The organism is Blautia sp. HCP3S3_G3, assembly GCF_052063365.1.
Classification (GTDB): domain Bacteria; phylum Bacillota; class Clostridia; order Lachnospirales; family Lachnospiraceae; genus Blautia_A.
In genome coordinates, this window is sequence record NZ_JBQHXR010000001.1 from 692058 (window position 1) to 807400 (window position 115343).

Below are 115343 nucleotides of genomic sequence, written 5' to 3' on the forward strand. Positions count from 1 at the left end.
TGCAGGGAATTCGGAATTGCAAAGGGAATCTGGTATGGAGTTTTCCATTCGATTTCTGCATTCTGTAATGCCGGCTTTGATCTGATGGGATGCAGGACACCATTTTCATCTTTGACGTCTTATTCCGGCCATCCGGTGATCAATATTACGATTATGGCTCTGATCATAATCGGCGGTATCGGTTTTGTCACATGGGATGACATAAAAGTAAACAGACACCACCTGAAAAAATACCGGATGCAGAGCAAGGTCGTACTGGTAACGACGACATTTCTGATACTGATTCCAGCTCTGTATTTCTTCTTTCTGGAATTCTCGGAAGTGCCCATGGGAGAACGGATTTTGAATTCTCTGTTTCAGGCAGTTACACCTCGAACAGCCGGATTTAATACTGTGGATCTGACGCTGCTCAGTGAAACGGGTCTTGCCATTATCATTATTCTGATGCTGATTGGCGGTTCTCCTGGCTCGACGGCGGGCGGTATGAAAACGACAACATTTGCAGTGTTGATTTCTACATCGATTGCAGTATTCAGCAGAAAAGAGCACACCCAGTTTTTCAAAAGAAGAATTACAGAGGATACTGTACGGAATGCGGCTACGATTCTCACTATGTATCTGACACTGTATCTGACAGGAGCTTTTGTGATCAGCCGGGTAGAAGGGCTTCCTCTGATGGCGTGTCTCTTTGAAACGGCTTCGGCAGTAGGCACTGTCGGACTCACTCTTGGAATTACAACACAGCTTGGACTAATTTCACAGGTGATTCTGATTATTCTGATGTATTTCGGAAGGGTGGGAGGACTGACTCTGGTATTTGCTGCTTTGTCGAAGCGAGTGGGGAATACTGCAAGATTTCCGCAGGAAAAAATGACAGTTGGATGATATTTATTTTGCAGGATAATACAACATAGCACAGGAGGAACTTATGAAAACCGTATTATTGATTGGTCTTGGCCGGTTTGGCAGACATATTGCAATGAAACTAAATGAACTGAATCATCAGATTATGGCAGTGGATGTAGATGAAGAGCGTGTCAATGCAGCCCTTCCCTTTGTGACTAATGCACAGATTGGAGACAGCACGAACGAAGAGTTTCTTTCCTCATTGGGAATCCGTAATTATGATGTGTGTATTGTAACAATCGGAGACAATTTTCAGAATTCGCTGGAGACAGCATGCCTTCTGAAAGATCTGGGAGCCAGAAAAGTCATCGCCAGAGCGTCTACCGGATTTCAGGAGAAATTTCTTCTGCGAAACGGAGCGGATGAAGTGGTTTATCCGGAAAAACAGCTTGCTTCCTGGACGGCGATCCGCTGTACCTCCAACGATATTCTGGATTATATTGAACTGGACGGGGATTATTCTATTTTTGAGATTGCAGTGCCGGATGAATGGTGCGGAAAATCGGTCATTCAGGTAGATATCCGCAAAAAATACGGCATCAATATTCTTGGCGTCAGAGAAGAGGGAAAACTGAATATGAATGTTACACCGGACACGATTCTGACAAGAACCAAATCGATTCTTGTGCTGGGCCATCTGAAGGCAATCCAGAAGTGTTTTAAAATATAATGCCAGAAAACTGTTTTAACATGATGCTGCATAAACTGTTTTAACACCATGCAGGAAAGACTGCTCTGGTGATTCGTTTATCCGGAATACAGTGATAAAATAGTTACAAATAAGAAGGTGATTCTGTGAAAGATTTGATTTTGATGATAACGACTCTGGCAATGTTTCTGTTTGGATATGTTATTGCCAGACGAGTAGATATGATGATGGAAAACAACTTGAAAATGTTGGAAAAAGAGCAGCTTCCTAACAAACATCTGCTGAAAATAGCTGCAGAAACTCCAATGCTGCTGAACGCAGTTGCTGCAGCACTGGAATACTGTACAGATACCAATGCGGATATTGAATTTGCAGTAAGCAGCGGGAAATGCGGAAAGCTTTTGCGGAATCTTTCCGATGGAACCGCAGATCTTGTACTACTCTCAGAAAAGAGCGCACTGGAAAATAAACAGAATTTTGAATTTGTTCGGCTTTCTTGTATACAGCAGACAGATGCAACAGAGGTGTTTGGCCTGAAAGTTCACAGTCTGGATGATAATCAGGATGTGTATCTTCTCTGGAACAAAGAAATTCCGTCACATGCACGTGACTGGTTCGTGCTTGCATTGAAGAATAGCTTCTGCATGGCGAAATGCTCATAGGACAGGGGCTCTGCATGGTGGAATGTTCATAAGACAGGGATTCTGCATGGTGAAATGGTCATCAAAAAATACAAATCTATCCATAGATTAATCAGGGTAAGTGTGTTAAAATCATCCTGATTAATTCGGAGGTAATGTCATGAATCGTATACTGAAAAACACTGCGAAGAGTACCGCAATCCTTGTAGGAGCCACACTGCTGAGCCTTTTGTTTCATCAGCTTGGCTTCACGGATGCGAATATTATCATGGTCTATATTCTTGGTGTGTTGCTGACTTCCATTGCAACATCACACCGGGTATACAGTCTGGTGTCCTCGGTCGCAAGTGTTTTTATTTTTAACTATCTGTTTACTGTGCCGCGTTTTTCGTTTGCTGCTTACGGTACAGGATATCCGGTGACATTTGTGGTCATGTTTCTGACTGCTTTTATCACGGGTACATTTGCTATCCGCTATAAAGAGCAGGCCAGAGAATCTGCCAAGATTGCCCATCAGACCAAGGTCCTGTTTGAAACAGACCAGCTGCTGGCGAAAGCAAAGGATAAAGAAAAAATCCTGACCGTTACAGCCGGGCAGATTGTACGGCTTTTGAACCGAAACATTGTGATCTTTGAAGTTGTGGATGGGAAACTGGCCAATCTTCGTTCTTTTCAGGCAAAAGATCCGATAAGTGAAGTTACAGCAAAAACGTATGATGTGGTAAAAGAAATGGAAACCGCAGACTGGGTTCTGAAAAACAACCATTTTGCGGGTGCTACCACAGATAACTTTGCGGATGCACGATTTCTGTACTTTGCGCTACATGTGGATGACCGGGTGTACGGTGTGGTCGGTATTGACGTGGAGGAACATCCTCTTGATGATTCTGAGCATGGAATTCTGCTTTCCATCCTGGGAGAATGTGCCCTGGCTCTGGAGAATGAAAAAAATGCCCGTGAAAAAGAAGCTGCGGCAGTCCTTGCGGAAAGCGAACAGCTCCGCGCCAATCTTCTTCGTACCATTTCCCATGATCTGCGCACCCCATTGACCTCCATCTCGGGCAATGCAAGCAATCTGATGAGCAATGGAGACCGTTTTGATGAAGAGACGAAGCAGAGACTTTATGCGGATATTTATGATGACTCCATGTGGCTCATCAATCTTGTGGAAAACCTGCTTTATGCGACAAGAATTGAAGAAGGACGGATGATTTTGCGGACCTCCACGGAATTGCTCAGCGAGATTGTGGAGGAAGCGGTCAGATACAGCAGACGCAAAGTAAATGCCCATAAGCTGAATGTTGACTGCCAGGATGATATGATTCTGGTCAAGGTGGATGCAAAACTGATCATTCAGGTCATCATTAATCTGGTAGATAATGCCATGAAATATACGCAGCCGGATTCGGAGATCAATATTACGATCAGCAGGAAAGACAACATGGCGGAAATTCTGGTATCGGACAACGGTCCCGGTATTTCCGATGAAGATAAAGAAAAAATATTTGAGAAGTTTTACTGTGGTTCCAACAAGATAGCAGACAGCCGCCGGAGTCTGGGCCTGGGGCTGTTCCTGTGCAAATCGATTGTGGAAGCACATGGAGGGGAGATTTCTGTGGAAGACAACGTTCCGCATGGATCCGTTTTCCGATTTACCCTTCCAAGAGAGGAGCTGATACTGCATGAGTAAATATCAGATACTGGTAGTGGAAGATGACGCGCCTGTGCGCAACCTGATCACGACAACCCTGAAAGCACATGATTACCGTTTTATCTCCGCAGTGACAGGAGAGAGTGCGGTAATGGAAACGGCTACGCATAATCCGGATATTATCCTTCTGGACCTGGGACTGCCGGATATTGACGGAGTCGAAGTGATCGAACGGATCCGCAGCTGGTCCAATGTGCCGATTATTGTGATTAGTGCGAGAAGTGAGGATACAGACAAAATTGATGCGCTGGATGCCGGTGCGGATGATTATCTGACAAAACCGTTTTCTGTTGAGGAACTTCTGGCAAGGATCCGTGTGACTCAGAGAAGACTGGTTTTGATGCAGAACACCACGATGCAGGAAGCCGTATTTGTCAATGGACAGCTGCGGATTGATTATGCGGCAAACTGTGCATTTCTCGGAGATGAAGAACTGCATCTGACGCCGATTGAATACAAACTCCTCTGCCTGCTGGCACGCAATATCGGTAAAGTTCTTACACATAAGTTTATTACCCAGAGTGTCTGGGGCAGCAGCTGGGAAAATGATGTGGCATCTCTTCGCGTGTTTATGGCAACACTGCGGAAAAAACTGGAGAGTACTCCGGGTTCGCCGCAGTATATTCAGACCCATATCGGAATTGGCTACCGGATGCTGAAGGTAGAAAACAGCTGATTGTCGGGTACTTTGAACAATTTTGACATATTTAGCACAATATTTCGCTGCTTTTTTGAATGTATTTATACAAAACTGTATATGACAGCATGTTTTATTTGTGTATATTATATAGAAACAAACAATAATTGCTAATTTTTCTATTCAAAAAGCTTGAATAATCCATGTTCACATCCCAATGCATGTGATATAATTACTCCATTAAAAAACAGAGAATGTACAGAATTGTGCATGATAACGAGAAAGGAGACATGGAAATGAAAAAATCAGTATTAGCAGCTATGCTGGCAGCAGCAATGACCGTGGGAACAGTGCCGGCAACCGTATTTGCAGAGGAAGCTGCAAAACCTTATGAGGGCGTGACACTCACCATGTGGATCGGAAACACAGAGTATAACGCAGGAACTCAGGCAGTTATGGCAAAAGCCACAGAAGAACTCGGTATGGAGTTCTCCATTGAGATCAACCCGGGCGGTACCGAGGGTGACAACATCATCAAGACGAGATGTGCATCCGGTGATCTTCCGGATATCAGCAACTACAACTCCGGCTCTCTGCTTACCGCATTGAATCCGAAGGAACATTTCCTGGATATTACAGATGAGGCAATGACCCAGAAATTTGATGAGACCTTCCTCAGCTGTGTAAGCCAGGAAGACCGTGTTTACGGTGCACCGTTTACCACTACCCAGGGCGGAGCAGTTGTATACTGGAAACCGGATTATGAAGAACTGGGACTGGAAGTTCCGACAACATGGGAACAGTTTGTATCCAACTGTCAGGCGCTGAAAGATGCAGGCAAAACACCGATCTACCTTTCCTGCGGTGATACCTGGACCACCCAGCTGGTATTCCTCGGCGATAACTACAACGTACTTGCGAAGAATCCATCCTTTGCAGAAGACTTCACAGCCGGCACAGCAAAATTCGCTTCAGACGAAGGCGGACTTGCAAGCTGGAACAAATATGCAGACCTTGTAGATTTCTACAATGCAGACGCATCTGCAGCAAAATATGACGATGGTCTGGAAGCAATGGCAACCGGACAGGCTACTCACTGGTTCATGCTGACCCAGGTTATTCCGCTTATGATCGCAGCTCATCCGGAAGCAGAAGAGAATATCGGTGTATTCGCAATTCCTGGTGATGATCCCGAGAACTGCGGACTTACCGTATGGGAGCCGAACGCATGGTACATCAGCAAAGACAGCGCAAATAAAGAAGCAGCTCTTGCATTCCTTGACTTCTATTTCCAGGAAGAGAACCTTGACCTTTATGTTGAAACAATCGGCGCAAACGGACCGTCCTGTATCAAAGGCTATACACTTCCGGAAAGCGTAGCTCCGGCTATCCGTGTAGACATGCAGGCTTACTTCGATGCAGGCAAGACCGCTCCTGCACTTGAGTTTATTACTCCTGTAAAAGGATCCACCTGTGAACAGATCACCACATCCGCAGCACTTGGCCAGATCGACGGAGCAACAGCAGCTCAGATGTATGATGATGACTGCAAGAAATCCGCAGTACAGCAGGGTCTTGGCTGGGAATAATCCCGTAGCGGACAGCTGAATGATTGCTGACATGATAAAATAAAGGCACAGCCGCCCGTATAAATTCGGGCGGCTGTTTTTCTGTAAAGAGCTGGTGGATTTTCTATTATTTTGTTTTGAAATTTCTATGTTCATAATTTGTTCACTTTTGTATAATGAATGCATAACGAGACAAAGCACAGAAGAAAATGAACGAAACTGTGCAGAAAGAAAGGGGATTTTTGGTATGAAAAAATCAGTAGTAGCAGTATCTCTTGCTGCAGCTATGGCACTTGGTTCTGTACCGTCCACTGTTTTTGCAGAGGATGGAGCAAAACCATATGAGGGAGTTACCCTCAACATGTGGATGAGCGTTTCCGAATATCAGGACGGTACCAAAGCAGTTATGGAAAAAGCGACCGAAGAACTGGGTATGGAATTCCAGGTTGAGATCAACCCGGGTGGTACCGAAGGTGATAATATCATCAAAACAAGATGTGCATCCGGTGACCTTCCGGATATCACCAACTACAACTCCGGATCTCTGCTTACCGCGCTGAATCCGAAGGAACACTTCCTTGATATCACAGACGAAGAGATGACTCAGAAATTTGATGATACATTCCTCAGCTGCGTAAGCCAGGATGACCGTGTTTACGGTGCACCATTTACCACTACTCAGGCAGGAGCAGTGGTTTACTGGAAACCGGATTATGAAGAACTGGGACTGGAAGTTCCAAAGACCTGGGATGAATTTGTATCCAACTGTCAGGCGCTGAAAGATGCAGGCAAAACACCGGTATATCTTTCCGGCGGAGATACCTGGACCACACAGGTTCTGTTCCTTGGTGACAACTACAACGTATTGGCAAAGAATCCTTCCTTTGCAGATGATTTTACTGCCGGTACCGCAAAATTTGCTACAGATGAAGGCGCTCTTGCAAGCTGGGATAAATATGCAGACCTGGTAGATTTCTACAATGCAGATTCCACAGCAGCGAAATATGAAGACGGTCTGGAAGCAATGGCAACCGGACAGGCTACACACTGGTTCATTCTGACACAGGTCGTTCCGCTTATGATCGCGGCTCATCCGGAAGCAGAAGAGAACATCGGTGTATTTGCAGTACCTGGAGATGACGCTGAGAATGCAGGTCTTACCGTATGGGAGCCGAACGCATGGTATATTAACAAAGACAGCGCAAATACAGAAGCTGCACTTGCATTCCTTGACTTCTGGTATCAGGAAGAAAACATGGATCTTTACATCAACACCTATGGTGCAAACGGACCATCCTGTATCAAAGGCTATACCCTTCCGGACAGCGTAGCACCGGCAATCCGTGAAGATATGCAGGCTTATTTTGATGAAGGAAAAACAGCTCCGGCACTGGAATTCCTTACACCTGTAAAGGGTTCTACCTGTGAACAGATCACCACATCCGCAGCTCTTGGCCAGATCGATGGCGCAACAGCAGCTCAGATGTATGATGATGACTGCAAGAAATCTGCAGTACAGCAGGGCCTTGGCTGGGAATAATTCCTGACTGAAACTGTGCAAAGCACTGGCCGCCTGTGAATACAGACGGCCATTTTTATAAAGGAGGATGTTATGAAATCTAAATCGAAAAAAAGTAATTTATACTCCTTCTGGTTTGTAGTTCCATCACTTGCCATTTTCTGTATCTTTTTCCTGTACCCGATCGTTACTTCTCTTTACTATAGTATGACGGTATGGAATTTTGATTCGGCAACGTTCTGCGGACTGGATAACTATAAGATGTTTTTCTCGGAAAACTCATTGAGTTCTTCTATTGTACATACGCTGATCTATGCCTTCCTGACCAGTGGTCTGAAGGTTGTGATCGCTTTCTTTATCGCCATTTTCCTTACCAGCAAGATTCGTACGAAGGGATTTATCCGTTCCTGCGTGTTCTTCCCGAATCTGGTATCCACCATGGCAGTCGGTCTTACTTTCTGTGCATTGATGCATCCTACCAAGGGTCTTTTTAATGTCGTACTTCAGGCAATTGGTTTTTCTCCGATCAACTTCCTGGGAGATATCAATCTTGCCCTGTACAGTGTTATTGCAACAGATGTATGGAAAGGTCTTTCCATTTCTGTAGTTATTTACATTGCAGGTGTGCAGTCCATTGACAAGACCTATTATGAGGCAGCTTCCATTGACGGTGCAAGTGCATGGCAGCAGCTGAAAAGCATTACTCTTCCTCTGGTTGCACCATCCCAGAACTCCATTATCATTCTGTCCCTGATCGGCGGTCTCCGTACCTTCGACCTGATCTGGGCAATGACCGGAGGCGGTCCTGGATTTGCAACAGACGTTATGGCATCCGTTATCTACAAAGAATATGCATACGGATTCTATGGACTGTCAACTGCGGGTAACGTAATCATGCTGGTACTGATTTCGTGCATTGCATTCCCGCTTCAGCATTTCCTTATGAAGAGAGAGGAGGCAATTCAATAATGAAAAGAGAAAAAAGAAGATTATTGATCGCAGATATTCTCGGTGTGCTGGTAACTGTGATTATCTTTATCATTCCGTTCTACTTCATGTTTGTGAATTCTCTGAAATCACAGCAGGAAGCAAACCTTTTAAATATTGCATGGCCTTCTGAACTGCATTTTGAAAACTATTCAGCAGTATTTTCCTATGCAAACTATCAGCTTCTGACTGCATATAAGAACAGTATTATTCTGACTCTGTTTACGGTTATCGGACTGATCTTTACCGGTGCTATGGCAGGTTATGTTATCCAGAGACGTAACGACCGTGTAATGAAAACCATTTCCTGGGTCATCATGCTTGGTCTTATGATCCCAGCTGCAATTCTTCCTACCATTAACCTTCTGCAGAAGCTTCATATCTATAAGACGATGTTTGGTATGGTTATGGTGGAGATTGCGCTGCAGACCCCGTTTACGGTTATGCTGTTCCGCGGATATATGGCTTCTATTCCGACAGAACTGGAAGAGGCGGCACGAATTGACGGATGTAATCCGTGGCAGGTATTTATCCAGATCATTAATCCGCTGTTGAAACCGATTCGTGCAACTGTTATAATCTTAACAGCAGTAACAACGTTTAATGATTTTACCAATCCGCTGTATTTCCTTCCGGGTGCGGACAATACCACTGTTCAGCTGACACTGTATAACTATAAAGGACAGTTCTCCAGCAGCTACAATATGCTGTTTGCAGATATCATCCTGATCACCATTCCGATGCTGATTCTGTTTATTTTCTTTAATAAGAGAATCGTTGACGGTATGGTTGCAGGTTCTGTCAAAGGCTGATATTTCTGTTGCTGTGAACGGATTTGCACAGTAACATACTACTTTCTCTGCGGATTCCGCGGTGTGGTTTCATGCCGGGAATCTGCAGAGATTTTCGTATGTGGGGATTCTTTGGATCGCATCGCAGTGGTGAATTCTTTTTTACAGCATGTTTGAAAATTCATTCCTGTCGGAATGCAATTTTGAAATACGCTTTAGGAATCCACGGATAAGTTGACAGATTTGTACTTAGTACATCGGGAGTTCTCTGGGAAATACAGCAGCGTTGAGATGACATACGAAGGAGAATAAGACAGATGAAGTACCAGACCAAATTAACAGTATGTTATGCGACAATTGCCCTCATCCTCAGTCTGACGCTGGGAATTGCGGTATACAGGATCAGTATGGATTATGAGGTGAAACGACAGGAGGAAAGTTTGTCTGTTACATCTGCACAGCTGGTTTCCCAGATGGATGAACGGCTGAAAAGAATGGATGCCATCATATATTACATTCTGTCTGATACAGATATGCTGGGCGGAATCGAGACACTGGGGAAAGTTTCTGAAGGAAAGGTCCCCAGTTCTTATGCGTTAAATGCTCTGACGCAGCTTGGAATCGGCTTTAATACGGAGTATATCATTCAGAATTCCTATCGTACCGTTTTTTATAATCAGCTGGGAGATCTGGTCAGCAGTTACAATTCTAATATGGAGGCACTTTCCCTGCCGGAGGATTTTGACGTCGGGGATTATTCCTATCTCAGAAAAGCAGAGCTGGCAAAAGGAAAAACCGTTCTGATTGGTGCGCATAAGGATGAATGGGGCAGAACGGAAGGGCCGGTGGTCTATTCCGTTATGAAAGCACTTCAGGGCTTCCAGATGGGATACATTGAGGTGGAAAATACCGTGGAAAGCCTTGGTACGCTGGAGGTTGCAGATCCGAGAGCAGAATTTCTCATTATTACCGATCATGCAGATTTTCTCTATTCCAGCAGCGTAGATTACAAAAACGGAACCGAGTTTGAACAGATGACGCAGATGGAGGATGGCATTTCCGAGAAAATCCAGGGAATCATTTCCTGCAAAACCACATCCGATGTTTTTCCGTTCAGTGTGGTGGCTTATTCGAGAGAGAAAATCGCAGAATCCGGAAGGGTCGCGATGCTGATCATGTCTACTTTGTCTGCCCTTGTAATGTTCGCATGTTGTCTGATTCTGATTTCCATCTGGTCGTATAAGCTGACTCAGCCTATACGGGAACTGCGAAAAATGATCGAGCATACCAATCTGGAGAATCTGGATGTACAGAATGTGCAGACCAGCTACGGGCTGGATGAAGTGGAGATGCTGGCGGATTCTTATCAGGCCATGACAGAACGCCTGAGTCAGGCAGTCAGCAATGAGAAAAAATCCATGATGCTGCAGATGCAGGCACAGTTTGACACGCTTCAGGCACAGATCAACCCGCATTTTTTGTATAATGTGCTGAATATCATTTCCAGCCGGGGAATCGAAGATGAAGACGATATGATCTGTGATATGTGCGGAGCACTTGCCAGCATGCTGCGCTATTCTACGAACAACAAAGAGCGTTATGCGCGTGTGGATTCGGAGATTCAGTATCTGGATAATTATCTGTATCTTCTGAAAGCGCGATATGGCGACAAGATTCGTTTTTCCATTACGATGGATCCTGAAGTCCGGAACCAGATTCTGCCAAAAATGACTCTGCATCAGTTCATTGAGAATACTCTGAATCACGGATATAATCATACAGATCAGACGATGGAAATCTGTGTCGTAGGGAAAATGTATGAGGATCGCTGGGAAATCTGTGTGAGAGATAACGGTGAAGGATTTGACAGAGAAAAACTGAAAGAGCTCACAGAGAAATTCAGAAAAGTACGTGAAAGAATAAAAACACGCAGTGGAAACATGGAACTGGAAATCGGCGGTATGGGGCTTATCAATACCTATGCCAGATGTTTCCTCTTGTACAGTGACGATTTAATCTTTTCCATTGAGAATCTTTCCAGAGGTGTGGAAGTAAAGATCGGGGAACGATTAGCGGATAAAAAAACAAAAGGAGAATAAGAGGATGTATCGGGTATTGGTCGTAGACGATGAACCGCTTGCACAGAAGTCGGTTTGTTCCATTATAGATAAGAGAAGCAAAAATTACAGGGTGGTAGATACTGCCGAAAATGGTCAGGAAGCCTTGGAAAAAGCGAGAAACCTTGTACCGGATCTGATTATCTGTGATATCAAAATGCCTCTGATGTCAGGAGTGGAGCTGTCTTCCGTGATACGGGAGGAACTTCCGGAAATCTGTTTTATCATTATCAGCGGTTATCAGGACTTTGAATTTGCCAGAAGTGCGATCCGCTCAGGGGTGACGGATTATCTTCTGAAACCTATTGTTCCTGCGGAACTGCTGAAAACACTGAAATACACAGAAACAAAGATCAGTGAGATCCACTACCGGGAACGAAACAGAATTCTCCGGGCACTTGGCAATGGAGAATCTGTAGATATGGCGAAGCTGGAACGTTATATGCCGGATGAAGAGTATTATGGTGCGATCATCAGAACCAACGGGCTTCCCAGACGATTCTCCATGGACAGACGAAGAGAAATTTATTCAGATATTTATGAAAACTATATGATTTTTGGACGGGATGAAATGGAGTCCCTGTATTTGATTCCCGGGAAGTTGGTCGGGGAGGGAGAGTTCCTGCATTATCTGAATAAGCTTCAGAAACAGCAGAATGCTTCCAATTACTATACCCTGATTTATGACAGCCGTCCGTTTACGAAAGAAAAACTGCAGGAAAAGATCAAGAATCTTTACCAGCAGCTGGATCAGCGCAGCAGTGTGGGGGTGACACAGATTCTGAATCTTGCGGAAAAACAGAACGTCCGTACCATTTCAACGGTAGAGCTCCACAAAAACGAAAGCAAAGTTCTGACAAGACTGGAAACAGCTGCCAGAACCAGAAATCCGGAACAGATCAGACAGGAAATCCGCCTCAGTTATGAATTTCTGGAAAAAGATCATCCGTCTCAGCTCTGGATGGAAAATTTTACCAGAGAAGTACTGGCTATCATGCGGCAGTATAATCTGTGCAAACGTTCCACGCAGGAAAGTGAATATCTGATGAATGACGCATTCTTTTATGCGACATCCATCCAGACACTGGCGGACAGTCTGGTGGATGTGTTTCTGGATTTTGAGCAGGAGGAATGCTGCAGTAAAGTCGATTCTCAGGAATATTTTGATATAATCAGAAATTATCTGGAAGAAAATCTGGGCAAAACGATTACGCTTCCGGATCTTTGCCATCATTTCGGGATTTCTCAGACATATATGAGCCGTCTGTTCCGGAAATATTCGGGAAATTCCTTCAATCAGTATCTTACGGAACTGCGTATGACACAGGCGAAGAAGCTGCTCAGTGAGAAGCCGGATATTTTGATCAAGGATGTCGCTTCCATTGTGGGATATGAGGACCAGTTCTATTTCAGCCGTCTGTTCCGTTCCTATACAGGAAAAAGCCCGTCGGAGTTTCTGAAAGGGCTGAATATAGAAGGGAAACAGAAGGGATAAGCTTATGGGTTTACCGGATTTCTGCTGCATAATGGCAGGGAAATCCTTATATCAAAAGGGAAAAGCCTTTTGAAAAATATTATGTAAAGGGGAAAAAACTATGTTGTACAAAAAATCCGAAAAACTGTCACAGGAAGTCTTTCAGAATCCAGGCAGTGAGTACCGGGGAACACCGTTCTGGGCATGGAACTGCCGCATGGACAAAGAAAACATTGACCGTACCATCGAATCCTTAAAGGATATGGGAATGGGCGGCGGTCACATTCACTGCCGTACAGGAATGGATCATCCATATATGGGAGAGGAATTCCTGGGAATGGTTAAGTATGCCAATGAGAAATTTACTGAAAATAACATGCTGACCTGGCTCTATGATGAAGACCGCTGGCCTTCCGGAGCAGGCGGCGGTCTTGTGACCAGAGATCATCAGTACCGGATCCGTTTCCTGATTTTTACACCGGAATGTCAGGATGGAAAGGTGTTTGAAGAAAGTGAAAAAAGATCCAGCGGTCAGGCAGTTCGAAGCAGTGAACGGACACTGCTGGCACGTTATCAGGTGCTGCTGGAGAATGGATATCTGAAAGATTATGCGGTGCTTAAAGATGGAGAAACGGTCAGAGAAGGATGGAATGAATGGTATGCCTATCTGGAGATTTCCGGTGACAATCCATGGTTCAATGACCAGGCGTATCTGAATACGCTTGATCCGGCTTCTGTAAAAAAGTTTATCGAAGTGACTCATGAAAAATATGCAGAACTTCTTGGTGACCAGTTTGGCGGCAATGTTCCGGCAATTTTTACAGATGAGCCGCAGTTCTGCCACAAACAGTGTCTGGATTATGCAGAACAGAAAAAAGATGTCGTGATTCCGTATACAGATGATCTGGAAACTACATTTTCAGAAGTTTATGGAGAAAGCCTTCTGGAACATCTTCCGGAACTGTTCTGGGAACTTCCGGACGGACAGGTATCTGTAATCCGCTATGAATACCATGATCATATAGCAGAACGTTTTGCCAATGCGTTTGCTGACCAGATCGGCGGCTGGTGTAAAGAGCATGGAATCGCCCTGACCGGACATATGATGGAGGAACCGACACTGAAATCTCAGACCGCAGCACTTGGAGAGGCAATGCGTTCCTATCGTTCTTTTGATATTCCGGGAATTGATATGCTCTGTGACCGTCGTGAACTAAATACGGCAAAACAGTGTGAGAGTGCGGTTCATCAGTTTGGAAGAGAAGGGATGCTCAGTGAGCTGTATGGTGTTACCAACTGGGATTTTGATTTCCGCGGACACAAACTGCAGGGAGACTGGCAGGCTGCACTTGGTGTAACCGTCCGTGTACAGCATCTGACCTGGACTTCTATGGCAGGAGAGGCAAAACGTGATTATCCTGCTGCGATTGGTTATCAGTCTCCGTGGTATCAGGAATATTCGCTTCTGGAGGATCATTTTGCCCGTGTGAATGCCGCAATGACCAGAGGAAAAGCTCATGTCCGTATCGGAGTAGTGCATCCGGTAGAATCCTACTGGCTGTATTGGGGACCGAAGGAACAGACCTCCGGTATCCGTGAGGAGATGGATGCAGATTTCCGTCACCTGACAGACTGGCTGTTATACAATACCATGGATTTTGATTTCCTGTGCGAGTCCCTGCTGCCGTCTTTGACCGGTCCGGATCATGGAGTTCAGGCTGGTGAAGGCCATACGGCTTTGAAAGTCGGTGAAATGGCATATGATGTTGTTCTTGTTCCAAATTGCCGTACACTTCGCAGCACAACGCTGGATGTTCTGGAAAAATTTGCAGAAGCAGGCGGCCGTGTGATTTTTACCGGTGAGCTTCCGTTCCTGGAAGATGCGCGTCCTTCTGACAGAGGAAGAAAGCTTGCAGAAAAAACAGAAATCGTTTCTTTCGGCCGTGTACAGCTTCTGGAGGCACTGGATGTGTTCCGGGAAATTGAGATCCTGGAGGCGGACGGAACTGCAAGCACAAATATTATTTACCAGATGCGTGAAGAAGGCGCAGACCGCTGGCTGTTCCTTGCTCATGCAAACCGTACGGAAAATCCGGAAAGTGCGATTTTTGACCACTCCGGTGCGCTGACCAGAAAGAGAAATGTGGATCTTCCGGTACAGGAAGACCTGACAATCAGGATTCGCGGTGAGTGGAATGTGACGGTATATGATACACTTACCGGAGAAATTTATAAAGCAGCTGTGTGTCATAAGAACGGCAATACAATTCTTTATAAAACGATGTATGACCAGGATTCTCTGCTTCTTCATCTGGAAGCAGGTGGAATTGCGGAAGGAATCGAAAATGTCTATGAAACATCTTCAGACAGTGCAAAAATGTCCGGCATAGAAGCCGGCTGGACACCGGTTCGTATTCCGGGAGAAAACAGAGTGAAATTCTCTGAACCGAATGTCAGTCTGCTGGATATTGCCGAATATCGGTTTGATGACGGCACATGGCAGGAAGAAGAGGAAGTTCTTCGCATCGATAATCTTTTCCGGGAAAAACTTGGCTATCCGATGCGTATGGAAGCGTTTGCGCAGCCATGGACCAGAAGTGCTTCCGAGCCGCTGGAACATACCCTTTCTCTGAGATATACGCTGGACTGCCGCTGTATGCTGGAGGGCTGCCATCTTGCCATGGAGAATGGACCGGAAGCCAGAATCATTCTGGATGGAAGTGAAGTTGCCAACAATGAAGACGGATGGTATACAGACCACTGTATCCGTACGATTCCGCTTCCTGTACTGAATGAGGGCAGTCATGTTCTGCAGGTGGAGATTCCGTATAACAGCAGAACAAACATTGAAAACATGTTCCTTCTGGGTGATTTTACCGTAGATATCCGCGGCAGCCGGCAGATGTTAAAGCCATCAGAAGACGTTCTTGCATTTGGCGATATCACCCGTCAGGGCTATCCATTCTACGGCGGTAATGTGACTTATGAGATTCCGTTCCATTCAGAGGGAGGCGAGTATGAAGTAGATGCAACCATGTTCCGCACTCCGTTTATCAGCGTAGCTGTTGATGGAGAACGTGCCGGATGGATCGCATTTTCTCCGTACAGCTGTGATCTTGGAATGGTTCCGGAGGGGGATCATGTTCTGGAGATTACGGTATTTGGAAGCCGGATTAATACCTTTGGTACGGTACATAACTGCAATCAGACAGAGGCCTGGTTCGGACCGAATGCATGGCGTACAGTGAACGAAGAGTGGTCCTACGAGTATCAGGTGAAGCCGGTAGGTTTATTGAAAGCACCTGTTTTGAAGAAGAGATAAATGATTGATATCACAGGAACGTGCTCTGGCATTTTCCTGTGATATAAAACAGAATACGGAAAGGCATATAAGAACTATGAAAATCAATCATCTGAAAGTGAATCATCTGGTGAATCCGCTGGGCTATGACCTGGCGGAGCCGACTATTTCCTATGTTGTGGAAGAAACACAGGCAGTCAGACAGGAAAGAGCACAGGTTCTGGTGGCGCTGGATGAGAAGTTTGCGGAAATGGTATTCGATTCCGGAGAGTCTGCAGAAATTGTAAGTACTGCATATATTCTTCCGATGGAACTGAAACCGGAGACAAGATATTACTGGAAAGTCCGTGTATGGGCAGATAACGGAGAAACTGCCGAGAGCGAAGCTGCATGGTTTGAGACGGCAAAAGCCGGGGAATGGACGGCAGACTGGATTACACCGGCGCTTCCGAAAGAGGTACAGGCAGTTCTGATGAAGAATGTGGAAATCAGCAGACCTGTGAAAAAAGCACGGATGTATGTGGTCGGACTGGGTGTTTATGAACTGTATCTGAATGGACAGAAACAGGGAGATGAAGTACTTCTGCCGGGACTCTGTGATTTTGATACATGGATTCAGTATCAGACCTATGAACTGGAGCTTTCTGAGGGACAGAATCATATGGAAATTGTTCTCGGAGACGGCTGGTACAAAGGCTGGTATGGTCTCAGACAGACTTCTGAGAACTATGGCGACCGTCTTGCGGCAATCGCGGAAATCCATATCACTTATGAAGATGGAACGCAAGAAGTGATCGGTACGGATACGACCTGGAAAGCACGTAAGAGCCAGGTGGTTTACAGTGGTATTTATCCGGGAGAAATTTATGATACAACGCTGGATACCAGCGAGATTTTTGATACAGAGGTCATCGGCCTTGACAAAGAGAAACTGAGCCCTCGTTTAAGCCCGCCAATCACGGTTCATGAGCAGCTGAAACCGATTGAGGTCATCCATACACCCGCAGGAGAAACGGTTCTGGATATGGGGCAGAATATGGTAGGCTGGCTGAGCTTTAAGTGTAGTGCCCCCAAGGGAACCCGCTTGTTCTTCCAGTTTGGCGAGATCCTTCAGGATGACAATTTCTACAATGACAATTTACGTACCGCGAAAGAGGAATTTACCTATATTTCAGATGGTACGGAGAGAGTCGTGAGACAGCATTTTACATTCTACGGTTACCGTTTTGTCAAAGTTACCGGATGGGATGGTGAGCCGGATCCGGAAGATTTCCGGGGACTTGTGATTCATTCCGAGATGGAGGAACTTGGTCATATCGAAACTTCCGATCCTCTGGTAAATCAGCTGGTACATAACGCCAAATGGGGACAGAAAGGCAATTTCCTGGATGTGCCGACCGATTGTCCGCAGAGAGATGAACGTTACGGCTGGACGGGAGATGCGCAGATTTTCAGCGGTACCGCATGCTTTAACATGGATACCTATGCTTTTTATACGAAATACGGCAAGGATGTTTATGCAGAGCAGCTGAAACTGGATGGAAGCGTGCCGGATGTTGTTCCGGTTGCCAATTATCAGGGAGATGCATCAACTGCATGGGGAGATGCGGCAACCATCATTCCGTGGAACGTATATCTTCATTATGGAGATAAGGGGATTCTTGCCCGTCAGTATGACAGTATGAAAGCCTGGGTCGACTATATGAGACGGGAAGATGAAAAATACGGCAATAAATACCTGTGGCAGAGCGGCTTCCATTATGCAGACTGGCTGGCGCTGGACGGCAACGTGGAAGGCGGTGTTTATGGCGCAACAGACCCGTTCCTGATCTGTTCCGGTTATTACTACTATTCCACGGATATTGTGGCAAAGACAGCCGGAATTCTTGGAAAAGAAGAGGATGCAGCCTATTATACAGATCTTGCACAGAAGATTCACGATGCATTTGTCAATGAGTATTTTACACCGTCCGGACGTCTGTGTGTCAATACCATGACTGCTCATGTAGTGGCTCTTTATATGGGGCTTACACCGGATTTTGCATATGAAAAGACCTGTGCGGGACTTCTGGAACTGCTGAAGAGAAATAAATATCATCTGAACACCGGGTTTGTAGGAACTCCGTATCTCTGTCCGGTTCTTTCCGAAAATGGTATGAATGATCTGGCATATCAGCTTCTGATGGAAAAGGGATTCCCGGGATGGCTCTATGAGGTACTGATGGGCGCTACTACGATCTGGGAAAGATGGAATTCCGTACTTCCCAATGGCAAAATCAGCGGTACGGGTATGAATTCCCTCAACCATTATTCCTATGGTTCGATTGTGGAATGGATGTACCGCTATATGCTTGGAATCCGTCCTTGTGAAGAAGGTGCAGGATTTAAGAAATTCACTCTTGCTCCGACACCGAACTATCAGATGCGGTGGGCAAAAGGTTCCCTTCGTTCTGCGGCAGGAACGATTGAAAGTGAATGGTCCATCGAAGGCAAAGAACTTCATTTCCGCTTTACGGTTCCGTTTGATGCACAGGCAGTGATCGTTCTGCCGGATGCGGAGGAAGCCGTAATAGCCTCTCAGACGGCCGGAAATGACAGAATCCTGTCTGTGGTACAGAAAAATGGTAACGTGGAAATAACAGCCGCTGCAGGCTCTTACAGCTTCGTATACGAGCCGACAGTGCCGTGCAGAAAGATTTATTCTGTGAATTCTCCGATGGCAGAGCTGGAGGCAAATGAAAAGACGAAAGATATTCTTGACAGGGAATATTTTTCAACAGTGAAGAAACTTCCGTTTAAGGATGAGCTGTATACATTGCAGGAACTGATGAACGGACCGTTTACCAATGTTCCGTATGAGCAGCAGGCAAAGATCGACAAGCTGCTTCGGGAAGTCGAGTAGTCTAAAAGAACAGAAATACAGAAAGGTATTTTTATATTACAGGAGAATGCGAAGCACTTTCCTGTAATATAAAATAATAGCTTTCCTGGAATATAAAACAACAGGAGTCTGACCGGTTTGCGGAGACTCCTGTTGTTTTTGGCGTATTCCTTTTTTGTTATACTGATTTTAGTTATACTGAATATTTTCCAGAGGAGCAAGATACTGTTCTCTGCGGTTTTTCTCTTCTGCCAGATAAGACTGGTCTGCTCTGGAATGAAGTTCCTGCAGATACTGGTGATGATTCTGCATAATTTCATCATTGTTCAGACCAAGAATCAGCATGGCAATGCTGGAACACTGGTCAGCGGCACGCTCCAGATGCGTCAGGATATCCATAAAAATAATTCCGGAGTTGATATTGCAGATGCCCTGGCAGAGTCTTGTGGTATGACGGTTCTTGAGAAGAAGGACCATATCATCAATAACTTCTTCCAGAGGCTCAATCCGGCGTACAACCGTTTCGTTTTCTGTCTCAAGACTCTCTACAGTAAGGCGGAGAATCTCAAGGACAGCATCTCCGAGAATATCCAGTTCTTTCTGTGCACCATCCGAAAATGTAAGTTCGGATTCTTTTAATTTCTTTGCCATTTCATCAAAATTCGTAGCATAATCTCCGATACGTTCCACGTTGGGGGCACACTGCATCAGCATGTTCAGCTGTCGGTTGTCCGATTCGTTTTCAATATTTTTGGACAGCTCGATGAGATAGTTGTCTGCTTTGTCTGTAAACACATCAAGACGTTCTTCATAGGCGTTAATGGTATCTGTGTGTTCTTCCTCGTACTGATGGAACTGCGCAAGGCTCATTTCCACATTGTTTCTGGCGATGTTTGCCATGTAGGCGAGCGTCTTTGTTACTTCGCTGAGCGCCAGCGCCGGAGAAATCATGATCTTCGGATCAAGAGCGGCAAGTTCCGGATAAGTTTCTTCTTTTACCGGATCATCCTTGACGATTTTGCAGGAAAGATTGACCAGTGCACCGGTAAATGGAAGAAGTACGACTGCCGTAATCAGATTGAATAGTGTCTGGAAGTTTGCAATTCCGCCGCTGTCAACGATACTGTCCCAGAGACCGCCGAAGGCTCCTGCCTTATGAAGAAGAGACATTCCGATCATAAAGAGCACGGTACCGATACAGTTAAAAACGATATGAACAACACCGGTACGTTTGGCGTCTTTGGAGGAACCGATGGAGCAGACCATGGCGGTTGTTACGCAGGTTCCAAGGTTGATACCCATAATGATCGGGTAGATCAGGTTAAAAGTCATGACACCGGTAGAGGACAGTGCCTGAAGGATACCGACCATAGCAGAGGAACTCTGAATGATGACGGTAAGAATCAGACCTGTAAAAATACCAAGGATAGGAATGTCTGTGAAATAAGACAGAATATCCACAAAAGCCTGCGATTCTGCCAGAGGCTCTACTGCGGCTGTCATAGAGATCAGACCCGTAAAGAGAATACCGAATCCAAGACAGATCATACCTGCGTTTTTGGTAGCATTTTTCTTAATAAACATGATCAGGATAATACCGACGACCAGAGCAAACGGCGCAAGGAAATCCGGTTTGAAAAAGGAAAGAATAGAACCGCCGGAGCTGTCGATGTCCATCAGTCGGATGATCTGTGCGGTAACCGTGGTACCGATATTTGCACCAAGTACAATACTGACTGCCTGTCTCAGGTTCAGAATGCCGGCTCCGATCAGACCGACGGTCAGGACGATGGTAGCTGTGGAACTCTGAATGATCGCCGTGACAATGGTACCGGTGAGAAGGCCGAGAAAGACATTGTGTGTTAATTTGCCGAGAAACTTCTTCAGTGCTTCGCCGGAACCCTGCTTCAGGCCATCCCCCATGATCTCCATTCCATAGAGAAACATGGCTAATCCGCCCAGCAGCTTAACCAGGGTAATAATTGTGTTCATGTTTTCGTCTCCTTATCTGTAATGTGACTTTACATACATTTTACGAAAATTTAATGTACATTTAAACTATATGCAAATTGGAAGCAGTTGGCAAGTAGAAATTCGATTTTTCTATGAAAAATCCACTCCTGATTTTCGTCATTTTAACCAAAACAACCAGATTATGGAGTTTTTTCCTTTACTTGCACAGAGATATCCACGGTGCTATAATCCTGTCTGGAAAATTTTTCGGTACGATGTACCGGCGGCAGAGCTTCTTTGCCGTATATGTTTTTATCATTATGCTTTTATCATATTACAAAGGGGACTGGAAAGATGGAAACTTATGAAATTTTTAAAGATCTGGCGATTATTCTGATTTCTGCTAAACTGTGCGGACTTCTTGCGGCAAAACTGAAGGCGCCTCAGGTCGTGGGAGAAATTATTGCCGGACTTCTGATCGGGCCGTGCGTACTGGGCCTTGTACAGCAGACAGAACTTATTACGGGAATGGCGGAGATCGGTGTGGTTCTGCTGATGTTTTTTGCAGGTCTTCAGACAAGCCTGAAAGATCTGATGCGAACAGGATGGAAAGCACTTCTGATCGCATGTGCGGGTGTATTTGTTCCTCTGGCGGGTGGTTATCTGCTTTACAGCTGCTATTATGGATTTGCGCCGGGCGGAACAAGCCAGTTTTATTCTGCGGTATTTACCGGTGTGATCCTGACTGCAACCTCTGTCAGTATTACGGTTGCTTCGCTGAAAGAACTGGGATATCTGAAATCCGAAACCGGTACCACCATCATGAGTGCGGCGATCATTGATGATGTCATTGGAATTATTGTACTGACTTTTGTAGTCGGAATGAAAGATCCGGACAGCAAACCGGTATCTGTGATTATCAGCACAGTACTGTTCTTCGTTCTGGCGGTAGTGCTGGGTGTGATTATTTACCGCGGATTTAAATGGCTGGATAAGCGTTATCCGCATACACGCCGTATTCCGATCTTGGGTTTTGTACTTGCCTTTGCCATGGCTTATGTAGCTGAAAAATATTTTGGCATTGCAGATATTACAGGCGCTTATGTAGCGGGTATCATTCTCTGCAGCATTGATGATTCGGAGTATATTGCAAGAAAGGTAGACGTAAGCTCCTACATGATTTTCGGACCTCTGTTTTTCGCAAGTATTGGTCTGAAAACAAATATTGATCAGGTAACGCCATCCCTGCTTCTGTTCTGTATCCTCTTTGTGATCGTAGGTCTTCTGACCAAAATCATCGGATGCGGTCTGATGTCCAAGGTATTGGGATTCCGCGGATCAGATGCACTAAAAATCGGTGTCGGAATGATGACCCGTGGAGAGGTTGCTCTGATCGTTGCCCAGAAAGGTCTGCAGGTAGGAATGATTGAGTCCAGATATTTTGCAGCAGTCATTTTCCTGATTCTGGTATCCTCGATCTCTACACCGATCGTATTGAAGGTCCTGTACAGCAAAGATGGAACGAAGGCTACGGCAAAATAAATCCGGAAAGGGTTTTTCTTAATAAAGATTTGAAATGATCACATCTTGTGTGCAATATCGAAATTTTATATAAAAATGTCCGGGTCAGACAAATCATAAGATTTGCTGCCCGGACATTTTTTGTTTTATACCATAGAACGTGTTTAAAAAGTGCGTTCTGTTTTTGGTGATGTATCCTGCTTTCTGTTTTAAAAAATACAGGGAGGATGATCATGCGTCTTCTCTGTCATTGGTAAGCTGGAACTTGTCGAGGATATAGAAGATCAGGCTTAAGATCATTGCCACGATACAGGCAAGGACCATACCGGTAAGCTCTACATTTCCGAATTTCACGGAAATTCCGGATAAACCGGTGACAAATACCACGGAAGTCAGAGTCAGATTTCTGGAACGACCGAAATCCACCTGGGAATCTACCAGAATACGGATACCGGAAGCACCGATCATACCGTATAACAGGAAAGAGATTCCGCCGATAACCGGTCCCGGAACGGTCTGGATGAGCATGGAAAGCTTTCCGACAAAGGAACAGATGATGGAAAGAACAGCTGCACCTGCGATAACTCTTACGCTGTATACTTTTGTGACTGCCATGACGCCAATGTTCTCACCGTAAGTGGTGGTAGGAACGGAACCGATCAGACCGGAGAGCATTGTGGAAAAATTATCTCCGAGAAGAGAACGGTGAAGTCCCGGGTCTTTCAGAAGGTCTTTTCCTACAATCTTGCTGGTTACAACCTGATGTCCGATATGTTCGGAAATGATGACCAGAATGACCGGAAGGATGATCAGGATCGCATTCATGTTAAACTTCGGAAACTGGAAATTCGGCAGTGCAAATAAAGGAGCAGATGCGACTGCGCTGAAATCCACCATTTTGCAGCACAGTGCTGCGATATATCCGGCGATTACTGCAATCAGAATCGGGATGACGGACAAAAATCCACGGAAAAGGATATTTCCGAAAATTGCCACTCCAAGTGTTACAAGAAATACGATCACATTTTTCGGATTAATAGTCTCATCCAGCAGCCCGGCATTGCCTGCGGCACTTCCGGATAATTCCAGACCGATCAGTGCTACGACCGGTCCCATGGCAGCCGGCGGAAGGACAACGTCGATCCAGTCAGAACCGAATTTGTAAATAATGAGTGCGATCACGCATCCGCAGAATCCAACCACTACGAAACCGCCAAGTGCGTATTCATACCCCATCTGGCTGATGACGATGCCGGCAGGTGCCAGAAATGCAAAACTGGAACCGAGATAAGCCGGCGCCTTTCCCTTGGTGATGGCGATGAAAATCAGTGTACCGACACCGTTCATGAACAGAACAATGGCAGGGTTGATCCCGAAAATAAACGGTACCAGGACTGTCGCGCCGAACATGGCGAACATATGCTGGATACTCAGCGGAATCAGAAGATTAACGGGTACCTTGTCTTCAACTTGAATAATCTTACGTGTTTCCATTTGTTTCTCCCTCTCTCATTTTTTCGATTATTTTAGCATATGAGAGAGCATATGGGAATATGGAAAATGAGAATTATGGTATTTTTGAAAGTGCTGTATTGCTGTGAAGGGTTACAAATTCCGTGTTCCTGCTAACAGAATATAAAGTAATGATTTTATGCGTGTTCCTCCAGCCATCTCAATGCGCTGTATACCAGAATGGCACTTCCCAGTGGCAGAACATCCTCATTGAATACCACATGGTCATTGTGCATGGGTTTTCCATACAATTCGTTTTCCTGTGCGGTACCGGCTCCGAGAAGCAGGTAGCTGCAGGGAATCTCATACGTATAGGATGCGAAATCCTCGGAACCCATACCACCCTGATTGAATACAACTACTTTGTTGGGGTCATAGGCTTCTTTGAGATAACCTGCGATAGTACTGGTCATTTCTTCATCATTATGAAGAGGCGGTGCAGAAGAAATTTCTGTAACCTGAGCTTCACCACGGAAGAGTGCGGCTGTCAGGGTGGAGATTTCCTCGATACGCTGATAGATCTGAGCAGAAAGGTCTCTGTCCAGAGTACGGATGGTTCCTTCGAGAATGACTTCTTCAGGAATGATATTGGGAGCTTTTCCGCCGGAGAATTTGCCGATGGTTACGACTGCGGGCTTTACAGGAGCCACTTCTCTTGCGATGATTTCCTGCAGAGAAAGATAAATATGAGCAGCGATATTAATCGGGTCAATTCCTGTTTCCGGCATGGCACCGTGACAGCCTTTGCCTTTGACACGAATACGGAAAAGGGTACAGCCGGCCATGCAGGTTCCCAGTCCGCAGAGAACCATGCCGGATGGAGTGCCGGAATTTACATGGAGAGCCATTCCTGCATCCACGGTGGGATTGGTGAGGACACCGGCTTTTAACATGGATTTTGCTCCGGTAAAGCCTTCTTCGTCAGGCTGAAAAACAAGTTTGACGGTTCCTTTGATTTCATTCTGGTGCTGTTTTAGTAATCTGGCTGCGCCAAGAAGCATGGTTGTGTGCATATCATGGCCGCATGCGTGCATATAATTGTTTTTTGATGCAAAAGGAACAGGAGCTTCTTCTTTGATTGCAAGTGCGTCCATATCTGCGCGGAGAAGAATGGTTTTGCCCGGCTGTTCGCCTTTTATGGTTGCTACAATACCGCTTTCACATATTTCATTCGGCTGATAGCCGTATTCTTTTAATTTGTTCATAACGAAAGCTTTTGTTTCCGGAAGAACAGGGCCGGCTTCCGGACATTGGTGGATGGTTCTGCGGATTTCGATCAAATCCTCTTTCAGCTGTTTGGCAGATTCAAAAATAGATGACATATTTTTACCTCCTTAATGGATGAATGACGATGTCTGTGCAGAAACAGAGATCGATTGTTTATTATTACACTATTGCTTCGTACTATTGTAGCAGATTGTATGAGAGATTTCCAGAGGGTGTTTGATAATGCATATATTTAGCAAAAATTCAGGATCTCCTGCACTTTTTCAAAAGGCAGATTCATCGCTTCCGCGATCTCTTTTTCCGACTTTCCCTGAACCTTCAGCTGAAATACTGCAGCACGTTGATTGGCTTCCTTTGCCTGTTGACTTGCCTGATCTGCTCTTTGTCTTTCTCTCAGAGTATTCTCCTGTTCTTCCTTACGCCCCTGCTCCAGACCTTCCTGGTAGCTGATTTCTTTTTCGTTTGAGATATGCAGATTCTCATCATATTCTTCCAAGATCATATCCGTCACCTCCGCTTTGTTTCCAAGCAGGATGTCTGTCAGAATTCCTTTTTTGATACAACTGTCTACTGCCTGTTCCACAGCTTTTTTTAATGCAATTCCCTTCTTCTGGTTCATCCGGATCTCCTCTGTGAAGAGAGAATACTGATAAAGTTTCGGGCATTTTTTCATAATCCCGCTGTTGTGTCCGGCATTTTCCTCGTTCCGTTGTAAAATACATAATACTTCGGTAAAGGAAGCGGGATCTGTTTGCTGGAATAAATATCCAGCTTATTCAATGCCACATATTTCTGATATGCGGAACTCATATAAAAAAATCCTCGCAGCGGCATATTGGGATTGCATGTACTCTGGTGCTCATAAACATTCAGAGTCATATCAATGAGGAAGGAAAGGTCGTTTCTCATTCCCATGTACACAAAACTATCCATTGTGTAGATCTCAAGTTCCTCCGGATCTGTATAATCACTTCCATTCAGTGCATTATACAGAGAAAGCAGATCCTCTTTCTTTTTAAAAATTTTGCGGAACAGCAGATCCTTGTGCTTTTTGTTTATTCTGATCTCATCCTGCATAGGCATTAATTCCTTTTGCAGTCATCAAGTTTCCAGTCATTCAAATACTTAATGATTGCACCCTTTCTTGTAGTATAGTCGATTTGCTATCGTTGATGCAATCAGTATAAAAAATATCTCGCGGAAATTTTGTCGAAATGTGGTGGGGATTTATGAAATCTTTCTAAAGAATATTGTTCGTCACAATAAATGAGATAACCTTACAGACTGATGTCGGAGTCAAAAGCCTTCTATAGTACCTTGAAAAGATTATATATTTTGTAATAAATACTTGATTCGTGACAGGTACCTGCTTAGAATTAGTATCAGAATGTTTCTGCGAACTTAAACAGGATTTTCATGGAATTTTATGATGTTTTTATCGTCTGAAGAATGCCGGAGTCATAAGGCGGTTTGGTTCTGGCGTAGTGATTACTTGTATTCAGAAAGGAATATTTTATAACGGAGGAATCAGAAAAATGAGCAAGGGAATCAATGAAAGATTGGAAAGACAAGACAGAGTGGAATGTGTTTTGGATGATCATCAGAAACTGACATGTGAGATCGGGGATATTACAGGTTACAGTACCTGTATTGTGAATGCGGCCAATGAGTCATTGCTTGGAGGCGGTGGTGTGGACGGTGCGATTCATGCGGAAGCAGGTCTTGGACTTCTGGAGGAATGCAGAACACTTCACGGCTGCCGGACCGGTGAGGCAAAAATTACAAGAGGTTATCGGCTGAAAGCGGACTATGTGATTCATACAGTGGGACCGATTTATTCGGTTCATGAGCATCCGGAAATGCTTCTTCATAGCTGCTACTGCAATTCGCTGGATCTTGCAGCGGAGAATCATATTCACGAGATTGCCTTTCCGGCAATTTCAACAGGAGTTTACGGATATCCAAAACAGGAGGCTGCCGAGATTGCAGTCCGGACGGTAAGGGAATGGATGAAAAAACATGGAGGATATGAACTGACTGTGCATTTCGTATGTTTCGGCAGAAGAGATTTTGACATCTATCAGGAGCTGCTGAAATAATGTTTCTGCCTTAAACATGGATGAGATGATGAAACGGAGAAGAATTATTTCTGGAATGGATGAATATTTGAAGAGGAGCTTTTTATGGAATTTGATTTTAATAAACACTTTGAAGAGATGAGGGAAAATCATTATTATGCGAAATCAAAGCGCGAAGATGGAAGCCAGGAGTTGCTTCGAGATCATCTGGCAAAAGTAAGTGAGATGGCCGGAGTGTTTGGAGAGCAGATTGGAAGTAGAAAAACAGCTGAATTATGTGGAAAATTGCATGATTTTGGAAAATACAGTGAAAGCTTTCAAGGTGTTTTGGAAAGAAAATATACTCACATTGATCATGCACTTTGTGGAGCTGCATTTATACCCTAACAAATATTTTAAAAATAAAATTCTGATGTATAATAGAATCAGATGGAAAGCCGATTCAAAAATCACATTTGATTCGTGAAAGGGACGGTTCACGGTATATCGGAATAAAATTAACCATGGAAAAAGATGCGGACAGATATTTATTTAAAATTAGCATTAGAATGTTTTAGTGAATTTAAACAGGATATTTTCATGGAATTTAGAAAGGAGCCTTTTATGGAATTTGATTTTAATAAACACTTTGAGGAGATGATGGAAAGTCATCAATTAAACACAGTAGTCATTTTGGGACACATGAATCCGGACGGGGATGCAGCGGGCAGTGTGATGGGACTTGCGCATTATATCCATGCAGTCTACCCGCAGTACCGTGTGCTCCCGTATCTTGCGGATACCATTGATAAAGGACCAAAAAAACTGGTGGTAAAGGATCAGGTATTTTCTCCCTTTGAGAAGCCTGAAAAAGAGTTGGAGGAAACTGGAAAATACGGAGTAATCGTCTGTGATACTGCAACCAGAAAAAGAATCATTGGTTTTGACCTGTATGAAAAAGCCGCGGCATCCATTGTGGTTGATCATCATGCGTCTGATGAAGGATACGGAGATGTGAATTATACGAAGATTTCTGAAGCATGTGCGGAAAATGTATATGGTATGCTTGATTGGGAAAGATGGAAAAAAACAGAGGAAGCGACGGACTGCAGTCAGCATCCGAATGCGGCGGATTATGTTTATCTGGGTATTGTCCATGACACCGCCTGTTTTGAAAGAGCAGAAACAACAACTTTTCAGGCAGCACTGGAATTGCTTAAAATGGGAGTGCATCATCGGGCAATCGTTCGTACTACGCATGCACAGACGCTGAAAGATCTGGAAAAACAGGGAATGCTTCTTCATATGGCAAAACGCGCGGTGAATGAAAAGGTCGCTTATGTATGTATCGATCAGGAAGATGTTCGTAAATATGGTATCAGCTATGAGGATATTCATCCTGTTGCAGCAATCCTGAGAGATTGTGATGATCTGGAAATGGGCTTTACCATGTATGAAGAGAAACCGGATATCTGGAGATGTTCGTTCCGTTCAGACGGGAAATGGATCGATGTCAATGAACTGATTCTTCCGTTTGGAGGAGGCGGACATGCAGGTGCAGCAGGACTTCGCAAAGAAACAGGTAATCCCGAAAGTTTAAGAAACGAGATTCTGCAGAAAATTGAAGAAATGACAGAAGGAAAATAATAGTGAACACACGAAAGAGTCCTTTTGCCCTTTGGTGATCTTTTTATTTTGACGTTTGCGTGAAAGGAAGAACTATGATATAATTTCCATGAAAAAGCTTAATTGCTGTTCAGAACGATGCAAAGCGATCTATGAAAATCATTTTAGACATCTTTGAAATGAAGTAATGCTGCTTCTTGAATGACAGAGATTTCTTATAGAGAACCAAGCATTATGATTAAATTTGGAGGTATCGTATGGCAAGAAAAAGAGCAACCAAAACTACAACAAAAAGTACTGCCGGAAGAAAAAAAGCCCCGGTAAAAAAAGTGAACGAAACTGCTGTTGTTGAGAATGCAGCTGAGACTGTTGAAGAAGTAAAAGCAGAAGAGCCGAAGGAGGCAGCTGCAAAGGTGGAAGAACCGAAAGCAGAAGAGCCGAAGGCAGCAGCTGTAAAGGTGGAAGAACCGAAGAAAGAAACTGCAAATGCAGAAGAAGTGAAAGCCGAAGAACCGAAAAAAGAAGCTGCAGAGGAAGAACCGAAGAAAGAAACTCCAAAAGCAAAAACGACGAGAAGAAAAACGGCTGCGAAAACAGTGAAAGCTGAAGAGCCAAAAGAGGAAAAAGCAGAAGAAATAAAGAAAGAGGAAGCAGAAACAGAAGCTCCAAAGACAAAAAAAGCTGCCGGGACAAGAAAGACAGCTGCAAGAAAAATGACTGCTAAAAAAACGACCCGTAAAACAAAAGAAGAGCCGAAAGCTGAAGAACTGAAAACGGAAGAAGCAAAAGCTGCAGAGCCGAAGGCCGAAGAAGTAAAAGTCGAAGAGCCGAAGGCCGAAGAAGTAAAAGCCGAAGAGCCAAAGGTTGAAGAAGTAAAAGCCGAAGAGCCAAAGGTTGAAGAAGTAAAAGCCGAAGAATCAAAGGCAGAAGAAGTAAAAACTGAAGAAGTAACAGCAGAGGAATCTGCTCCTGTAGAAGAACCGAAACAGGAAGTGTACACATCTCCGAGAAGAAGTGTTGCATTCATCGGTTCTGAATGCTATCCGTTCGTAAAGACCGGAGGTCTTGGAGATGTAATGTACGCACTTCCCAAAGCATTGGTGAAACAGAATTGCGATGTGAAAGTTATTCTTCCGCGTTACAAATGTATCCCGTGGGAATATCAGGAAAAAATGGTCTACAGAGGTTCTTTTGATATGAAACTCTGCTCTGACGGCAGATCTTTCTACGTAGGAATCATGGAATATGTCTGGGATGGCGTTGTTTACGATTTTATCGATAATGAAGAATTTTTCGGCAGCGGAAATCCATATACCAATCTGATCGATGATATTCCGAAATATTGCTATTTCGCAAAAGCTGCGCTGGCTGCATTGAATTATATGGACTGGCTTCCGGACATCATTCACTGTCATGACTGGCAGGCTGCACTGGTTCCTGTATATTTAAGAACTTTATTTGAAAATACCAGATTATCTACTGCAAAAACGATCCTGACCATCCATAACCTGAGATTCCAGGGAATTTATAATATCCCGACTCTGAGTTACTGGACAGGACTGCCGGATTATGTGTTCAATAAAGATGCATTAAAAGAAGGCTATAATGATGCCAATATGCTTAAAGGCGGTCTTACATATTCCAATGTGATCACCACAGTAAGCAATACCTATGCCGGTGAGATTCAGACTCCTTACTACGGAGAACATCTGGATGCACATCTGAGATATCATTCCAATAAACTGAGAGGAATTGTCAATGGTATTGACTATGATATCTGGAACAGTGCAACAGATCCGCGGTTATATGCGAAATATGATATTACCAATGTTCTTCCGCAGAAAAAAGAAAACAAGCGCAACCTGCAGCAGGAACTTGGACTTGTTCAGGATGACCATAAATTTGTAATTGGCCTGATTTCCCGTCTGACGGACCAGAAGGGTCTGGATCTTGTAAATGCCATTATTCCGTATGTAATGGATGAACATACCCAGATCGTAGTTCTTGGTACCGGAGATGATATTTACGAAAATTCTTTCCGCTATTATGAAAATTCATATAAGGGAAATGTATGTTCCAATATCATGTATGATGAAACAAGAGCACACAAAATTTATGCAGGTGCAGATGCTCTTCTTGTACCGTCACAGTTTGAACCGTGCGGTCTGACCCAGCTGATCGCCATGCATTATGGTACGATTCCGATCGTTCGTGAAACAGGCGGTCTGAAGGATACCGTAGAGCCATATAACATGTACACCAATGCCGGTAACGGATTTACTTTCGACAAATATGATGCCGGTTGGCTCCTGGATGCGATCAACCGTGCAAAGACTCTGTATTTTACCAACAGATGGTGCTGGGATGAAATGGTTCAGAGAGATATGGACAAAAATCTTTCCTGGGATAATTCTGCAAAACAGTACAAAGATCTTTATCTGGAACTGACCTGGTAGGAAAAGGACCAGTAAATAATTAAGATATTCGATAATGAAGTAATTCTCTAAGATAATGGATGCTTCCGTCAGGGAGCATCCATTTTTCAAAAGGATACTAATTGTATATTTTTTAGAAAGAGAGAAAAATATGGATAATAAAGAATTTTATATCAATTGTGATGGAATCGCCCTTCATGCAAAACTGGATTTTCCGGAGGACCAGAACGAAAAATATCCGCTTGTGATCATCATTCACGGTTTGACAGGACATATGGAGGAAAGACATATTGTCGAGGTTTCCAAAGCCTGCAATTCCATTGGCTTTGCAAGTCTGCGGGTGGATATGTACGGTCACGGAAAAAGTGAGGGAGAATTCAGAAATCATACAGTACTTCACTGGATGCTGGAGATCATGCGTGTCATTGATTACGCGAAAACATTGGATTTTGTAACAGATATTTATCTGACAGGACATTCACAGGGAGGAGCATCGATTGTTCTTGCAGCAGCATTGAAACAGGAATCCCTGAAAGCCATTATGCCGCTTTCTCCTGCAATGATGATCAGAGATGCAGCACGTGCCGGAGAGCTTCCAAATACGGCTTTCAACCCGGATAATCCGGAAGAAATCCTGCTGTTTGGTACCCATGCAATTTCTGCCAATTATATGAGGGTATGCCGGCTTCTGCCTTTTGAAGATGCAGTAAAGGATTTCAAAAAACCGGTACTGGTCGTACATGCAGATACGGATGAACTGGTTCCTTATGCATGTGCGGTGAAGCTTCAGAAGGATTATGCGGATGCAAAGCTTGTGACCATTCCGGGAGACGATCACTGTTATGCCAGACATCTGGATATGGTCACAGATGCGGTGAAAGAGTTCCTGCTGCAGATGAATGAAAAAAAGGCAAAAAAATGAATCGGAAACATGTGATCATCGGTACTGCCGGGCATGTGGATCATGGAAAAACGTGCCTGATCAGGGCATTGACCGGAATGGATACGGATCGTCTGGCGGAAGAAAAAAGGCGTGGGATCACGATTGAGCTCGGTTTTGCCTATCTGGACTTTCCGGACGGACAGAGAGTAGGAATTGTGGACGTACCCGGTCATGAAAAATTTGTAAAACATATGCTGGCCGGTGCAGGGGGTATGGATGCAGCCATACTGGTAGTAGCTGCAGACGAGGGTGTGATGCCGCAGACGGTGGAACATCTGGATATTCTGTCGATTCTCGGGATTCAGAAAGGAATCGTGGTTCTTACAAAAACGGATCTGGTGGAACCGGAATTTCTGGAACTGGTGAGAGAGGATATCAAAAGTCTTGTCAGAGGAACCTTTCTTGAGACAGCTCCGGTCATCCCGGTTTCTGTCTGTACAAACAAAGGAATGAACCAGCTGTGCAGTGAATTGAAAACAATGTGTGATTCTCTCCCGGAACGGGAAGAAACCGGAGCATTTCGCCTGCCCATTGACCGTGTTTTTTCATTAAAAGGATTCGGGACAATTATAACGGGAACCCTGCTGGATGGATATTTATGCAAGAATCAGACAGCAGTATTATATCCCCGAAAAATCCCGGTAAGGATCCGAAATGTTCAGGTATATGGAGAAGACATAGAAACAGCCTGCCCGGGACAGCGTGCAGCAGTCAATCTTGCGGATCTGAAAAAAGAAGAAATCATGAGGGGGGATGTCCTTGCCTCTTCCGAAAGTCTGTATTCCACACGGATGCTGGATGTCCGGGTGAAAGCGCTTGCACATGCTAGCCGTACTATACAGGATGGCGGACGTTTCCACATTTATCTGGGAACGAAGGAACTTCTGGGAAAAGTGATTTTGCTTGGTACGGAAGCAGTAGAATTAAAAGCCGGAGAAGAAAGCTATGCACAGCTTCGGCTGGAAGAAGAAGTCGCTGTAAAAAAGGGGGATACTTTTGTCCTTCGTTTTTACTCACCGCAGGAAACGGTAGGAGGCGGTGTGGTGCTGGATGCGTGTCCTTTGAAGCATAAGAGACATGACAGACAAATTGTCAGAAGTTTCCGGATAAAAGAGAATGGAACTGCAGCAGAAAATCTGGAACTTGCTGCAAGAGAACACTGGGGATGTTTTTATACACTGGAAGAACTTGCCGGAAGATGTGGTATAAGGGGATCTGTGTGTGACATCAGAAAAACAGCAGAATCGCTGGAAAAGCAGAAGAGGCTGATCCGACTTACCGGGCATGCGTTTATACACAGGGACGAAATGCTTTATTATGAAAAGAAAGTTTCCGGTTTCCTGGAGGAATATCACAAAATGTTCCCTCTTTCAGAAGGAATGAAAAAAGAAGAAGTGCGCAGCCGTATAAATCTGAAAGAAAATGAACGGTATGCAGATGCGGTTCTGAACGTGATGAAGAAACATAAAGTGATAAAAGAGAAACAGGGACGAATAAGCAGGTATTCTTTTGAGAATATTCCGGATAAAGAGGAAGAGATGATACTCCATAAAATTACAGAAGATTATCAGAAAGCCGGTTTTGCACCACCTGCTTCAGACAATTATCTTAGAGAATGGGATGTTTCCTCAAAAATCAAAAACACTTTCTATGCTCTGCTGAATAAAAAAGTTCTGATACGTGTGAATGAACAGTACTGCATGCATATTGACTTTTATGAAAAAGCAAAAGAGCTGTTTTTGGAACTGGCAGAGCATCAGTCGGAAGTAAAGGCAGGAGAATTTCGTGATCATCTCGGGTGTTCGAGAAAAATGGCAATTGCACTTCTGGAAAATTTTGACAAAACAGGATTTACGATCAGGAAGGAAAATGGCAGAACTCTGAAAAAACAGATGGAATATTTTTTGGCGGACGAGTGTGGGAATCGAACCCACCCAGGACGTGGTTAACGCCCAACACAGGTTTTGAAGACCAGGGGGCACACCAGCTGCCCTTCCACGCCCATTTTTTATATTATAAAGCGTTTTCATAATCATGGCAAGATACGATATTTGTTTAAAACAGCTGTTTTTCGTTAAAGCGGCTGTTTGTTATCAGGAAATTTATGGTCACGTGACGTATCATTAACTTGTAAATATCTATGGCCCATGATATCATGATGATGAGGTCAAAAAGTAAAATTAACAAGACAAAAGAGGTAGGAATATGCAGTTTGCAAAGAAATTATTTGCTCCGGTTGATATGACCATCGGAAGGCCATGGGAAAAGATACTATTGTTTACCATTCCCATGCTGCTGGGAAACATTGCACAGCAGTTGTATAACACGGTAGATAGTGTAGTAGTAGGAAAATACGTGGGAGATAATGCTCTGGCAGCTGTTGGAAGTGCGGGACCGATCTTAAACCTTCTGATTGTTCTGTTTGTTGGAATCAGTATGGGCGCCAGCATTATGGTTTCTCAGTTTTTCGGAGCGAAAGACAGAAAAGGGTTGTCTCATACGATTGGCAACTGTATCGTGCTGACGATCATAGCGTCTGTATTTGTTATGGTCGTGGGAACGCTTGCGGCAAGACCTCTTCTGGAACTTCTGAATACCCCGGAAAGCATCATTGACTGGTGTACTTCTTATCTGAGAATTCTGTTTATCGGCGCTGCCGGATTGGCATTTTACAATATTCTGAGCGGTGTTCTAAGGGGACTGGGAGATTCTGTCTCTGCGCTGATATATCTGGTGGCAGCGAGTATATTAAACATTGTACTGGATCTGGTTTTCGTGGCAAAATTGGGCCTGGGAGTAGATGGTGTGGCATATGCAACAGCCATTGCTCAGACAGTATCTGCCATTATGTGTGCGCATAAGCTGTATTCTATGAAAACTCTTTTTGATATGAAGTCAGAGTATATTCGCTGGAACCAAAGATACGCCATGGGAATTATTAAGCTTGGAATCCCCTCCGGTATTACGCAGGCGATCATTTCTATGTCCATGATCGCAGTACAGTCTCTGACAAACAGTTTTGGTGAAATATTTATCGCAGCCAACGTAGTTGTTATGCGTGTGGATGGATTTGCCATGCTTCCCAACTTCTCATTTGGTACTGCGATGACCACATATGCAGGACAGAATGTGGGAGCAAAGCAGCTTGGCAGAGTGTCGCAGGGGGCAAAACAGGGAACCATTCTGGCACTGAGCTGTTCTGCGGTGATTACAGGAATGATTCTGCTATTTGGTAAACATTTGATGGGAATCTTCACCAATACACCGGAACTGGTGGAGCTGAGTATGAACATGATGTGCATTCTGGCGGTTGGCTATATTGCCATGGCAGTGCTGCAGAGTCTGTCCGGTGTGATGCGCGGAGCCGGTGATACCGTGACTCCTATGTGGATTTCTATCGTACAGACAGTAGGTTTACGTGTGCCGTTGGCATATCTTATGTGTTATCTGACAAGAAGTGCAGAATACCCTAACGGAAGACAGGAATGTATTTTTATCTCCCTGTTGGCGGCATGGCTTCTTGCTACCGCGATAACCTGCATTTTTTATGTGAAAGGGAACTGGAAAAACAAGGCGGTTACCCAATAACTCCTTTGATATTCCGGCATTGCTTTCATTACCTATATGAAACCATAAGAAAGGCTGAAAAACTGGAAGAAAATGAGAAATAATCAGGAGAGTGATTGCAGTTTACTTTATAGCAGGTTACAGGTAGAAAGGATATTTGAAAAATGGAAAATATAATAGGTCTGGTGATCTATCTGGCGGTAGCTGGTTTCATGATAGGTATTGGAATTTCACAGTTGAGGAGTAAAAAACCAGTCGCCTTCTATTCTGGTGAGAAATCACCCGGAGAAGAGGAGCTGTCTGATGTGAAAGCATGGAATCAAAAGCATGGACGGATGTGGGTGCTTTATGGACTCATTATCCTGGTGTCGTATGGGATAGGTGTGATAATCGGAGATACCCTGTGGTGTGTGATCCCTATGTGTGGCGGAGTTGTGCTTCCTTTGCCGATTATGATTCTGTATCACCATAAATTGGTGAAGCTGTACCGGAAGTGATGCTTTGCAATAAAATTGAATTTACAAACGGCCTGGATGTTTGTTCCATTTGAATTTGTTACGAAAAATGGCAAGTTTCAAAGGAATATTATTCAAAATAATTAAATCATAATACAAAGGCGAGATGCTTTTTCCCATAAACGAAAAGGACTGTCATTGGCTTCTGATGAAAAATCAGAGGCCTTTTTTATTTCTTTTTCGTTGTAATTATTAGAAATAGTGATATAATAAAAGTGAAGAATAATAATTCGGAAATATTTCGATTGGAGGGATGAATGTGTTGTTTGAGTATTTAAGAGAAACATATGGTGAAAATGAACCTATTTTTGTCTCGGATATTGAATACAATGGAATGTCGGATAATTATATTCGTCAGCAGGTGAAAAAATTGACAGATGCCGGATTACTCAAAAGATATGATACAGGAATCTATTTCATACCCAAAAAAAGTATATTTAAGTCTGGAACGCAGCTTTCTATGAATAGAGTTATAGAACGAAAATATTTACAGGATAAGAATGAACGATGCGGATACGTCAGCGGAGTAGCTTTTGCCAATCAACTGGGGATCACTACACAGGTTTCCATGATATGTGAGGTTGTTACAAATAAAGCAACGAATGACCGGAGAGAAATTACCCTTGCAAATTCAAGGGTGATTATTCGGCGTCCCAGAACTCCTGTTAATGAGCAAAACTATCGGATTTTGCAATTCCTGGATTTAATGAAGGATATTGATTATTTTGCAGAAGTCACAGGTGAAGAATTGCAGAAATGCCTTTGTGCATATCTCGAAGCCAATTCGATCCGATTTGCGGATCTGGAAAAATACTTAGGATATTATCCGGATAAGATATATAGAAATTTGTTTGAAACGAGGTTGTTATATGGAATACCTTCATAATGATAAAGAGAGATTTCAGGAAGCGGTAGATCTGGTTGTATATCAAACCGGTATATCGGCAGAGGCAGTGGAAAAAGATTATTATGTCACAATGATTCTGAAAAATCTGGCAGAAAAGCTTTCTTTTGTTGTTTTCAAAGGGGGAACATCGCTGTCGAAATGTCATCACGTTATAAAGCGCTTTTCGGAAGATATAGATGTGACAATTGATATGTCATTATCGCAGGGGCAGAAGAAGAAGGTGAAAGAAGCCATTGTAGAAATTGTTGAAACGATGGGATTAAAGATTACGAATCTTGAGGAAACAAGAAGCCGTCGGGATTACAATAGATATGTTATAGCGTATGAATCCGTGTTGCCAGAGACTGGAATTGTAGTACAGCCAGCTGTGTTGATAGAAACATCATATACAGCAGTATCATTTCCGACGGTAGTATTGCCGGTGAGCAATTATATAGGAAAGATGATGGAAACAGAGGCACCTGAATTTGTTCAGATATATGGTCTTGCCCCATTTGAAATGAAAGTGCAGGGATTAGATCGGACGCTGGCAGATAAAGTATTTGCTGTTTGTGATTATTATCTGCAGGATAAGGTAAAAAAACATTCCAGACATATATATGATATCTACAAGTTACTGCCATTGGTTCCACAGGATGAGGAATATCATAAACTGGTGCAGGAAGTAAGAAAAGTAAGAAAGGATTCACCTGTTTGTCCTTCTGCAACGGATGATGTAGATATTTCGGAATTATTGTTGAGGATTATAAAAGAGGAAGCATATAGAGCTGATTATCTGAATTTGACGGAAAGCTTATTAGAAGAGAAGATTCCGTATGAGACTGCAATAAAATCATTGGAAGATATTGCAGTAGGTAAGATGTTTGAAAAAATAATGGTACCATCAGTATAGTTTCAGGGGGAAAACTATGAATAATGAAAAGATATATTCAATGAGCTTTGCCAGGATTTATCCTTTACTGGTGGCGAAGGCAGAACGAAAAGGAAGAACACAGGCAGAGGTAGATGAGATCATTACATGGCTGACCGGTTACAGCCAGAGCGAGATCAAAAAGGCAGCAGATAATCAAGTACGCTATGGTGATTTTTTTCAGAATGCTCCGATGCTGAATCCGGACCGGAAGCTTATCAAGGGAAGTATCTGCGGTGTAAAGGTAGAAAGTATAGAGGAACCGTTGATGCAGGAAATACGCTATCTCGACAAGCTGGTGGATGAACTGGCCAAAGGGAAAAGCATGGAAAAAATAAAACGATCTGAATAATGAAGCGTAATAGGAACAGGGGAAACGGGTCATGGGAGAATTATCGAAGCTTCCCAACATTGGGAAAAAAGTGGAAGAACAATTGGTACAGGCTGGAATTGAGTCTATTGATAAATTAAAACAGATGGGCTCCAAGTCAGCGTGGCTAAAGATTCAGGAGATAGATGAATCCGCCTGCATTCATCGTCTGCTGGCACTTGAGGGAGCGATTCAGGGAGTAAAGAAAACAATGCTATCAGATGAAGTGAAAGCAGATCTGAAGGAATTCTATCAGGGGCATAGGAAATAAAAAGCTCTTGAGCAGGGACGGGAGAAAGAGCAGCAGCTGTCGCTGTCTATGTGAATAGAGTTGTGGTACCATGGATTTTACTTTTGGACGAAAGGATAGTTTCTGTTATAATCCCGTTTTCGACAGTTAGAAGAAGAGAAGAGGGCGACAAACCGCGTAGATATGCGATTTGTCGCCCTTTATAGCATTTTAGAAATGTTGTATGGGAATCCTTCTTTAAAAAATTTTTTTTAGTTTTTTATTTAGTTCTTTAGGCTGATAATATTTCCTGTCAAGTCCAAGACCAAAGGCTGCATTCAGTGCGGTGCAGACCTGGGAACAGGTATAGGTTGACATATAGCACATGTCCTCAATATTTGCAACTTCCATATTTCTTAAAGTCTCCACGATGTTCTCTATTGTGAAATGAGTCCCTTGCTGATCCAGCTTTTTCTCCAGTATCCTTTGCAGGGTCATCCAGATTTGTTGCTACAGCATAATAGCCATCGTACTTTTCTTCTTTATCAATGATGCTCTGGTCAATTTCGTATAAGTCAGTCACAGATTCTCCCGATTTGGTGGAGGATCTCCGCTTGATAAAACGTGTCACATCATGAGGTCCCTTTTTATATGTTTCAGGATCAAGTCCTTTAAGGAGTTTTCTTGCACGCTCAATCCGACGATTTCTGATAAATCTTTGGTATTCCATCATCTTTCTGGAAAACGTGATGATGATCTTCTGCTTTACGGTTGCTTTTGATTTTACCTTGCACTTGCGTCCGTTTTTCATAATCTTTTCTTCATAAAAGCCAAGGTCAAATGCTTTGTCTGCCGTGATGATCTTGTAAGCCTTGTCTGAGTACAGTTCTTTGTTTTCGGGATCATTTTTATCAAACGCTTTCAGTGCTTCGATTGATACTTCTTCATCCGAAGAAAGACGCCGGTAATCACAATCGTTAAACACAGCCTTCTGTAAAGTATCGGACATTTTTTTGATGGACTGGGTAACAATAAATGCACGACTGCCCATGGAATTATAATTCCGGATATTTAAAGAGCCGAGACCAGCATCAGCGCAGTAGATAAATTTTTTTCCTTTAAACATTTTTGTGATCTGCTTTTCCAGAGGGATAGCAGTTGTCTGTTCGTTGTCTGAACCGGAAGTGATACACATGGAAAGTGGGATGCCGTCCCCGTCCATAAACAGACCCATTTCTACGAGAGGGGCAGGCTGGTGCTGCTTCGAAAGACCGTATTTACGCAGGCCTTTGATGGTTTCACCGGTTACCTCATCCACGTAATCCTCATCCGGAGATTCTATTTCAAAGTAGTAGTTTGAGCAGTCATAATAACAGACAGCTGTATTGCGCTTCACGATACTGCAGCTTTTTTCATAAAGATGGCTGATGTAGTCCTCGTAATGTTCCTGCATGATGTCCATAGTCCTTAAAATATGGACGTAGTCAAACTCAGGTTCTTCATAATAATGGTCAAGATGTTCAAAAGTACCCAGTTTTGAATCTGGCTCAAGGATCCTTGAGAAAGTGAGGAAGCGGTTCACGAGATTCGGATCAAAGGTGATCCTGGAATCAGCGGTTACATTTTTGAAGAAGGAACTGATATCCAACTGATGGTAAAGTTGCTGAAGGAAGAAATATCCGATGTTCCTGTTCGTACTGGAAGATACAAGGTCATTGCTGATTTTAAGTTTTTCATTAAAATCAATAGTCACCTCCATAGATTACACGAAGAAATCCTACAATCACTGCAATCCGTATGAAGAAAAAAGCAGTAAAAAAGGCCATTAACCAGGCATTGAAAGACGGTACACTGATATACGAAAAAAAACAGTACCCGATTCTCTCTATTCCACAGATATCCTTGCTCTTGCTGAGGTGTAAAAATACAAAACCGGAAATGTATATACCATTGCTGTTGTCCTTAACAACAGGTTTAAGAATATCTGAAGTAATTGCAATAAAATTTTCCGATATAGATTGGTGGGAGGGAGAATTACAAATCAGACGGCAGCTTGGAAGAACTCTTTCAAATGACGGTGCAGATGAGGAGCGCTTATGTACGCAAGAAGTAAAAATAAAATCTCGTTCAGGAAATCGAAATGTCCCTTTGGGAAATTTTGTAATAGAAGAGTTGATTATGGCACGTCATAAGTATGAAACAATGCAGAAATCCAATCCTGATTTTCAGAATTTGGATTTCGTATGTTTCAAAGAAGATGGTTTGCCATATCACAGAAGCAGTTTCAGGAAATCCTTTAAGGAACTTCTGAACGATTGTAATTTGCCTGATATGCGCTGGCATGATTTAAGACACACCTATGCGACTGTTTTAAAAGAAAACGATATTAGCTTAAAAGCGATTTCTTCATGCGTGGGGCATAATGGAACAACCGTTACAGAGACTGTGTATATTAATATTACTGAAGAAACTGTACACGATTGCGAAAAAGAAATGACTGCCTTTATGGCAGATATTCTTCCAAAAACAAATCTTATACTGGATATTCGTATTCCAGAAAAAGATTTGCTTGAATTCCTTCCTCCAAAAGCTTACAATATGGTGAGTTGATGTGCTGTTTAAGAATGGATTCTGCTGTTTCATATCAGGCAATATCAGATTCTTATATAACATGTTATAAGCAGAACATATTTTTTGAAGATATGCATCAAAAATGCATGCTTTATGCTATCAAATAATGCTATTCAGTGCTATGCATCTTTATACAGGAGCACAAAACAGTGTATAATTATGCATAGTGCTGCGCAGTAGAAAAAAAGTGAATTTGTTACGCAGGGGCAAAAACTAGGAAAAAAACAGTACATTTCACACTCTCAAATCTGATTGAAAGTCATAAAAAAACAGGCTGTTTTTCGAAAAGACCGAGAACGAAGAATAGAAGTTTTTTTATATATAATGCACAAAAACGAAAGGAGTTTTATGCGGAAACTAGCTCTAAATGATGAAATATTACTAAAAGTTGACAAGGCTGCCCGCTACATCGGTGGGGAAGTAAACTCTGTCATGAAAGATAAGGAAAAGGTGGATATCCGTTTCGCCATGTGTTTTCCCGATGTTTATGAAATCGGCATGAGTAATCTGGGTATGATGATTCTTTATAACATGTTCAATGCCAGAGAGGATGTCTGGTGTGAGCGTGTATTTTCTCCGTGGACAGATCTGGATAAGATTATGCGGGAAGAGCAGCTGCCATTGTTTGCACTGGAATCACAGGACCCGATCCGCGAATTTGACTTTCTCGGAATTACACTGGGATACGAAATGTGTTATACCAATATTCTGCAGGTGCTTGATTTAAGCGGAATTCCGCTTATGGCTTCGGAACGCGGGGAAAATGATCCTCTGGTAATCGGAGGAGGTGCCTGTGCATATAATCCGGAACCGATCGCGCCGTTTTTTGATATGTTTTATATCGGAGAAGGAGAAACATCTTACGATGCGCTTTTTGATGCTTATAAGGAGAACCGGGCAGCAGGCGGTACCAGAGCAGAATTTCTGAGAAAAGCTGCACAGGTACCGGGGATTTATGTTCCTTCTCTGTATCATGTCACATATGGAGAGGATGGGACAATTTCCTCCTTTGAGCCGAAAGAAGAGGGAATTCCGGCGAAAGTCCGGAAACAGCTGGTCATCGATATGGACAGTCAGTACCGTGCAATCGAGGCGCCTGTGGTTCCTTTTATCAAAGCGACACAGGATCGTGTGACATTGGAAGTGATGCGAGGATGTATTCGCGGCTGTCGTTTCTGCCAGGCGGGAATGATCTATCGTCCCACCCGTGAGCGCGATGTAGAACAGTTAAAGGCGTCTGCAAGAGAAATGCTCAGAAATACCGGACATGAGGAAATCTCTCTCAGTTCCTTAAGCTCCAGTGATTACAGCGGGCTGAAAGAACTGGTGAATTTTCTGATCGAGGAATTCCAGGATAAGGCAGTGAATATTTCTCTGCCGTCTCTGCGAATCGATGCGTTTGCTCTGGATGTGATGAGCAAAGTGCAGGATGTAAAGAAAAGCAGCCTGACATTTGCACCGGAAGCCGGTTCCCAGAGACTGCGTGATGTCATCAACAAAGGTCTGACAGAGGAAGATATCCTTCGTGGAGCAGGAGAAGCATTCCACGGCGGATGGAATCGTGTGAAGCTGTATTTCATGCTTGGTCTTCCTACTGAAACGGAAGAAGACATGAAGGGAATCGCACATCTTGCCGAAAGAATTGCAGAGGAATACTATGAAGTCCCGAAGGATCAGAGAAATGGCAAAGTGCAGATCAATGTCAGTACTTCTTTCTTTGTACCGAAACCGTTTACCCCATTCCAGTGGGCCGGTATGTACAGTGAGGCGGATTTTGTGGAAAAAGCCAAAATCGTAAAAAATGAGATCCGCTCCCAGCTGAATCAGAGGAGCATTAAATACAGCTGGCACGAACCGGATGTGACTATTCTGGAAGGATTCCTTGCAAGAGGTGACAGACGGTGTGCAGATGTGATCTTACGAGCATATCAGAAGGGGGCTCTTTATGATGCGTGGTCAGAGAGTTTCCGTTATGACCTCTGGAAAGAGGCTTTTGCGGATGCAGGAATAGATCCTGATTTCTATACCCTTCGTGAGCGCAATACAGAAGAAATCCTTCCATGGGATTTTATCGATGCAGGGGTTTCCAAAGATTTCCTGATCCGTGAATGGAAACATGCGCATGAAGAGACGGTTACGCCCAACTGCAGGCAGAGATGTTCCGGCTGCGGTGTAAAACAATACGGTGGAGGTGTATGCTATGAAAGTAAGAATTAAGTTTTCCAAAGAAGGTCCGATGAAGTTTGTGGGACATCTGGATACCATGCGTTATTTTCAGAAAGCACTTCGCCGTGCAGAACTTCCGGTTGCTTTTTCCGGAGGATACAGTCCTCATATGATTATGTCTTTTGCGGCACCTTTGGGAGTGGGTACTACAAGTCTAGGGGAGTATTTTGATCTGGAACTGACAGAGACCGTTCCGACTGCTGCTATTGAGGAAAAACTGAACAGCACCATGGTGGAGGGAATTCGTGTACTCAGCGCAAGAGCCGTGGAAGACGGCAAGACAAGCAAAGCGATGGCGCTTGTTGCTGCAGCAGATTATTTTGTGGAATTCCGCGAAGGCAAAGCACCGGAAGCTGCATGGAAGGAACGAATCAGCGAGTTTGCCGCTCTCCCGTCGATTACGGTTATGAAGAAGACAAAACGCAGTGAAAAAGAGGTAGACATCCGTCCTTATATTTATCAGATGGAATGGAAAGAAAAAAAAGTCTTTCTGAAACTTGCATCTGCCAGCGCCAATTATACAAAACCGGAACTTGTGATGGATACGTTCCAGAGATGGCTCGGCTGCGAACCGAAGCCATTCTGCTATCAGGTTCAGAGACTGGAAGTATATGCGGATACGGGAAATGAAGAAGAACACAGATTTGTTCCTCTGGAAGCTTTGGGTGAGAAAATTGAGTAAGATCATCATTACGGAAATGGAAATAAAAGCCCGCTCCTGTCTGGTCTATGCACTGAAAGAAGATGCAGGGGTCATGGAAATGCGTCTGGCTCCTGTGGAGGGCAATTCCCTTCTTGGAAATATTTATGTGGGACAGGTGGAGAAAGTTGCCGATCATATCCGGGCGGCATTTGTGCGGTTTGGCGCAGAAGGAAATGGCTATTTTCCTCTGGAGGAGGCCGCTCACGTTATCTATACGGCAGGCCGCAGGGGAAATGGTCCTCTGCATGCAGGAGATGAGATTCTTGTTCAGGTAAGCCGTGATGCGATGAAAGGAAAACTTCCGGCATTATCTTCGAATCTGAGTTTTACCGGGAAATATCTGGTGTTGACTACCGGAAATAAAAAATTCGGACTTTCCTCAAAGCTGTCGGGGGAGGACCGCAGCAGGCTCAGCAAGTGGCTGGCGGATGAAGCGGCAATGCCGGATAAGGAATACGGGATCATTGTCCGGACGGATGCTGCAGATGCGTCCAAAGAAGAAATTGTCAGGGAACTGGAGTATCTGAAAAAAATATACACAAAAACGGCAGTTCTCGGACGAAATCGGACATGCTACAGTCTTTTGCATGAAGCAGAACCGTTTTATCTTTCTGCAATCCGTGATACGTACAGCAATGAAATTGACGAGATCATTACAGATATTCCGGAAGTTTACGGGAAAATACAGGAATATCTGGAAGAATACTGTCCGGTTTTGACAGAAAGACTTCGTATGTATCAGGATGATCTGTTGCCGCTGTATAAGCTGTACAGTTTGGAATCTGTTCTCGATGAAATCCAGAGAGAAAAAGTATGGATGAAAAACGGCGGATTTCTTATGATCCAGCAGACAGAAGCTTTTGTTTCTATTGATGTAAACAGCGGAAAGTATACGGGTAGAAAGAAAGCGGAAGAAACTTACCGGAAGATTAACCTGGAAGCAGCACAGGAAATTGCCAGACAGGTTCGTCTGCGTAATCTTTCCGGCATTATTCTGGTTGATTTTATTAATATGGAAAACCCGGACCACAGAGAGGAGCTGTTTCATGTTCTACAGAAATATCTGCGCAGGGATTCCGTGAAATGCAGGGCTGTGGATATTACTCCTCTGAATATTCTGGAGATGACCCGCAAAAAGGTACGCAGACCTGTAGTGGAAGATATCCGGGAACTGGAGCGTGTTTGAAAATTGCTTTTCGACAGATGCGCGTCACAATGAGAGGTACTGTCTGGAAAACAGACAGAGCAGATGTGGCAGTCATATAATTTATGAAGAAGTAGTTATAGGAGGTTGTTATGATTAAATTTGCACATTTTAACTTTAATGTATTAAATTTGGAAAAGAGCCTGAAATTTTATAAAGATGCACTCGGACTGGAGCCGGTAAGAGAAAAAGAAGCAGGGGACGGTTCCTTCAAACTGGTTTATCTGGGAGACCGTGAAACGGATTTTCAGCTGGAACTGACCTGGCTTCGTGACAGGACAGAACCGTATAATCTTGGCGAATGTGAGTTCCATCTTGCTTTTGATACAGATAAGTACGACGAATTGCACAGACACCATGAAGAGATGGGCTGCATTGTTTTTGAAAATCCGGCTATGGGAATTTATTTTATCACAGATCCGGATGGATACTGGATCGAGATCGTTCCTGTCAGATAAAAACATTCTGCATTCCTGCATAAAAATATGCAAAAATAAATAAACAGATTGCAAAAAACATATTGACGAAATGAAAAGACCATGCTATTATAATCAAGTATGCCGCACAAAGAGGTTTAAGCGCCGCAAGGCCACCATATTTGGCGAGTAAAGTTCATAGGAGGTGCCATTATGTACGCAATTATTGCAACAGGTGGTAAACAGTACAAAGTTGCCGAGGGCGACGTGATCAGAGTTGAGAAACTCGGTGTTGAAGCTGGTGAAACCGTTACTTTTGATAACGTAATCGCAGTCAGCGATAACGGATTAAAAGCTGGTGCTGATGTAGCAAATGCCAGTGTTACCGCTTCTGTAATTGAAAACGGTAAAGCGAAAAAAGTTATCGTTTACAAATACAAAAGAAAAACTGGATATCACAAGAAAAACGGTCATAGACAGCAGTTCACAAAAGTGAAAATCGAAAAGATCAACGGTTAATCTGGTGTCATTATGATTAAAATCACAGTTAAGAAGAGAAAAGGCTCGTATGTCAGTTTTGTTTCCAGCGGACATGCAGGGTATGCGGAAGAAGGACAGGATATTATCTGTGCTGCCGTATCAGCGCTGATTATTAATACCGTGAATTCCATTGAGAAATTTACGGATGATGTCATAGAGACAGAAGAAAAGGACGGATATGTTTCTTTTCATTTTACGAAGCCGGTTACAGAAAAGGGAACACTTCTGATGGATTCCCTGGTTCTCGGATTAACAGATATTTCTTATAGCTACAAGAATCGATATTTGACAGTAAAAGTCAAGGAGGTGTAACCACAATGATGAAAATGAACCTTCAGTTATTCGCACATAAAAAAGGTGTTGGTTCTACCAAGAACGGCCGTGATTCCGAATCCAAGAGATTAGGTGCGAAGAGAGCAGACGGACAGTTCGTAAAAGCCGGCAACATCCTTTACAGACAGCGCGGAACCAAGATCCATCCGGGTGAAAACGTAGGATGCGGTAAAGATTATACTTTATTTGCACTGACCGATGGTGTTGTAAGATACACCAGAAAAGGACGCGATAAGAAACAGGTTTCTATCGTTCCAGTAGAGGCAGAATAATTCAGTTACTCAGGGGGCTTCAAATCGCACAGGTTTGGAGCCTTTCTTTGGATATATTTATATACTTGAAATGTGGAAAAGGTGCTGCTGCACATTTTCTGCATGGTCTGACAGATTGAAAAGAGGTGGGATATGTTTGCAGACAGAGCAAAAATCAGTATCCGTTCAGGCAAAGGCGGTGATGGTCATGTAAGCTTCCGAAGAGAACTGTATGTTCCGAATGGAGGTCCGGATGGCGGTGACGGCGGCAATGGCGGTGACGTGATCTTTGAAATTGACGAAGGACAGAATACTCTTGGTGAATACCGGTACAAAAGAAAATACAAGGCACAGGATGGCCATGAAGGCGGCAAACGACGCTGCCATGGAGCGGATGGAGAAGATATCATTCTGAAAGTTCCGGAAGGAACTGTAATCATGGAAGCGGAATCCGGCAAGGTGATCGCGGACATGTCCGGGGATAATCGAAGACAGGTTATCCTGAAAGGCGGAAGAGGCGGCAAAGGAAATCAGCATTACGCAACTCCTACCATGCAGGTGCCGAAATACGCGCAGCCCGGACAGCCGGCACAGGAACTGGATGTTCTTCTGGAACTGAAGGTGATCGCCGATGTTGGTCTGGTGGGATTTCCGAATGTGGGTAAATCTACATTTCTGTCCCGGGTAACCAATGCACAGCCGAAAATCGCAAATTATCATTTTACAACATTAAGTCCGAATCTTGGCGTGGTAGATACAGAAAACGGAGGCTTTGTCATCGCAGATATTCCGGGACTGATCGAAGGCGCATCAGAAGGTGTAGGGCTTGGACATGAATTCCTGCGCCATATTGAACGTACAAGAGTTATGATCCATATCGTGGATGCGGCATCTACAGAGGGAAGAGATCCTGTAGATGATATTTATAAGATCAATAAGGAACTGGAAGCGTACAATCCGGAAATCGCATCTCGTCCGCAGGTGATTGCGGCAAATAAGATTGACTGTATTTTTGATGAGGAAGAGAGTCCGGTACAGCGGCTCAAAGATGAATTTGAACCGAAGGGAATCCGTGTGTTCCCGATTTCTGCTGTTTCCGGTCAGGGTGTGAAAGAACTTCTTTATTATGTGAAAGAAATGCTGGCAAACACCAAACAGGAACGAATCGTATTTGAACAGGAATTTTTCCCGGAAGATATTCTTCTGAAAGAAAATCTGCCATATACGGTAGAACGCAGTGAGGAGGATTCGTCCATCTTTATCGTGGAGGGACCGAAAATCGAAAAAATGCTGGGATACACCAATCTGGATTCAGAAAAGGGCTTTGCCTTTTTCCAGAAATTCCTCAAAGATGGCGGTATTCTGGAAGAGCTGGAAAAAGCCGGCATAGAAGAAGGCGATACCGTGCGTATGTATGGCTTTGATTTTGATTATTATAAATAATGAGCAGCTGTCCGGCACTGTCGGAGAGACTCCCTGCCGGACAGCGTTATAAGAGGAGCAGCTATGACAAGTAAACAGAGAGCATATTTAAAAGGTCTTGCCATGAAAATGGATCCGGTCGTTCAGCTGGGGAAAGGCGGTGTAACACCGGAAAATACAGCAGCTGTAGATGAGGCTCTGACGGCAAGAGAACTGATTAAGATCAGTGTCCTTCAGAACTGTCTTTATGATATCCGTGAGATGGCAGAAGTCCTTGCAGAAAGGACACGTTCACAGGTAGTTCAGGTGATTGGCAGAAAAATTGTTTTATATCGTGAAGGTAAGAACGAAAAGAAAAAAATCATTCTTCCATAAACTGTGGAGGTCAATCTATGGAGAACGCAGTCAGGAAAAAAGTCGGTATCATGGGAGGAACATTTGATCCGATCCATGTAGGCCATTTGATTCTCGGTGAAAAGGCATACGAACAGCTCAGTCTGGATAAAGTGCTTTTTATGCCTGCAGGAAACCCTCCTCACAAAAGAAATCGTGAGGGAAGAGCTACCGACGCTCAGAGAGTGGAGATGGTACGAAGGGCAATTTCAGGAAACCCTCATTTTGAACTTTCATTATCAGAAATGGAGAAGGAAGGTTTTTCCTATACCTATCGTACGCTGGAAACATTGAAAAAAGAACATCCGCATACGGATTATTATTTTATCATTGGGGCGGATTCTCTGTATAATTTTGCAACTTGGAGAGAACCGGCAAGAATCTGTCATGCCTGTACCATGGTAGTGGCTACCAGAGATCACACTTCTGTTAGAAAACTGGATGAAGAAATGACGTTTCTTTCCCAACAGTATGGAGGACAGTTCCTGAGACTGGACACGCTGAATATTGACATTTCCAGCGAAATGATCAGAGGCTGGCTGAAAGAAAAAAAGAGTCTTCGTTATTATGTTCCTGATGATGTGATCCAGTATATCTATCAGAATAATATTTACCATTCCGTAAGAGAGGATATCAGCATAGATGGCACAGTATGATTTTTTAAAGATACAGAAAAAATTATCCAAATATCTGGATGAAGATCGTATGGCTCATACAATGGGAGTGATGTATACCTGTGCGGCGCTTGCCATGGTTCACGGGTATGATCTGAAGGATGCACAGGCTGCAGGTCTGCTTCATGACAGTGCCAAATGCATTCCGGCTAAAAAGAAGCTGAAAATGTGTGAAGAGCATAAGATTCCGGTAACAGAATTTGAAAAAGAACATACTTTCCTGCTTCATGCAAAGCTTGGTGCTTATATCGCCAAAGAAAAATACGGCATCAAAGATGCGGAAATACTTTCAGCGATTACTTATCATACAACCGGACGTCCTGCAATGAGCGTTCTTGAGAAAATTGTTTATATTGCGGATTACATTGAGCCGATGCGTGATAAAGCAGTACATCTTCCGCAGATACGCAAACTGGCTTTTGAGGATCTGGATGAATGTATGTATGAGATTCTGAAAGATACGCTGGCTTATCTGGAAGAGAACCCAAAAGACATCGACAGTACTACGAAAGATGCATTCGTTTATTATAAAGAATTACATAATCAAAAAGCAGAATAAAGGAAAGGATGTGTATATTGATGAGCAGAGAACAGGAAATGGCATGTCTGGCATGCAAGGCACTGGATGAAAAAAAAGGTATGGATATTAAAGTGATTGATATTCATGAGGTTTCTGTAATTGCAGATTACTTTATTATTGCAAGCGCCTCCAATCAGAATCAGGTTCAGGCCATGGTAGATAACGTGGAAGAAAAACTCGGAAGAGCCGGATTTGAGCCGAAACAGATAGAGGGTACCAGAAATTCCAGCTGGATTCTGATGGATTATGGCGATCTGATCATTCATGTATTTGATGAGGAAAACCGCCTTTTCTATGATCTGGAAAGAATCTGGAGAGATGGAAAGGTTCTGGATGTAAAAGAATTCCTTGGGGAATAAGAAAACGTTTCCTGTATAATTCAGCCTGATTATATGGAGAGGATACAAAACTGCCGCAGAGAGTCTTTCGAAAAAAAGTCTTTACCTGCGGCAGTTTTTTGTCATGGAAAAATATGTTTATGAGTAAAAACGGAAAACGCCAAATACCTTGCCCAGTACCTGAAGGTCTCCGTGAACGATGATCGGTTCCATAGTATCGTTTTCCGGTTGAAGACGGAAATAGCCTTTTTCTTTATAGAACGTCTTGACTGTAGCAGAGTCGTCAACGAGGGCTACTACAATATCTCCGTCAGAAGCGGTAGACTGCTGCTTCACAAGAACCTGATCGCCGTCAAAAATTCCGGCATTGATCATGCTGTCGCCCTTCACACGAAGCATGAAACTCTGTTCATTAGGCATAAATTCGGCTGGAACAGGAAAATAACTCTCAATATTCTCTACCGCAAGAATGGGCTGTCCTGCTGCAACCGTTCCAATCAGAGGAACATTTACAACCTCACGGCGTACAAGATTGAAGTTGTCATCGATAATCTCGATTGCGCGCGGCTTCGTTGCGTCTCTGCGGATATAACCATTTTTCTCAAGTGCTTCCAGATGAGAGTGCACGGAAGAGGTGGATTTGAGATTGACTGCTTCACATATTTCACGAACTGCCGGCGGAAATCCGCGATTAAGAATTTCATTCTTGATATAGTCCAGTATCTCCTGCTGCTTCTTACTGATTCTGCCATATGCCATAATACGATACCTCCATCGTTTATTCGCTTTCGTTTTTATCAGTATATCACAAACATACTGGAAATGCAAACTGATATTCGGAAAATATGTTCGGCTGTTTGAAAAGACGATGAAAAGTTCACGGTTGCAAATCTGTGGAGGAACATTTATAATTTAGCTATATGGTAGAGCATGTTTGAAAAAAATCTGGAGTTGGGAATAATGAAAAAAAGATTACAAAGGAACCGATTCCGCGCCTGTCTTTGTGCGGCTCTTGCATTATGTCTGGCAGGCACAACGGTGACAGAAGCTGCTACGGTTTATGAAATGTATGAGCTTGTGGAAGGAACGCCTTCAGAGAGCGGTTATATTCCGACAATGGATCCGGTGGAAGAACTGACAGGAGAAACGATTCTTCCGGATGAAGAAGTGAATGAAGAATCACAGGATTCCTTCAGTGATGGAGATTCGTTTTCTGAGGAAACCGGATCTGCGGCTGTTTTTTCTCTTGATGACAATTCTTCCGCAGAGGAAGGAACTGTTTTTGATGATGGTTCCTCATTTAGCGACGGGGAGGAGAATGTATCTGAAGATTCCGCTTCTGCCTTTGTGACGGAAGAGATTACGGAAGCAGAAAATACGATTTCAGCTTTTTCGGATGAAGAACCAGAGACGGAAAATCTGTATGGGGCATCAGGACTTCCTGTACGTTACAGTCTTACGGATTACGGATACAATACTGCTGTAAAAAATCAGAAAAACCTGGGAACCTGCTGGGCGTTCAGCTGTCTGGAATCCATTGAAACCGGACTGATCAAAAAAGGTTTGGCGGATTCTTCTCTGAGCCTGTCAGAAACACATCTTGCGTACAGTGCCTTTCATGGAACGACGTCTGACAGCAGTGATCCTACTTCAAATGAAACATTCCTGCAGATCAATAATCAGCGATGGACGCGCCTTGGAGGAAACCGTTATTACAGTATTGCCACCCTGGGACGTGGTTACGGACCGGTTTATGAATCCATGTATCCGCTGGATCTGACATTCCAGGCAGATGCAGCCGACAGTGTATCCAGTACTTTCAGCATTTTGGATGCCGTGATTACTGACCAGGATAAACGGACATCTGTTTCCAGACTCAGAAACTGCTACTGGCTTTATGAATTGAATTCTGTCACCGGTTCGGCAAGAATCGCAAGAGTGAATGATATCAAAAAATTTATCATGAATTATGGTGCGGTGGAGGTCGGTCTTTATACAAACAGCTATTCTGCACCTTATGATGCGGAGACCAATAGTTTTTATTCCGAAAATGCGGTGACACCGAACCATTCGGTAACACTGATCGGATGGGATGATGAAAAAGTAACAAAGGCTTCCACGCCAGGTGCATTTCTGATGCAGAACAGCTGGGGAGATGGAGCCGGTGAGAATGGACTTTTCTGGGTTTCGTATGAAGATCGCTCAATAAAATCTCCGTCCTTTTATGAAATGGAAAACTCTCCTCTTGGATCTTCGGGGGATGAGGTGATTCATCAGTATGACGGAACAGGTTATGGTTCTGTGATCAAGCCGGCACAGCCCAGTGACACTCTGCGTATTTCAGGTGCCAATGTTTTTACTGCAGATACTGCTCAGTATATCAATGAGGTGAGTTTTTATGCGGCTGCCGCACCGATATCCTATACCATTTCCATATACAGATATGTGAAATCCTCACCGGATACCGGTATTCTGGTACACAGTCAGGACGGCAGTACACAGTATGCAGGGTATTTTACGGTAGATCTGACGAAATCCATACCTGTTGCCAAAGGGGAAAAATTTGCTGTCCAGCTGCAGTTCAATCATAAAAATGGATATGTTCCGCATGAAAAGGCAAACAACAGAGCGTATGATGTACAGGCCGGTCAGAGTTATCTCTATGACGGAACTGCCTGGGTGGATATGACAAAACTGAATTATAACTGTAATATCTGCATTAAGGCAATCGGAACCAAAACCAGTGACACCATTTCCATGGCACCGCAGAAGCCGTCGTTTTCTTCTGTGAAAGTAACGAATTATACAAAGGTAACGGCTGCTTTGAACAGTGCCTCAGATAAACCGGACGGCTATGACTTTGTGATCGGAACGTCTTCCAGTTTCCTGAAAACGAGAACCTATAAGCAGGTTGTAAAGAATAATACGACCGGAACGGCTACATTTACGTCACTTGCAAAAGGAACCTATTATGTGGCTGTTCATGCATATCGTCTGGATGCCAACGGGAAAAAAGCGTTCAGCAGCTGGTCAGATATCAAAAAAATCACAGTAACTGTGGGACTTCCTTCCACAAGAAAACTTTCGTCTGTGAAAGTTACCAACGGCAATCATATCACTGCTACGGTCGCTTCTTCCTCTGCAAAAGTAAGCGGATACGACTTTGCCATTGGAAAGAAGTCTGATTTTACAAAAACAGGCACCTATTATAAAACGTCTGTAAATATTACGAAAACAAGTACAACCTTTGCCTATATTCCGAAAGGAACGTATTATGTGGCTGTTCGAGCCTATAATCTGACTCCCTCCAAGTCAAAGGTATGCGGTGCCTGGTCATCTACAGTCAAGGTAGTGATTGCAGGTACTACTCCCGGTACGCCGAAATTCAAGACCGTCACAGCGGGGAAGGGAACTCTGAAAGCTACTTATACCAAGGCTTCCAGTGCCTATCGGTATGAATATGTTCTGACGACAAAGGCTTTTTCTGCTGCAACACTGAGTCCTTCTTCTAAATATAAGTATTATACGGGAAAAACATATGCGGGCATCAGCCTTAGTAATCTGAAAAAGGGTACCTATTATCTGGGAGTCAGAGCATATACCATGTATGGAAAAACAAAGGTATACGGCAAATGGGTGATCAAAAAAGTGACGATTCGGTGACCTGTCTTGTATTTGATGGAAGTTGATGATATAATAGGAAAATCGTAATAATAGCGCAAAGGAGGCAGTTCATTGCCTGATCAGAATAAAAAAAAGCCCGGCAGGCTCACAGGGTTCCTTTCAGGAATCCGCAATATTTTCGGACTGAATATAGGAACCATTATGTTTGGTGCACTCCTGATCTATATGATATGCAGTGCAGTCATTTATCTGACATCAGATCGTATTGATTCCTATCAGGTTATTTCCGGTCCGCTTTCCAGAAATGAAACATATACAGGACTTGTGATCCGTGAAGAGAAAACTTATCAGGCGGAAGCCAACGGATATGTGACTTACTATGCGAGAGAAGGAAGCAAGATCAATGCTTCCGGTGCCGTTTACGGAATCAGCAGCACACAGGTACCGGAGTCGGAAACCGTATTGAGTCAGGAAGATCTGGCAAAGATCCGAAGCGAGATGCTGAGCTTTTCCAAGGGTTTTAATCCGAGTAAGTTTAATAATACCTACAGTTTTAAATATCAGCTGGAGGGAAGTATTCTGCAGTATGCGGGAGTGACAGATGAAACGGCTTCATCTTCGGACAGCAGCTCCGGAGATTCTTCTCTTGTAAGTTTTACGTCTGCAACACTGGGCAATCAGACCATCAGTAAGGCACCTGCAGATGGAATTGTTCTTTACTGCAAGGACGGTTATGAAGGAAAAACAGCAGAAACAGTCACCAGTGAAGACTTTGACCAGAATTCCTATCATGAAACAGATTTAAAAACAAAAAACTCTGTAAAAGCGGGTGATGATATTTATACCCTGATCACAGATGAACGATGGAGCCTGCTGATTCCGTTAAGTGAAAAACAGGCTGCGAAGCTTGCGGATCGTACGGTTATCCGTGTGAAATTTCTGAAGGATGATATGACCCAGAGCGGTGATTTTTCTATCATTCAGGTAGATGGTGTCAAATATGGCAAGATTGATTTTAACAAAGGAATCATCCGTTATGCGACAGAACGTTTCCTTGAGATCGAGCTTGTTACCAATACGGTAACAGGGCTTAAAATTCCGCTGAGTTCCGTTGTGACGAAAGAGTTCTATACGATTCCTTCCGAATATTCTACTGTCAATGAAGAAAGTCAGGAAGTTGGTTTTATGGTAGAGGGAAGAGATGAAAACGGAGATAAAGCAACGTTTTTTAAGAATTCCACAATTTATGCAAAGACAGAGATCAAAACGGGCAATTCCATTGACGTGGATTCTTCAGAGAAAGAACCAAGTTATCTGTATTACGTAAATAAGAGTGATTTTAATGAAGGAGATGCGATTGTAAGCCAGAAAAATCAGGGTAAATACATTGTTGGCGATGTGGGTGTTCTGGAAGGGGTTTACTGTATCAATAAAGGTTATGCAGTATTTCGCAGAATTGAAATTCTTGACCAGAATGAGGAGTATGCAATCGTGTCTAAAAATACCTCGTACGGTCTGGCACGATATGACCATATTGTACGAAATGCAGAAGTGGTAGATGAGGAAGAGATTTTGTACTGATTGATTAATTATGAATTCTTTACAGATAAGAAAAGTTCTGTAAATGACGAGGAGGCTTATAAATGATAGCAGAAAATCTGCAGCAGGTAAGAGAGAACATCAGAAAAGCCTGTGAGGCTGTGGGAAGAGATTCGAAAGAGGTAACTCTTGTTGCAGTAAGCAAGACAAAACCGGTAGAGATGCTGAAAGAAGCTTATGATGCACAGGCACGTGTCTTTGGGGAAAATAAAGTACAGGAGATCATGGATAAATATGACCGGCTTCCGGAAGATATCCAGTGGCACATGATCGGGCATCTCCAGAGAAACAAGGTAAAATACATTGTTGATAAGGTAGCGATGATTCATTCTGTGGATTCCATGCGTCTTGCGGAGACCATTGAACAGGAGGCTGCGAAACATGAGATTCGTGTTCCTGTTCTGGTAGAAGTGAATGTTGCACAGGAAGACAGTAAATTCGGTCTTAAAATGGACGAGGTACTTCCGTTTGTTATGCAGGCATCCAAGCTTCCGCATCTGGAGATCCGCGGACTGATGACCATTGCTCCTTATGTGGAAGATCCGGAAGAAAATCGGAAAATATTTCGCCAATTAAAAAAATTAAGTGTTGACATTGCTGATAAAAACATTAATAATATTACTATGAGTGTTCTCAGCATGGGTATGACCGGAGATTATGAGGTCGCTGTCCAGGAGGGCGCAACGATGGTACGTGTTGGTACAGGTATCTTCGGAGAAAGAAATTATTTTTGATTCAGTTAAAATTTAAGATTGGAGATTAAAATGGGCGTTTTAGACAAGTTTTTAGATGCCATCAAATTAAATGATGATTACGATGAGGAAGAATTCCTTGATGACGACCTTTTAGATGAAGCAGATGACGATGATTTTCTGGATGATGAAGCAGAGGACAGACCGAAGAAGAATTTCTTCCAGAAATTCAGCCGTAAGAAAGAGGAAGCAGACGATTTTGATGATTTTGATGAGGAACTGGATGATCCGGAACCGGTGAAACCGGCTGCAAAACCTGTCAGAACTGCTGCTGCATCCAAAACCGCTTCCAGAGAAGAGAAACAGGTTCGTCCGTCTGTATCCAGCAAGATCACACCTATGAGAAGCAGCAGACGGCAGAATCAGTCATCCAATATGGAAGTCTGTGTGATCAAGCCTACTTCCATGGAAGATTCCAGAGAGATTGCCGATACACTTGTAGACAATTCTACGGTCATTCTGAATCTTGAGGGCATTGATGTGGAAATGGCTCAGCGCATCATTGATTTTACATCCGGTGCATGCTACTCTCTTGGAGGAAGTCTGCAGAAAGTATCCAGTTATATTTTTGTGCTGGGACCTTCCAATGTAGATATTACCGGTGATCTTCAGAATATCCTCGGAGGATCTGCTCCTTCTGTAAGAGCAGGATACTGATCAGTCATGGAACGGGATGATTTTTTTCAGAGAAGAATCCGGGAACTGGCGAATACCGCGTATCAGAGGGATATTGTTACGTTTTCAGATTTCCTGAATTTGAATGAACAGAATATGATCAATAACCGTAATTTCCAGTTTCCTGGTGTTTCTATGGAGTGGTCAGGAGGTTATGAAAATGCAGAGCGTCAGATGGTGGCCTTTCATCCTGATGCTCTTGTCTTTCCATGGGAATATCCGATTGATTGCCTGAAGATAGAGCCGAAGGCAGTTAAATTTTCTGAAAAGCTTACACACAGAGATTATCTGGGGGCTCTTTTGAATCTTGGCGTAGAGAGAAGTGTGATTGGTGATATCCTTGTGAAGGAAGATGCAGCCTGGTTTTTCTGCCATCACAAAATGACAGATTTTTTTCTCGAAAATTTATGCAGAGTCAGACACACGAGTATTTTGATCACAAAAGTGGATAATCCGGAAGAACTTCCGGAGCCGGTTCTTCAGCCGGTTAGCGGTACCTGTGCTTCTGTGCGTCTGGATGCTCTGATTGCTCTGGCTTTTCAGGAGTCCAGAAGTCATATGGTATCCTTTATTGAGGGCGGATCTGTCTTTGTGAACGGACGTCTGGTGACTTCCAATGGCTATGAGCCAAAAGAAGGCGATATTATCTCGGTCCGTGGAAAGGGAAGATTCCGGTTTGAAGGAACGACCGGAAAGACCAAAAAGGGAAGATGCGCAGTACGAATCATGCGTTATATATAAAGGAGGCACAGGATGGAGCAAAATGTTTTGCATGTAAAACGGGATGGAGAATTCTCCTATCCGATTTATTTTGAAAAAGATTTCAGCAGGCTTTCAGAAGTAATGAAGAAGGAAGGCTTTCAGGGACGAAAGCTGTGTATCGTAACAGATACGAACGTTGCGCCTCTGTATTTGGAGGCAGTTCAGGAAGAATTGAAGGAAGTATCTGATGAGATTATTACGTTTGTGTTTGAGGCCGGTGAACGAAGTAAGAATCTGAATACAGTACAGGATCTTTATGTCAGACTGATTCAGAGCGGAATGGACCGAAAAGGTCTGCTTGTTGCTCTTGGAGGCGGTGTAGTAGGTGATCTGACAGGTTTTGGAGCAGCGACTTATCTTCGCGGCATTGATTTTGTTCAGGTGCCTACTACGCTTCTTGCCCAGGTGGACAGCAGTGTGGGAGGAAAGACAGGGGTTGATTTCCAGCAGTACAAAAATATGGTGGGTGCATTTCATCAGCCGAGGCTTGTTTACATGAACATGGGTACGCTGAAATCTTTGCCTGCATCCGAATTTGCCTGTGGAATGGGAGAAGTTCTGAAGACAGGACTGATTTGTGATAAGAATCTGTTTCACAGTGTATGTGCGGATCACGAAGCTCTGAAAGACCGGAATAACCCGGAATTGCTTACCGGAATGATTCGGCGCTGCTGTGAGATCAAAGCTGGAGTTGTGGAACGTGATCCGAAAGAGCTGGGAGAACGTGCACTTCTGAATCTCGGTCATACTGTGGGACATGCAGTTGAGAAGCTGAAGGATTTTCAGCTCCTTCATGGGCAGTGTGTGGGAATTGGACTGATTGCTGCTGCCTTTCTTTCGCTGAAAAGAGGTCTCCTGACAGAAGAGGAATACCGGGAAATTGTTGCGGGGTGCTGTAGTTTTGACCTTCCGAAACATGTAGAAGGACTTGCGGTGGAAGAGATTCTCTGCGCGACGAAAAAAGATAAAAAAATGGAAAACGGACAAATTAAGTTTATTCTGATGGATGGTTTGGGCAGAAGCTTTATTGATCGTACGGTAACGGATGAGGAACTGAGAGAAGCCATCAGGGAGATTGTATGATGAAAAGGGAGAAGCCATTGTCCGCAGGTATTTGTGCACTGACGGGAATCCTGTCAGTGCTTCTTCTTACTTTTCTGGATCAATATACGAAGTATCTGGCACAGAGATTTCTTGCAGACAGGTCTTCCCATGTACTGATTCAGGGGGTTCTGGAACTGAAATATCTGGAAAATACCGGAATTGCATTTGGGCTGTTGGAGGGAAAAAGAGTACTTTTTCTGGTGATATGTATCCTTTTTTTCTTTCTTGGAGTTTATCTGTTTATAAAAATTCCGAAGGAAACCTATTTTATTCCGCTCTTTCTGATTTTATTTCTGATGCTGAGCGGAGCAGCCGGGAATTTTATTGATCGTGTATGGCGCGGCTATGTAGTGGATTTTATTTATTTCAGCCTGATTGATTTTCCTGTTTTTAATTTTGCGGATATATATGTGGTGTGCGGAAGCATGTTACTTGTTCTGTTTGTTTGTCTGAAATATAAGGAAGAAGATTTTGCTTTTCTTCACAGACATTCAGATTGTTGATAACCGGGTTAAAGGATGAAATTTGTATGATGGAACAGTTTGAATTTTTTATTGAAGAAAAAGACTCCGGGATACGTATTGACCGCGTTCTTACGGAAAAAATGGAGGAATATTCCCGGTCCTATCTTCAGAAACTGCTGAAGGAGCAGCAGGTTTCAGTGAATCATAAACCAGCAAAAGCAAATTATAAAGTACAGACAGGGGATTCTGTATGTGTCATGGTTCCGGAACTAAAGGAACCGGATATTACTGCAGAGGAAATTCCTCTTGATATTCTTTATGAAGATGATTATCTGCTTGTGGTAAATAAACCGAAGGGAATGGTGGTGCATCCGAGCGCCGGACATATGGAGGGTACCCTGGTAAATGCAGTACTTGCTCATTGTGAAGGAAAGCTTTCCGGAATTAATGGGGTGCTCAGGCCGGGAATCGTGCACAGAATTGACAGAGATACTACAGGGGCGCTTCTGATCTGTAAGGATGATGCAGCGCATCGGGATCTGGCGGAGCAGCTAAAGGTTCACAGTATCAAGCGTCGTTACCGTGCAGTGGTTTACGGTAATTTTAAAGAAGATGAGGGAACGGTGGAAGGACCGATCGGACGCCATCCGACGGACCGCAAAAAAATGGCGATCAATTACAAAAATGGAAAAGATGCGGTAACACATTACCGGGTTCTGGAGCGTTTTGGCAACACGACTTATATCGAATGCCGTCTGGAAACAGGACGCACGCATCAGATCCGTGTTCATATGTCTAGTATCGGTCATCCGCTTCTTGGAGATGAAGTGTATGGGGATAAAAAGAATGCCTATCATCTGCAGGGACAGGCACTTCATGCGATGATTTTGGGTTTTGTGCATCCGCATACAGGAGAATATATGGAATTTGAAGCACCGCTGCCGGAGTATTTCGTTAAATTGCTGGATAAATTAAGAAAATAGTTGGCAATATTGCCGAAAATATAGTATAATATTTCCAGAGATTTATCGCAGAAGGGAGTGTAGCTTATGAACAACAGCACAAGTTCTATTATTACTATCGGTCGTCAATACGGAAGCGGCGGAAGACAGATCGGACAGGAGATTGCGAATTACTTCGGAATCAAATGTTATGACAAAGAGCTTCTTGAACATGCAGCCAATGATAGCGGTATCTGTAAAGAGCTTTTTGAGAATCATGACGAAAAACCGACGAACAGTTTTTTATATTCACTGGTCATGGACACCTACTCTTTTGGATATTCTTCAGGTTTTTCAGATATGCCGATGAATCACAAAGTATTTCTTGCACAGTTTGATGCGATCAAGAAGCTTGCGTCAGAAGGTCCGTGTGTTATGGTAGGCCGCTGTGCAGATTATGCCCTCGCTGATAACCCTGATTGTTTCAGTGTATTTATTCATGCAGACCTTGACTGGAGAATAAACAGAATTTCCGCCAAGTATCATAAATCCCCGAAAGAAGCCCGGGATATGATCAATAAGACGGACAAGAGCCGTGCAAGCTACTATAATTATTACACCAATAAGAAGTGGGGAAATGCGGCAAGCTACAGTTTCTGTATTGACAGCAGTAAATTTGGTGTTGATGCTGCAGTAAGAGCCATTATCGAAGCAATTGAGATCTTTGACGTAAATAAGAAAAATAAAGTGATATAGAAACATAAATATAGAAAAAATAGCAAATATAGAAAGAACATCTGCCAGACTGCAGATGTAGAATCAAAAGAAAACCACTTCTGGTATCTTACACAGAGGTGGTTTCTTTTTGATTACTCCGGAAGTGTCCAGCCTTTGAGGTTTCCGTTCAGGATGGCGGTGAACATGCGTTCCTTTACTCCTGGATTTTCCTGATTAAGCTGCCTGAGGAGATTTTTGATATATTCGCGTTTGGTATTTCCGTCAGCAGGACAGCGGTTTTTGACGACCGGGAGATCGTATTTGTGCTGGAATCCAATGACATCCATTTCCTCCATATAGATCATGGGACGGATCAGAGTCAGGTCCATGCGGTCCCAATAGGTGACAGGAGAAAAGGTATGGAATCTGCCCTCATAAATCAGGGACATGAGCATGGTTTCAATCACATCATCTTTGTGATGCGCATAGGCTACTTTGTTGCAGCCCAGTTTTTTGGCTGTTTCATTCAGTGCACCTTTGCGCATTTTGGCACATAGAGAACAGGGATTGGACTCTTTGCGGTCCTGAAAAATAATTTTGTAAATTTCTGTGGGAATGGGGGTGTAGCGGATACCGAGTTCATTACATAGTTTCCGGATAGGATCCATGGATACTCCTTCAAAACCAAGATCGACCGTAATTGCTTCGATGGTAAAAGGTTTCGGGTAAAAGCGGGCGAGGCCATGAAGCGCATAAAGCAATGTCAGACTGTCCTTACCACCGGAAACGCCTACAGCGATTTTGTCACCGCTTTCAATCATGTGAAAATCATCCACAGCTCTGCGGGTGATACTTAAAACCTGTTGTAATTTCATATTGCACCTTTCTTTTTCGTGTATGATGTATTAAAATAAAAAATATTTGTTTGCTTATTATAGCGCGTTTGCAGGAGCAGGGCAAGAGTAGAATTGGTATCATTTATGACAGAATAATTGACATAAGATTGTGTTATGTTAATTAAAATGTCGATTAAAAGAAGACAGCTTTTTTTCAAACTATCTGGGACATGGAAATAACTTTATGCTATAATGAAAATGTTATATTTGTCTGAAACTGATACATGGAAGAATAAATAACTGATCAGATGACACCGGATATTTATTCTTACAATATGTTAGTAGGGAAAAGTTGCTGGACAAGATAAAGGAAATCTATTACAGGAGGCTTTATTTTAAATGAAATTTCGTTGGGAAAATAAATACCTGCATTGGGGTGTGACGGCGTTTTGCGTGATCGCGGCAAGCATGCTGTTTTATTATGGGATTTTCCATATGCGTTCACTGATTTCTGGAATCAGGATTTTTTTCAGTATTATGGCACCTATTATCTATGGTGTGATTATCGCGTATGTGTTAACTCCGGTAGTAACCTTTCTGGAAGAACGACTGATTTTTCCCTTTTTGAAGAAGAAAGGGAAGAAACCTGAAAAACGCGGCAGAAGAGTGATTCGCTGGATCTGCGTGTTACTTTCTCTCTGTTTGCTGCTTGTGATTATTTATACATTGATCATGATGATTCTTCCGCAGTTGATTCGGAGTATTATGAATATTATCTACAGTTTTCCGAGTTATGTGAGAAGCGTGGAGTCCTGGCTGAATACCATTATGGAAAAAGGCTGGAAACTGGATACGGAAATGATCGATATGCTGAATCAGTATACGGATAAAGCCCAGGAATATCTGTATACCAATCTGTTGCCTCAGATGCAGGAAATGCTGAAAAATGTATCAGAAGGAGTATTTGATATTCTGATTTTCCTGAAAAACTTTCTGATTGGAGCTATTGTATCGCTTTATGTACTGGCAGATAAAGAGATTTTTGTCGCAAGAAGCAAGATGGTCGTTTATGCGGTGCTTCCGGCAAAAGTTGCCAATCTGCTGATTCACGCAATGCGTTTTACAAACAAAACATTCGGCGGCTTTATCAGCGGTAAGCTTTTGGATTCTGCAATCATAGGTGTTCTTTGCTATATTGGATCAGTGATTATGGATATGCCGTATGCAGTGCTGGTCAGTGTTGTGATCGGAGTTACGAATGTGATTCCTTTCTTTGGACCATATCTGGGGGGGATTCCCTGTGTTTTGCTGATTTTATTGGTAGATCCTTTGAAGGGATTGTATTTCGCGATATTTATCCTGATTCTCCAGCAATTTGACGGAAATATTCTCGGACCCAAGATTCTTGGTGATTCTACAGGATTGTCCAGCTTTATGGTGATTGTAGCGATTATGGTCGGCGGAGGATTGTTCGGCATTGTGGGAATGCTGATAGGGGTTCCGGTCTGCGCGGTTATTTATGCGGCAGTCTGGAAGATTTTCGGGCATTCTCTGGAAGAGAAAGAGCTGCCGTCTGATGTCAGAGAGTATTGTGATATTGATTGTTTTGATCTGGATACAAAAGAAGCAATTTATATGCCGAAAGAGTCTCAGCGCAGACGGAAGGAGCTGGAACTGAAGCGGATGAAGAATCCGGATGGGATATTTATGAAAATATGGAATATTCTTTCGAAATTTGTTTTGGAAGTGTGGGAGATTTTGAAGCTCTGCGGAAGAATCGTATGGAAATGGATTCATAAATATGCATTGCTCTTATGGGATAAGGCAAAAGTCTTTTGCAGAAAGGCAGAAGAGGTATTTCAAAAAGTATCAGAGAAGACAAAAGCAAAATACCGGAAGTTCAGAGAAAGCCTTGAGAGAAAGGCTGATAAATAAAATAATAGAAAAAAATGAGAAAAGGGATAATCATCGTGTAGTTGGCATAATGTATTGTTATGTTAACTGCACGATGATTAAAAGAGGATTTTGAAGATGAAGTTAGTAATACAGCGTGTGAATCATGCGGAAGTCAGAGTCGACGGTGAAAGTGTCGGCAAAATAGGCAGGGGTTTTCTGGTTTTTGTTGGTGTTGGAAAGAACGATACCAGAGAGATTGCTGATAAATACCTGAAGAAGCTTCTTGGACTGAGAATTTTTGAGGATGAAGCGGGAAAAACAAATTTATCCCTGAGTGATGTGAACGGGGAGCTTTTGATCGTGTCACAATTTACGTTATATGCGAACTGTAAAAAAGGCAATCGGCCAAGCTTTATTGAGGCCGGCGCACCGGATCAGGCTGAGGAATTGTATGAATATATGATTCGGGAAGCATCCAGAACAGTTCCGGTAGTACAGCATGGAATTTTCGGTGCAGATATGAAAATTACATTAGAAAATGATGGTCCGTTTACCATAATTCTTGATGAGTCAATCTTATAAAAAGGTTGGCTCATTTTATCATAAGCAAAAAACGGGCAAATTCGCCTTTTTGAAACAGAAGTATATCTATACGACAAACCCGAGTTTTTCAAATAGATATTGCAGAAAAGACCGGGATATGCTACACTTTCTATAGATTTATCGGATTTACCATATTACAGAAAAAAAGGAGAAATTATTTTATGGATTCAAAAATGACCTATCGTGAAAAAACTGATATAGACAATACTCTCAGATTACGTGAAGTTCTGAAAAGTTTGCCGCCGTTTTGCAGGGACTATTTTCGGGCTATGGAATCCACTACGACCACGAAAACCCGGATTTCCTATGCCTATGATATCCGGATTTTCTTTCAGTTTCTCCTGGACTCCAATCCGGCATTTAAGGAATATTCCATGACGGATTTCACGGTCGATGTTCTGGATCAGCTCAAGGCGGTTGATATCGAGGAATACGAAGAATATCTGAAAGTTTACAAAAACGGGGAAAAAACCGAAACAAACGGGGAACGTGGATTAAAACGAAAAATTTCTGCTCTTCGCAGTTTTTATGCTTATTATTATAAACATGAAATGATTCAGACAAATCCCACCGTACTGATCGATACGCCAAAAGTTCATGATAAAAGCATCATCCGTCTTGATGCCGATGAAGTCGCCATACTTCTGGATTATATTGAACACTGTGGTGATCAGCTTACCGGACAGAAACGTGTGTTCTATGAAAAAACAAAAGAACGGGATCTGGCTGTGGTTACATTGCTTCTTGGCACTGGTATCCGTGTTTCCGAATGCGTGGGCCTGGATGTTGAGGATGTGGATTTTAAGAACAATGGAATCAAGGTGACAAGAAAAGGCGGAAATGAAATGATTGTTTATTTTGGGCCGGAAGTAGAAAAAGCTTTGAAACGCTATCTGGAAGTCCGGGAAGGGATTACTCCCCTGCCCGGCCATGAACACGCTCTCTTCTATTCTGCCCAGAGACGTCGGATCGGTGTTCAGGCAGTAGAAAATCTGGTAAAAAAATATGCCCGTCAGGTTACGACAACCAAAAAGATTACCCCGCATAAGCTGCGCAGTACCTATGGCACTGCCCTTTATCAGGAAACAGGCGATATTTACCTTGTAGCGGACGTTCTTGGCCATAGAGATGTAAATACTACCAAGAAGCATTACGCGGCCTTAGACGACGCCAGACGGCGCCAGGCGGCCACTGCGGTAAGGCTCAGGGAGGAGAAATAAGAAATTCTGCTCTTCTTTGATATTTGAAATCATATGAATTACGCTTGTATAAATATATAAAAAGTAAAAATCCGATGAAATCATCATAAAGAAAAGGAAAACAGGCACTTTTTTTCAGTAAAAAAATTATTGTGATATTTTTTAAATTAGTGATTGAATTTTAAGATAAAATGCACTATAATTGAAACATATTAATTAAAGAATTTGTTCAAAATTAATATTATATGTGTCTAAGGAGGAAAAACAGGATGGTTGAACTGATTGTAGGAAAGAAAGGCAAGGGCAAAACAAAAGTACTGTTAGACAGAGTGAACGGCGCGATTAAAGACGCAAATGGCAGCATTGTTTACTTAGACAAGAGCACGAAGCATATGTATGAGCTGAACAATAAGGTCCGTCTGATTGATGTTTCCGGTTATCCACTGAAAAATTCTGATGAATTCATTGGATTTATCTGCGGTATCATTTCTCAGGATCATGACCTTGAGCAGATATATCTCGACAGCTTCCTGAAGATTGCGAAACTGGAAGATCAGGATGTCACCGGTACACTTGAACAGCTTGATGCCATTGGAACCAAGTTTGGAGTATCTATCGTTATCAGCATTTCTCTTGATAAAGAAGAAATTCCAGCAGCATTCCAGGAGAAAATAGCTGTTGCATTATAATTCACTGTAGCTGGAACATACATAAAATTGCCAAAGAAAAAGGACAATGCTTCGCATCAGATAATGCGAATGCAATTGTCCTTTTTTGCAGAGAAATTTACAATTGAAGACAAAGAGAACTGAAATCAAACAAGTCACCTAATAAGCAATTTGTTTTGGGCTTGAATACATCTATAACAGAGTGAAGCGTTTTTTCACATTTCTTCTCATCTCGGAGGACGCTTAGTACATATGCAGTATTGCGTGCATCGATTAATGCGTCGTGTGCATGGCCCTTGAAGTCTTCTCCTGCAAACATAACAGCATCAGATAAAGAGATACTGCGATCCATTCCTAGAGTATTTACATATTCTGCCTGCAGATCTGCCCATTTTTCATTTATAAAGGATAGTTCGGGTGAATCCGGCTGGATTTTTTTTAACTGGATTTCTCTTTTCATTTGTGTCTGGTCGCTTGTACTCCACTGAATGAACTGAACCTGGTCGTGGATATGGGAATACCAGGAGCCGAATGCTTTTAAGGCTTCTTCAAAACAGGGCGCAGATTTCACCATACTGGTAGTAATTCCTGTCAGTTTTTCATAGTTTTTCCAGATTCGGTTATTGAATTGCGGCTTCACAAGTGTAGCAAAACTGCTGATTTCCTGGAATTTTTCATCCAGTAAAACGGCTCCGATCTGGATAATTTCCTGTGAGCAGATATGATGTTCCTGTTTATATTTTGTGGATATGGGATTCATTTCAAGATCGATTACGATGTACTTCATACTCTTTACCTCCGTTGGATGCTTTCTGATGACATGAATGTTTTCTGATTACATATTAATGTAATGGACGGAAATTTTTTTAAATTTTTATCATTATTCCTCAGTTTCAATCCTCAGTTCTGATTTTGTGTGGAGATGAATATTGTGAAGTGTTATTCAGGGAAATTTGTAGATGAGAAGAATATACTGGAGATGGTTTAAAATCATTTTTAGAATAAAAACCTGTTCACCGTAAAAGATTGCTTTAACTTTTTTCAATTGGCTGAATGATACCAGGCAGGAATAACAACGACAACTGATGTCAAAGCTTTTCCTGCCTGGCACATTTATATCAGCACTTTGTCTTTATTTAACTTCTACAAGTTCAATCCGGAAGTTCAGTTCTTTTCCTGCCATCTCGTGGTTGGCATCGAGAGTGATGGTGCTGTCTGTTTTTGCTGTGACTTTTACCGGGAATGGCTGTCCCATGGCATTTGTCAGATAAACCTGCTGTCCTACTGTCAGGTCTTCGGAACCCGGCAGGTTGGCAATCTCAAAGGTCAGGATTGCATTGGGATCCGGCATGCCGTATGCTTCTTCCGGGTTGAGATGAACATCTACGATCTGTCCGATTTCCATATCAGCAACAGCTGAATCAAAACCTTTGATCATCATGCCGGCACCGCAGACAAATTCCAGCGGTTCTCCGCGGTCATAGGAGGAATCAAACTGGGTACCGTCGTTGAAGGTGCCTTTATAATGTACACGGCATGTTTTGCCGGCATTTTTTCCTTCCAGTGTGAGATGATTTCCGCATCCGCCGCAGGAATGGCCCTCTCCGTGTCCGCCGCAGCCATTTTCTCCGCAGGAATGACCTTCTTCATGATCATGATGATGGCAGTTGGAACCTGTGGAAACGAGTTCTCCTTTTAAATAAGTTTCGATTACTTCATCTGTATTCCCAGACGCTCCTGCAATCAGTTCAATTCCGGCTTCCGTAAGCGCAGTCTGAGCACCGCCGCCGATTCCGCCGCAGATCAGTACCTGAATTCCTTCGTTTGCAAGAAGACCTGCCAGTGCTCCATGTCCAGTGCCGTTGGAATCGATGATCGTACTGGATAAAACCTGCTGATCTTCTACTTCATATACTTTAAAATGTTCTGTTCTTCCAAAATGCTGAAATACTTCTCCGTTGTCATAGGTTACCGCAATTTTCATTTGTAATTCCTCCAGGTGGTATATTTTTTTATTCGATTTATCCTATCATAGATTTGCAGATTTCTCCATAGGAAAATGATTTTGTTATGAAAAAGTATTGTGATTTTTTTCATAGAAAAATGTATAGGATTTTCCTGTGGAATGAAAAACGAGAGTGATTTTTATGTCATAGAAAAATGTAACGAATTTTCCTGTGATATGAAGAACTATTGTGATTTTTATATCATAAAAAAGGCAAAGTAGTTTTCTTTGATATAAAAGTAATACACCAGGCTGCAATATGCAATACAGCCTGGTGTAAAAATGTGTAAAAATCACCTGATAACTTTACTTACAGATGTATCCGGACCATTGAGGAATGCAGCTATTATTCTGCTGCTTCTTCAGTCGCTTCTTCGGTTGTTTCTTCAGAAGCTGTGTCTTCTGCAGACTCTTCGGTTTCTTCCACAGCCGGTTCGAGATAGAAAATAAATTCTTCATCCATAACTGTGTAAGACAGACTTAATGTGCCGTCTTCATGTAACCGGATGTTCCATACACTGTCTTCGGAATATTCATATTCAGCCGGAGTGGTAAATGTCAGAACTCCATCTTTGAATTCTCCTTCCAGGTCTGCAATTTCGTACTTGCCGAAAAGCATTCCACCTCCAAGTGTGAAAGTAACAAGGTTATCCTTGATTCCAAGTTTCAGTTTTTCGATTTCCATCATTTCGAGAGGTGCTGTCATACCATAAGCGGATACCTGACTGCCAGACCAGTCACCGGCAAAATCTTCAATTTTGGCATCGGTAACGATTTCTGCAGGAACAAAATGAAAAAGAATAATCACGGATGATAATAGCGGTGATCACACAGAGGATCACCGCACATCCGACACGTATATGGAGTTTTTTCTGCACTGCTTCTCTCCTGTCAATGATCAGATGAATTCTTCAGGAATTTGTGTCAATTTCCATTGATATTAACGAGCAGGGAACTCATCTGCTGATACAAAAGTTCCTTACTGGAAGCTCCCATGACGATGGAAATATAGGGATTTCCATATGCATTCTGGGAAAGAAGAGCCAGGCAGTTGCCTGCTTCACTGGTGGTACCGGTTTTTCCTCCCAGGATCGTAACATCTCTGGGAGTGCTTGCCTCTCCGGTGAGATAATGATCCGTTGCATCAAGGTAGGTGGCCATCTGAGAGCCATCTGCCCGGGTATATTCCACAGTATAGGATGGCAGCTGTGTGATCTCCGTAAACTCCGGATATTTCAGTGCTTCTTTCAGCATCAGATAAATGTCGTAGGGTGTGGTGTAATGGTTTTCATCCTGAAGTCCGTGAGGATTGGTGAAATGGGTTCCTGTACAGCCGAGTTTTGCTGCATAAGAATTCATCATGTCTACAAAATTGGAAGTAGACCCTCCCACATATTCCGCAATGGCAGAAGCCGCATCGTTGCCGGAATAAACAAGAAGACAGTGGACCAGCTGATCGAGGGTCAGTCTATCTCCTGCCTGAAATCCGCATACCTGAGAACCTTCCTCAAGTGTCACGTTCTCCTGTGTAATGGTAACCGTTTCATCCACATTGCCGTATTTCAGAGCCAGCATGGCAGTCATAATCTTTGTGATACTGGCAGGATAGACACGGTTATAAGTTCCATTGGAATAAAGAACTTTCTTGTTGGAAAGATCAAAGAGAAGGCCTGACTGACCGCTTTCCAGGGAGACAGAATCAAGAGGAACATCTTCTTCCACGACACATAAATCTGCTGCAAAGGATTTGGCGCGTTTCTGATCTACAGACAGATCGGAACCGGAAAATTCTCTGGAAGCACGGAAGGTTTCCGGAAGTTCGGCAAGTGCTCCCATATTCAGGGTATAGACAAGATACCCGCCTCCGCCTGCAAGAACTGCCATAAGGAGAAGCAGAAGAATGGTCTTCATGATTCTTTTGCGTTTACGACGTCGAATTCTGGCGGCTCTGGCACTGTTTTTGGATGTTGTGCGATTCATAGATATTCCTCTTTCTTATAGGTGTTCTTTTTCTGTAGTTCCTTATTGTATGCACTGCTCTGCAGACCGACATTCAGGACCAGTCCCATACCGATAAACATACTGACAAGGGATGTCAGTCCATAGCTGACAAAGGGAAGGGGGGTACCGGTATTCGGTCCCATCCCGGTTGCGACCATAATATTGATGGTTCCCTGTATCGCCACAAGGGTTCCAACGCCGCAGCAGATGATCTTACCGGCCAGATCTTTGGCACGAAGGCTTATTCCGATACATTCCAGAGCAATCATAAGAAGCAGAAGAATGAGCGCGGTACAGCCGATAAAACCATACTCCTCTCCCGCCACTGCAAAAATAAAGTCAGTCTGATTTTCGGCCACAAAGTTTCCTTCATTTACAGAAGTCCCCTCGTCCTCTCCGGAGAGCCTTTTGCCGATCAGCTCTCCGGATGCAATGGCTGTCATGGAGTTATTCTGCTGTTCAATGTCATCAGAGTATTCTTCGTTTTCCGGATACAGGAATGACATAATACGGTCGCGCTGATAATCCTTGATCAGTTTCTGGTCGGGCTGTACCACGATACTGAGAAAAACAATCAGAAGTGGTATGGCAATGAGAAAAGCACCGCCGATAATTTTATAACTCAGGCCTGCAATGTAGATCAGGATACAGAACAGGACCGCAACTGTAATGGTGTTCTTCATATCCGGCTGGCTATATATGAGAAAGAGCGGAACAACCAGAAGTGCAGCTGCCTGAATAATGGTACGGAAGGTGTTCAGGTCTTCCTCATGGTCCATAAAAAATTTTGCAAAAAATACAATAATAATAATTTTTGAAAGCTCCGTCGGCTGAAAACGGATAAATCCAAGATCAATCCAGCGTGCAGCTCCATTTGCGGAATCCCCAAACAGACGAACTGCCAGCAGCATGAAAATATTAAAAAAATACATAATCCACTGAAAGTTCATGATCCAGGAATAATCCATCAGGGATAAGATCACCATGAGAATTACTCCCATGATGACGCCGAGAAGCTGTTTGGACTTCAGGTCAGAGGAAGCAATTCCAACCAGATGGATTCCGAATCCGCTGAGCAGCAGCAGGAAAAACACCAGTCTGAAATTGTAAAAACGAAGCTTATACTGTTTAATCATTTTCCAATCGATTCCTTTTCATCTGTACAGGTATTTTGACATAAAGCACAGGAGGCTCCTGTGTGATCTTCAGGTGTACCTGTTCTTCGTCTATCAGAACATACTTGTTTACCGTATGTATGAGATCATTTCGAAGCATTTTCATCATTTGCGGAGAGCAGTCGATGCGTTCTGAGACCAGGAGCAGTTTCATTCTGTCTCTTGCGTACCCGGCCGAGCGTTTTCTGACATGATGAAAGACATTCATGGGTTACCCTCCTGTCTGATCTGTTATTTTATTTATGGAAGATACTTCCAAGTCTTGTGAAGACTCCTTTTTTCTGCCGGATATCCATAAATGGAACTTCTTCTCCAAGGAGACGTTTGCAGATATTGCGATATTCTTCCTCGGCTTTTGAATTTTTGCCGGAAAGAGGTTCTCCCTGATTTGTTGCAATGACGATCTGTTCATCATCCGGAAGCGTTCCGATCAGATCAACTGCGAGAATCTCGATCACATCATCAACAGACATCATGTCTCCGCGGGCAATCATATCCGGACGCAGACGGTTGATGATCAGATGGATATCACGAATTTCGTGGGCTTCCAGAAGTCCGATGATCCGGTCAGCATCGCGGATGGCAGATACTTCCGGTGTCGTGACAACCAGGGCTTTGTCGGCACCTGCGATGGCATTGCGGAATCCCTGTTCAATTCCGGCAGGACAATCCAGAAGTACGAAATCAAAATCTTCGCGGAGCTGTTCTGTCAGTTTGATCATCTGTTCCGGAGAAACCGCAGATTTGTCTTTGGTCTGGGCCGACGGCAGAAGAAACAGTTCCGGATGACGTTTATCCTTGATCAGTGCCTGTTTCAGCCGGCAGCTTCCGTTTACTACGTCTACAAGGTTATAGACGATACGGTTTTCCAGTCCCAGAACGACATCCAGGTTACGCAGACCGATATCGGTGTCCACTACTACTACTTTTTTTCCCATCATGGCCAGTCCGGTTCCAATGTTTGCAACGGTGGTTGTTTTTCCCACGCCGCCTTTGCCGGATGTGATGACAATGACTTCACTCATGTTTTCCATTCCTCCTAAAAAAATGTTCCAAATTTCTGGTATTCTCTGAAGGTTTTATTAGTCATTGGAGGTCGTGCTGACATCACTGGAAGCATAACCTGTCAGAATAGACTCTTCATCTGCTAATTCAAAGATGTATTTAAAAATATCATTGGCTGCAAGACAAGCATTACCAGAGGAATAACCATTGGCAATGCGGACACAGATGGCATATTCCGGGTCTGTAGCAGGTGCATAGCCGATAAACAGACCGTGGTTTGGATGACGGAGATCCAGTTCGGCTGTACCGGTCTTGCCGGCAGCATCAATACCGAGACCGTTGAACTGATCATGTGTCTGAACTACGCGGTACATACCGTCATGAATATCATCCCATACGTTATCCGGAATATCCAGAGTATCTTCAATCTTCGGGGTATAGTCTTCAAGGACAGTTCCGTTGGAATCTGTCACTTTATCCAGAAGACTCAGTTTAAAAACAGTTCCGGAATTGGCCAGGGTCGTCGCGTATCGTACAAGCTGAGTCGTCGTGTAAAGATGAGTACCCTGTCCCATATAGGAAGGAACTGCGTTTGTATCGGATACATGAGGAGTTGCCTCCGTAAGTTCGATTCCGGTTTTTTGATCCAGATACAGCATGGACGCATACTGCTGAAGCTTGGACAGACTTAAGGATTCCGAAAACTCGTTATCGCCTGTCTTACCCAGCTGGAAACCGACCATATTGAAAAAGTAGTTGCAGGATTCCTGAATCGCTGTACGGATTTCAATGGAACCATGTCCGTTTTTGTTCCAGCAGAAAATGGAAGGCTCCACATAATCAAATTCACCGGTACATTCGATATAAGTATCATCATCGATGACACCTTCCATCATACCTGCGATGGTAGAAAGAAGCTTCATCGTAGAACCGGGGGCAGTTGTCTGCTGTGTGGCTTTGTTGAAAAACGGACTGGACAGATCGGTGGCAAGCTTGGAATAATAAGCAGTATCCATATTATTGGTCAGTCTGTTGTTGTCATATCCGGGATACGATACACATGCCAGTACTTCTCCTGTATGAACATCTGTGACAACGGCCGATGCAGAACATGGCATCAGAGCAAGCTGAGCCGGTTCTATTTCCAGATTGGCAATTTTATTGATCATAAAATCGTAAGCACCCACGGTACCGGAGGCAAGGGATTCATATACACCGTCGTCTTTGGAAAGAACACCCTGTTCATACAGCACCAGACAGAGTTCCTGCCCCGAGATACTGTCCTCCTGAAGCATATATTTGTACAGGAGCTTGGAAAAACCAAGATCTGTTTTCAGATAATCAATGATATAGGATGTCAGGGAACTGTATACTTCCGCAGAATCCAGATACTCTCCCTCCGGAGAAATGCTGGAAATATCGATCCAGTTCTGACTTGCCGCATAATTCAGATATTCCTTGAGACTGATGGCTTCCTCAACGGCCCATGCGCGGTAAGTTGCATCTGAAGTATCAATGGCATCTTTGGAAATGATACCCAGGGTGTCTCGAAGGAGGGTATTGCAGATATAACTGAGATACTCCTGTACCTGTTGATCTTCGTCCTTATATGCCGGAAGGTTATCGCCGGTAAGTCTGTTTGTTATTGTATCAAAAACCTGCTGCTGCTTTTGTTGAAATTTGGCATATAAATTTTTTTCTGTGTCAGAAGCATCCTCCGAGTCGAATTTTGTGATATCGATCACGCTGTTTTCTACCAGAGCATTGTATACATCATAGATGGGGATACGGATCTGGCTGGCATCTGTCACTGCATCATAATCAAACGTTTTGGTTGCTTCAATGTTGGACAGCAGAATACCTGCAACACGCTGTTTGAGAATCTGATAGGTGGCACTCTGCCAGTCGGAGTCTATGGTGAGATAAACATCATTTCCTGCAACAGGATCGACTTTGGTATCTTCGTCAATTTTCAGAACTTTTCCCATATTGTCTACAGACACGGTTTCCTTGCCGTCGGTTCCCTGCAGCGTCAGTTCCATATATTGTTCAATTCCGGCTTTACCTACGATCGCATCGTTGGTGTAAGCAGAATTTTGTTCACGGAGAGATTCCAGTTCCTCAGAGGAAGCCTTACCTGTATAGCCAAGTATGGGTCCCATGCTTTCGTCATCTATGTACTGGCGGATAGAATCCTCTACTACTTCGATTCCCTGAAGTTTGTATTGATTTTCCATGATGGATGCCACAGATTCTTCGCTTACATTAGTTGCAATAGTAACCGGGACGTATTTCATAAAACTGTTGTTGTTGAGCTCGTAACGGATAATGGAAATATCCAGGATCTCCTGTGCAGACAGCTGTTCCGGAAGCCCGTATTCTTCCAGTTCACTGGCTGTATAGGCCTTGTCCCCGTAAAGAACGATGGAAAATCCCTTGCTGCCGCTTAAGTACTCTACCATTTCCTGTGCAGTTGCATTTTTTTCTTCGTCTGTAAGGTCATCGATCAGAGCATGACCATAAATATCCGCGCGGAAACGGTTCAGGGTAAATCCCTCTCCGACATCAAAGGCATATTCGCCGTTTTCGTCCACATAAATGTGGAATGTATGAGAAAGGCTGTCGCCGTTTTTTTTCAGTATTTTGATGACCTGATAGGCAATGCTGTTCAGGGTCAGATTTTTTTGACGGGTTGTCTCATAACTTCCGTTATCTTCCAGTGTTAATGAGTAGGAAAGCACATTGGATGCCACTACTTCTTTGTTCCGGTCATAAATATTTCCCCTGGTGCTTTTGATCACACGTGTTTTGGTAGTACGTGTCTGAAATTTGCTGATGTAATCCTCACCCTGAATGATCTGCAGATCAAAAATCTGCTGAATCAGGATCACGGCCAGAAATACGAACACCAGCGCCAGGATGGTTGTTCTTTTCAGTCGTATTTTTTTGATGTATTTCTTTATTTTAGAACCCAAATTGACTCACTTTCTTTCCTGGTGACATTCATAAATCGATAGTTGATATAGTGGAATACCCGATAAACGAGCATAGCCAGAAATACAGTATAAAACATTTCCGGCAGAATGATGCGTACAACATAAGTTCCAAGGCTCAGCCGCCCTCTCAGAAGAAACTGAAGAGCGTATACGGCAAAATTGTATAAAACATCTGCGGCAGCAGTTAGTGCCATGGGAACTTTGATGTCATTGTCATAATAAATACGGAATGCATAACCGCAGAAATAACCGCAGTACATATAGATCAGTGCATAAAAACCAAACAGGGACCCGTAGAACATATCAATGAGAAGGCCGGATAAAAAACCGGTCCACATTCCACATTTTCTGCCCCGCATAAGTCCCATGGAAACACAAAGCACCAGCATCAGGTTCGGTGTGATGGACCCGATGGAAATGGTGTGCAGAAGTGTGCACTGCAGCAGGAAACAGACGATAATGGTAAAAAAGAGAACAATTTTACTCTTCATCGGCATTTTCCTCCGTTTCGCTGCTCATTCCCTGATAATCAGAGTCCTGTTTATTAACGGTAATGACAAAGACATCACGGAGATGCTGGAAATCTACAGGTGTTACGATCGTTCCTGCTTTCGTCAGGTTGTTGGTTTCCTGCCATATTTCGCTGACATATCCGATAAAAAGTCCTTCCAGATATTTTTCACTGATATTTGAGGTCACGATACGTTCTCCGATCGTAACTTTGCCCTCTTTGTCATAGAGCTGCTCAAAGCTTAACTTGCCTTCATCGATCAGTTCCAGATTCCCGGTCACGATACAGTTGTCGGAGGTTCCGATCGTCATGGAACTCACATTACTGCTGTCATCTATGATTGAACGTACCGTTGCCCAGTGAGGACCTACTGCAGTGACGATCCCGACCAATCCTTTGCCTGCGATAACATTATTATCCACGCGGACTCCATCTTCAGAACCCCGGTTGATGGTAAAGTTGTCATACCAGTTGCCGGGATCTTTGGAGATGATCCTGGCGGCAATTTTGGGATAATCGGAATACTCTTCATCCAGATTATACAGTTCTTTCAGACGTTCCAGTTCTGTCTGGTCCTGCAGAAGATTGTTGTTCTGTGTGGTCAGATGGTCAATTTCGGCAAGCAGTTTTTCATTTTCTGCGATCAGATCCTGCTTGTCCTGGAAATTTTTCTGCACATCGCCAAGCCATTTGCCGATGCTGCTGATACTGTTCTCAAAAGGAATCAGGATCATGCCTGCAGCATTCGTCAGAGGTGCTGTGGTAATTCCGGAAGCAAAGGTAGCGACGATAGCACTTACACAGAACATGGTCATAATGACAAGCAGATGCTTGCTTTTTAAATGAATTCGGAAATGTAGTTTCTTTTTCAGGTTTTTCATGTATTATCATACCCCTAAAGTTTGCGCTGTTTGATTGACTGGGCCCATTTTTTCAGCTCCCTGTCCCGGATGATCTTTTCGAGCCCGCATACGGCAGATGTTTCGTATAAATCGGATAAATTAAAGGTAAAACCGGTATAACTTGCAAGATAATGATCAATATAGGGAAGTCTGGTACTTCCACCGGTGAGATAAATTCCTTCCCGGGCGATCTGATAGGAAATCTGCGGCGGAATTCTTTCAAGGAAGGTTTTCATTTCGGCCGCAATTTCATTGACACAGTTCATAATCCCCGCATTGACTACATAGGAAGAAATCACTTCTTCCCTTGGAAGACCGGATATGCTGTCGATTCCCACAACTTTTCGTGCTTCCTTCCTCTGGTCATTGAGACGGCCCATAAATAATTTCAGACGTTTACCGGTTCTGGTACCGATCTGGAGACTGTATCGCTTACGGATTTCTGCACAGATTGCTTCATTCATCTGACGTCCTCCGATGGGAATCTTTCGGCTGATGATGATCCTGCCGTCTGCGATAATGGAAAACTGTGTACTCTGTGCACCGATATTTACGATCATACTTCCTACATTTTTTTCAAGATTTACCCCCATGGCAATGGCATCCGCAATCGGTGCTTCTACCATAAAGACGCGGTTTTTGCGAAGCCAGTGACCATTGGCTACATGGTAAAATGCGCGCTTTTCGACAGCGGTCATATCCAGAGGTACAGAGAAATAAATGTCAGAACCGAAACCGATGATATGGTCGATTTTCTTCAGCATGGAGTATAGAGTAATCTCCTGCAGCTCAAGATTGGCTATCATACCAAAAGCCATCGGCGAACTGACAGAAATGTCGGCTGGTGATTTCTCAAACATTTCATATGCTTCATTGCCCACGGCGATAATGGTACGTCCTCTGGACGCTATCATATTCTTTTCCAAAAATGTCTTGTTTCTCAGCGCGGAATATACCTTAATGGTACTGTTTCCAAGGTCTATTCCATATGTATTTCTAAACAGCATAAATCTGTCCCTTCAATTTTTTTATACTGCGGAATGATCCTGATATCCTTTAAAAATCCCCTGTTCTCTGAAACTGATATATTTCTGATCCCCTATAATGATATGATCTGTCAGATGAATCCCGATCATCTCTCCGGCATAATAAATCTTTTCTGTGATCATCAGGTCGTCACTGCTTGGAACAGGACTTCCGGATGGATGGTTATGAACCAGAATCAGGTTTACTGCATGATACCGGAGTGCCTCGATAAAAACTTCCCTCGGAGTGATCAGAGAGGCGTTTACAGTACCGGATGACAAAACGGATTCTCCGAGAAGATGCATATGGGTATCCATCATCATGCACAAAATCCGTTCGGTTTCCTCATGGCGAAGCTGTTCCATATAGTATCTGGCAATAGTCTGCGGCTGCGAAAGGCACAGCTGTGTTTTCGCCACAGATGTGGCGATCCGTTTGGAGAGTTCTCCGATGCATTTGAGCTGGACAGCCTTTACCGGACCGATTCCATGGATGGTCATCAGATCCTTCACGGAAAGATGAAGGATGCCGGCAAGCCCCGGATAAGAGGACTGTTCGGTCGTGCGCAGTATTTCAGCGGCAAGGTCAATGGAATTGCACCCGGTGGTGCCGGTTTTGAGAATGACTGCCAGAAGTTCACTGTCTGTAAGGGAAGATGCTCCTTTCTGGAGACATTTTTCGTAAGGACGCTGCTCCTGTGGCAGTTCCCGTATTGAATTTGGCATGGCTTTTACCTGCCGCTCTCATAAAATGCCTGGTGCCATTTTAGCATAAAAAGAAAGGGATGTACACTCTCTCCTAAAAATTTCTGTATTTTTTAGAAATGGCTTCGGCAATTTTGACGCCGTCCATAGCAGCAGAGGTGATGCCTCCGGCATATCCGGCACCTTCTCCGCAGGGATAAATACCATGGATATTTGCCTGAAATTCTTCATTCCGGACGATACGTACCGGGGAAGAGGTACGGCTTTCCACGCCGCTTAACAGTGCATCCTCGCGGTCAAATCCCTTCAGTTTTGTGCCGAATGCAAGAATTCCCTCTTCAATGGAATCTCCGATTTCCTCCGGGAGAATGGAACGGACATTGGCCATAGCATAGGATCCGCGGATATTCGGCCGGATTTCTCCGAATGCTTCGGTAGTCCTGTTCGCCTTGTAATCGCCGAAGGTCTGTACAGGTACGGAGCCATTTCCTGCTTCCCAGGCTTTTCGTTCCAGTCTGCGCTGGAATTCGATGCCTCCTAATGGGCCGTTTTCGGGAAAATCCTGTGGAGTAACGGTGACGATCAGAGCACTGTTGGCGTTTTCACCGTCACGGGCCTGATAGCTCATTCCATTTACTGCCAGCAGTCCCGGTTCAGAGGAAGCGTTTACTACATAACCGCCAGGACACATGCAGAAGGAATAAACCCCTCTTCCATTCTGACAGGTATGAGTGACTTTGTAGCTTGCAGCGCCAAGAATCGCATTTTCCGGTTCTCCGTATAAATCCTCATTGATCATAGACTGCGGGTGTTCCATGCGGAGACCGACGGCAAAGGATTTGGGTTCCATGAATACACCTGTGCGGTGAAGCAGCCGGAAGGTATCACGGGCACTGTGTCCGATAGCCAGAACACAGATTTCTGCAGGAAGGATTTCTTCTCCATTGATTTCCACTCCACAGAGTGCGCCGTCTTCGATTTTCAGATCTGTGACTTTGGAACGAAAACGCACGGTTCCGCCCATCTCTTCAATCTGACGGCGAAGAGTTTCCACGATGCCGATGAGAACATCGGTACCGAGATGAGGTTTCTGCTGATATAGAATTTCCCTGTGTGCTCCTGCTTCCACGAATCGTTTCAGTACTTCCGTGTTTCTGCCGAAAGGGTCTTTCACCAGTGTATTCAGTTTTCCGTCGGAAAAAGTACCTGCACCGCCCTCTCCGAACTGCACATTGGAGTCAGGATCCAGCACACCGTTCTTCCAGAACCGGTCTACGGTTTCTTTTCTTCGGGAAGCTTCCTCCCCGCGTTCCAGTACGATGGGACAATAGCCGGCTTTTGCGAGATACCATGCACAGAAGATCCCAGCCGGACCGCTTCCGATAATCACCGGGCGGTGATGCAAAGGTTCCGTACCTGGTTCCGGAAAATGATAAGGTTTCTCAGAAATTGACATAATATTATTATTGTAAACTCTACGGGAAATCTTTTTTTCGTCCTCGAAAGTTACATCTACAGTATACACGAACTTTTTGTCATTTTTGTGACGGGCATCCAGGGATTGTCTGGTAATTTTATATTGAAAGGGAAGCTTTCCGCATCGGAGGGTTCTGGATATTTTCTCCCGTAAATCCTCCGGTGTATGGTTAATGGGAAGCTTCAGCTGAGTTATTCGAATCATTTCGCTCCTCCTGAATTGTGGGGATTAAAATTATATTTTGCAATGAGCTTATATGCTGCAGTGCGTCACGGCCGCATGAAGACCTGCAACTGCACCGCTGGACCATGCCCACTGCAGATTATATCCTCCGCAGGTACCATCAATGTCGATCAGCTCTCCGGCAAAAAACAGATTTTTGTGAATTCTGGATTCCAGAGTCTCCGGGTTGATTTCAGAAGTATCCACGCCTCCGGAGCAGACCTGTGCCTGTTTGAAATCAAGTCCTGCGGTAACATGAAGCGGAAATTCATGGATTGCTTTTTCCAGATCCGGTGTCTGACACAGAACTTTGATCAGTTTATCCGGAAAAAGACCGGTAAGCATTTCCGGTTCGTTTTTGTACGGACAGTTTTTGCGGCGGGAATCAAGAAATGCATGAAGCGCTTCCGGAGAAAATTCGGGGAGAAAATTGACCGAAAGTTTTACGTCACAGCCATCTTCCAGTGCACGGATCGCATACCGGCTTAGCTGAAAGACCGGAATTCCGGAAATGCCATAGTCCGTAAGCTGGAGTTCCCCCTTTTGGGAAGATACCGGAATTCCATCCACGAATACAGTCACCTCTCCTGCTGTACGGACCCCTGCCCATAGAGAAAGAAGTTTGCGGCTGTAACCAGAGGCCGAAGGCTGGCATCGAAGACCGGTCAGTGCAGGAAGAGGTTTGATGATCTGGTGGCCAAGGTTTTGTGCAAGCTCGTAACCGCTGCCGTCAGAACCGGAAACAGCGGATGCACAGGAACCATTGGCAAGGATTACCGAATCTGCTTCATAGGTCCATCCTTCTGTCAGGACTTTCCAGATTTCCTGTTCCCGGAAAACGTTTGTTACATGTTCGTTGGTTTTGATTTTTACCTTCCGGCTTCGAGCTTCCATGCAGAGGACATCTGTGACACTGGATGCCTGCGCACTTCTGGGGTAAAGACCTCCATTTTTATTAACGGTATATATACCGAGCTCTGTAAAAAAGCGGATCGTTTCTGCAACAGGGAACTGTTTCAGAACATCCTGTACAAATTCGGCATCGGTTCCGCGAAAAGCATCTGCGGGCATTTCGGTATTTGTAAGATTGCATTTTCCATTTCCTGTGGCACAGATTTTTTTTCCGGGGCGTTCGTTGTGTTCCAGAATAGTCACTTCCGCTCCCTCTCGGGCTGCCATGATCGCGGCCATCAGTCCGGAGGCCCCTCCGCCGACGATAAGAACACGTTTTTTATTCATAGTTTTCCCTCATGGCAATGAAACAAGATTTTGATCTACCAGCTTCTGCAATGACATGAGAACGCCGGTTTTTGCGTGTTCCCAGGTAAGACCTCCCTGGAAATAAACAGCATAGGGAGGTTTCAGAGGACCATCTGCAGAAAGTTCGATGGAAGAACCCTGTACAAAGGCACCTGCAGCCATAATGACCTTGCTGTCATAACCGGGCATATCCCAGGGCTCCGGAGCAACATAACTGTCTACCGGTGCAGCTGCCTGTATTCCCTGACAGAATGCAACAAGACCTTCCGGTGTTCCGAGAGTAACAGCCTGAATAATGTCATTTCTTGGTTCTGTGGAATTTGGAATAACGGGGAAACCAAGTTTCTCATAAATGTTTGCGGCAAAAACAGCACCTTTCAGAGCAGCCTTTGTTACCATCGGTGCGAGGAAAAATCCCTGGTAGAAGGAACGATTGACTCCGAGAGAAGCGCCGACTTCCATGCCAAGACCAGGGCAGGTCATGCGGTAAGAGGAATTTTCCACACATTCTCTGGTTCCGGCAATATAGCCTCCGATGGGAGCCAGTCCGCCTCCGGGATTTTTGATCAGAGAACCGACAATCATATCTGCACCTACGTCACTTGGTTCGATGGTATCTACAAATTCTCCGTAGCAGTTGTCGACCATGCAGATGACATCCGGTTTGATACTTTTTACAAAAGCAATGAGTTCTCCAATCTGTTTTACGGAGAAAGATGGACGTGTCATATAGCCTTTGGAACGCTGAATTTCCACCAGTTTTGTTTTTTCATTGATGGCTTTGCGGATATTTTCGTAATCAAATGTGCCGTCTTCCAGAAGGTCTACCTGACGATAGGTGACACCGTATTCCGCGAGAGATCCTTTGGATGGGCGGATGCCGATCACTTCCTCCAGGGTATCGTATGGTTTTCCGGCAGGCGCCAGCAATTCATCACCGGGGCGCAGGTTACCGAACAGCGCAATGGCGAGGGCATGTGTGCCGCATGCAATCTGCGGACGGACAAGACAGGCTTCCGTGTGAAAAGTATCCGCATATACTTTTTCCAGTGTGTCGCGTCCGAAATCGTCATATCCGTATCCGGAAGAGGACTGGAAACACTCCGCACTGACATGGTTCTTCTGCATGGCGTGGAGGACTTTCAGCTGATTGTATTCCGCAATCCGGTCAAATTCCTCAAAACGTTCTTTTAATGAAGCTTCTATTTCGTGTCCAAAATCATAAACCTGAGAAGAAATCCCAAGCTGTTCATACATTTCTTTTATCATGGATTTATTTTTGATCCTTCCTTAGTCTTATCGTAAAATTTCTCTGTCTTTCAGTATCGAAAGCATATAGTTTCGTATTTTTTCTTCATCATAGGAAAATTCATCTTTATTTACCCAGATGACTTCCTGTTCCCTGCGGAACCAGGTAAGCTGGCGTTTGGCAAAATGCCGGGTATCGCGCTTCAGAATCCGGACTGCTTCTTCCAGCGGATATTCTCCATCCAGATAAGCAAGGATTTCTTTGTATCCAAGTCCCTGCATGGAAACCATTCCTCTGTGACAGCCCATTTCCTTCAGCTTTTTTACTTCCTCCAGAAGACCCTGCGCCATCATTTCGTCCACTCTTTTGTCGATTCGTTCATAGAGAAGATCTCTCGGTGCATTGAGAACGAAATAGGCAAGGTTATAGGGGCTGGTGTGTTCCCTCTGTTCCTGATTATGTTCGGAAATCGGTTTGTGGTTCTGATGATAAAATTCCAGTGCACGGATCACGCGTTTTACGTTATTGGCATGGATTTCCCCGGCACTTACCGGGTCAACCTGTTCCAGCATCCGGTGGAGTGCTTCGGCACCTTTCTCACGGGCTGTCTGTTCCAGTTCTTTTCGATAATCATCTTCCTGCTCTGCCTGGGTAAAATCAATATCCCGGGTAACTGCCTGAATATAAAAGCCGGTACCGCCAACCAGGACAGGAATACGGCCTCTGGAATAAATATCATTCATGGCCTGTTTTGCCAGTTCCTGAAAACGCACGATATGAAATTCTTCTTCCGGTTTCAGGATATCTACCAGATGATGAGGAACGCCCTGCATTTCTTCCGGACGGATTTTGGCGGAACCGATATCCATGTATTGGTAGACCTGCATGGAATCAGCAGAAATGATTTCGCCGTTTACAGCCTTTGCTAGAGAAATCGAAAGGCTGGTTTTTCCGACTGCAGTGGGACCGGTGAGTACGATCAGAGGTTTCTTTGAATACATATTGTCATGCATGATATATGCCTCCTGGTATGCAGATTTATACAATTCTTTTGAATTTCTTTTCCAGTTCTGCCCTGGTCATGGAAATGATGGTGGGCCTGCCGTGAGGACAGTGATAAGGATTTTCCAGAGTCAGGAGTTCATCGATCAGACTGTCCGCTTCCTGCGGAGACATCCGGTGGTTTCCTTTGACTGCGGCTTTGCAGGCCATGGTAGCCAGGCGTGAGGTGAACAGTTTCAGCGCATCTTTCTGCCCTTCTGCTGCCAGATGATCCAGCATGTCGAGGAAAAGTCCCTCTTCGGTAAATCCGTAAAGATTGGACGGAACCGCACTGATGCAGTATTCCTTTCCGCCAAAAGGCTCAATTTCAAATCCGAAGTCCCGGAAATATTGTTCGTTCGCTTTCAGAAGGGATTCCTCCTGAAGATTCAGAGTTACGATCATTGGTGGACTCACATACTGGGATTCGATGGTCTGCTCCTGAAACTGGCGTACCAGTCTTTCGTAAAAAACTTTTTCATGGGCTGCGTGCTGGTCGATGATATAAAACTCATCTCCAAACTGCACCAGCCAGTATGTGTCAAACAGCTGGCCGATGAGCTGATGGTGTTTCCGCGATTCCGGGGAAAGCAGTTTTTCTTCGAACATTTCCAGCTGTTCTCCGGTGACAGAGTTCTGTGAGGATGGTTCTGCTGCAGGATTTCCCAGAAGGCTGGCATTATCTTTATCGCTGGTATTTTTGTTCGGTTTCCAGGAAGATGTGTCTTCGCTGTTCGGTTCCTTTTGTTCGGATTGTTCAGAGTGACGCAGTGTCCCTGAAAACAGGGATTCTTCCGCACGGGTGAATGCAGGACCGATCGCAGATATTCCGTAGTCGTCTTCTTCCCGCAGCTTATCAGGCTTACGGGATTCTGATCTGTATGATTCTGCTTTGGCAGATTTCAGTTGCTCCGGTGCCATTTTACCGGCTTCCGATTGATACGATTTCGAATTGCCGGGTTCCGATTGATACGATTTTGAATTACCGGCTTCCGTTTGATACGATTTCGAATTGCCGGGTTCCGTTTGATGCGATATGGAACTTCCGGTTCCTGTTTGATTGATTTCCGGTTTATCTGTCCCCGGGCGTCTGATATCTGCAGAAGATGCGGTATTTTGATATGTCTGCGCTCTTCTCTGCGCTTCAAAAGGCTCCGGCACGTCGGCTCGCTTTATGGGTTCTTTTGTCCTGGATACGCGCTCGTCTCTTCCGAAAGTCACTTCCGGGATCATTTCCCGTCTGGTAAGGGCTCTTCGGATGGTGTCGTAAACGCCGTCATAGACCTCCGGACCTCTTGCAAAACGAACTTCACGTTTGGCGGGATGTACATTGACATCCAGATCGTTTCCGTCCATCTCCATATGAAGAGAGACAAAAGGAAATTTATGCTGCATCAGGAAACCTTTGTAGGCATCCTCAATGGCCTTTGTGATAATGTTATTTTTGACATATCTTCCATTGATATAATAGTTTTCAAAAGTACGGTTTCCGCGGGAAATCTCCGGCTTTCCGGCAAATCCGGTGATTTTCATAAAGTCATTTTCGTAGGAAATCTCCAGCAGGGATCTGGCAATATCACGGCCGTAGACATTGTAGATGACATCTTTTACACTGTAATTACCGGAAGTATGAAGCTTCACCTGCTTATTCTGTATATATTTAAAGGAGATTTCCGGGTGGGAAAGAGCCAGCTGTTCCATCAGTGTGCTGATATAATTCCCTTCGGTTGTATCGGATTTCAGAAATTTACTTCTGGCCGGTGTGTTGTAAAACAGATTGCGGACCAGAAAAGTGGTTCCTTCCGGTGCGCCCAGCTCTTCCAGGGAATGCTCCTGTCCGCCTTCAATGATATAGCGGACACCGCTGATGGAGGAAGGCGTCTTTGTGATCAGTTCGACCTGTGAAACGGCCGCAATACTGGACAAAGCCTCACCGCGAAATCCAAGTGAGGCAATGTGTTCCAGGTCTTCTATTTTTTCGATTTTGCTGGTGGCATGACGAAGAAAAGCCAGGGGAACCTGCTCCGCTTCCATGCCTCCTCCATTGTCTGTGATTCGAATCAGTTTCTTGCCGCCATCGGTAATTTCTACCGTGATGGCGGTAGCTCCGGCATCAATGGCATTTTCCACCAGTTCTTTTACTACGGAAGAAGGACGTTCCACCACTTCTCCGGCTGCAATTTTGTCAATGGTATGCTGATCTAAAACTGCAATTTTTCTCAAGATATTCCTCCATATTTCTGATTAGTCACTGAAATTACCAGCGATTTTTGATTTTATTCTGAAGGTTGTAAAGGATATTCATGGCTTCCATGGGAGTAATATTGGACAGATCCAGTTCTTTGATCTCATCCACAATATCATTGTCCTGTACGGTATCAAACAGCGATATCTGTGCCATATCCACCTGGTCATAAACAACCTTCTGTTTCTTTTTATGAGATGGAGCAGTCAGATCTTTTACCGCAGCGGTAATATCTGCATTGCTCAGTTCTTCCACCAGTTCTTTGGCGCGATTGATGACGGAATCCGGTACGCCGGCAAGCTTGGCTACCTGAATACCATAGCTCTTGTCTGCCCCGCCCCTGACGATTTTGCGGAGGAAAACAATGTCATCGCCTTTTTCTTTCACTGCGATACAGTAATTGTTCACTCCAGGAAGTTTGCCTTCCAGCTCTGTCAGTTCATGATAGTGTGTGGCAAAAAGCGTCTTGGCACCGCATAATTTCGTATTGCTGATATGCTCCACAACGGCCCAGGCAATGGAAAGCCCGTCAAATGTACTGGTTCCGCGTCCGATTTCATCAAGGATCAAAAGACTGCGTGAAGTAGCATTGCGGAGAATATTGGCCACTTCTGTCATTTCCACCATAAAAGTACTCTGTCCGCTTGCCAGATCATCGGAAGCACCGACTCTGGTAAAAATCCGGTCTACAATTCCGATGTTGGCTTTTTCTGCAGGGACAAAGCTTCCAATCTGCGCCATAAGGACGATCAGTGCACTCTGTCTCATGTAAGTGGATTTACCGGCCATGTTTGGTCCTGTGATAATGGAAATCCTGTTTTTCTGATTGTCCAGATACGTGTCATTGGCAATGAACATATCGTTGTCGATCATTTTTTCCACAACCGGATGTCGTCCGTTTTTGATATCAAGAATGCCGTTCTGATTGATTTTTGGTTTTACATAGTTGTTTCTTTCCGCAACAAATGCGAGGGAAGCAAAGACATCCAGTGCAGCAACCGCTTTGGCTGTCTTCTGGATACGGACAACTTCCCGTCCTACCGTATCACGGACATTGCAGAATAATTCATATTCCAGGGCATAAAGTTTGTCTTCTGCCCCGAGGATCAGGTCTTCCAGTTCTTTCAGTTCCTGTGTGATGTAGCGTTCTGCATTGGCAAGAGTCTGTTTGCGTACATAATTATCCGGTACCATTTCTTTGAAAGAATTGGTTACTTCCAGAGAATAGCCGAATACACGGTTGAATTTGATTTTCAGATTTTTGATTCCTGTGCGCTCCCGCTCTTTTGCTTCCAGTTCGGAAAGCCATTTTTTACCGTCTGTACGGGAACGGCGGAATTTATCGACATCCGGATGAAATCCTTCCCTGATAATCCCGCCATCCTTCTGAGCCAGGGGAGGTTCATCACAGATTGCCCGTTTAATCAGATCTGTCACATCCAGAAGTGCATCCATGTCTTCGTTAATCTGCTGCAGAAGAGGTGACTGAAAATCATTCAGGAGTTGTTTGATATAAGGAATCATTTCCAGAGAAGAGGCAAATGCCACCATGTCTCTGGGATTCGCGGACTGATAGCTGATCCGGCTGATCAGTCGTTCCAGGTCATATACAGGATTGAGATATTCTCTGATCTCATCACGGAGCATGGGCTTTTTGATCAGTTCTTCCACAGCGTCCAGACGACGGCCGATTTCTTCTGCGTCGATCAGCGGCTGTTCCACATAACCGCGGAGCGTACGCGCCCCCATGGCAGTTTTGGTTTTATCCAGTACCCAGAGAAGAGAGCCGCGCTTCTGTTTTTCCCGAAGGGTTTCCACCAGTTCCAGATTTCTCCGGCTGGAACTGTCGATCAGCATAAAGGTGTCCGCAGAATACGGACGGATCGTTGTCATGTGAGAAAGCGCGGTTTTCTGTGTTTCGGTAAGATACCGGAACAGGGCACCGGCTGCGATGATTCCACTGTCATAATCGCTGATGCCAAGCCCTTCCAGTGCATTTACGTGAAAATGTTCTTTCAGGGTACGTCTGCACATTTCATCATCAAAATACCAGGAATCCAGAGAGTAGATGCAGATTGCCAGCCTTGATTTCAGATCATCTGTGTCTACGCCGCTCACAAAAAAAGCATCGTTGCAGATGATTTCGGCAGGCACAAATTTATTGATTTCATCCAGAAGCTTGGACGGCTTGTCCACTTCTGTGAGAAAACAGTCTCCGGTCGTGATATCTGCGATCGCACATCCGAAATGGTCTTCCATGGAAACGATGGACATGAGGTAGTTATTCTTGGACTCATCCAGAGAAGCGGCATCCAGTGTGGTACCGGGGGTAACAACACGGATCACTTCGCGTTTGACCAGCCCTTTGGCAAGTTTGGGGTCTTCCACCTGTTCGCAGATCGCTACCTTGTGTCCTTTTTCAATCAGTCGTTTGATATATGTTTCCGCAGCATGATAAGGAACGCCACACATGGGTGCGCGTTCCTCCAGTCCACAGTCCTTACCGGTTAAAGTAATTTCCAGTTCTTTTGTTACAGTCAGAGCGTCATCAAAAAACATTTCATAGAAATCACCTAGACGATAAAACAGGATACAGTCTTTGTACTGCTCCTTTGTTTTCAGATACTCGGTCATCATTGGTGACATCCTGGGTGTTTTGGACGAAACTTCAGTGCTTGTGCGGGTTTGCGTTTTAGGCTTCGCAGTTTTGAGCCCGTTTGGATTCTTTTCTGTGTTTTCGTTATTTATACTCAAAGGCAGCATACCTCTTTCTTATGTTTTCTTATGTCGTATTTCTATTGTAAAGGTTTGACATATCCGGAAGTATTCAGAAAGTCTATATGCGATAGCACGGAGTTATTTCGATGCTGTCGCGGCAACATTGATTATCATACCATGCGGAAACGAAAGTTGCAAGACCGATGGGACAGCCAGTTTTTATTTCTTCCCGGGATTTCCATGCATAAATTCATGGAAACACCTCGAAATTCATTATTCTTGTGAGTTGTCCTGAATATTTAATCTTCCGCGCCAACCGCCATTCTCATAATTCCTGAAGCTGCAGCAAATAATACACCTGCAACCGGCCACAGGATCCATGTGTAATCCCAGCGCATGGTCCAGAAACTCCAGGCAAGGTAGATGGCTGTTGCCAGACACCAGTAGATACCGGAAAATGCCTCTAATTTTCCTTTTACACGTTTTTCCTTTTTGCTGAATTCGCCTTCCTGCAGCAGAGTATCATAACTGCTTTTTACAATACTTACACGGATAATCATGTTAACTCCTGCTGCAATCATCAGCAGCAACAGTCCGACAAAGATACCGCAGACAAAATCCGGTGCCTCCATTGCTCCTGCAACGATAAGGGGAATCACTGCGAGAATACAAAGAACCACACCGCCTGCCAGTCCTCTTGCGAATACAGGTTCATAGGAACGTTTTCTTTCTCTGACCATACCGGAAACACCATACTCTGTTTCAAAATTCTCTTTTTCCAGATGTGCCATATGGTCTTCCCGGATTCCGCAGGTAATGAACAGGAATACTGCAGCTGCAATCGTTCCAAACAGAGCTGCACAACCTGCACCTGCTGCCAGTGCTTCACTTATATGGAATATACGGCTATCAGCCATTGTACTAAGAATAACCAGAAGAGCCGGGCTTAAGATGCACATGGAGGTTGCATTTGCTGTTTTAGGAGCAACTTTGCGTTTCATATCGAGAAACGAATTTGCTTCTTCCATGGACACTCTGCGAAGCGGCTGACTGTGTTCTGAAATTTCACCGGTATAGACAGGAACAGTTTCCTGTACCATTTCATCCTTCAAAAGATAATCGGTGCTTACACCGAACAATTCTGCCAGCTGGATGATTCTCTGCAGGTCCGGTACTGTTCCCGCACTCTCCCATTTTGATACTGCCTGTCTGGAAACTCCGAGCTGATCTGCAAGTTCTTCCTGCGACCATCCATTCTTTTTTCTTTCTTCTGTAATCTTTTCTGCCAGGATCATTTTGTTTTTCCTCCCCTTCATCAGGTTTTATGTTTTCATAACTGCATTATACGCTGTTTTTCAGTTGCATACTACCATGTCAGGCTGTCAACCTGTCAAATATCTGTTGCATTTATGGTTTTTATCAGTAAAATACTTTGAAAGAAGCTTACATGGATATATTACATGAGGATGACGGTTGTATATAAGTGATTTTTATACCTGTTTGTGTCAATATTACAGAATTATGTGTATCCTATACGGAAATCATATATGTCAGAATAAGCATGGATTTCTCCATGCTTATTTCCGGTATTATTTTAATTATGTACGTTCATGATACTTCAACAGGCAATTCTGTCAGAATTTCATTCAGTTCCCTGCTGCTCTTTTACTGCACAGATAATGGACAAATCTACACGATGATATGGAATCAGTGTTGCCTGCAGTGCATGATAAAGATCCGGTTTGCCCGGCCATACGGTTTCTTTTACCTGGTTGTGTTCATCCAGCTGATGGAACCAGGAACCATGAACATGATCCAGAACTTTTTCGTCAAGATACTGCAGGAATTCCGCAAATCTCTCTGCATAGCATTCTTTTCCTGTCACACGGTAGAGGACAGCTGCAGTATTGATCGCTTCCGCAAGAGTCCAGTGCATTCTGTCATGGACACATGGTTTTCCATCCCAGCCGGTGGTGTAGGCGATTCCCGGTGCTCCGTCTGCATTCCATGCATCTGCGACTGCCCTCTGGAACAGATTTTCCGCAGCTTCCAGAAATGGCGCACGACCCTCTTCGTCATCTTTGAAAGTGGACATTGCCCACTGAGTGATCAGACGTGCCCATTCCAGTCCATGTCCCGGTGTTGCTCCGTATGGTTTAAACGGATCGTCCGGTTTCTCAATGTTTTTCTCAAGATCCGGTTCCCAGCTGCTGGTATAATGTTCCGGAATTCTCCAGTTGTTATCTTTGGCCCAGCCGATGACACGGCGGATAATACGTCCGGCACGCTCGCGGTAGATTTCCTTTCCAGCACAGTCGGCAGCTGCGAGAAATGCTTCAACTGTATGCATATTGGCATTCAGGCCACGGTAATCATCAAGTACGGTAAATTCTGTGTTCCAGGTATCAAAGGTCAGTCCTTCTTTTTCATCCCAGAACCGTTCTTCAAATGTTTTCAGCGCTTCATCTAGAAGCTCCTGTGCTCCCGGACGTCCGGCTGTCAGTGCGGAAGAAGCTGCAAGGATTACGAAAGCATGGGCGTAACATAATTTATCCGGAAGATTGGTGTTATCCGGAGTTACTCCCACATACCATCCGCCGTTCTTTTTGTCATGTAATTCCTCCTGCAGTCCTCTCAGTGCAGCATCTGCCAGTTCTTCGCTGCCTTTATGGCCAAGGAACGTTCCAATACTGTATACATGAACCATACGTGCGGTTTCGTAAGTTTCTCTGTTGCGTTCCGGCCACGGTGTTCCGTCTTCTTTCAGATACCATGCACTTCCGCCCGGTGACGGAAACTGATGTCCGAAAGCAAGCAGGTCTCTGCACATCTGGTCCATGAATTCTTTGTTTTCGTTTGTGTCTAACTGGTATTTTTTATTCATCCCAATATACCCTCCCGATAAAATCTGCTATTCATTCTATCACGTCTATACAGTATTTACAATCAGAAAAGTAGGGAAGACTTTTGCATATTTTTGTGATAAAACCTTACGGTTCTTCCGTTTTCAGTCAAGATAAAAGCTTTTTTTTCGTAAACTTACATCTTCTGATAAAGAAGTTCAAGTTCGTTTACAATTTCCCGGATACAGTCCTTTTCAAATGGTATGTTCAGGCCGGATTCTTTCAGCATATCCGGATAAAAGCCGCTTCCGGAAAGTCTGCAAAGCTGCATATACTGTCCCCAGGCTTCCTGGAAATTCGTATCCATTTTTATTTTGAACTGGAATGCACACAATTGTGCCAGTACATAATCAATATAATAAAAAGGCATTTCAAAAATATGATGCTGTCTCTGCCAGTAAGCCCCTGTTTCCATAAATCCGCAGCCGGTCACATCCATGTGCGGGCGGTATTCCTGTTCCAGTTTCAGCCATGCCTGCCGCCTTTCCCGGGGTGTCAGATCCGGATTTCCATATACGATGTGCTGGAATTCATCGACCATCGTTCCGTAGGGAATGAAGGCAATGGTATCTTCCAGATGCATTTTGCGATAGTCGTTTCCACGTTCTCCAAAGAACAGTTCCATCCATGGTTCGGCAAAAAATTCCATGGACATGGAATGGATTTCTGCAATATCCATGGTGATAAAGCGGTTATGGTCGCTGATGGGGTCTTTGCCGGATATAAAATACTGGAAGGCATGTCCGCATTCGTGGGTAATGACATCGATATCACCGCTTGTTCCGTTAAAATTGGCAAAAATAAAGGGAACGCCGTAATCCGGAATTTCTGTCATATATCCGCCGGTGGCTTTATTTTTGCGTCCGAGTACATCGAACAATTCACAGTCCATCATCATCTGAAAAAAGGCGTTGGTTTCTTCGGATAATTCCGAGTACATCTTCTGACCGCCAGCGAGAATTTCTTCCGGTGTACCGATTGGGGCAGGATCTCCCTGAGGAAAATAAACACCGTCATCATAATAGCAAAGCTGATCTGCGCCAAGACGTTTTCTGCGGTTTTCATGAATTTTGGTGGCAAAAGGTACGTATACTTTTTTGATCTGCTCGCGAAGCTCTGCAATTTCTTCCCGGGAATAGGAATTGCGGTTCATGCGGCAGTATCCCATTTCGATATAATTGTCAAAGCCCAGCATTCTGGCCTGTTTTGTTCTGTTTTTTACAAGCTGATCGTAGATTTCATCAATTTCCTGCTGGTGTTCTTCAAAAAAAACGGAGAAGGTGTCCCAGGCTTTTTTGCGGATCTTGCGATTTTCGTGCCGCATGTATTTGCGAAGAAGGGAAAGATTCAGTTCTTCTCCCTCCCAGTCCACTTTGGCAGATGCGATCAGTTTGCTGTAGCGTGTGGAAAGTGCATTTTCTTCCTGCATGAGAGGAATCAGACTGTCATCAAATGCTTTCATGGACAATTCCATGGATTTTATCGCTGCAGCTCCAATCCGGTCTTTTACAAAATCCAGATAAGGGGACTGGAAAAGCACCTTGCGGTATTCATTGACCACTGCTTCAAATTCCGGTATTTTTTCATCATAATACTCTTTTTCTTTTTCATAGAATTCATTGGTTACGTCTCCGTCTCTCCGGATACCGGCAATAATACAGAGCGTGTTTACATGATTGAGAAGCTGGTTGAAATTCTGATGAATCTCAAATTGTTCCTCTCCGCTTCCTGCATGAGAAGCCTGATCAATAAGCTGTTTTCCCTGTTCCATTACTGCGGGAATATCCACGCGGGTGTAGGGCATTTCTGAAAATTTCATATCTGTTCCTCCAGAGTGTTTATTTGATTTTCTACAATTTCCAACAGATAGCGAAGCATTTCTGTGGATGAGGGAAAGTTCTGATCTACTTTTGTTTCGTCAGGTACATTCACACCGACAGAGAAGCCTGCATATTCAAACATGGGATAATCATTTACCCCATCACCGGCGGCAATGGTTTCTTCCGGCCTGATCATAAGCATGTTTCCCAGTACTTCCATTCCCCGTTTCTTATTAAGTCCTGCAGGAACCAGATCAAAGGAATCATTGTGACGATAGATTTCAATATCCTTTATATGACTCTTTTCCTGCTCAAGACATTGCTCAATGATATCAAATTCTTTTTCGTTGGATGGAAACGGGGTGACTCCTGTAAGGTTGGGCTGAAACCAGATGTCAGGGAGCAATTTGCTTATTTTGTTTTTTAAAAAAGAAAGTGATTGTCTGGCTTCTTCAGAATAAGGAAGCATATAAAACTTTTCAGGAGGCAGATCTACTCCGAACTGAATGACCGCTCCGTTTTCGCCAACGAGAATCGGATGTTTCAGTCCCACCTGCCGCATAAATCCACAGAGATAATAGGTGGGTTTTCCGGAGCAGACGGCAACAGTCACTTCCTGTTCTTCGATTTTTTTTAAAAGAATCAGATCTTCTTCCGTCATACCTTTTCCGAGTTTTGCCAGGGTGTTGTCAAGATCAAATGTGATTAGTTTTATCATGAAAAAAGTGGGGTATCCTTCCTAAGAATGTATACAAATGAATTTTAGCATAAAAGTACCTTTTATTTCAATGACTGACGGCAAAGAAAAAGACTTGTGAAAAATATGTTTTTTTCACAAGTCTCTTATGCTAAGAAACGATTCAGTCACTTCCGTCCAGACCCTGTTCCTGTTCTCTCTGGATTTCCGGGAAAGCGGAAAGCATCGGTCTTTCTTTTACACCTTTGATTTTACGGTCTACATAGTTTTTGGTGATACGCATAACGATCGGAGAAAGCGTAATGACACCAATCAGGTTGGGGATTGCCATCAGACCGTTAAAGGTGTCAGACAGATCCCATGCGAGGTCAAGACTCATGGTTGCACCGCCAAGGATGAATACGATAAAAATCACACGATAAATAATAGTCGCATTGGAACCGAACAGATACTCAAATGCTTTTGTTCCATAGTGGCTCCATCCGAGTACTGTGGAAAATGCAAATAATAATATGGCAAGAGCGATGAAAGCAGGTCCCGCACTGCCGAATACAGTACCAAATGCTTCACCAACAAGTGCGGAACCTGCTGATGAGCTGACGACTGCACCTGTTTCCAGATCTACCAGACCAGAAGATAATACGGTAAATGCAGTCAGACTGCAGACAACGATGGTATCGGCGAATACTTCGAAAATTCCCCACATACCCTGACGAACCGGCTCCTTTACGTTGGAACTGGAATGAACCATAACAGAAGAACCAAGACCGGCCTCATTGGAGAAAACGCCTCGTTTCATACCCCAGGTAACTGCCATTTTGACACCGGAACCAACGATTCCGCCTCCAACGGCTTTCATAGCGAATGCACCTTTAAAAATAGCTCCGAAAACTGCGCCAAACTGATCAATATTGATAATGCAGACGATCAGTGCACCGATGATATAGATGATTGCCATAAATGGAACAAGTTTTTCTGTTACAGAGGCAATTCGTTTGATTCCGCCAAGAATAACAAGTGCTGCCAGAATCATCAGGACGATACCGGTAATGATATTCGGGATTCCAAAAGCTGCTTTCATATTTCCGGCAATGGAATTGATCTGACTCATATTGCCGATACCGAAAGATGCCAGCAGACAGAACAGAGAAAACAGAACTGCAAGAACAGCACCTACCTGTTTCATTCCCTTTTTGGAACCGAGACCATCGCGCAGATAGTACATGGCACCGCCGCTCCATTCTCCTTTTGCATTTTTTCTGCGGTAATAGATACCGAGAACATTTTCAGAGTAGTTTGTCATCATTCCGAAAAATGCCACGATCCACATCCAGAAAATTGCTCCGGGACCGCCTGCGATCAGTGCGGAAGCCACACCTACGATGTTACCTGTACCGATAGTTGCAGCCAGTGCGGTACAAAGGGACTGAAACTGGGAAATGGATTTGTCATGGGAAGCGGTATGTTTTGTAATGTGTCTATCAGTGAATATGCTTCCAAGGGTGTGCTTCATCCAGTATCCGAAATGGGAAAGCTGAAATACCTTTGTCAGAATTGTCATCAGGATGCCGGTACCAACCAGAAGAACCAGCATGGGGAGTCCCCAGACAAAACCATTGATTTTACCGTTGATATTGGTAATCATTTCAATCATAATAACGTTCTCTCCTCTTCCTCTTTATTGTGTTGGACAATCCATGAATGGATACCTTGTTTTCGGGATATTCCCATAGCAGACGGAAATGGGGAAACAAAACTGTTTTATGCCGCCAGTTTCGAAAAAAAAACAGGTGACTTATAAAAAATCACCTGTCTAAATCAATCTCTGTTTCCTCTCACTTACCTACATAATATGACGACAGGTCCGCATCATAAAACCAACCAGCACCCACGTCTTTGTAAGCATCCAGCCGTATCATACTTCAGAATTCCTTCAAATTCCGGTTTCTATTCACTTCACTTAATTAAATTATCACAGTGTAAAATGAATGTCAAGAATTTTTTGTACGATAACTGTTTGTTTTTGATACCATAGCTGTTTGTATTTTGTACAATAACTGTTTATTATTATCTGTATGATATTGATACAGCTGTCAGCTACAGCAATTGAAACATCCCAAATCCCTGAGAATTCTTTCCGCCAAGGCCAGCCTGATACAGGAAATCCAGATACTTCCGTTTCCCGGATATTCGATAAGTTCCATACCAACCGGTTATGTAACTGTTTTTATACCGTGTAACGAACTTATCCTTTTCTATTATGCGTAATGGCTGAAGTGTGATTTCAGATGAAGGCGTCACACCATAGTAGGCATAATATTTGCGAAAAAAATTATCTCGGATTTTTTCATAAAACATATCTTCATCCGGCGTATAATAATAAGTACTGCCATTTTTTTCGTCCGTTGAATATACAGTGATTGGTGTCATCATTCGGATCAGAATATCTGATTCTTCAACTGTATAGTCCCTCAATTCCACATCGATATCCTTGCAGTGAGTTTGCCCAAACCATATCCCCTGCTCTTTAATCGTCTGTGCAAGCAGCCGAATCACGCGGTTTTCAGGACTTCTGATTTCCCAAGTAACAGCTTCATCAAAAATTATTTTCTTTTCACTGATACGATATCTTCCCTGCAGATGGCTGAACTGAAACATTTTGTATTGTCGGTCCCTAAAGGCATATCCTGTATCATGCATAAACTCTGAAATATCCGGAGAACAGGATAAATTTCTGTAAAGTATTGACTGAAGTATATGATTATAATTAATTGGTAAAGAAATCGGATGTTCCGGCCTTATATATAACAACAACTGCATATTGCTTTCCTCTCGAAGTTTTCCATGATTTTTTCTCCATGTATCAATTATTCTGATCAAGAATGACCTTCTGATCACGAAGTATCTGCAGCAGACTTTCATTTAAATTGGATAGAGGGTTCAGCCTTCTGAATGAACATCCTTCCAGGTGTAAAAATGGAGGTTCGTATCGTTCTCCTGCCTGATTCAATATACGATATTCTCCTGTATATAAATCTTTCACAGCGACGCAGCCTTCCAGACTGACTGCAGCCAGGAGAGCATTGTCATAGAGATCCACTCCTGCCCATAGGAATCCCTGCGGTTCCTGTATTTCTATTTCGATTCCATCTTCATTCCCGATACGGTTTCTGTCAATTCTCAGGATTCCATCCGTGCCGGCAGCACAGTAAATAACATCTTCCTCTTCTGATAAAACAAAATCATTAACCTCTTCTGCCACTTTATAAGCTCTGGATGGAACAGTCTTATCCCTTTCCCATTCCAGCAAGAATCCATCTTTACTGCATCCGGCAACAATATCGTCAAATGCACCGGCTCGAGCTCTCATAAGAAAAGAATCTGCAGTCCCTTCACAGGAATACTTTTTTAAAAGAGAGTTTTCCTCAAGATCATACACATAAATTTCTCTTGTTCTGGAGGGAATAAGCAGCTCATATTCAGTTACCGTCAGTCCATTGGCATTCACATCAGCCAGCTTTTTTCTTTCTTTTTTTTCCTTGTCATAAAGATAAAGAAAACGGTTCCGTGTGACATAAACAATCCGTTCTTCATCCAGATACGCTGCTTCTCTGAGCAGAATCCCTGTCTCTTGCTCAAGACTCAATGTAATCTCTCCGGTATTTATATTCCATTCCCGCAGTCCCCTGTCCAGGGCTGCTCCAAGAATGAATTTTCCGTCCGCAGAAATATCTATGGATTGTACATATCCCCCGTCCATTTCATATGACATAAGAACCTTACCGGTCATTACATCTGCAAGAATAATCGTGTCATTTACCGTGTAGAAAATGCTGTTTCCTCCCTCATAAAAACGCACGGATGCCAGATCCCTGCTGTAGCCTGCTGCCTGGAAGATCCATTTATCGATAATGCTTCCGTCAAACTTTGCAGCGAGGATCCTGCTTTCACCTTTTCTGCTGCAGATCACATGACTAAAGGTTGCTCTTCGCAGATCAAGCTGAGAAAGATCCTGACCACTCAGATCATTTTTTCTTGTATCTTTCATGATCTGGATCAGGTTTGTGACTGCCTTTTTGGCTCCGGGATCATACTGACGGCGGTAATATCTGAGCGCTTTTGTGATCTCTGTCCGGATTCCGGGGAATCTCCAGTTACCATTTTCATCTTTATATGGGCGGTTTTTCTGCTCTTGGCACAATTCTCCGAGATAAACTGAAACTTCACTGCTGAACTGAGGAATCTCCAGATCCGAAGCACGTTCCTTTACAGAATTCCGGACCTTCAGATAATGATAAAAATGAACAGCAGCTAAAAATTTCGCAAAGACGGTACTGCAAAAGCAATAACGCCCGTATCCGTTTTTATAAAGAAGCTCCGGTTTCCGCATAAGATCATGTTCCAGGATCCTTTTACACTCTTCACGGGAATAAGATATTGTCCATCTTTCCGTGTCAAATTCTGAAAAAACATTAAGAAATGCGTTTTCCTTCAGCATTTCCACTGCACGTTCCACACATCGGAAAAATTCATTCTGTGTAAACATTTTCGGATTATCAAGTGCCACATAAGAATGTATCTCATCCAGATCTTTATGAGAGGAGGAAGTATTTACTTCCATACATGCTGCGATATACGGCAATATAAACTTCAGAAGAAACGATTTTTTGAGACTTTCTTCACATACTCTTTTACCTGAATAGCGATGCACAGTCATCTCAAGATAATTCCACAGGATATCAGCATCGGACGAAATTTCTTCCCTGAAATAACAGGGAAATTCCGTTTGATCCGTACCTTTTCGGATAAATGTATTTGTATTGGCATAGATGGTCAGCATCAGAGGATTGGAAACAATATTATACGGGATTTTCTGCCGTGTATCAGGCATGCAGTGATTCAGAGTAAGATAGGAATCAATCTGTTTTTCTGACAGTTCCTGAATCTGAAATCTCTGTACAGCCGCACTGCCTATATAAAACGGCTGGGAGATACCGGATGAAGTCATCAAAAGCTGAATACTTTTGTTAATCCGAATTCTGTCCAGTTCCTCCTGAAGTGTGGTACAGTTCTTGCCGGAACATTCAGAAAGTCCATCCAGCATCAGGATGATCCGGGGCTCTTTTTCCTTCCGGAAATCAAAATTGTAAAGCATGTTTTTGATCTCATAAAGAGAACACATCCTGTCAAATCTGCGTATATAATTCTTCTCAATATATCGTGCAATGCCGCTGGCACCATAAGAAAGACATTCTTCGATTCTTACATAGAAGACCATCTTTTCCGGATACGAATTGATAAAGTCCTTCATTAACTGATAAAGACAGGAAGTTTTTCCGGATCCTCCTTTACCGATGTACAGACAATTCCAGTCTTTTTGCTTCCATAAAGCTTTGACACTTTCTTCGAAAGATATAGGCTCATCCAGCCCGAGCCAGTGATCAAATTCCCTGACTTTCGGGATGATCAGCTCTGAATTGCAGAGTTCAGTTTCCACCTGATGTTCTGTGGCATAAAATCTGCGGATTCCCTCACGAAGCTCACGAAACACCTCCTGATTTTGTGCCATGCTGACATTTGCACTATTCCGGCTGCCGCACCTGTCGTTATTATTCTGTAATGCTTCATAATCCGCGAAAACTGTGCTTCTTAATTCCTGCAGCTGCTCTTTCTCAAGTTCATGCCAGGGGAATCTTGGATTCGGTGCATTTGTCTTCTGTTTATTTGTAAATACATAATCCATGTCTTCGGCATTGACATTCGCAAGATAGAGCGGATAAATAAGGAATCCCCGCTTTTGCTCTCCGTTTGAGAGACTTAGTTCCTGTTTGATCTGGATTGATTTTACGGCATGTTCCTCCAAAAGAAAAATGGCTCCAAAGCATTCATTGCTGATTGCCCTTTTGATAACTTCCATATAATTTTTTCCACTGGAAATATCCCTGTGATCAATCCAGCACGCAATTCCTTCCGCTTCAAAATATTCCGCAATCTCAGAAGCGGTCTGATCGATTTCCGAACAATGGCTTATGAAAAGTTTATTTCGTTTTCCGGTTTCTTTTAGCTCCATTATTCTGCCTCCAAAATCATCATCCATCTATACGGAACTGCTTTATCCTGTTTCCATCCGGAAATACTTTTTCACCGTCAAAAACTACTTCTATTTTTTCTCCGCGGGAATAAGAATCCAGTGTTTTTCCTTTTGCCAGAAAATGAGGAATACTTCCACGGATTCCCTCTGCCTCGATATTCAGGGATTTACCGGTTTTTGATAATCCTCTTACAACAGCCGTATACACTTTATTCCTGACAAATCCGGTGTCTGAACTTAAATTCTTTTCCTGTGCCTGTAAATGATCTTTTTTACTTTTTGCGCCTACCGGCATAAAAACATCCGTTGTGTTCATAAGCCCGGGAGTCATAGGTTTCATATACTGTGCATAAGCCATCTGAAGTCGGCTGGCAGGCATTCCGATGATTCTTTCCTTCCTGTGGTCATACCCTCTGTGATTGTCCACAAACCACTGGAATCCTTCCTCAGTTTCTCCGCTCTGCAGCCCCGGATAGCTGACTTTCTCTCCTGAAACTGCTTCAAAATCGGTAATCTTATGGAAGTTTTCCTGTACCTCTCTATCAAAAAGCTCCGATTCCTGTTTTCTCTCATAAGGTACTTCCTGATAAAAAATCATATTGCCATCTCTTATGATTTTCCGGAGCAGTACCTGATCCACAGCACAGGCAATACTTCCAAGCCCCAGGGGTTTTGCAGAACCAAGTTTGTATCCGTACTTTTTTTCATTCAGCTCCGTGTTGTTTTCATCGCCGCTTTCCAGAATCCAGAGAATCTGCTGCAGTTCTCTTTCCGTAATACCGTCAAAATAAAGAGAGCCACGAAATACCACTCCGGCGGAAACCGGGCGGATCGTTATGTTCAGATTCGTTTTCGGTATATCTTTGGGCAGACATGGATTCATCTGATGCCAGTAGAATTTCCTTCCTGCCAGATTCGGTGTACAGGGATGCAGCTTTCCGTTCTTATCAACGTAATAATCATATGTCCAGAACCAGGCATCCAAAGCCGGCCTCTCCACATAAAACTCCATATTGTTAAGCTTTGGACCAGACAGAGGGGCAAGAGTTACCACAGGATCATACAGTTTTTCTGTCTCTGCTTCGGATATACACTCCAGATCACTGAACCTGAGTCTGGATGATACATGCAGCCCTTTGTTCACTGTTCCAAAAAGGCTGCATGCCTGACAAAGATGTTCACTGTCAGAACAGGGCTGAAACGTTTTTGCCAGACTGCCCAGCGTATTTCCATAAATCTCCCTGGTGATGCATGCCGGAGAAAGCATCAGTTCCGCCTTCGTTCCCGGAAGAACATCATAATATACCGGAAAAAACTCTTCCCCCTGTCCTTTCAGGAACTGCTGAAGCATTCTCTTATATTCGGTATACAGGTGTTCCTTATTCTTCTCGTATTCATCAAGCACAGTCAAAAGAGTCTTAATCGAAACATCAGTCAAAAAAGCTCCTGTTACCGGAATGCGGTGAAATATATGGCAGCAGTGCTTCTGTGCAGGAGGCCGTCCAACATTCGGATCTCCTTTGCATTTTACTTTCGGTCCTTCTTCTCCCTTTATCAGATACCCTTCCAGTTCCCGGCTGTTATTTGTCATACTGACTCTTCTTGCAAGGGGCTTATATTTCTGGCTTCGCTTCGTATCTCTGTCAAAGTATACCAGTGATCCTTCCGGTATCTGATCCTGGATGTAGCATTCCCGGTCATAATACTCGCCCTTCCAGTACAACTCATCCGTCTGGCTGTTTTTGCCTTTTGTTCTCCATAAAAAATCTTCTGCCTGATACAGATCATAAGAACCATTACTCTTTCTTCTGATGAGACCCGGTTTGAAATTTTCGTTTGTCCGTTTGCTGAGGACCGCTTTCTCATCCAGTCCAGACAGACAGGACTCCGTCAGTATTTCATAACAGTTCCGGAACATGCCTCTGAATTCACTTCCGGGGATCACAGGGCGGCACACAGGTTTTTCCGGGGGGGCCTGCCTGCAGGAAAGATCTTCGTAAGCAAAAAAATCAAAAGATTTGTGTTCCCGATTCTTTTCATCAGTTATCTCCTCCGGGCGGACGAGTGCTCTGTCACAGCTGGTATTGGGGATAAAAAGCGGAGTTTTTGTCAGCACAGAATAGTGGATCACTCCTTTTAACAGTTCACTGTCCCTGGCTTTGCTTTCCTTTTTACCGGATGTGAGCGGGATAAAATTATATGGGTTTACAAACTTGTACTTCGACATTTCTTCTCCTTCCCGGATACTTATACCGTTTCCTGCATAACCAGACGATAATTATCGATATGTCCCATAACATCGTCTTTTGAATCGTTGCCATAAGAGATATGGTTCAAAATAATGAGTCTTCTGTCCTCCCATGGCTTTTCCAGAAGTACGCTCTCCCGGTACACATTTTCATCATCAGGAAAACTTGCAACTGTCTCTGCTCTGCCGTCAAACCTGGGACTTCTGGATTCCAGACACCGGTATTCTGTGTTCTGGTCAAATAAATGCACTTCCAGGATTTCGTAGCCTTTCAGACGTTCTTGTGCCAGCTCGCGGGAATCATAGGGCTCAAAAATCACTTCAAAACGGGTATACACAAGCATCCATCCCGCTTCAGGCGCTTCCTTTATACGGCTGCAATCTGCTATATTCATGCTTTATCCTCCCTTATTCTGCGGCATCAAGAACCCTGCAGAGCTCTTCCATACATTGTGCTTCATTCACAGGTTCACTGTAACGGATTTCCCCGTCACTGGTAAATATACCGCGGCCAATTGCAGTCTGTCCTCCGACTGCAAGATAACCGTTCCGGATGTCTTTCATGATAAGACAGAGTAGTGCTGTAAGTGCGGTCCAGTCTTCTTTTTTTTCTATATAAATTTCCAGTTCTGTATGTCCGTTAAAGCATGCAATTTCTGAATATAATGCTCCATTTACCGTAGATGCGTCAAACCGGTTGATGCGGTTACGGCTGACCGGTATTTGAACGCACCTGTCGCCCCGTGGATCAGAAAGGACACTCTCCCCCACTGTCACCATGGATCTGCGGGCTTTTTCTCTTTGCATGATATTTTTGTCGTTTTTATCCAGAACATAGCCGAACCATTTGTCCAGAAGTGTATTTCTTCCCGGGCATCCCAGTTCCTCCAGTATTCGTTCTGCTAAGGAACGGATTGCCCCGTTCCAGCTGGAACCGGGAATTACAGGAACACCTCTGCAGGTTATATGTTCGTAATCTGCTTTATTCGGCTGCGCGGAATATTTACGGATACTGATCCCGCCTTTTTGTCGGAGAGGCAGCGTGATTTTCAGATATCTTCGCTCTGTTTCCCCAAGATCATGAAGGTATTCCTCCGGACTGACATTATCGTAAATACTGAGGTTCGTCTGGTCTTTCAGAAATTCTGTCCATTCTTTTCCTGTTTCTTTTGTGAAGGATTTTTCATAAATCTCCGTAATACGGATTTTTCCGAAACCTCTTGTTTTTTTCGCACCGAATCGGATCTCTCCATTCTGGATCCCTGCCGCAATCCTGTGCAGACTCTCATAAAAATTCGCTTCCTGATCACGTTCTCTTATAACACATTCTATATAAAGCTTTCCACAGGCACCTGTTTCCAGTATTTCCGTGTCAAATTTATGCTTTTTTTGTACAATTTTATCCTCATCCAGTCGGATTCCATCCCTCACCGAGACACTTATACTTTCATCGAAATAGATATCCGAGAAAAAAACACTGCTCATAAATCCCTTTTCACCGGATGAATATCCAAAAATCCCTTCTTCATCCTTTTTCTGATTCAGATAACTGCGGAAAGCTCCTGCAACAGAAGTTCCCGGGATAAAAAGCTCACCGCTTCCGTTTCGAATAAAGTCCGAATCAGTCAGAGTATTTTCACTTCCGGAAATATTCATCGGGGAATCCAGCCTGATCTTCCAGACGGTGTAGATCCGCTTCACAATTCTGTTTATCATGAATCTTTTCCCTCCTTTTCATGTCTGAGGGCATATTTTAACTGCTTCAGATATTCTTTCAGATAGAAAAATTCAACCAATTCCTGATCGATATGAAAATCTTCTACTCCATATTCGTTCATGAAACGACCGGGAAGTTCTCTCGCCTGTTCACAGACACAGCTGTTTATCTGATTCCATGATGTTTCCTTATCCTTTTTTCCTTCTGCTTTCTTTTTAAAGCGTTCTCTGGCTGCGAGATCCACTTCCTGTTTGCTGCTGTTCTCTGAACACATTAACAGAAGATTACTTACTGTTGGCTTTAGTACCTCTTTATCCCAGTCCGGCTTTTGGATATCGTTCCATGCATTGCTGCCTGCAGTGAAATACACATACTGTTCAAATTTGTCCATACATAATTTCCAAAGAAATGATGACTCTGATGCGGAGAGTTCCTTTAACGGATATTCCGGATTGGTGTCCGGGATTCTGTCCGGATTACAGGTAACTACGTCACTGTCCTGTGTTTCCGTGATTCTTTCACAATAATAATCACGTTTTTCGCTTTTCTCAATGGCTGTTACAGTGGCTTCTCCGTAACCTTCCGCGCATCTTTCACCGAGCCATATGGTCTCTCCCACCGGGATTTCCACGGCTTCTCTGCACTTATAGCAGAGAACGGTTCCTTTATCAAACGCTTCAAGCGCAGGTTTTCTCATGCCCCAGGTTACCTGGAAACCTCCTACGGTCGTATAATTGATGAATTTCTGCCTTTCTTCCACCACATCACTTCTGATGTTCAGACACGCTTCAATTTCCTCTGCCAGGATATGCCAGTCTGCTGTATATGCGGCATTGCTGCTGTAAATGATTGCCGGGGATTCCAGTTTTATCATGAACTCCCTGACGGTCTGTTTTCTTATTTCTTTTTTTTCTTCTGTTTTTATAATCTGCCATGATGCGGAGCCATATTCTGCGATGCGGCCATAACCAAGCATGATATCCGGATTCTCACGGATACATTGCGAAATAATCTTAATTATATCCGGGGATGCCATTACATATCCACGGAATCTCTGTCCAGGTGTGATCGAGGAAATCTGATAAAAAGTGCTGTTTCCGCTTTCCTCATCGCAAGCCCGCCCGATGGACTTGTCTTCAGGACGGCGGTGGTGGCAGCTTTCCTGGAGTTCCACGCTTCTGGTATGAAGAACACCATTTAAGTCCCGGAAAACATAGCAGTGTTTCATCGGCTTTAACTGCCGGATCTCTCCTGGGGCATCATCACCGTCCGGAATCGGAACACTTCTGTCGGCATACAGTTTTTTTTCATTTTTCACACTGTACAGCGATGCCGGCACTTCAACGAGACGCTGTTTTCCATCAGAAAGATAGGCATTGGAACATTTCAGATTTTTCTCGGAAAGGAGCTTCTGAAAATCTGCTTCGGAACGTTCTTTACAAAGTTTCACAAGAAGACCGAGAATTTTTCCGCCATCTATGTAGTCCATGGTGTTCTCTTCTTCTCCGTTAACGCTCTTACAGATCACAGGTTCGTGCAGGTAGATTTCATATTCCAGAAAATCACTTTTCTGTTCTTCCGGTTCCTCGCCCTCACCATCTGCAATCTTTAATTCATCTGCAATCTTTGATTCATCTGCATCCTTTAATCCGTCTGCATCCTTTAAATCTTTCCCATGATCTGCAGCTTTTTGAAGGGTCACTTCTACTTCGCCCAGACCACGTGTTCTGGAGATTCCCATATGACGGAGCGCCCTGCAGCAGAGTTCCAGTGAATGGAACTGCACTTCCTCCATTGCCTGTCTGTCATCCATGGATACTTCAGCTGTAAAAACACATCCTTTATTGATTACTCGTATGGTTCTTAAAGAATTCTCTTCTGCTGTACCTGTTTCCCGGTCAACAGAGGTCTGTACTCTCACATAAGTAAATTGTCCAAGGATATTCTGTGAATGAAGGAGCATATGTCCCTTATATTTATTTACAAGTGCCTCATATTCACTGAGGTTTATCAGATAAGCATTTCCGATCCGGATGCTGCCCGTCTGGTTTCCTTCACAGCCGAACATCTTGTCAGGACTGAGCTTATGCCCCCAGTCCTTCAGTTCCAGGGCAGCTTCACGAAGGCATCCTTTCAGACGCTTTGCCGGGATATAGGGAAATCCGTTTTTGTCATAACAGACATCCGTATCAATGGCGGAATTATATATACCTCCGTCAGATACGCATAGATCACTTCGTAATTTTATCAGAATCTGATATTTCTGCATTTTTTACCTCCACTTTACGCATCAACAGGTGGTATTATCTGTGAATTTATCCAGATCCAGATAATAATCCATCATTTCCAGTGCATCGTACCAGATGGCCTTTCCCGAATCGCTGAAAAATACCCTTCCATTGTTTTCCGGAATCATCCATCCTCTTGATTTAAGAAAAAGATTCCATGTTTCCAGGGGCATTTCACCTTCACTGTACATGTTTCGGAGCTGTTTTGCAAAGGAACGGGGGATATTTCTTTCATCTGTGATCCACTGAACAGCGTCTCTGAAGCATTGGAAATGGAATGGTTCTTTTTCCAGTCTTTCAAAACCTTCCGGATTCATTCCGGGTATATAATACGGACGAAGAAGAAGGGATTTGCCGTCCGCTGTTTCGTATTCATTTTTTCGTACATTTTCCAGATTTCTTGTTTTGATATTTTTACAGATCTGGAAATCCACAAAATTTCCTACACGCAGGCCGTCTTTGTTTTCCGGCATTTTTGCAAGACTTTTCGCGTTTTCACAGCAGCTTTCTGCAACATCATACGCGATGGAAAATGGAAAATGGCTGCCCATGTAAGCCACCCCTGCGCAGGCACTGAATCCATAGTCTTTAAGGCTTTGGGGATCTGTCTTCCCGTTCAGTGTATATTTCGAAATATTTTCAAAGAAATACTGTACAGTCGCAAGGGCTATCCTGGCAGTGCAGACATAAGTGATATCATCACCTGCCGTCACGATTCTGCGGATAAATGGACGGAATTCCTTTCCTTCAAATTCTTTCAGGTAAAATGATTTTTCATTAAACAGCATTGACATTTCATCAAATACCGTACGAAAACTGTGACTGATCTGCCAGGATATCCGGCGCATCGTATTCACTGCACTTTCATATGCAGTTTCCCCTTTGATCAGGTTCAGGATGCCAAGGCCCATATTGTTTCCGTCAATATGTACTACGGCAAGGGTACTTTCCACACCCTTTTGCTGGGCAAGCTTATCAAAGATCTTTTCTTCTTTTTCCTGGGCTTTCGCGTCTTTATAACCTTTTTTGTTCCTGGATTCCGTACTTTCTTTCTCTGTCACCAGCGGATATCCTGTTTTCCGTTCCACTTTCATAACAGGGAGCGCTCCGTATGGACGGGAAAGGATCATTTCCGCTTTTACCTGTCCCATTTTTGCTTTCAGTTTCTGATAATCGTCTGCATAATCCTCTGTTTTTTCCACCCAGGCTGCCGCAAGCTGAAGGGAATATGTCCTGTCCAGGACATACCGTGACATTTTTCGGCTGACTTCCCGGTATCTTTTCAGAGAATCATAGAGTACATAGGCGTTGCCGCCGCCGATAAAAAGAACTTCCACTTCCTTTTTGGAATTATCCTGATAAGGGAGCGGGCCATTTTTGTCACACCAGGGGGAAACTGAACCCACTGCTGTCTTCAGGGCATCATATATGATATTTTCCACCAGCAGGGAAGCTCCCATGGCATCCTTTACTCTGGCTGTACGGTAAATATACTTCTGGATTCCACGTACATCATACATCGCCAGTATTCTTGTCTCTGTTTTTTCCTGCGTCATTTTCCCTTTCCTTTCTTTTTACAGTTATTACAGGATTTTCTCGTCATATCTGTAATTACGCCATCATATCTGTAATTTTCTCATCACATCTTAAACTTTTTCATTATATCTGGTATTTTCTCATCACATCTTGATCAGCTGTATGATTTTCTCATTCAGTCTGTCATAACTGTCCCAGATTTCATCTGTAACCTTAAAGCCCGAATTCTGGAAAATCTGTCGGAATTTTTCAATGATCTCTTCTGCATGAAGCCCTGTTTTTCTTTTGATTTCATCATCCGTAACTGCAACTATGGTGTGAGCTGCAATGTTCCGGATTCCCTGTTCCACATTATCACGAAGTTCTTTGAAAAGTTTTTTCAGCTTCTCCGACTGGATTCCCTTATCTCCTGCAATAATGGATATGATCTGCCAGCTGGCAAGAAAGCCTGTTGTATAAACAGAATTTGTACTTTCCTGAAGGTATCCCAGGTATTCTCTGCCTTTTTCATCACTATCCAGTTTGTTTCTGTCAAGATATACTTTTCCATTTCGCTTTGTACAGTATTTTTTCTCAATATCGACTTTGCCCACGTTTTTTAATACGTATTTGCTCAATTCATACAGAAGAGGGGTGATTCCTCTGGCAAGTTCCGCGTATTCTTCCCGTTTCTGCTTGATTCTCAGATAAAGGAGATATTCATAAAGGAGCACCTGATCGTCTGCACGGAAAGGTATGATGTCCGCATATAATTCCAGGTAATGCTCTTTATCCTTCTGGTCATTTATGATCGTAAGGTAACCGTCTGGACCGTTTCTTTTCAGCTGTATTCTCTGGCAGGCAATTTTAAGCAGAATATATACCTCTTCCGGAATACTGTTTTTGATGGTATCCGCGATCTTCAGCGCTTCCTGATAATCATAGGACAGAATATGTTCCACAATGGCTTCTTTCTGCATCTGGCGGTTAAAAGCACTGTTGCCCACTACCAGACAGCGGTTGGCGGAACCCGGTTCGTTATCCATGTTCAGTTCCCAGTATTCTTCCAGCTGGAACTCTTTGGGAAGCTCTCTGTTCTGATTGACCCTGCTTCGGTCTTCCGGAATCTGATACAGTCTGATCTTACGGAAACTGTTTACGGAAATCGTGATCAGGCATGCCTGCATGGCGGCTGTTCCGGATGAAAGGTTCACGATCATTTCCGAATCCTGACCATACTGCTCAAAAATCTTTCTGTAATGCTGCTCAAATACATCATAAAAAGAATCAAACAAATGTGCATGTTCAATGTCTGTTTCGATCACATGTACTTCAAATTTATGTCCGATCTGTTCTTCCAGAAGGCGGATGGCTTTTCTGTACCGGTCATCACTTTGATGATACTGTACAAAAATCTTTGTGAGAAACAGGTATACCACATCCGGTCTCTCATGCCTGCAAAGATGCAGCATCGGTCCGTCCTGCATTCTTGAAATCGGATCTGCATTACTGACCGCTGAAAACAATATTTTCTTCCCCATAATATCACATCCTCCGATTTGCTGTAATCATTTTCGGAATCAAAAGTCCTGGAAACCAGGGCTTTTGACAGCTCATCCTGTTATCTGAATCTGTTTCCTCTTCTAAGAGACAGGATACAGGCATTTTTTACAGTATCTCTGTCATTTCCTGCCAACAGGAATCCGTTTTTATGACAGAAGGTAAGTCCTTTTATTCCGCTTGTTTCTTCAAGCTGTACTCCCGCAAGTCCTCTCCAGTCTTCCGGAAAACTCAGCCTGTTTTCGTAGGAATCCACAGAAACCGGAACACACTGTGCGTTGAAACCTCCCCTGAAAGAGGGGTATATTACATAATAGTATCCATCTTCACGGACAATATTTTTCCATGGAACTCCTTCATCAAGGATCACGATTCCATGTTCCGATCGATTCATGGCATCTTGTACAATTTTTTCTGCTTTTTTCTGACTGCGGAAGATCCGGAATCTGTTTTCCAGAATGACTGTGGCAAAAGACACTGCTTTTTCAAACTGGTCATCCTGATTCTCCGGCAGATCCCACTGACTGTTAAAGTCATTGATGATATCCGCAATTTTGTCTCTCGTTCCGCCATTATCAGAATCATCAAGCGGTTCAATAAAACTCTTTTCAAATTCCTCTGCATCTTCCGCAAGAAAATCTTTCCCGAATTTTCTCCATAACAGACCAAAGGATGCATATGGTATTCCATCTTCCCTTACAGGACTATCCGCCTGATGATGATCAAATTCCCCATACCCAATATCAAAAACAAGTCCGTCATATCCTTCGGGAACCTGATTCCCTCTTTCAATGATCACATCGGGATTCATGATACGGAGCAGTGCCGCTGAAAACACATCATCAGCGTGAAATTTGCCGGCGTGTGTAAAGGCTTTTTTGATGTTCATGAAATACCTCCTATCGTTCTGACATAGTGATACCGCATATAAGGGTATATTTTGTATTAATTTTAATATAAATCGTATCAAATTTCAATCAGTATAGAGAATAAACAGTTTTTATCTTTTATATCCGGTTGTTACCAGCTGATTCATTATGAACTTGAAATACTTTTCTGATTGGGGAATGAAGGCGACCTTCTTTTGATATCAATATTCGTTTTGATAAAAATTATAGAAAAAATGAATTGTTATTTATATAGATTTCAGGTCAAAAAATAGAGGAAAAATGCACATTTATAATTGAAAAGAGGTTCCAACGGTATCAATTCCTCATAGGTAAGGTATAACGGAGTCAAGAGGTTATTTGGTGTCAGGGACATATAGTGTCAATTCCTCATAGGTAAGGTATAACAGGACAATATGTCCAACTTAGTTTTAGGACCACGTAGTACATTTAAGTGTCAATTCCTCATAGGTAAGGTATAACAACAGTATTTCTGCTGTCTTCTCATTTATATTACCTCTTTTTTCCTCTGCTTACAAGCATTTTCTCCCAAAAAGTCGGTCAATCTCCTTTTCATCATCTGAACCATCATCTTATCCTCTCTAAGCGAGAGTGCAATCTCATCTTCCACTGTTCCATAAGTTCCCTCAAAATAAATAATTCCATTATTCTGCAAGCTCATACAGAGCAGTTTCAGATAAATGATCACCAATGTATCTCCGCTGGGAAGGTTTCTAAGGAAAAGTACGGAAGGTTCGTCCCAGAAACTTTTCTTCATCTTCAACCAATAATATCTTTTATTTGCTGCCAATCCTATACACCTCCTTCCTAAATGTTTTATGACCTTTCAGATAAGGATACTTGGTATGTAAGCAGTATCGGTACGCGAAGTCCTTTCTGTGATACTGACAGCCTGTACACATTTTTTCTTCATCAATGTTATCTTTCTTGCCAGGCACCTGCATCATCATCTGCTCATAAAACGTCAGATGCCCTCGCATGTTACCTCTCATGACTTTTGCCCCAACAATTTTTTCATACAAAATCCGATGCATGGATTGTTACGACCATAAGGACAACCGTCACATGGACCAACCGGTTTCTTCGGTTTATCTGGTAACAAGTAATAGCATTTCTCTTCGCCTAACACACAAATCTTATTTTTATCATCCCACCAATAGCAATAATCACATGACTTTGGTTTATCATCTGCATACCTGGCTTCTTTATTCATTTCACTCATTTTGAATTCTCCTAAGTTTTTATTTTTACAATTCTCTGCACACACTTCTGGTGTGGACAAAAGCATTTGCAGACTTAATTGCAAAAGGATATGGCGGAACTTTTGGCTCCGCCACATATTTTCACAATTAATGTTTTTGAATCAAACTTGTCCCCGACTTCCCTGATTGCAATGGGAACATTCCAGCCCGTACCTGGTCGGTACTCATAGGACTCTCACCTCTCCGTGGAACTCACCGAGCCGCCCACGCATCATGTACGTGACTAGACGGAAGTATCATTATCCCAATTCAGACTTCATGGCAATCAGACCGCACCACCGATCTGTTTCCGATCTCTGTTGATCGCTCGCTGTAAAAACAGGTCCTCGCGCCAGAATCATCGTTGCTCCATCCAAACGGATATAAACTGGAATGCTGCGTATTCTGTTTTCAAGGTTCAGGAAGGTTTCAATCCCTCCTACTTTTCTGGTGGGGACGGAAAATTGCCAATCTGGTGTGATTTTTTAAAATTTTTTTGAAATTTTTTCTGCGAGTGCAGAATTGAGATGTTTAGATATGAATTTTGAACAAAAAAATGGCCCTGTATCTTTCAATACAAGACCAATCATTTAGATTATTCTATTCTTTTATTTTTCTGATAACCTGATTCACTGTGCTCCACAAGATATTCAATATCAATAAAATAAATCCTATTGGAATCAGTGCAATGCAAAGTCCTATTGTCATAAGCCAGGAACAAATCTTATTCTTCATCTCCATCAGCTCCTGTACATCTTAAATCAATGCTTCCTGTAAAATCTTCATAGTCAACCATGATATAATTTCCCCCACTTTCAAAAGAAAGCACTTTTTCAAAATAACCGTTATCATCAGGGGAAATATAGACTACTTCTTCATTCATACGTACACGGATCTCTGCACTACCAGATTTCGTTTCAATGTTACCATTGCAAATAACCGTTCGCTCTTCTACACCAGCACCACCAAATACTACATCCCGTCCAGTCATCTGTTCTACCTGAGCATTGTAACTTCCTGAATAATAGTCGCCTGACTGTTCCAAAGTTCTTTCTCCACATAAATCAGAATCTTTTGTAATCTGTTTCTTTCCAAGTGCTTCAGTCCAGTTTTCTACCTGCTCTATAATTTTAATTCCATCAGAATTATTGTTCCAAGCTGAACAGCCGGACAAAACGGTCAGCACGCAAATAAGCAAAGTACCTGCAATCACTTTCTTCATCCTATGCTTCCCTCCTGCCGCTTACAATTACATAATAAGAATTTGAGGTGATCTTATATACGAATGCATACAGAAGACCAAACAACAGAAAACATATGACGAGTACCACAAGAATCATTTTCAGATTATTGAGACCGAACAGCATAAGCATCCTCCAGATAAATGGAAATGCAAAACCTAAATGAATTCCCGCAAAAACAAGAGGTGCAAAAAATACCGTCAGCATCTGGGAATTGATACTTCTTCGGATATCTTTCTTTGTCATTCCTACTTTCTGCATGATCTCAAATCTGGCCTGGTCCTCATAACCTTCGGATATCTGTTTATAATAGATGATCAGCACCGCTGCAAACAGGAATACAATGCTTAACATGATACCAAGAAAATACAGACTTCCATATAATTCCATGAACCCGTCTCTCTGTACCGCCTTGCTTTCTGCTGATAAGGAGCTGATATGGTATTCTCCTTCCATATACATGTTTTTCAGCGTTTCTCTGATCTGTGATGTAGCTTCTATTTCTGCTTCTTCTGTATCAAAGTCTGCTCCGAATCGCCATTCATATACAAATATGGAATCACCAATCGTATTCGCAAGATCTTTTACCGGTTCAATAAATGTGTACGGATCATTTACCACCATATATACTGTCGGTGCAATCATTGCTTCTGCGTCTCCATCTGTTGGAAACTCGTGAAGCCTTTCTTTTACCGTGTAAGCATCCGCTCCTTCTATCGCAAAGCTATCCCACTCGTATTTCAGACGATCACAATAAATCAGGCATTCTTTTTCTCCAAGGCTCTTTTTCTCATTTTCCATCTCATTATAATCATCCAAAGAAAGAATTGATAAATAGCCCACATTATCATACGTATCAAACCCAATCATAGTAGAAGTGCTCATCTGGGTCGTGATCCCCTTTTCTGTAATCAATCCAGAGGTGTTAAAAGAACGGATTCCGGTTAAATCTGTCTCTTCTTTGCAATAAGGCGCTATGTTTTCACGAATCTTTTCTATATTTTCATCACTGACTCCTTCTGCCTGGTCAAACATTACAGAGACATTTACATCATTTGGATATCTGTTATGAAGGGCATCTTCTGTTCCGAAATACAGGCTTGTTGTTGCAGATATCATGACTAGCACCATAGTAAGAAGGATACAGATGGATGCAAGACCGGCTCCGTTTCTTCTCATTCGATAGATCATAGAAGAAACAGATACAAAATGATTCGGTTTGTAGTAGTACCGCTTATTCTTCTGTAAAAGTTTACAGAACGCAACGGAACCAGCCATAAAAAGCAGGTAGGTTCCTATGATAACCAAAATAACTGCTCCAAAGAAGATGGTAAATGCTGACAACGGTTCTTCGATTGTCACTGCAAGATAATATGCTGTTATCAGTAAAACAATCCCAACTGCTGCATAGATCCAGTTTCTTTTCGGAATCCTCTCCCCGACCTTGTTACTCTGCATCAGTTCCAAAGGTCTGGCTTTTCTTACCTTACGAAGAGAATTGATAAGAAGAATCAGATAAATAATCCCATAAATCTGCAGGCTCTGCCTGATCGATATTATCCCAATATAGAAATCATAGGTGACATCCATGTGAAGGATATTTAAGATGATGAGTTCGGCAATCTTTGATAATGCAATCCCCGCAAAAAGTCCGATCGCAATGGCACAAACACCAACAAAAATGCTCTCCCATACCATCAGCTTGCTAATATTCCTTTTGTCCATTCCCAAAATATTATAAAGACCAAATTCCCTATACCTCTGGCGGATCAGAAAGGAATTGGTATAAAAAAGAAACAGAAGAGAAAACACAGCAATCACAATACACCCAAGTGTAAGCATGATTGTCAGATAAGAACCGCCAATCATCTGCATGAGCGTAGGGGACTCAATCAGATAACTTAAGATATAATACATCATGACCATCACACTGCCGGTAAGAATATACGGGATATAAAGTTTCTTGTTTTTACGGATTCCTTCCCATGCAAGGCGCGGATATAAACTCACTCTCATCTTCGATCACCACCTGTCGCCAACATGATCAACGTATCCGAAATCATCTGATACAA

The 115343-nt window shown here is 43.4% G+C and carries 96 protein-coding genes, 1 tRNA gene and 1 pseudogene (2 of these 98 cut by a window edge); 52 read left to right on the top strand and 46 right to left on the bottom strand.

Features of this window, described 5'->3' with window-relative positions; all coding sequences use genetic code 11:
• The 13 genes from ACTNEW_RS03160 to ACTNEW_RS03220 form a co-directional block, all read left to right on the top strand.
• On the top strand, positions 1-885 hold the 3' portion of the coding sequence (locus ACTNEW_RS03160; protein WP_441057796.1) for a TrkH family potassium uptake protein. Its footprint begins 444 nt before the window's first position; 885 of the gene's 1329 nt are visible here — the last part of the coding sequence; its start codon lies beyond the left edge, outside the window; it ends in the stop codon at positions 883-885.
• A gap of 43 nt (positions 886-928) precedes the next feature.
• Complete coding sequence (locus ACTNEW_RS03165; protein ID WP_441057799.1) at positions 929-1576, top strand: potassium channel family protein; 648 nt, start codon at positions 929-931, stop codon at positions 1574-1576.
• Positions 1577-1701: 125 nt separating this feature from the next.
• Complete coding sequence (locus ACTNEW_RS03170) at positions 1702-2217, top strand: hypothetical protein (protein ID WP_441057802.1); 516 nt, start codon at positions 1702-1704, stop codon at positions 2215-2217.
• Positions 2218-2356: 139 nt separating this feature from the next.
• Positions 2357-3886, top strand: coding sequence for a sensor histidine kinase (locus tag ACTNEW_RS03175; RefSeq protein WP_441057805.1), 1530 nt, complete (start codon positions 2357-2359; stop codon positions 3884-3886).
• Positions 3879-4583, top strand: a complete 705-nt coding sequence (locus ACTNEW_RS03180) for a response regulator (protein WP_441057808.1) — start codon at positions 3879-3881, stop codon at positions 4581-4583. Before ACTNEW_RS03175 ends, ACTNEW_RS03180 begins: the two co-directional genes overlap by 8 nt.
• A 257-nt stretch (positions 4584-4840) precedes the next feature.
• A complete protein-coding gene (locus tag ACTNEW_RS03185; protein WP_441057811.1) occupies positions 4841-6133 on the top strand; it encodes an ABC transporter substrate-binding protein in 1293 nt (430 codons plus the stop codon).
• A 226-nt stretch (positions 6134-6359) separates the two neighbouring features.
• The gene (locus tag ACTNEW_RS03190) at positions 6360-7652 is read left to right on the top strand and encodes an ABC transporter substrate-binding protein (RefSeq protein WP_441057814.1); all 1293 of its coding nucleotides are present in this window, start codon (positions 6360-6362) and stop codon (positions 7650-7652) included.
• 72 nt (positions 7653-7724) lie between these two features.
• A complete protein-coding gene (locus ACTNEW_RS03195; RefSeq protein ID WP_441057817.1) occupies positions 7725-8600 on the top strand; it encodes a carbohydrate ABC transporter permease in 876 nt (291 codons plus the stop codon).
• Positions 8600-9430, top strand: a complete 831-nt coding sequence (locus ACTNEW_RS03200) for a carbohydrate ABC transporter permease (protein WP_441057820.1) — start codon at positions 8600-8602, stop codon at positions 9428-9430. Before ACTNEW_RS03195 ends, ACTNEW_RS03200 begins: the two co-directional genes overlap by 1 nt.
• Positions 9431-9726: 296 nt before the next feature.
• Positions 9727-11508, top strand: a complete 1782-nt coding sequence (locus ACTNEW_RS03205; RefSeq protein WP_441057822.1) for a sensor histidine kinase — start codon at positions 9727-9729, stop codon at positions 11506-11508.
• A 4-nt stretch (positions 11509-11512) separates the two neighbouring features.
• Positions 11513-13021, top strand: a complete 1509-nt coding sequence (locus tag ACTNEW_RS03210) for a response regulator transcription factor (RefSeq protein WP_441057825.1) — start codon at positions 11513-11515, stop codon at positions 13019-13021.
• A gap of 100 nt (positions 13022-13121) precedes the next feature.
• Complete coding sequence (locus ACTNEW_RS03215) at positions 13122-16322, top strand: hypothetical protein (RefSeq protein WP_441057828.1); 3201 nt, start codon at positions 13122-13124, stop codon at positions 16320-16322.
• 76 nt (positions 16323-16398) lie between these two features.
• The gene (locus tag ACTNEW_RS03220) at positions 16399-19203 is read left to right on the top strand and encodes a family 78 glycoside hydrolase catalytic domain (protein WP_441057831.1); all 2805 of its coding nucleotides are present in this window, start codon (positions 16399-16401) and stop codon (positions 19201-19203) included.
• A gap of 168 nt (positions 19204-19371) precedes the next feature.
• Here ACTNEW_RS03220 and ACTNEW_RS03225 read toward each other — a convergent pair whose 3' ends face one another.
• On the bottom strand, positions 19372-21174 hold the full coding sequence (locus ACTNEW_RS03225; protein WP_441057834.1) for a Na/Pi cotransporter family protein: 1803 nt from the start codon (positions 21172-21174) through the stop codon (positions 19372-19374).
• Positions 21175-21489: 315 nt separating this feature from the next.
• On the opposite strand from ACTNEW_RS03225, the gene ACTNEW_RS03230 reads away from it, so the two are divergent.
• Positions 21490-22677, top strand: coding sequence for a cation:proton antiporter (locus tag ACTNEW_RS03230; protein WP_441057837.1), 1188 nt, complete (start codon positions 21490-21492; stop codon positions 22675-22677).
• Positions 22678-22887: 210 nt separating this feature from the next.
• Here the strand turns inward: ACTNEW_RS03230 and uraA are convergent, their stop codons facing one another.
• From uraA to ACTNEW_RS03250, 4 genes are all read right to left on the bottom strand, one after another.
• A complete protein-coding gene (uraA, locus tag ACTNEW_RS03235; RefSeq protein WP_441057840.1) occupies positions 22888-24150 on the bottom strand; it encodes a uracil permease in 1263 nt (420 codons plus the stop codon).
• 155 nt (positions 24151-24305) lie between these two features.
• Positions 24306-25490, bottom strand: a complete 1185-nt coding sequence (locus ACTNEW_RS03240) for a M20 metallopeptidase family protein (protein WP_441057843.1) — start codon at positions 25488-25490, stop codon at positions 24306-24308.
• A gap of 137 nt (positions 25491-25627) precedes the next feature.
• Positions 25628-26014 (bottom strand): hypothetical protein, encoded by a 387-nt coding sequence (locus tag ACTNEW_RS03245; protein ID WP_441057846.1) that lies wholly within the window; start codon positions 26012-26014, stop codon positions 25628-25630.
• Positions 26015-26064: 50 nt separating this feature from the next.
• The gene (locus tag ACTNEW_RS03250; protein ID WP_441057849.1) at positions 26065-26472 is read right to left on the bottom strand and encodes a hypothetical protein; all 408 of its coding nucleotides are present in this window, start codon (positions 26470-26472) and stop codon (positions 26065-26067) included.
• Positions 26473-26930: 458 nt separating this feature from the next.
• On the opposite strand from ACTNEW_RS03250, the gene ACTNEW_RS03255 reads away from it, so the two are divergent.
• The 6 genes from ACTNEW_RS03255 to selB all read left to right on the top strand — a co-directional run bounded on the left by ACTNEW_RS03255 (position 26931) and on the right by selB (position 34405).
• Positions 26931-27494, top strand: a complete 564-nt coding sequence (locus ACTNEW_RS03255) for an O-acetyl-ADP-ribose deacetylase (RefSeq protein WP_441057851.1) — start codon at positions 26931-26933, stop codon at positions 27492-27494.
• Positions 27495-27578: 84 nt separating this feature from the next.
• A complete protein-coding gene (locus ACTNEW_RS03260) occupies positions 27579-27860 on the top strand; it encodes a CRISPR-associated endonuclease Cas3'' (protein WP_441057854.1) in 282 nt (93 codons plus the stop codon).
• A gap of 192 nt (positions 27861-28052) precedes the next feature.
• Positions 28053-29099: a DHH family phosphoesterase gene (locus ACTNEW_RS03265; protein WP_441057857.1), complete on the top strand. Its 1047-nt coding sequence runs from the start codon at positions 28053-28055 to the stop codon at positions 29097-29099.
• 692 nt (positions 29100-29791) lie between these two features.
• A complete protein-coding gene (locus ACTNEW_RS03270) occupies positions 29792-31534 on the top strand; it encodes a glycogen/starch synthase (protein WP_441058106.1) in 1743 nt (580 codons plus the stop codon).
• 130 nt (positions 31535-31664) lie between these two features.
• Positions 31665-32435, top strand: coding sequence for an alpha/beta hydrolase (locus ACTNEW_RS03275; RefSeq protein WP_441057860.1), 771 nt, complete (start codon positions 31665-31667; stop codon positions 32433-32435).
• Positions 32432-34405 (top strand): selenocysteine-specific translation elongation factor, encoded by a 1974-nt coding sequence (gene selB / locus ACTNEW_RS03280; protein ID WP_441057863.1) that lies wholly within the window; start codon positions 32432-32434, stop codon positions 34403-34405. Before ACTNEW_RS03275 ends, selB begins: the two co-directional genes overlap by 4 nt.
• On the opposite strand, the gene ACTNEW_RS03285 is transcribed toward selB, so the two are convergent.
• Positions 34362-34459, bottom strand: a tRNA-Sec gene (locus ACTNEW_RS03285). The genes selB and ACTNEW_RS03285 overlap by 44 nt on opposite strands.
• 202 nt (positions 34460-34661) lie before the next feature.
• On the opposite strand from ACTNEW_RS03285, the gene ACTNEW_RS03290 reads away from it, so the two are divergent.
• From ACTNEW_RS03290 to ACTNEW_RS03315, 6 genes are all read left to right on the top strand, one after another.
• A complete protein-coding gene (locus ACTNEW_RS03290; protein WP_441057866.1) occupies positions 34662-36044 on the top strand; it encodes an MATE family efflux transporter in 1383 nt (460 codons plus the stop codon).
• Positions 36045-36187: 143 nt separating this feature from the next.
• Positions 36188-36520: a hypothetical protein gene (locus tag ACTNEW_RS03295; RefSeq protein ID WP_441057869.1), complete on the top strand. Its 333-nt coding sequence runs from the start codon at positions 36188-36190 to the stop codon at positions 36518-36520.
• Positions 36521-36791: 271 nt separating this feature from the next.
• Positions 36792-37424 (top strand): hypothetical protein, encoded by a 633-nt coding sequence (locus tag ACTNEW_RS03300; RefSeq protein ID WP_441057872.1) that lies wholly within the window; start codon positions 36792-36794, stop codon positions 37422-37424.
• A gap of 67 nt (positions 37425-37491) precedes the next feature.
• Positions 37492-38337: a nucleotidyl transferase AbiEii/AbiGii toxin family protein gene (locus ACTNEW_RS03305; RefSeq protein ID WP_441057875.1), complete on the top strand. Its 846-nt coding sequence runs from the start codon at positions 37492-37494 to the stop codon at positions 38335-38337.
• Positions 38338-38353: 16 nt separating this feature from the next.
• Entirely contained in the window at positions 38354-38707 is a 354-nt protein-coding gene (locus ACTNEW_RS03310) for a DUF2200 domain-containing protein (RefSeq protein ID WP_441057878.1), read from the top strand.
• Positions 38708-38738: 31 nt separating this feature from the next.
• A complete protein-coding gene (locus tag ACTNEW_RS03315; RefSeq protein ID WP_441057881.1) occupies positions 38739-38996 on the top strand; it encodes a TfoX/Sxy family protein in 258 nt (85 codons plus the stop codon).
• 216 nt (positions 38997-39212) lie between these two features.
• On the opposite strand, the pseudogene ACTNEW_RS03320 reads toward ACTNEW_RS03315, so the two are convergent.
• Positions 39213-40716, bottom strand: a pseudogene (locus ACTNEW_RS03320) (IS1634 family transposase); the annotation flags it as partial.
• A gap of 35 nt (positions 40717-40751) precedes the next feature.
• On the opposite strand from ACTNEW_RS03320, the gene ACTNEW_RS03325 reads away from it, so the two are divergent.
• The 13 genes from ACTNEW_RS03325 (at position 40752) to rsfS (ending at position 50686) form a co-directional block, all read left to right on the top strand.
• A complete protein-coding gene (locus ACTNEW_RS03325) occupies positions 40752-41564 on the top strand; it encodes a site-specific integrase (protein ID WP_441057884.1) in 813 nt (270 codons plus the stop codon).
• A gap of 369 nt (positions 41565-41933) precedes the next feature.
• Positions 41934-43802 carry a TIGR03960 family B12-binding radical SAM protein gene (locus ACTNEW_RS03330; RefSeq protein WP_441057887.1) on the top strand — a complete coding sequence of 623 codons (1869 nt, stop codon included), beginning with the start codon at positions 41934-41936 and terminating at the stop codon, positions 43800-43802.
• On the top strand, positions 43786-44493 hold the full coding sequence (locus ACTNEW_RS03335; RefSeq protein WP_441057890.1) for a TIGR03936 family radical SAM-associated protein: 708 nt from the start codon (positions 43786-43788) through the stop codon (positions 44491-44493). Before ACTNEW_RS03330 ends, ACTNEW_RS03335 begins: the two co-directional genes overlap by 17 nt.
• Complete coding sequence (locus ACTNEW_RS03340; RefSeq protein ID WP_441057893.1) at positions 44477-45700, top strand: ribonuclease E/G; 1224 nt, start codon at positions 44477-44479, stop codon at positions 45698-45700. Before ACTNEW_RS03335 ends, ACTNEW_RS03340 begins: the two co-directional genes overlap by 17 nt.
• Positions 45701-45810: 110 nt before the next feature.
• Positions 45811-46176, top strand: coding sequence for a VOC family protein (locus tag ACTNEW_RS03345; protein WP_441057896.1), 366 nt, complete (start codon positions 45811-45813; stop codon positions 46174-46176).
• Positions 46177-46347: 171 nt separating this feature from the next.
• The gene (gene rplU / locus ACTNEW_RS03350; protein WP_441057899.1) at positions 46348-46653 is read left to right on the top strand and encodes a 50S ribosomal protein L21; all 306 of its coding nucleotides are present in this window, start codon (positions 46348-46350) and stop codon (positions 46651-46653) included.
• A 12-nt stretch (positions 46654-46665) separates the two neighbouring features.
• A complete protein-coding gene (locus ACTNEW_RS03355; RefSeq protein WP_441057902.1) occupies positions 46666-46986 on the top strand; it encodes a ribosomal-processing cysteine protease Prp in 321 nt (106 codons plus the stop codon).
• Positions 46987-46991: 5 nt separating this feature from the next.
• Positions 46992-47279, top strand: coding sequence for a 50S ribosomal protein L27 (gene rpmA / locus ACTNEW_RS03360; RefSeq protein WP_441057905.1), 288 nt, complete (start codon positions 46992-46994; stop codon positions 47277-47279).
• A gap of 132 nt (positions 47280-47411) precedes the next feature.
• The gene (obgE, locus tag ACTNEW_RS03365) at positions 47412-48701 is read left to right on the top strand and encodes a GTPase ObgE (protein ID WP_441057908.1); all 1290 of its coding nucleotides are present in this window, start codon (positions 47412-47414) and stop codon (positions 48699-48701) included.
• A gap of 63 nt (positions 48702-48764) precedes the next feature.
• Positions 48765-49055, top strand: coding sequence for a ribosome assembly RNA-binding protein YhbY (gene yhbY, locus ACTNEW_RS03370; RefSeq protein WP_441057911.1), 291 nt, complete (start codon positions 48765-48767; stop codon positions 49053-49055).
• 17 nt (positions 49056-49072) lie between these two features.
• The gene (nadD, locus tag ACTNEW_RS03375) at positions 49073-49729 is read left to right on the top strand and encodes a nicotinate-nucleotide adenylyltransferase (protein ID WP_441057914.1); all 657 of its coding nucleotides are present in this window, start codon (positions 49073-49075) and stop codon (positions 49727-49729) included.
• Complete coding sequence (gene yqeK, locus ACTNEW_RS03380; RefSeq protein WP_441057917.1) at positions 49716-50306, top strand: bis(5'-nucleosyl)-tetraphosphatase (symmetrical) YqeK; 591 nt, start codon at positions 49716-49718, stop codon at positions 50304-50306. Before nadD ends, yqeK begins: the two co-directional genes overlap by 14 nt.
• A gap of 20 nt (positions 50307-50326) precedes the next feature.
• Complete coding sequence (gene rsfS / locus ACTNEW_RS03385; protein ID WP_441057920.1) at positions 50327-50686, top strand: ribosome silencing factor; 360 nt, start codon at positions 50327-50329, stop codon at positions 50684-50686.
• Positions 50687-50803: 117 nt separating this feature from the next.
• On the opposite strand, the gene lexA is transcribed toward rsfS, so the two are convergent.
• A complete protein-coding gene (gene lexA / locus ACTNEW_RS03390) occupies positions 50804-51424 on the bottom strand; it encodes a transcriptional repressor LexA (protein ID WP_441057923.1) in 621 nt (206 codons plus the stop codon).
• 201 nt (positions 51425-51625) lie between these two features.
• On the opposite strand from lexA, the gene ACTNEW_RS03395 reads away from it, so the two are divergent.
• The 9 genes from ACTNEW_RS03395 (at position 51626) to ACTNEW_RS03435 (ending at position 61342) form a co-directional block, all read left to right on the top strand.
• Positions 51626-54328 carry a lectin like domain-containing protein gene (locus tag ACTNEW_RS03395; protein ID WP_441057926.1) on the top strand — a complete coding sequence of 901 codons (2703 nt, stop codon included), beginning with the start codon at positions 51626-51628 and terminating at the stop codon, positions 54326-54328.
• 72 nt (positions 54329-54400) lie between these two features.
• A complete protein-coding gene (locus ACTNEW_RS03400; protein WP_441057929.1) occupies positions 54401-55870 on the top strand; it encodes an HlyD family efflux transporter periplasmic adaptor subunit in 1470 nt (489 codons plus the stop codon).
• A gap of 62 nt (positions 55871-55932) precedes the next feature.
• Positions 55933-56622, top strand: a complete 690-nt coding sequence (locus ACTNEW_RS03405; protein WP_441057932.1) for a YggS family pyridoxal phosphate-dependent enzyme — start codon at positions 55933-55935, stop codon at positions 56620-56622.
• 30 nt (positions 56623-56652) lie between these two features.
• Entirely contained in the window at positions 56653-57297 is a 645-nt protein-coding gene (locus ACTNEW_RS03410) for a cell division protein SepF (RefSeq protein ID WP_441057935.1), read from the top strand.
• Between the two features lie 6 nt (positions 57298-57303).
• Positions 57304-58056 carry an RNA-binding protein gene (locus tag ACTNEW_RS03415; protein WP_441057938.1) on the top strand — a complete coding sequence of 251 codons (753 nt, stop codon included), beginning with the start codon at positions 57304-57306 and terminating at the stop codon, positions 58054-58056.
• A gap of 12 nt (positions 58057-58068) precedes the next feature.
• Entirely contained in the window at positions 58069-59160 is a 1092-nt protein-coding gene (gene aroB / locus ACTNEW_RS03420; RefSeq protein ID WP_441057941.1) for a 3-dehydroquinate synthase, read from the top strand.
• The gene (lspA, locus tag ACTNEW_RS03425) at positions 59157-59684 is read left to right on the top strand and encodes a signal peptidase II (protein WP_441057944.1); all 528 of its coding nucleotides are present in this window, start codon (positions 59157-59159) and stop codon (positions 59682-59684) included. Before aroB ends, lspA begins: the two co-directional genes overlap by 4 nt.
• Before the next feature lie 29 nt (positions 59685-59713).
• On the top strand, positions 59714-60628 hold the full coding sequence (locus tag ACTNEW_RS03430) for an RluA family pseudouridine synthase (protein ID WP_441058108.1): 915 nt from the start codon (positions 59714-59716) through the stop codon (positions 60626-60628).
• Between the two features lie 66 nt (positions 60629-60694).
• Entirely contained in the window at positions 60695-61342 is a 648-nt protein-coding gene (locus ACTNEW_RS03435; RefSeq protein ID WP_441057947.1) for an AAA family ATPase, read from the top strand.
• A 113-nt stretch (positions 61343-61455) separates the two neighbouring features.
• Here ACTNEW_RS03435 and ACTNEW_RS03440 read toward each other — a convergent pair whose 3' ends face one another.
• On the bottom strand, positions 61456-62178 hold the full coding sequence (locus ACTNEW_RS03440; RefSeq protein WP_441057950.1) for a tRNA 2-thiocytidine biosynthesis TtcA family protein: 723 nt from the start codon (positions 62176-62178) through the stop codon (positions 61456-61458).
• 360 nt (positions 62179-62538) lie between these two features.
• On the opposite strand from ACTNEW_RS03440, the gene ACTNEW_RS03445 reads away from it, so the two are divergent.
• From ACTNEW_RS03445 to ACTNEW_RS03460, 4 genes are all read left to right on the top strand, one after another.
• The gene (locus ACTNEW_RS03445) at positions 62539-64074 is read left to right on the top strand and encodes an AI-2E family transporter (protein WP_441057953.1); all 1536 of its coding nucleotides are present in this window, start codon (positions 62539-62541) and stop codon (positions 64072-64074) included.
• A gap of 96 nt (positions 64075-64170) precedes the next feature.
• Positions 64171-64617 (top strand): D-aminoacyl-tRNA deacylase, encoded by a 447-nt coding sequence (gene dtd, locus ACTNEW_RS03450; protein WP_441057956.1) that lies wholly within the window; start codon positions 64171-64173, stop codon positions 64615-64617.
• 182 nt (positions 64618-64799) lie between these two features.
• Positions 64800-65858: a tyrosine-type recombinase/integrase gene (locus ACTNEW_RS03455; RefSeq protein WP_441057959.1), complete on the top strand. Its 1059-nt coding sequence runs from the start codon at positions 64800-64802 to the stop codon at positions 65856-65858.
• Positions 65859-66106: 248 nt separating this feature from the next.
• Positions 66107-66526 (top strand): twitching motility protein PilT, encoded by a 420-nt coding sequence (locus tag ACTNEW_RS03460; RefSeq protein WP_441057962.1) that lies wholly within the window; start codon positions 66107-66109, stop codon positions 66524-66526.
• 97 nt (positions 66527-66623) lie between these two features.
• Here ACTNEW_RS03460 and ACTNEW_RS03465 read toward each other — a convergent pair whose 3' ends face one another.
• The 37 genes from ACTNEW_RS03465 to ACTNEW_RS03645 form a co-directional block, all read right to left on the bottom strand.
• Positions 66624-67292 (bottom strand): exonuclease domain-containing protein, encoded by a 669-nt coding sequence (locus ACTNEW_RS03465; protein ID WP_441057965.1) that lies wholly within the window; start codon positions 67290-67292, stop codon positions 66624-66626.
• 345 nt (positions 67293-67637) lie between these two features.
• Positions 67638-68489 (bottom strand): FKBP-type peptidyl-prolyl cis-trans isomerase, encoded by an 852-nt coding sequence (locus tag ACTNEW_RS03470; RefSeq protein ID WP_441057968.1) that lies wholly within the window; start codon positions 68487-68489, stop codon positions 67638-67640.
• A gap of 367 nt (positions 68490-68856) precedes the next feature.
• A complete protein-coding gene (locus ACTNEW_RS03475) occupies positions 68857-69318 on the bottom strand; it encodes a hypothetical protein (protein ID WP_441057971.1) in 462 nt (153 codons plus the stop codon).
• A 116-nt stretch (positions 69319-69434) separates the two neighbouring features.
• Entirely contained in the window at positions 69435-70490 is a 1056-nt protein-coding gene (locus tag ACTNEW_RS03480; RefSeq protein WP_441057973.1) for a D-alanyl-D-alanine carboxypeptidase family protein, read from the bottom strand.
• Positions 70487-71647, bottom strand: coding sequence for an FtsW/RodA/SpoVE family cell cycle protein (locus tag ACTNEW_RS03485; RefSeq protein WP_441057976.1), 1161 nt, complete (start codon positions 71645-71647; stop codon positions 70487-70489). The genes ACTNEW_RS03480 and ACTNEW_RS03485 overlap by 4 nt, the downstream gene beginning before the upstream one ends.
• Complete coding sequence (gene minE, locus ACTNEW_RS03490; protein WP_441057979.1) at positions 71640-71894, bottom strand: cell division topological specificity factor MinE; 255 nt, start codon at positions 71892-71894, stop codon at positions 71640-71642. The genes ACTNEW_RS03485 and minE overlap by 8 nt, the downstream gene beginning before the upstream one ends.
• Positions 71895-71922: 28 nt before the next feature.
• Positions 71923-72711, bottom strand: coding sequence for a septum site-determining protein MinD (minD, locus tag ACTNEW_RS03495; RefSeq protein ID WP_441057982.1), 789 nt, complete (start codon positions 72709-72711; stop codon positions 71923-71925).
• Positions 72712-72768: 57 nt separating this feature from the next.
• Positions 72769-75666 (bottom strand): penicillin-binding transpeptidase domain-containing protein, encoded by a 2898-nt coding sequence (locus ACTNEW_RS03500; RefSeq protein ID WP_441057985.1) that lies wholly within the window; start codon positions 75664-75666, stop codon positions 72769-72771.
• Positions 75651-76178: a rod shape-determining protein MreD gene (mreD, locus tag ACTNEW_RS03505; protein WP_441057988.1), complete on the bottom strand. Its 528-nt coding sequence runs from the start codon at positions 76176-76178 to the stop codon at positions 75651-75653. Before mreD ends, ACTNEW_RS03500 begins: the two co-directional genes overlap by 16 nt.
• Positions 76168-77079, bottom strand: a complete 912-nt coding sequence (gene mreC, locus ACTNEW_RS03510; RefSeq protein WP_441057990.1) for a rod shape-determining protein MreC — start codon at positions 77077-77079, stop codon at positions 76168-76170. The genes mreD and mreC overlap by 11 nt, the downstream gene beginning before the upstream one ends.
• Positions 77080-77093: 14 nt before the next feature.
• Positions 77094-78107 carry a rod shape-determining protein gene (locus ACTNEW_RS03515; protein ID WP_441057993.1) on the bottom strand — a complete coding sequence of 338 codons (1014 nt, stop codon included), beginning with the start codon at positions 78105-78107 and terminating at the stop codon, positions 77094-77096.
• 21 nt (positions 78108-78128) lie between these two features.
• Entirely contained in the window at positions 78129-78851 is a 723-nt protein-coding gene (radC, locus tag ACTNEW_RS03520; RefSeq protein WP_441057995.1) for a RadC family protein, read from the bottom strand.
• Between the two features lie 73 nt (positions 78852-78924).
• Positions 78925-80511: an NAD(P)/FAD-dependent oxidoreductase gene (locus ACTNEW_RS03525; protein ID WP_441057997.1), complete on the bottom strand. Its 1587-nt coding sequence runs from the start codon at positions 80509-80511 to the stop codon at positions 78925-78927.
• A gap of 48 nt (positions 80512-80559) precedes the next feature.
• Positions 80560-81768 (bottom strand): NAD(P)/FAD-dependent oxidoreductase, encoded by a 1209-nt coding sequence (locus ACTNEW_RS03530; protein WP_441057999.1) that lies wholly within the window; start codon positions 81766-81768, stop codon positions 80560-80562.
• A gap of 9 nt (positions 81769-81777) precedes the next feature.
• Positions 81778-83058, bottom strand: a complete 1281-nt coding sequence (locus tag ACTNEW_RS03535; RefSeq protein ID WP_441058002.1) for an aminotransferase class I/II-fold pyridoxal phosphate-dependent enzyme — start codon at positions 83056-83058, stop codon at positions 81778-81780.
• A gap of 27 nt (positions 83059-83085) precedes the next feature.
• The gene (miaA, locus tag ACTNEW_RS03540; protein ID WP_441058005.1) at positions 83086-84051 is read right to left on the bottom strand and encodes a tRNA (adenosine(37)-N6)-dimethylallyltransferase MiaA; all 966 of its coding nucleotides are present in this window, start codon (positions 84049-84051) and stop codon (positions 83086-83088) included.
• 25 nt (positions 84052-84076) lie between these two features.
• The gene (gene mutL, locus ACTNEW_RS03545) at positions 84077-86302 is read right to left on the bottom strand and encodes a DNA mismatch repair endonuclease MutL (RefSeq protein WP_441058008.1); all 2226 of its coding nucleotides are present in this window, start codon (positions 86300-86302) and stop codon (positions 84077-84079) included.
• Between the two features lie 34 nt (positions 86303-86336).
• Complete coding sequence (gene mutS / locus ACTNEW_RS03550) at positions 86337-88961, bottom strand: DNA mismatch repair protein MutS (protein ID WP_441058011.1); 2625 nt, start codon at positions 88959-88961, stop codon at positions 86337-86339.
• Between the two features lie 380 nt (positions 88962-89341).
• Positions 89342-90337, bottom strand: coding sequence for a helix-turn-helix domain-containing protein (locus ACTNEW_RS03555; protein WP_441058014.1), 996 nt, complete (start codon positions 90335-90337; stop codon positions 89342-89344).
• A 347-nt stretch (positions 90338-90684) separates the two neighbouring features.
• Positions 90685-91926 (bottom strand): AGE family epimerase/isomerase, encoded by a 1242-nt coding sequence (locus tag ACTNEW_RS03560; protein ID WP_441058017.1) that lies wholly within the window; start codon positions 91924-91926, stop codon positions 90685-90687.
• A gap of 155 nt (positions 91927-92081) precedes the next feature.
• Positions 92082-93764 (bottom strand): M3 family oligoendopeptidase, encoded by a 1683-nt coding sequence (locus tag ACTNEW_RS03565; RefSeq protein WP_441058020.1) that lies wholly within the window; start codon positions 93762-93764, stop codon positions 92082-92084.
• On the bottom strand, positions 93761-94483 hold the full coding sequence (locus ACTNEW_RS03570) for an HAD family hydrolase (protein WP_441058023.1): 723 nt from the start codon (positions 94481-94483) through the stop codon (positions 93761-93763). The genes ACTNEW_RS03565 and ACTNEW_RS03570 overlap by 4 nt, the downstream gene beginning before the upstream one ends.
• 142 nt (positions 94484-94625) lie before the next feature.
• Positions 94626-96116, bottom strand: coding sequence for an alanine/glycine:cation symporter family protein (locus tag ACTNEW_RS03575; protein ID WP_441058026.1), 1491 nt, complete (start codon positions 96114-96116; stop codon positions 94626-94628).
• Positions 96117-96559: 443 nt separating this feature from the next.
• Complete coding sequence (gene cas6, locus ACTNEW_RS03580) at positions 96560-97384, bottom strand: CRISPR-associated endoribonuclease Cas6 (RefSeq protein WP_441058029.1); 825 nt, start codon at positions 97382-97384, stop codon at positions 96560-96562.
• The gene (locus tag ACTNEW_RS03585) at positions 97326-100532 is read right to left on the bottom strand and encodes a TIR domain-containing protein (protein ID WP_441058032.1); all 3207 of its coding nucleotides are present in this window, start codon (positions 100530-100532) and stop codon (positions 97326-97328) included. The genes cas6 and ACTNEW_RS03585 overlap by 59 nt, the downstream gene beginning before the upstream one ends.
• 19 nt (positions 100533-100551) lie before the next feature.
• Complete coding sequence (locus ACTNEW_RS03590) at positions 100552-102780, bottom strand: TIGR03986 family type III CRISPR-associated RAMP protein (protein ID WP_441058034.1); 2229 nt, start codon at positions 102778-102780, stop codon at positions 100552-100554.
• A gap of 20 nt (positions 102781-102800) precedes the next feature.
• Complete coding sequence (locus ACTNEW_RS03595; protein WP_441058036.1) at positions 102801-103196, bottom strand: hypothetical protein; 396 nt, start codon at positions 103194-103196, stop codon at positions 102801-102803.
• Between the two features lie 13 nt (positions 103197-103209).
• Entirely contained in the window at positions 103210-104517 is a 1308-nt protein-coding gene (locus tag ACTNEW_RS03600) for an RAMP superfamily CRISPR-associated protein (RefSeq protein WP_441058038.1), read from the bottom strand.
• Complete coding sequence (locus ACTNEW_RS03605) at positions 104514-106787, bottom strand: RAMP superfamily CRISPR-associated protein (protein WP_441058040.1); 2274 nt, start codon at positions 106785-106787, stop codon at positions 104514-104516. The genes ACTNEW_RS03600 and ACTNEW_RS03605 overlap by 4 nt, the downstream gene beginning before the upstream one ends.
• A gap of 21 nt (positions 106788-106808) precedes the next feature.
• The gene (locus ACTNEW_RS03610; RefSeq protein ID WP_441058042.1) at positions 106809-108362 is read right to left on the bottom strand and encodes a hypothetical protein; all 1554 of its coding nucleotides are present in this window, start codon (positions 108360-108362) and stop codon (positions 106809-106811) included.
• A 123-nt stretch (positions 108363-108485) separates the two neighbouring features.
• The gene (gene csm6 / locus ACTNEW_RS03615) at positions 108486-109862 is read right to left on the bottom strand and encodes a type III-A CRISPR-associated CARF protein Csm6 (RefSeq protein WP_441058044.1); all 1377 of its coding nucleotides are present in this window, start codon (positions 109860-109862) and stop codon (positions 108486-108488) included.
• Positions 109863-109942: 80 nt separating this feature from the next.
• Positions 109943-110770 carry an MYG1 family protein gene (locus ACTNEW_RS03620; RefSeq protein WP_441058046.1) on the bottom strand — a complete coding sequence of 276 codons (828 nt, stop codon included), beginning with the start codon at positions 110768-110770 and terminating at the stop codon, positions 109943-109945.
• 506 nt (positions 110771-111276) lie between these two features.
• Positions 111277-111579 carry a phage replisome organizer N-terminal domain-containing protein gene (locus tag ACTNEW_RS03625; RefSeq protein ID WP_441058048.1) on the bottom strand — a complete coding sequence of 101 codons (303 nt, stop codon included), beginning with the start codon at positions 111577-111579 and terminating at the stop codon, positions 111277-111279.
• 198 nt (positions 111580-111777) lie between these two features.
• On the bottom strand, positions 111778-112011 hold the full coding sequence (locus ACTNEW_RS03630) for a hypothetical protein (protein ID WP_441058050.1): 234 nt from the start codon (positions 112009-112011) through the stop codon (positions 111778-111780).
• 743 nt (positions 112012-112754) lie between these two features.
• On the bottom strand, positions 112755-113252 hold the full coding sequence (locus tag ACTNEW_RS03635; protein WP_441058052.1) for a hypothetical protein: 498 nt from the start codon (positions 113250-113252) through the stop codon (positions 112755-112757).
• Between the two features lies 1 nt (position 113253).
• Positions 113254-115287, bottom strand: a complete 2034-nt coding sequence (locus ACTNEW_RS03640; protein ID WP_441058054.1) for an FtsX-like permease family protein — start codon at positions 115285-115287, stop codon at positions 113254-113256.
• Positions 115284-115343: the 3' portion of an ABC transporter ATP-binding protein gene (locus ACTNEW_RS03645; protein WP_441058056.1), read on the bottom strand. It continues 705 nt past the right edge of the window; only the last 60 of its 765 coding nucleotides appear in the window; its start codon lies beyond the right edge, outside the window; its stop codon occupies positions 115284-115286. The genes ACTNEW_RS03640 and ACTNEW_RS03645 overlap by 4 nt, the downstream gene beginning before the upstream one ends.

What these genes read in the sequence shown, in the direction of transcription:
- ACTNEW_RS03440 (WP_441057950.1), bottom strand. Translation starts at nt 62,178, where the DNA reads ATGAAATTACAACAGGTTTTAAGTATCACCCGCAGAGCTGTGGATGAT.
- ACTNEW_RS03530 (WP_441057999.1), bottom strand. Translation starts at nt 81,768, where the DNA reads ATGAATAAAAAACGTGTTCTTATCGTCGGCGGAGGGGCCTCCGGACTG.
- ACTNEW_RS03610 (WP_441058042.1), bottom strand. Translation starts at nt 108,362, where the DNA reads ATGACGCAGGAAAAAACAGAGACAAGAATACTGGCGATGTATGATGTA.
- ACTNEW_RS03315 (WP_441057881.1), top strand. Translation starts at nt 38,739, where the DNA reads ATGGGAGAATTATCGAAGCTTCCCAACATTGGGAAAAAAGTGGAAGAA.
- ACTNEW_RS03335 (WP_441057890.1), top strand. Translation starts at nt 43,786, where the DNA reads ATGAAAGTAAGAATTAAGTTTTCCAAAGAAGGTCCGATGAAGTTTGTG.
- radC (WP_441057995.1), bottom strand. Translation starts at nt 78,851, where the DNA reads ATGCCAAATTCAATACGGGAACTGCCACAGGAGCAGCGTCCTTACGAA.
- yhbY (WP_441057911.1), top strand. Translation starts at nt 48,765, where the DNA reads ATGACAAGTAAACAGAGAGCATATTTAAAAGGTCTTGCCATGAAAATG.
- ACTNEW_RS03455 (WP_441057959.1), top strand. Translation starts at nt 64,800, where the DNA reads ATGGATTCAAAAATGACCTATCGTGAAAAAACTGATATAGACAATACT.
- ACTNEW_RS03185 (WP_441057811.1), top strand. Translation starts at nt 4,841, where the DNA reads ATGAAAAAATCAGTATTAGCAGCTATGCTGGCAGCAGCAATGACCGTG.
- ACTNEW_RS03535 (WP_441058002.1), bottom strand. Translation starts at nt 83,058, where the DNA reads ATGATAAAAGAAATGTATGAACAGCTTGGGATTTCTTCTCAGGTTTAT.
- selB (WP_441057863.1), top strand. Translation starts at nt 32,432, where the DNA reads ATGAATCGGAAACATGTGATCATCGGTACTGCCGGGCATGTGGATCAT.
- mreC (WP_441057990.1), bottom strand. Translation starts at nt 77,079, where the DNA reads ATGAAAAACCTGAAAAAGAAACTACATTTCCGAATTCATTTAAAAAGC.
- ACTNEW_RS03195 (WP_441057817.1), top strand. Translation starts at nt 7,725, where the DNA reads ATGAAATCTAAATCGAAAAAAAGTAATTTATACTCCTTCTGGTTTGTA.
- ACTNEW_RS03640 (WP_441058054.1), bottom strand. Translation starts at nt 115,287, where the DNA reads ATGAGAGTGAGTTTATATCCGCGCCTTGCATGGGAAGGAATCCGTAAA.
- yqeK (WP_441057917.1), top strand. Translation starts at nt 49,716, where the DNA reads ATGGCACAGTATGATTTTTTAAAGATACAGAAAAAATTATCCAAATAT.
- ACTNEW_RS03190 (WP_441057814.1), top strand. Translation starts at nt 6,360, where the DNA reads ATGAAAAAATCAGTAGTAGCAGTATCTCTTGCTGCAGCTATGGCACTT.
- ACTNEW_RS03180 (WP_441057808.1), top strand. Translation starts at nt 3,879, where the DNA reads ATGAGTAAATATCAGATACTGGTAGTGGAAGATGACGCGCCTGTGCGC.
- ACTNEW_RS03560 (WP_441058017.1), bottom strand. Translation starts at nt 91,926, where the DNA reads ATGAATAAAAAATACCAGTTAGACACAAACGAAAACAAAGAATTCATG.
- ACTNEW_RS03570 (WP_441058023.1), bottom strand. Translation starts at nt 94,483, where the DNA reads ATGATAAAACTAATCACATTTGATCTTGACAACACCCTGGCAAAACTC.
- ACTNEW_RS03205 (WP_441057822.1), top strand. Translation starts at nt 9,727, where the DNA reads ATGAAGTACCAGACCAAATTAACAGTATGTTATGCGACAATTGCCCTC.
- ACTNEW_RS03245 (WP_441057846.1), bottom strand. Translation starts at nt 26,014, where the DNA reads ATGAACCAGAAGAAGGGAATTGCATTAAAAAAAGCTGTGGAACAGGCA.
- ACTNEW_RS03175 (WP_441057805.1), top strand. Translation starts at nt 2,357, where the DNA reads ATGAATCGTATACTGAAAAACACTGCGAAGAGTACCGCAATCCTTGTA.
- ACTNEW_RS03325 (WP_441057884.1), top strand. Translation starts at nt 40,752, where the DNA reads ATGAAGAAAAAAGCAGTAAAAAAGGCCATTAACCAGGCATTGAAAGAC.
- minE (WP_441057979.1), bottom strand. Translation starts at nt 71,894, where the DNA reads ATGAATGTCTTTCATCATGTCAGAAAACGCTCGGCCGGGTACGCAAGA.
- cas6 (WP_441058029.1), bottom strand. Translation starts at nt 97,384, where the DNA reads ATGAAAGTCTGCTGCAGATACTTCGTGATCAGAAGGTCATTCTTGATC.
- lspA (WP_441057944.1), top strand. Translation starts at nt 59,157, where the DNA reads ATGATGAAAAGGGAGAAGCCATTGTCCGCAGGTATTTGTGCACTGACG.
- ACTNEW_RS03405 (WP_441057932.1), top strand. Translation starts at nt 55,933, where the DNA reads ATGATAGCAGAAAATCTGCAGCAGGTAAGAGAGAACATCAGAAAAGCC.
- ACTNEW_RS03250 (WP_441057849.1), bottom strand. Translation starts at nt 26,472, where the DNA reads ATGCAGGATGAGATCAGAATAAACAAAAAGCACAAGGATCTGCTGTTC.
- ACTNEW_RS03410 (WP_441057935.1), top strand. Translation starts at nt 56,653, where the DNA reads ATGGGCGTTTTAGACAAGTTTTTAGATGCCATCAAATTAAATGATGAT.
- mutS (WP_441058011.1), bottom strand. Translation starts at nt 88,961, where the DNA reads ATGATGACCGAGTATCTGAAAACAAAGGAGCAGTACAAAGACTGTATC.
- ACTNEW_RS03275 (WP_441057860.1), top strand. Translation starts at nt 31,665, where the DNA reads ATGGATAATAAAGAATTTTATATCAATTGTGATGGAATCGCCCTTCAT.
- ACTNEW_RS03395 (WP_441057926.1), top strand. Translation starts at nt 51,626, where the DNA reads ATGAAAAAAAGATTACAAAGGAACCGATTCCGCGCCTGTCTTTGTGCG.
- ACTNEW_RS03480 (WP_441057973.1), bottom strand. Translation starts at nt 70,490, where the DNA reads ATGAATCGCACAACATCCAAAAACAGTGCCAGAGCCGCCAGAATTCGA.
- dtd (WP_441057956.1), top strand. Translation starts at nt 64,171, where the DNA reads ATGAAGTTAGTAATACAGCGTGTGAATCATGCGGAAGTCAGAGTCGAC.
- ACTNEW_RS03215 (WP_441057828.1), top strand. Translation starts at nt 13,122, where the DNA reads ATGTTGTACAAAAAATCCGAAAAACTGTCACAGGAAGTCTTTCAGAAT.
- ACTNEW_RS03605 (WP_441058040.1), bottom strand. Translation starts at nt 106,787, where the DNA reads ATGCAGAAATATCAGATTCTGATAAAATTACGAAGTGATCTATGCGTA.
- ACTNEW_RS03310 (WP_441057878.1), top strand. Translation starts at nt 38,354, where the DNA reads ATGAATAATGAAAAGATATATTCAATGAGCTTTGCCAGGATTTATCCT.
- ACTNEW_RS03430 (WP_441058108.1), top strand. Translation starts at nt 59,714, where the DNA reads ATGGAACAGTTTGAATTTTTTATTGAAGAAAAAGACTCCGGGATACGT.
- ACTNEW_RS03265 (WP_441057857.1), top strand. Translation starts at nt 28,053, where the DNA reads ATGGAATTTAGAAAGGAGCCTTTTATGGAATTTGATTTTAATAAACAC.
- ACTNEW_RS03345 (WP_441057896.1), top strand. Translation starts at nt 45,811, where the DNA reads ATGATTAAATTTGCACATTTTAACTTTAATGTATTAAATTTGGAAAAG.
- ACTNEW_RS03300 (WP_441057872.1), top strand. Translation starts at nt 36,792, where the DNA reads ATGAATGTGTTGTTTGAGTATTTAAGAGAAACATATGGTGAAAATGAA.
- ACTNEW_RS03470 (WP_441057968.1), bottom strand. Translation starts at nt 68,489, where the DNA reads ATGAAAATTGCGGTAACCTATGACAACGGAGAAGTATTTCAGCATTTT.
- ACTNEW_RS03220 (WP_441057831.1), top strand. Translation starts at nt 16,399, where the DNA reads ATGAAAATCAATCATCTGAAAGTGAATCATCTGGTGAATCCGCTGGGC.
- ACTNEW_RS03590 (WP_441058034.1), bottom strand. Translation starts at nt 102,780, where the DNA reads ATGTCGAAGTACAAGTTTGTAAACCCATATAATTTTATCCCGCTCACA.
- ACTNEW_RS03445 (WP_441057953.1), top strand. Translation starts at nt 62,539, where the DNA reads ATGAAATTTCGTTGGGAAAATAAATACCTGCATTGGGGTGTGACGGCG.
- rplU (WP_441057899.1), top strand. Translation starts at nt 46,348, where the DNA reads ATGTACGCAATTATTGCAACAGGTGGTAAACAGTACAAAGTTGCCGAG.
- ACTNEW_RS03240 (WP_441057843.1), bottom strand. Translation starts at nt 25,490, where the DNA reads ATGTCATCTATTTTTGAATCTGCCAAACAGCTGAAAGAGGATTTGATC.
- mreD (WP_441057988.1), bottom strand. Translation starts at nt 76,178, where the DNA reads ATGAAGAGTAAAATTGTTCTCTTTTTTACCATTATCGTCTGTTTCCTG.
- lexA (WP_441057923.1), bottom strand. Translation starts at nt 51,424, where the DNA reads ATGGCATATGGCAGAATCAGTAAGAAGCAGCAGGAGATACTGGACTAT.
- ACTNEW_RS03555 (WP_441058014.1), bottom strand. Translation starts at nt 90,337, where the DNA reads ATGATCCTGGCAGAAAAGATTACAGAAGAAAGAAAAAAGAATGGATGG.
- ACTNEW_RS03225 (WP_441057834.1), bottom strand. Translation starts at nt 21,174, where the DNA reads ATGAACACAATTATTACCCTGGTTAAGCTGCTGGGCGGATTAGCCATG.
- ACTNEW_RS03485 (WP_441057976.1), bottom strand. Translation starts at nt 71,647, where the DNA reads ATGATTAAACAGTATAAGCTTCGTTTTTACAATTTCAGACTGGTGTTT.
- ACTNEW_RS03330 (WP_441057887.1), top strand. Translation starts at nt 41,934, where the DNA reads ATGCGGAAACTAGCTCTAAATGATGAAATATTACTAAAAGTTGACAAG.
- ACTNEW_RS03165 (WP_441057799.1), top strand. Translation starts at nt 929, where the DNA reads ATGAAAACCGTATTATTGATTGGTCTTGGCCGGTTTGGCAGACATATT.
- ACTNEW_RS03465 (WP_441057965.1), bottom strand. Translation starts at nt 67,292, where the DNA reads ATGAAGTACATCGTAATCGATCTTGAAATGAATCCCATATCCACAAAA.
- ACTNEW_RS03525 (WP_441057997.1), bottom strand. Translation starts at nt 80,511, where the DNA reads ATGATTCGAATAACTCAGCTGAAGCTTCCCATTAACCATACACCGGAG.
- ACTNEW_RS03515 (WP_441057993.1), bottom strand. Translation starts at nt 78,107, where the DNA reads ATGCTGTTTAGAAATACATATGGAATAGACCTTGGAAACAGTACCATT.
- ACTNEW_RS03415 (WP_441057938.1), top strand. Translation starts at nt 57,304, where the DNA reads ATGGAACGGGATGATTTTTTTCAGAGAAGAATCCGGGAACTGGCGAAT.
- ACTNEW_RS03460 (WP_441057962.1), top strand. Translation starts at nt 66,107, where the DNA reads ATGGTTGAACTGATTGTAGGAAAGAAAGGCAAGGGCAAAACAAAAGTA.
- rpmA (WP_441057905.1), top strand. Translation starts at nt 46,992, where the DNA reads ATGATGAAAATGAACCTTCAGTTATTCGCACATAAAAAAGGTGTTGGT.
- rsfS (WP_441057920.1), top strand. Translation starts at nt 50,327, where the DNA reads ATGAGCAGAGAACAGGAAATGGCATGTCTGGCATGCAAGGCACTGGAT.
- minD (WP_441057982.1), bottom strand. Translation starts at nt 72,711, where the DNA reads ATGAGTGAAGTCATTGTCATCACATCCGGCAAAGGCGGCGTGGGAAAA.
- ACTNEW_RS03585 (WP_441058032.1), bottom strand. Translation starts at nt 100,532, where the DNA reads ATGGAGCTAAAAGAAACCGGAAAACGAAATAAACTTTTCATAAGCCAT.
- ACTNEW_RS03595 (WP_441058036.1), bottom strand. Translation starts at nt 103,196, where the DNA reads ATGAATATAGCAGATTGCAGCCGTATAAAGGAAGCGCCTGAAGCGGGA.
- ACTNEW_RS03435 (WP_441057947.1), top strand. Translation starts at nt 60,695, where the DNA reads ATGAACAACAGCACAAGTTCTATTATTACTATCGGTCGTCAATACGGA.
- uraA (WP_441057840.1), bottom strand. Translation starts at nt 24,150, where the DNA reads ATGGAAACACGTAAGATTATTCAAGTTGAAGACAAGGTACCCGTTAAT.
- obgE (WP_441057908.1), top strand. Translation starts at nt 47,412, where the DNA reads ATGTTTGCAGACAGAGCAAAAATCAGTATCCGTTCAGGCAAAGGCGGT.
- ACTNEW_RS03620 (WP_441058046.1), bottom strand. Translation starts at nt 110,770, where the DNA reads ATGAACATCAAAAAAGCCTTTACACACGCCGGCAAATTTCACGCTGAT.
- miaA (WP_441058005.1), bottom strand. Translation starts at nt 84,051, where the DNA reads ATGCATGACAATATGTATTCAAAGAAACCTCTGATCGTACTCACCGGT.
- ACTNEW_RS03630 (WP_441058050.1), bottom strand. Translation starts at nt 112,011, where the DNA reads ATGAGTGAAATGAATAAAGAAGCCAGGTATGCAGATGATAAACCAAAG.
- ACTNEW_RS03290 (WP_441057866.1), top strand. Translation starts at nt 34,662, where the DNA reads ATGCAGTTTGCAAAGAAATTATTTGCTCCGGTTGATATGACCATCGGA.
- ACTNEW_RS03565 (WP_441058020.1), bottom strand. Translation starts at nt 93,764, where the DNA reads ATGAAATTTTCAGAAATGCCCTACACCCGCGTGGATATTCCCGCAGTA.
- ACTNEW_RS03575 (WP_441058026.1), bottom strand. Translation starts at nt 96,116, where the DNA reads ATGATTGAAATGATTACCAATATCAACGGTAAAATCAATGGTTTTGTC.
- ACTNEW_RS03210 (WP_441057825.1), top strand. Translation starts at nt 11,513, where the DNA reads ATGTATCGGGTATTGGTCGTAGACGATGAACCGCTTGCACAGAAGTCG.
- nadD (WP_441057914.1), top strand. Translation starts at nt 49,073, where the DNA reads ATGGAGAACGCAGTCAGGAAAAAAGTCGGTATCATGGGAGGAACATTT.
- ACTNEW_RS03200 (WP_441057820.1), top strand. Translation starts at nt 8,600, where the DNA reads ATGAAAAGAGAAAAAAGAAGATTATTGATCGCAGATATTCTCGGTGTG.
- ACTNEW_RS03600 (WP_441058038.1), bottom strand. Translation starts at nt 104,517, where the DNA reads ATGATAAACAGAATTGTGAAGCGGATCTACACCGTCTGGAAGATCAGG.
- ACTNEW_RS03230 (WP_441057837.1), top strand. Translation starts at nt 21,490, where the DNA reads ATGGAAACTTATGAAATTTTTAAAGATCTGGCGATTATTCTGATTTCT.
- ACTNEW_RS03255 (WP_441057851.1), top strand. Translation starts at nt 26,931, where the DNA reads ATGAGCAAGGGAATCAATGAAAGATTGGAAAGACAAGACAGAGTGGAA.
- ACTNEW_RS03355 (WP_441057902.1), top strand. Translation starts at nt 46,666, where the DNA reads ATGATTAAAATCACAGTTAAGAAGAGAAAAGGCTCGTATGTCAGTTTT.
- ACTNEW_RS03260 (WP_441057854.1), top strand. Translation starts at nt 27,579, where the DNA reads ATGGAATTTGATTTTAATAAACACTTTGAAGAGATGAGGGAAAATCAT.
- csm6 (WP_441058044.1), bottom strand. Translation starts at nt 109,862, where the DNA reads ATGGGGAAGAAAATATTGTTTTCAGCGGTCAGTAATGCAGATCCGATT.
- ACTNEW_RS03295 (WP_441057869.1), top strand. Translation starts at nt 36,188, where the DNA reads ATGGAAAATATAATAGGTCTGGTGATCTATCTGGCGGTAGCTGGTTTC.
- ACTNEW_RS03635 (WP_441058052.1), bottom strand. Translation starts at nt 113,252, where the DNA reads ATGAAGAAAGTGATTGCAGGTACTTTGCTTATTTGCGTGCTGACCGTT.
- aroB (WP_441057941.1), top strand. Translation starts at nt 58,069, where the DNA reads ATGGAGCAAAATGTTTTGCATGTAAAACGGGATGGAGAATTCTCCTAT.
- ACTNEW_RS03270 (WP_441058106.1), top strand. Translation starts at nt 29,792, where the DNA reads ATGACTGCTAAAAAAACGACCCGTAAAACAAAAGAAGAGCCGAAAGCT.